The organism is Pseudomonas sp. W22_MBD1_FP4, assembly GCF_052113765.1.
Lineage (GTDB): Bacteria > Pseudomonadota > Gammaproteobacteria > Pseudomonadales > Pseudomonadaceae > Aquipseudomonas > Aquipseudomonas sivasensis.
The window spans coordinates 1-115343 of record NZ_JBGQOI010000003.1 but is presented as its reverse complement, the minus strand read 5'-3'; the positions used below and the strand labels follow the sequence as shown (position 1 = coordinate 115343).

Annotated in this window: 93 protein-coding genes and 4 pseudogenes (1 of these 97 running past the window's edge); 57 read left to right on the top strand and 40 right to left on the bottom strand. The window is 60.7% G+C overall.

Annotated elements, in window-relative coordinates; all coding sequences use genetic code 11:
* Positions 1-680, top strand: the 3' end of a protein-coding gene (locus tag ACEN2T_RS05690) for a GGDEF and EAL domain-containing protein (protein WP_122753847.1). It extends 2014 nt beyond the left edge of the window; 680 of the gene's 2694 nt are visible here — the last part of the coding sequence; the start codon falls outside the window, past its left edge; it ends in the stop codon at positions 678-680.
* A 72-nt stretch (positions 681-752) separates the two neighbouring features.
* Positions 753-1400, top strand: coding sequence for a peptide-methionine (S)-S-oxide reductase MsrA (msrA, locus tag ACEN2T_RS05685; protein WP_032890360.1), 648 nt, complete (start codon positions 753-755; stop codon positions 1398-1400).
* Between the two features lie 125 nt (positions 1401-1525).
* Here the strand turns inward: msrA and ACEN2T_RS05680 are convergent, their stop codons facing one another.
* Entirely contained in the window at positions 1526-2362 is an 837-nt protein-coding gene (locus ACEN2T_RS05680; RefSeq protein WP_016975658.1) for a 23S rRNA (adenine(2030)-N(6))-methyltransferase RlmJ, read from the bottom strand.
* A 174-nt stretch (positions 2363-2536) separates the two neighbouring features.
* On the opposite strand from ACEN2T_RS05680, the gene ACEN2T_RS05675 reads away from it, so the two are divergent.
* Complete coding sequence (locus ACEN2T_RS05675; RefSeq protein ID WP_032890357.1) at positions 2537-3814, top strand: O-acetylhomoserine aminocarboxypropyltransferase/cysteine synthase family protein; 1278 nt, start codon at positions 2537-2539, stop codon at positions 3812-3814.
* Here the strand turns inward: ACEN2T_RS05675 and ACEN2T_RS05670 are convergent.
* The 3 genes from ACEN2T_RS05670 to putP all read right to left on the bottom strand — a co-directional run bounded on the left by ACEN2T_RS05670 (position 3800) and on the right by putP (position 8210).
* Positions 3800-4525, bottom strand: coding sequence for a DUF4123 domain-containing protein (locus ACEN2T_RS05670; RefSeq protein ID WP_442116432.1), 726 nt, complete (start codon positions 4523-4525; stop codon positions 3800-3802). The two genes, ACEN2T_RS05675 and ACEN2T_RS05670, sit on opposite strands and share 15 nt — an antisense overlap.
* A gap of 15 nt (positions 4526-4540) precedes the next feature.
* The gene (locus ACEN2T_RS05665) at positions 4541-6556 is read right to left on the bottom strand and encodes a type VI secretion system Vgr family protein (protein WP_442116431.1); all 2016 of its coding nucleotides are present in this window, start codon (positions 6554-6556) and stop codon (positions 4541-4543) included.
* 169 nt (positions 6557-6725) lie between these two features.
* Complete coding sequence (gene putP, locus ACEN2T_RS05660; RefSeq protein WP_032890351.1) at positions 6726-8210, bottom strand: sodium/proline symporter PutP; 1485 nt, start codon at positions 8208-8210, stop codon at positions 6726-6728.
* Between the two features lie 461 nt (positions 8211-8671).
* On the opposite strand from putP, the gene putA reads away from it, so the two are divergent.
* Together putA and ACEN2T_RS05650 are read left to right on the top strand one after the other, a co-directional pair.
* Entirely contained in the window at positions 8672-12625 is a 3954-nt protein-coding gene (gene putA, locus ACEN2T_RS05655) for a trifunctional transcriptional regulator/proline dehydrogenase/L-glutamate gamma-semialdehyde dehydrogenase (protein ID WP_442116430.1), read from the top strand.
* Between the two features lie 228 nt (positions 12626-12853).
* Positions 12854-14656, top strand: coding sequence for an acyl-CoA dehydrogenase (locus tag ACEN2T_RS05650; RefSeq protein ID WP_099602030.1), 1803 nt, complete (start codon positions 12854-12856; stop codon positions 14654-14656).
* Here ACEN2T_RS05650 and ACEN2T_RS05645 read toward each other — a convergent pair.
* Both ACEN2T_RS05645 and ACEN2T_RS05640 read right to left on the bottom strand, forming a co-directional pair.
* The gene (locus ACEN2T_RS05645; RefSeq protein ID WP_032890345.1) at positions 14653-14943 is read right to left on the bottom strand and encodes a cell division protein ZapA; all 291 of its coding nucleotides are present in this window, start codon (positions 14941-14943) and stop codon (positions 14653-14655) included. The two genes, ACEN2T_RS05650 and ACEN2T_RS05645, sit on opposite strands and share 4 nt — an antisense overlap.
* Positions 14940-15170: a hypothetical protein gene (locus ACEN2T_RS05640; RefSeq protein WP_032890343.1), complete on the bottom strand. Its 231-nt coding sequence runs from the start codon at positions 15168-15170 to the stop codon at positions 14940-14942. Before ACEN2T_RS05640 ends, ACEN2T_RS05645 begins: the two co-directional genes overlap by 4 nt.
* 278 nt (positions 15171-15448) lie before the next feature.
* On the opposite strand from ACEN2T_RS05640, the pseudogene ACEN2T_RS05635 reads away from it, so the two are divergent.
* The 6 genes and pseudogenes from ACEN2T_RS05635 to trxC all read left to right on the top strand — a co-directional run.
* Positions 15449-16171: pseudogene (locus ACEN2T_RS05635) on the top strand (MCP four helix bundle domain-containing protein); the annotation flags it as partial.
* 30 nt (positions 16172-16201) lie between these two features.
* Positions 16202-17074, top strand: a complete 873-nt coding sequence (locus tag ACEN2T_RS05630) for a methyl-accepting chemotaxis protein (protein ID WP_371850830.1) — start codon at positions 16202-16204, stop codon at positions 17072-17074.
* Positions 17075-17307: 233 nt separating this feature from the next.
* Entirely contained in the window at positions 17308-19050 is a 1743-nt protein-coding gene (locus ACEN2T_RS05625; protein ID WP_032890339.1) for a potassium/proton antiporter, read from the top strand.
* A gap of 52 nt (positions 19051-19102) precedes the next feature.
* The gene (gene mscK / locus ACEN2T_RS05620; protein ID WP_122682109.1) at positions 19103-22486 is read left to right on the top strand and encodes a mechanosensitive channel MscK; all 3384 of its coding nucleotides are present in this window, start codon (positions 19103-19105) and stop codon (positions 22484-22486) included.
* 48 nt (positions 22487-22534) lie between these two features.
* Positions 22535-23998, top strand: coding sequence for a protein adenylyltransferase SelO (gene selO / locus ACEN2T_RS05615; protein ID WP_442116429.1), 1464 nt, complete (start codon positions 22535-22537; stop codon positions 23996-23998).
* A gap of 102 nt (positions 23999-24100) precedes the next feature.
* Positions 24101-24535, top strand: a complete 435-nt coding sequence (trxC, locus tag ACEN2T_RS05610) for a thioredoxin TrxC (RefSeq protein ID WP_442116428.1) — start codon at positions 24101-24103, stop codon at positions 24533-24535.
* A 117-nt stretch (positions 24536-24652) separates the two neighbouring features.
* On the opposite strand, the gene ACEN2T_RS05605 is transcribed toward trxC, so the two are convergent.
* Positions 24653-25423: a ParA family protein gene (locus ACEN2T_RS05605; RefSeq protein ID WP_032890333.1), complete on the bottom strand. Its 771-nt coding sequence runs from the start codon at positions 25421-25423 to the stop codon at positions 24653-24655.
* 337 nt (positions 25424-25760) lie between these two features.
* Here ACEN2T_RS05605 and ACEN2T_RS05600 point away from each other — a divergent pair, with 337 nt between their 5' ends.
* Genes ACEN2T_RS05600 through ACEN2T_RS05505 form a run of 20 tightly spaced genes read left to right on the top strand, consistent with a single transcriptional unit; the run spans position 25761 to position 43015 of the window.
* A complete protein-coding gene (locus tag ACEN2T_RS05600; RefSeq protein ID WP_032890331.1) occupies positions 25761-26480 on the top strand; it encodes a beta-ketoacyl synthase chain length factor in 720 nt (239 codons plus the stop codon).
* Positions 26456-27268 (top strand): lysophospholipid acyltransferase family protein, encoded by an 813-nt coding sequence (locus tag ACEN2T_RS05595; protein ID WP_032890329.1) that lies wholly within the window; start codon positions 26456-26458, stop codon positions 27266-27268. Before ACEN2T_RS05600 ends, ACEN2T_RS05595 begins: the two co-directional genes overlap by 25 nt.
* Entirely contained in the window at positions 27246-27515 is a 270-nt protein-coding gene (locus ACEN2T_RS05590) for a phosphopantetheine-binding protein (protein ID WP_010563239.1), read from the top strand. The genes ACEN2T_RS05595 and ACEN2T_RS05590 overlap by 23 nt, the downstream gene beginning before the upstream one ends.
* Positions 27516-27524: 9 nt before the next feature.
* Positions 27525-27779: an acyl carrier protein gene (locus ACEN2T_RS05585; RefSeq protein WP_003187949.1), complete on the top strand. Its 255-nt coding sequence runs from the start codon at positions 27525-27527 to the stop codon at positions 27777-27779.
* Complete coding sequence (locus ACEN2T_RS05580; protein WP_442116427.1) at positions 27776-28321, top strand: hypothetical protein; 546 nt, start codon at positions 27776-27778, stop codon at positions 28319-28321. The genes ACEN2T_RS05585 and ACEN2T_RS05580 overlap by 4 nt, the downstream gene beginning before the upstream one ends.
* Positions 28318-29988 carry an ApeI family dehydratase gene (locus tag ACEN2T_RS05575; RefSeq protein WP_442116426.1) on the top strand — a complete coding sequence of 557 codons (1671 nt, stop codon included), beginning with the start codon at positions 28318-28320 and terminating at the stop codon, positions 29986-29988. The genes ACEN2T_RS05580 and ACEN2T_RS05575 overlap by 4 nt, the downstream gene beginning before the upstream one ends.
* Positions 29981-30715: a glycosyltransferase family 2 protein gene (locus ACEN2T_RS05570; protein WP_095186112.1), complete on the top strand. Its 735-nt coding sequence runs from the start codon at positions 29981-29983 to the stop codon at positions 30713-30715. Before ACEN2T_RS05575 ends, ACEN2T_RS05570 begins: the two co-directional genes overlap by 8 nt.
* Positions 30712-31647 carry an LpxL/LpxP family acyltransferase gene (locus ACEN2T_RS05565; RefSeq protein ID WP_122756635.1) on the top strand — a complete coding sequence of 312 codons (936 nt, stop codon included), beginning with the start codon at positions 30712-30714 and terminating at the stop codon, positions 31645-31647. Before ACEN2T_RS05570 ends, ACEN2T_RS05565 begins: the two co-directional genes overlap by 4 nt.
* The gene (locus ACEN2T_RS05560; protein WP_032890318.1) at positions 31631-33172 is read left to right on the top strand and encodes an HAL/PAL/TAL family ammonia-lyase; all 1542 of its coding nucleotides are present in this window, start codon (positions 31631-31633) and stop codon (positions 33170-33172) included. The genes ACEN2T_RS05565 and ACEN2T_RS05560 overlap by 17 nt, the downstream gene beginning before the upstream one ends.
* The gene (locus tag ACEN2T_RS05555) at positions 33165-33590 is read left to right on the top strand and encodes an acyl-CoA thioesterase (RefSeq protein ID WP_032890316.1); all 426 of its coding nucleotides are present in this window, start codon (positions 33165-33167) and stop codon (positions 33588-33590) included. The genes ACEN2T_RS05560 and ACEN2T_RS05555 overlap by 8 nt, the downstream gene beginning before the upstream one ends.
* Positions 33587-34177 carry an outer membrane lipoprotein carrier protein LolA gene (locus ACEN2T_RS05550; protein WP_095186114.1) on the top strand — a complete coding sequence of 197 codons (591 nt, stop codon included), beginning with the start codon at positions 33587-33589 and terminating at the stop codon, positions 34175-34177. The genes ACEN2T_RS05555 and ACEN2T_RS05550 overlap by 4 nt, the downstream gene beginning before the upstream one ends.
* Complete coding sequence (locus ACEN2T_RS05545) at positions 34167-36479, top strand: MMPL family transporter (protein ID WP_032890312.1); 2313 nt, start codon at positions 34167-34169, stop codon at positions 36477-36479. The genes ACEN2T_RS05550 and ACEN2T_RS05545 overlap by 11 nt, the downstream gene beginning before the upstream one ends.
* Before the next feature lie 33 nt (positions 36480-36512).
* Positions 36513-37760, top strand: a complete 1248-nt coding sequence (locus ACEN2T_RS05540; RefSeq protein ID WP_081797837.1) for an NAD(P)/FAD-dependent oxidoreductase — start codon at positions 36513-36515, stop codon at positions 37758-37760.
* Complete coding sequence (locus ACEN2T_RS05535) at positions 37757-38491, top strand: class I SAM-dependent methyltransferase (RefSeq protein WP_032890309.1); 735 nt, start codon at positions 37757-37759, stop codon at positions 38489-38491. Before ACEN2T_RS05540 ends, ACEN2T_RS05535 begins: the two co-directional genes overlap by 4 nt.
* Positions 38488-38970: a hypothetical protein gene (locus ACEN2T_RS05530; RefSeq protein ID WP_032890308.1), complete on the top strand. Its 483-nt coding sequence runs from the start codon at positions 38488-38490 to the stop codon at positions 38968-38970. Before ACEN2T_RS05535 ends, ACEN2T_RS05530 begins: the two co-directional genes overlap by 4 nt.
* Positions 38967-40133 carry a beta-ketoacyl-[acyl-carrier-protein] synthase family protein gene (locus tag ACEN2T_RS05525; protein WP_122753836.1) on the top strand — a complete coding sequence of 389 codons (1167 nt, stop codon included), beginning with the start codon at positions 38967-38969 and terminating at the stop codon, positions 40131-40133. Before ACEN2T_RS05530 ends, ACEN2T_RS05525 begins: the two co-directional genes overlap by 4 nt.
* The gene (locus ACEN2T_RS05520) at positions 40130-40591 is read left to right on the top strand and encodes an ApeP family dehydratase (RefSeq protein ID WP_032890304.1); all 462 of its coding nucleotides are present in this window, start codon (positions 40130-40132) and stop codon (positions 40589-40591) included. Before ACEN2T_RS05525 ends, ACEN2T_RS05520 begins: the two co-directional genes overlap by 4 nt.
* Complete coding sequence (gene fabG, locus ACEN2T_RS05515) at positions 40588-41316, top strand: 3-oxoacyl-ACP reductase FabG (protein WP_032890302.1); 729 nt, start codon at positions 40588-40590, stop codon at positions 41314-41316. The genes ACEN2T_RS05520 and fabG overlap by 4 nt, the downstream gene beginning before the upstream one ends.
* Entirely contained in the window at positions 41316-42542 is a 1227-nt protein-coding gene (locus ACEN2T_RS05510; RefSeq protein WP_099583773.1) for a beta-ketoacyl-ACP synthase, read from the top strand. The genes fabG and ACEN2T_RS05510 overlap by 1 nt, the downstream gene beginning before the upstream one ends.
* A 26-nt stretch (positions 42543-42568) precedes the next feature.
* Entirely contained in the window at positions 42569-43015 is a 447-nt protein-coding gene (locus ACEN2T_RS05505; RefSeq protein WP_032890299.1) for a hypothetical protein, read from the top strand.
* 279 nt (positions 43016-43294) lie between these two features.
* Here ACEN2T_RS05505 and ACEN2T_RS05500 read toward each other — a convergent pair whose 3' ends face one another.
* Entirely contained in the window at positions 43295-44188 is an 894-nt protein-coding gene (locus tag ACEN2T_RS05500; RefSeq protein WP_099602019.1) for a LysR family transcriptional regulator, read from the bottom strand.
* A gap of 124 nt (positions 44189-44312) precedes the next feature.
* On the opposite strand from ACEN2T_RS05500, the gene ACEN2T_RS05495 reads away from it, so the two are divergent.
* Complete coding sequence (locus tag ACEN2T_RS05495) at positions 44313-45581, top strand: MFS transporter (protein WP_442116425.1); 1269 nt, start codon at positions 44313-44315, stop codon at positions 45579-45581.
* Positions 45582-45744: 163 nt separating this feature from the next.
* On the opposite strand, the gene hemE is transcribed toward ACEN2T_RS05495, so the two are convergent.
* From hemE to pilM, 10 genes and pseudogenes are all read right to left on the bottom strand, one after another.
* On the bottom strand, positions 45745-46812 hold the full coding sequence (gene hemE, locus ACEN2T_RS05490) for a uroporphyrinogen decarboxylase (RefSeq protein ID WP_032890274.1): 1068 nt from the start codon (positions 46810-46812) through the stop codon (positions 45745-45747).
* Positions 46813-47052: 240 nt separating this feature from the next.
* Complete coding sequence (locus ACEN2T_RS05485; protein WP_027605000.1) at positions 47053-48471, bottom strand: FAD-dependent oxidoreductase; 1419 nt, start codon at positions 48469-48471, stop codon at positions 47053-47055.
* A 32-nt stretch (positions 48472-48503) separates the two neighbouring features.
* A complete protein-coding gene (gene gltB / locus ACEN2T_RS05480) occupies positions 48504-52949 on the bottom strand; it encodes a glutamate synthase large subunit (protein ID WP_122753833.1) in 4446 nt (1481 codons plus the stop codon).
* Positions 52950-53302: 353 nt separating this feature from the next.
* Positions 53303-54865 carry an SPOR domain-containing protein gene (locus tag ACEN2T_RS05475; RefSeq protein WP_095186123.1) on the bottom strand — a complete coding sequence of 521 codons (1563 nt, stop codon included), beginning with the start codon at positions 54863-54865 and terminating at the stop codon, positions 53303-53305.
* A 10-nt stretch (positions 54866-54875) separates the two neighbouring features.
* Positions 54876-55976, bottom strand: coding sequence for a 3-dehydroquinate synthase (gene aroB, locus ACEN2T_RS05470; RefSeq protein WP_122682122.1), 1101 nt, complete (start codon positions 55974-55976; stop codon positions 54876-54878).
* Between the two features lie 125 nt (positions 55977-56101).
* Complete coding sequence (gene aroK, locus ACEN2T_RS05465) at positions 56102-56620, bottom strand: shikimate kinase AroK (RefSeq protein ID WP_010213757.1); 519 nt, start codon at positions 56618-56620, stop codon at positions 56102-56104.
* 4 nt (positions 56621-56624) lie between these two features.
* A pseudogene (locus ACEN2T_RS05460) lies at positions 56625-57881 on the bottom strand (type IV pilus secretin PilQ); the annotation flags it as partial.
* A 138-nt stretch (positions 57882-58019) separates the two neighbouring features.
* Complete coding sequence (locus ACEN2T_RS05455; protein ID WP_099602015.1) at positions 58020-58991, bottom strand: pilus assembly protein PilP; 972 nt, start codon at positions 58989-58991, stop codon at positions 58020-58022.
* Complete coding sequence (locus ACEN2T_RS05450; protein ID WP_095186126.1) at positions 58988-59539, bottom strand: PilN domain-containing protein; 552 nt, start codon at positions 59537-59539, stop codon at positions 58988-58990. The genes ACEN2T_RS05455 and ACEN2T_RS05450 overlap by 4 nt, the downstream gene beginning before the upstream one ends.
* Complete coding sequence (gene pilM, locus ACEN2T_RS05445; RefSeq protein ID WP_181643787.1) at positions 59536-60192, bottom strand: type IV pilus biogenesis protein PilM; 657 nt, start codon at positions 60190-60192, stop codon at positions 59536-59538. The genes ACEN2T_RS05450 and pilM overlap by 4 nt, the downstream gene beginning before the upstream one ends.
* A gap of 221 nt (positions 60193-60413) precedes the next feature.
* On the opposite strand from pilM, the gene ACEN2T_RS05440 reads away from it, so the two are divergent.
* The gene (locus tag ACEN2T_RS05440; RefSeq protein WP_371854028.1) at positions 60414-62873 is read left to right on the top strand and encodes a penicillin-binding protein 1A; all 2460 of its coding nucleotides are present in this window, start codon (positions 60414-60416) and stop codon (positions 62871-62873) included.
* A gap of 211 nt (positions 62874-63084) precedes the next feature.
* Here the strand turns inward: ACEN2T_RS05440 and ACEN2T_RS05435 are convergent, their stop codons facing one another.
* The 3 genes from ACEN2T_RS05435 to rpmE form a co-directional block, all read right to left on the bottom strand.
* The gene (locus ACEN2T_RS05435) at positions 63085-64353 is read right to left on the bottom strand and encodes a malic enzyme-like NAD(P)-binding protein (protein ID WP_032890259.1); all 1269 of its coding nucleotides are present in this window, start codon (positions 64351-64353) and stop codon (positions 63085-63087) included.
* A 181-nt stretch (positions 64354-64534) separates the two neighbouring features.
* Positions 64535-65341 (bottom strand): thermonuclease family protein, encoded by an 807-nt coding sequence (locus ACEN2T_RS05430; RefSeq protein WP_122764236.1) that lies wholly within the window; start codon positions 65339-65341, stop codon positions 64535-64537.
* Between the two features lie 14 nt (positions 65342-65355).
* The gene (rpmE, locus tag ACEN2T_RS05425; protein ID WP_049710411.1) at positions 65356-65586 is read right to left on the bottom strand and encodes a 50S ribosomal protein L31; all 231 of its coding nucleotides are present in this window, start codon (positions 65584-65586) and stop codon (positions 65356-65358) included.
* Between the two features lie 222 nt (positions 65587-65808).
* On the opposite strand from rpmE, the gene ACEN2T_RS05420 reads away from it, so the two are divergent.
* From ACEN2T_RS05420 to ACEN2T_RS05375, 10 genes are all read left to right on the top strand, one after another.
* Positions 65809-68028 (top strand): primosomal protein N', encoded by a 2220-nt coding sequence (locus tag ACEN2T_RS05420; RefSeq protein WP_032890254.1) that lies wholly within the window; start codon positions 65809-65811, stop codon positions 68026-68028.
* Between the two features lie 110 nt (positions 68029-68138).
* Positions 68139-69875: an arginine--tRNA ligase gene (gene argS / locus ACEN2T_RS05415; protein WP_032890252.1), complete on the top strand. Its 1737-nt coding sequence runs from the start codon at positions 68139-68141 to the stop codon at positions 69873-69875.
* Position 69876: 1 nt separating this feature from the next.
* A complete protein-coding gene (locus ACEN2T_RS05410) occupies positions 69877-70578 on the top strand; it encodes an SPOR domain-containing protein (RefSeq protein WP_027605014.1) in 702 nt (233 codons plus the stop codon).
* 258 nt (positions 70579-70836) lie between these two features.
* Positions 70837-71367 (top strand): ATP-dependent protease subunit HslV, encoded by a 531-nt coding sequence (hslV, locus tag ACEN2T_RS05405; RefSeq protein WP_010563201.1) that lies wholly within the window; start codon positions 70837-70839, stop codon positions 71365-71367.
* Positions 71368-71404: 37 nt separating this feature from the next.
* The gene (hslU, locus tag ACEN2T_RS05400; RefSeq protein WP_032890250.1) at positions 71405-72742 is read left to right on the top strand and encodes an ATP-dependent protease ATPase subunit HslU; all 1338 of its coding nucleotides are present in this window, start codon (positions 71405-71407) and stop codon (positions 72740-72742) included.
* Between the two features lie 149 nt (positions 72743-72891).
* On the top strand, positions 72892-73269 hold the full coding sequence (locus tag ACEN2T_RS05395) for a gamma-butyrobetaine hydroxylase-like domain-containing protein (protein WP_032890248.1): 378 nt from the start codon (positions 72892-72894) through the stop codon (positions 73267-73269).
* Between the two features lie 249 nt (positions 73270-73518).
* Positions 73519-75198 (top strand): class II poly(R)-hydroxyalkanoic acid synthase, encoded by a 1680-nt coding sequence (gene phaC, locus ACEN2T_RS05390; protein WP_442116424.1) that lies wholly within the window; start codon positions 73519-73521, stop codon positions 75196-75198.
* Between the two features lie 144 nt (positions 75199-75342).
* Complete coding sequence (gene phaZ / locus ACEN2T_RS05385; protein ID WP_032890243.1) at positions 75343-76188, top strand: poly(3-hydroxyalkanoate) depolymerase; 846 nt, start codon at positions 75343-75345, stop codon at positions 76186-76188.
* An 88-nt stretch (positions 76189-76276) separates the two neighbouring features.
* Positions 76277-77959, top strand: coding sequence for a class II poly(R)-hydroxyalkanoic acid synthase (gene phaC / locus ACEN2T_RS05380; RefSeq protein ID WP_442116423.1), 1683 nt, complete (start codon positions 76277-76279; stop codon positions 77957-77959).
* A gap of 27 nt (positions 77960-77986) precedes the next feature.
* Positions 77987-78607: a TetR/AcrR family transcriptional regulator gene (locus tag ACEN2T_RS05375; protein WP_032890239.1), complete on the top strand. Its 621-nt coding sequence runs from the start codon at positions 77987-77989 to the stop codon at positions 78605-78607.
* Between the two features lie 7 nt (positions 78608-78614).
* Here the strand turns inward: ACEN2T_RS05375 and ACEN2T_RS05370 are convergent.
* The 4 genes and pseudogenes from ACEN2T_RS05370 to ACEN2T_RS05355 all read right to left on the bottom strand — a co-directional run.
* A pseudogene (locus ACEN2T_RS05370) lies at positions 78615-78945 on the bottom strand (helix-turn-helix domain-containing protein); the annotation flags it as partial.
* 478 nt (positions 78946-79423) lie between these two features.
* Positions 79424-80374, bottom strand: coding sequence for a phasin family protein (locus ACEN2T_RS05365; RefSeq protein ID WP_442116422.1), 951 nt, complete (start codon positions 80372-80374; stop codon positions 79424-79426).
* 12 nt (positions 80375-80386) lie between these two features.
* Positions 80387-80809, bottom strand: coding sequence for a phasin family protein (locus tag ACEN2T_RS05360; protein WP_442116421.1), 423 nt, complete (start codon positions 80807-80809; stop codon positions 80387-80389).
* A 104-nt stretch (positions 80810-80913) separates the two neighbouring features.
* Entirely contained in the window at positions 80914-81189 is a 276-nt protein-coding gene (locus ACEN2T_RS05355; RefSeq protein ID WP_053140503.1) for a polyhydroxyalkanoic acid system family protein, read from the bottom strand.
* A gap of 144 nt (positions 81190-81333) precedes the next feature.
* Between ACEN2T_RS05355 and ubiE the strand changes: the two genes are divergently transcribed.
* The 12 genes and pseudogenes from ubiE to ACEN2T_RS05295 all read left to right on the top strand — a co-directional run bounded on the left by ubiE (position 81334) and on the right by ACEN2T_RS05295 (position 91470).
* On the top strand, positions 81334-82104 hold the full coding sequence (ubiE, locus tag ACEN2T_RS05350; protein ID WP_442116420.1) for a bifunctional demethylmenaquinone methyltransferase/2-methoxy-6-polyprenyl-1,4-benzoquinol methylase UbiE: 771 nt from the start codon (positions 81334-81336) through the stop codon (positions 82102-82104).
* On the top strand, positions 82104-82727 hold the full coding sequence (locus ACEN2T_RS05345; protein WP_442116419.1) for a ubiquinone biosynthesis accessory factor UbiJ: 624 nt from the start codon (positions 82104-82106) through the stop codon (positions 82725-82727). Before ubiE ends, ACEN2T_RS05345 begins: the two co-directional genes overlap by 1 nt.
* Positions 82724-84328 carry a ubiquinone biosynthesis regulatory protein kinase UbiB gene (gene ubiB / locus ACEN2T_RS05340; protein WP_442116418.1) on the top strand — a complete coding sequence of 535 codons (1605 nt, stop codon included), beginning with the start codon at positions 82724-82726 and terminating at the stop codon, positions 84326-84328. The genes ACEN2T_RS05345 and ubiB overlap by 4 nt, the downstream gene beginning before the upstream one ends.
* Positions 84329-84369: 41 nt before the next feature.
* Positions 84370-84762 carry a phosphoribosyl-AMP cyclohydrolase gene (gene hisI / locus ACEN2T_RS05335; RefSeq protein ID WP_032890216.1) on the top strand — a complete coding sequence of 131 codons (393 nt, stop codon included), beginning with the start codon at positions 84370-84372 and terminating at the stop codon, positions 84760-84762.
* Positions 84763-84764: 2 nt separating this feature from the next.
* Positions 84765-85097 carry a phosphoribosyl-ATP diphosphatase gene (locus tag ACEN2T_RS05330; RefSeq protein ID WP_003209299.1) on the top strand — a complete coding sequence of 111 codons (333 nt, stop codon included), beginning with the start codon at positions 84765-84767 and terminating at the stop codon, positions 85095-85097.
* A 26-nt stretch (positions 85098-85123) separates the two neighbouring features.
* Positions 85124-85402, top strand: coding sequence for a twin-arginine translocase TatA/TatE family subunit (locus ACEN2T_RS05325; protein ID WP_032890214.1), 279 nt, complete (start codon positions 85124-85126; stop codon positions 85400-85402).
* Between the two features lie 10 nt (positions 85403-85412).
* A complete protein-coding gene (tatB, locus tag ACEN2T_RS05320) occupies positions 85413-85823 on the top strand; it encodes a Sec-independent protein translocase protein TatB (protein ID WP_095186135.1) in 411 nt (136 codons plus the stop codon).
* On the top strand, positions 85820-86611 hold the full coding sequence (gene tatC / locus ACEN2T_RS05315; protein WP_032890209.1) for a twin-arginine translocase subunit TatC: 792 nt from the start codon (positions 85820-85822) through the stop codon (positions 86609-86611). The genes tatB and tatC overlap by 4 nt, the downstream gene beginning before the upstream one ends.
* Positions 86608-87315 carry a 16S rRNA (uracil(1498)-N(3))-methyltransferase gene (locus ACEN2T_RS05310; RefSeq protein WP_032890208.1) on the top strand — a complete coding sequence of 236 codons (708 nt, stop codon included), beginning with the start codon at positions 86608-86610 and terminating at the stop codon, positions 87313-87315. The genes tatC and ACEN2T_RS05310 overlap by 4 nt, the downstream gene beginning before the upstream one ends.
* Before the next feature lie 186 nt (positions 87316-87501).
* Positions 87502-88560: pseudogene (locus ACEN2T_RS05305) on the top strand (methyl-accepting chemotaxis protein); the annotation flags it as partial.
* On the top strand, positions 88546-89418 hold the full coding sequence (locus ACEN2T_RS05300) for a methyl-accepting chemotaxis protein (RefSeq protein WP_371260751.1): 873 nt from the start codon (positions 88546-88548) through the stop codon (positions 89416-89418). The pseudogene ACEN2T_RS05305 and the gene ACEN2T_RS05300, both read left to right, overlap by 15 nt.
* Positions 89419-89562: 144 nt before the next feature.
* A complete protein-coding gene (locus ACEN2T_RS05295) occupies positions 89563-91470 on the top strand; it encodes a methyl-accepting chemotaxis protein (protein WP_163034937.1) in 1908 nt (635 codons plus the stop codon).
* A 26-nt stretch (positions 91471-91496) separates the two neighbouring features.
* On the opposite strand, the gene ACEN2T_RS05290 is transcribed toward ACEN2T_RS05295, so the two are convergent.
* The 8 genes from ACEN2T_RS05290 to pip all read right to left on the bottom strand — a co-directional run bounded on the left by ACEN2T_RS05290 (position 91497) and on the right by pip (position 101341).
* Positions 91497-92231: an amino acid ABC transporter ATP-binding protein gene (locus tag ACEN2T_RS05290; RefSeq protein ID WP_032890203.1), complete on the bottom strand. Its 735-nt coding sequence runs from the start codon at positions 92229-92231 to the stop codon at positions 91497-91499.
* The gene (locus ACEN2T_RS05285) at positions 92224-93183 is read right to left on the bottom strand and encodes an amino acid ABC transporter permease (protein ID WP_032890201.1); all 960 of its coding nucleotides are present in this window, start codon (positions 93181-93183) and stop codon (positions 92224-92226) included. Before ACEN2T_RS05285 ends, ACEN2T_RS05290 begins: the two co-directional genes overlap by 8 nt.
* 182 nt (positions 93184-93365) lie before the next feature.
* Positions 93366-94163, bottom strand: coding sequence for a transporter substrate-binding domain-containing protein (locus tag ACEN2T_RS05280; protein WP_032890199.1), 798 nt, complete (start codon positions 94161-94163; stop codon positions 93366-93368).
* Between the two features lie 220 nt (positions 94164-94383).
* Positions 94384-95184 carry a transporter substrate-binding domain-containing protein gene (locus tag ACEN2T_RS05275; protein ID WP_032890197.1) on the bottom strand — a complete coding sequence of 267 codons (801 nt, stop codon included), beginning with the start codon at positions 95182-95184 and terminating at the stop codon, positions 94384-94386.
* Positions 95185-95368: 184 nt separating this feature from the next.
* Complete coding sequence (gene mdoH / locus ACEN2T_RS05270) at positions 95369-97939, bottom strand: glucans biosynthesis glucosyltransferase MdoH (RefSeq protein ID WP_032890196.1); 2571 nt, start codon at positions 97937-97939, stop codon at positions 95369-95371.
* Entirely contained in the window at positions 97932-99668 is a 1737-nt protein-coding gene (locus ACEN2T_RS05265; protein ID WP_032890634.1) for a glucan biosynthesis protein G, read from the bottom strand. The genes mdoH and ACEN2T_RS05265 overlap by 8 nt, the downstream gene beginning before the upstream one ends.
* Before the next feature lie 267 nt (positions 99669-99935).
* Positions 99936-100373: a D-aminoacyl-tRNA deacylase gene (dtd, locus tag ACEN2T_RS05260; protein ID WP_095186139.1), complete on the bottom strand. Its 438-nt coding sequence runs from the start codon at positions 100371-100373 to the stop codon at positions 99936-99938.
* Complete coding sequence (pip, locus tag ACEN2T_RS05255) at positions 100370-101341, bottom strand: prolyl aminopeptidase (protein ID WP_442116417.1); 972 nt, start codon at positions 101339-101341, stop codon at positions 100370-100372. The genes dtd and pip overlap by 4 nt, the downstream gene beginning before the upstream one ends.
* Before the next feature lie 273 nt (positions 101342-101614).
* On the opposite strand from pip, the gene ACEN2T_RS05250 reads away from it, so the two are divergent.
* Positions 101615-105805, top strand: a complete 4191-nt coding sequence (locus ACEN2T_RS05250; protein WP_442116416.1) for an RHS repeat-associated core domain-containing protein — start codon at positions 101615-101617, stop codon at positions 105803-105805.
* 527 nt (positions 105806-106332) lie between these two features.
* Positions 106333-106470 carry a hypothetical protein gene (locus ACEN2T_RS05245; protein WP_339483493.1) on the top strand — a complete coding sequence of 46 codons (138 nt, stop codon included), beginning with the start codon at positions 106333-106335 and terminating at the stop codon, positions 106468-106470.
* A gap of 163 nt (positions 106471-106633) precedes the next feature.
* Here the strand turns inward: ACEN2T_RS05245 and hutG are convergent, their stop codons facing one another.
* The 7 genes from hutG to ACEN2T_RS05210 all read right to left on the bottom strand — a co-directional run bounded on the left by hutG (position 106634) and on the right by ACEN2T_RS05210 (position 115194).
* Positions 106634-107431, bottom strand: coding sequence for an N-formylglutamate deformylase (gene hutG / locus ACEN2T_RS05240; RefSeq protein WP_181640254.1), 798 nt, complete (start codon positions 107429-107431; stop codon positions 106634-106636).
* Between the two features lie 11 nt (positions 107432-107442).
* Positions 107443-108648, bottom strand: a complete 1206-nt coding sequence (gene hutI / locus ACEN2T_RS05235) for an imidazolonepropionase (RefSeq protein WP_122682132.1) — start codon at positions 108646-108648, stop codon at positions 107443-107445.
* 15 nt (positions 108649-108663) lie between these two features.
* Complete coding sequence (locus tag ACEN2T_RS05230; protein WP_442116415.1) at positions 108664-110073, bottom strand: amino acid permease; 1410 nt, start codon at positions 110071-110073, stop codon at positions 108664-108666.
* Between the two features lie 215 nt (positions 110074-110288).
* Complete coding sequence (gene hutH, locus ACEN2T_RS05225; protein WP_095186143.1) at positions 110289-111827, bottom strand: histidine ammonia-lyase; 1539 nt, start codon at positions 111825-111827, stop codon at positions 110289-110291.
* A gap of 45 nt (positions 111828-111872) precedes the next feature.
* Positions 111873-113381, bottom strand: coding sequence for a histidine ammonia-lyase (hutH, locus tag ACEN2T_RS05220; RefSeq protein ID WP_442116414.1), 1509 nt, complete (start codon positions 113379-113381; stop codon positions 111873-111875).
* A 140-nt stretch (positions 113382-113521) separates the two neighbouring features.
* The gene (locus ACEN2T_RS05215; RefSeq protein ID WP_050442867.1) at positions 113522-114346 is read right to left on the bottom strand and encodes a quaternary amine ABC transporter ATP-binding protein; all 825 of its coding nucleotides are present in this window, start codon (positions 114344-114346) and stop codon (positions 113522-113524) included.
* Positions 114343-115194: an ABC transporter permease gene (locus tag ACEN2T_RS05210; RefSeq protein WP_032890174.1), complete on the bottom strand. Its 852-nt coding sequence runs from the start codon at positions 115192-115194 to the stop codon at positions 114343-114345. Before ACEN2T_RS05210 ends, ACEN2T_RS05215 begins: the two co-directional genes overlap by 4 nt.
* Positions 115195-115343: the final 149 nt, after the last annotated feature.

Genomic DNA, 115343 nt, shown 5'->3' with positions numbered 1-115343 from the left:
TGGAAGCGCTGCTGCGCTGGAATCACCCGGAAAAGGGCATGATCCGTCCCGATCAGTTCATCAGCGTGGCCGAAGAGACGGGGCTGATTATCCCCATCGGCAAATGGATCGCCCGCCAGGCCTGCCGCATGAGCAAGCAACTGAGCGCCGCCGGCATGGGCAACCTGCAGGTGGCGATCAACCTGTCACCCAAGCAGTTCTCCGACCCGGACCTGGTGGCCTCGATTGCCACAATCCTCAAGGAAGAAGAGCTGCCGGCCAACCTGCTGGAGCTGGAGCTGACCGAAGGCCTGCTGCTGGAAGCCACTGAAGACACGCGCCTGCAACTGGATCAGTTGAAGAGTTTTGGCCTGACCCTGGCCATGGACGACTTCGGTACCGGTTACTCGTCGCTGAGCTACCTGAAAAAATTCCCCATCGACATCATTAAGATCGATCGCAGCTTTATCCATGAAATTCCGGACAACCAGGACGACATGGAAATCACCTCGGCCGTGATCGCCATGGCTCACAACCTCAAGCTCAAGGTCGTGGCCGAAGGCATCGAGACCGCCGAGCAACTGGCGTTCCTGCGTCGGCATCGCTGCGACGTAGGCCAGGGCTACCTGTTCGACCGGCCAATCCCCGGCGCAGAGCTGCTTGAGAAGCTCAAACGCTACCCGCGCGGGCCAATCGCCTGACAGCGCGGTAACACTCGGGCACACTGGCTGTCTGAATTCTTACCTTACTCAATCTGACTGAGAGGACTGATCATGGTCTTGCGCTCGGAAATTCTGGTGAACAAAAACGTGTTGCCTACTCAAGAACAAGCGTTGCCTGGTCGTGAAACCCCGATGAATCTGCCGGAGACGCACTTCGTCAACGGCAACCCACTGCTCGGCCCGTTCGTCGATGACGTGGGTTTTGCCATCTTCGGCCTGGGCTGCTTTTGGGGTGCGGAGCGCAGGTTCTGGCAGCGCGAGGGCGTGGTCAGCACCGTGGTCGGCTACGCGGGCGGCTACACGCCGAACCCGACTTACGAAGAAGTCTGCTCCGGCCTGACCGGTCACAGTGAAGTGGTGCTGGTGGTTTATGACCAGGCCAAAGTGAAATACGAAGACCTGTTGAAGATGTTCTGGGAATTGCACAACCCAACTCAGGGCATGCGCCAGGGCAACGATATCGGCAGCCAGTACCGTTCGGTGGTCTATGCGACCACGCCTGAGCAATTGGCGGCGGCGAAGGCCAGTGCCGAGACTTATCAGCAAGAGCTGACCAAATCCGGCCTGGGTGCTATCACCACGGAAATCGAAGAAGCCCCAACGGTGTACTTCGCCGAGGCGTATCACCAGCAGTACTTGGCGAAGAACCCGCAGGGCTACTGTGGGATCGGCGGGACCGGCGTGACCTGCCCGATCTAAAGCCGACGTAGATCAAAATGTGGGAGGGGGCTTGCCCCCGATAGCTGAATGTCAGTCAGTACATCTGTAGCTGACCCACCGCTATCGGAGGCAAGCCCCCTCCCACACTTGATCAGCGCCGAGGATTATTCGGCGATAAGCCAATCCATCTGCCACCCACCCTGGGTCTGGCCAAGCTTCTTGGACAGCCACGGCAGCAGTTCACGCAATTCCTCTTCCAGACCCCAAGGCGGGTTGGCAATCGCCAGGCCCGAGCCCGTCAAGGTGTTGGGCGTGTCCAGCGGATGCACCAGCAATTCCACACGCAGCAACTTCGGCGCACCGGTGCCGGCCAGGTCCTGGTAGAAGCGACGCAGCATGCGTTGATCCTTCACCGGGTACCAGATCGCCGCGACGGTTTGGCGCATGCGGCTGACGGCTTCCTTGAGGGAGGCGGCGCAGCGTTGCATCTCGTCGAGCTTTTCAAACGGCGGGTCGATCAGCATCAGCGCGCGTTTTTCCGGCACAGGCAGCAAGGCACGCGGCACATGCCAGCCTTCGCCCAAGTGCACTTTGACGCGGCGATCACCCTTCATATTGTCTTTGAGCAGCACGCCGTCCTCCGGGTGCTTTTCATTGAGCAACACGCGGTCCTGTGGGCGCGTGAGGCGCCGCGCCAATTCCGGCGAGCCAGGGTAGTAGCGTAACTGACCGTCAGGATTCATCTCGTGCAGCACGCGCATGTAATCGGCAGTCAGCGGCGGCAGGTCGCTTTCGCCCCATAGGCGCGCGATGCCTTCCAGATATTCACCCGTGCGATTGGCCTGGTCGCCTTGCAGGTCGTACAGACCAATCCCTGCGTGGGTGTCGAGGTAGGCGAACGGCTGCTCCTTGCGCGACATCAGGGCGATGAGGCGGGTCAAGGTCAGGTGTTTGAAGACATCGGCGTGGTTGCCGGCGTGAAAGGCGTGACGATAATTCATGGTTGCTCCTGCGCAGGGGGCGAAGTTTACCTTCTACGGGCGCAAAGGTGCAGGGCTGCATGCCGGGCGGTGCTTATGTCGTAAAAGCAGGACGGGGACTGAAAAAAATCTAAATGCTGGCGCCAAGGCGGATTTATTGTGGCCATCCACCATCCAGGGAGGTCAATAACAATCATGAAAGACGCCACCATCGCACTGCACCACGCCTTCAAGTCGGACCCGACCACCAAGGCCGTGGCCGTGCCGATCTACCAGAACGTCGCTTTCGAATTCGATAACGCCCAGCACGGTGCCGACCTGTTCAACCTCGACGTGCCCGGCAATATCTACACGCGCATCATGAACCCCACCAATGATGTGTTGGAGCAACGCATCGCCGCCCTCGAAGGCGGTATTGCGGCACTGGCCGTGTCGGCCGGCAGCGCGGCCATTCACTATGCGATCCAGACCCTCACTCGCGCCGGCGACAATATCGTCACTACGCCACAGCTCTACGGCGGCACCTACACCCTGTTCGCCCACTTGCTGCCCAGCTTTGGCGTCGACGTACGCTTCGCCCGCGACGACAGTGCCGCGGCCATCGCCGAACTGATCGACGACAACACCAAGCTGGTGTATTGCGAAAGCATCGGCAACCCGGCGGGCAATATCATCGACATCGAAGCCCTGGCAGAGGTCGCCCATGCCCGCGGCGTGCCGCTGATGGTGGATAACACCGTGGCCACACCGATCCTGTGCAAGCCAATCCAGTTCGGCGCCGACATTGTGGTGCACTCGCTGACCAAATACATCGGCGGCCATGGCAACTCCCTGGGCGGTGCAATCGTCGACAGCGGCACCTTCCCCTGGACCCAATACCCGGAAAAATTCCCCGGCCTCAACCAGCCCGAGCCGGCTTACCACGGCGTGGTCTACACCGAAAAGTTCGGCCCCGCCGCCTTCATCGCCCGCGCGCGCACCGTACCGTTGCGTAACACCGGCGCAGCACTGGCGCCCATGAACGCCTTCCTGCTGCTCCAGGGCCTGGAAACCCTGGCCCTGCGCATGGAACGCCATACGGAAAATGCCCTCAAGGTCGCGCAATTCCTCCAAGGCCATGCCGATGTGGAATGGGTCAGCTATGCGGGGCTGCCGGATCACCCCCATCACGCATTGGCGCAGAAATACCTGCAAGGCAAACCCTCGGCGATCCTTTCATTCGGCCTGAAGGGCGGGTACGCGGCAGGTGTGCGCTTCTACGACGCCCTGCAAATCTTCAAACGCTTGGTGAATATCGGCGACGCCAAGTCCCTGGCCTGCCACCCCGCGTCCACTACCCATCGACAAATGAACGAACAGGAACAGGCCAAGGCCGGCGTGAAGCCGGAGATGATTCGCCTGTCAGTGGGCATCGAGGCGATTGAAGATTTGATCGAGGACCTGCAACAGGCGCTGGGCTCAACTCAACTCTAAGGCCAGATATTCGGCCAACGCCCCATGGGTGATATCCGGCCGACGAGCGAAATAGGCGACCTTGTGCTGCAAGGTCGCCAACGTGAAGGCGGTGTACAGGTCGGGCCGCTGCTCTTCGAGCCATTGCAGCAGGTTATCAATCAAGGTTTGCGGTGACTGCTCTGCCAGGTGTGCCAAGAGCGATGCGGGGACTCGCCACCAAGGGCTGGTGTTGGCCTCGGTCGCAGGCCCCGTCGCGACCGTCAGCGGCTGGCCGTTGATCAAGTAGCGCTGGAACACCGGCAATACTTTTGCCGCCTCCTCGCCTAGCCCCTGCAACATCGGCAGACACTGGGTGCCATCCCAGAATCGCAAAAACACTTCCTGGCCATCCGGCAGATAGACCTTGGTCAAACTTTGGAGGTGCGCGATGACGACGTCTAACGGACTGGAAGATACCGCCAGCCACCCCCAATCCATTGTTTCAGTGGTTGCAGCCCATTCAAGAAAGGCGCTGTCAGGTTCGACGATGCCCAAGTAAGGCATGACCTCCTCCCATTCGGCGTAAGCCGTGCCTGTCCAAATTGATTGGGGCAGCGATGCGGCTGAGGTGGCTCGCCAGGCAGCAAGCGGATTGGCGTCGCTGGCAGCGCCCAACACCACGAAGAGCTGCTCATTGGGAAGCAGAGGGAATTGTGTAAGCCAAGCGCTGGGGATCAACCGTTCAGGCATGGGGATAACTTCCTTTTAAGGCTGAGCTGAATGAGCGATATCGCACTGCCCTCTCTTGCAGCGCTCACACTCTTCGCAAAAGGGAGCGCTACGTTTGAGGCTAGCCACCTGCACCAGGCTCAGGGGCGCGGGGATAACCGCCAACAGCTTCTCCTTCACTCCAGGCATCAACGGCGCTGCCACAGGAGCAGGACCACTTCCCAACTGAATCGGCACGCTGCTGAAAATACCGCCCGCAGACAACGTGATCGACTGCCCTCCCGCCTGGATCGTCACGATGGCCCCCGCATCAATAACAACGCTTTGGCCTGCACCGATCTGAATGGTCAGCCCAGCCTTTACCTGCTGCGAGCCGCCGATCACCAGGTGATCATCCTGCTTGAGTTCGGTGAGCCGATTGCCGTGAGTGATGCGCAGCTCTTCGCCTTGAAGCTCATGGTGCGACTCGCCCGCCACCCTGATACGACGTTGATTGTCGACCTCCACCCGCTGGTCATGCAGCACATGCTGGGTCCAATCTCGCTGGGCGCGCAGGTAAATTTCCTCGGCGCCCTTGCGGTCTTCGATGCGCAGTTCGTTGTAGCCACCTCCACCGGGGCTGCTCCGACTGCGCAAGATGCTGCGGGTTTTGTCGGCCGGTAGGTCGAGGGGCAGCGATGTCGCAGCGTTGGGCAGGCAACCCACCACCAGCGGCATGTCCATATCACCATTGACGAACCCCACCAGCACTTCCATACCCACTCGCGGAATAAGCACCGCACCATAGCGGTCATGGGCCCAACCGCTGGCGACACGCAGCCAGCAGCTGGAATGATCGTTGTGCTCCCCGGCTCGATCCCAGGCCAGTTGCACCTTGACCCGCCCGTATTCATCGCAGTGGATTTCACTGTCGGCGGGGCCAGTCACCACTGCGTTTTGATAACCCGCCAATGTCGGCCGCGGTTGCTCGGGCAAAGGCGGTCGGAAAATCACGTCCCACGGCGCAGCAACAAACTCGTTGCGATAACCCTGACGAAAATCGCCACCGGCGACCTCGGTCACCGCCTCCTCCAACACCTGGGGTTGCTTGCCTTCATGAGTGACGTGAGTCACCAACCACAAGTCATTCCATGGATCGCGCGGGTGACCGGTCAACGTAAGGAAATGGCCGCTGACCAATGCCGGCTCATCACCGCTGCCGCGGGCAATTCGATAGTCGCTACGGTGCCGCTCCAACCCCCGTTGCGCGAGGTACTTACCATGGGACCGGTCGCAAAAGTGGCCGGGATAGCCCTGCGCCTCAAGACGTGGCAGCTGTTCGCTGGCCACGTCACTCTCCAGCACCAGGCTAGGTTTACGGAAATCGTAGTCACGCAGGTTGACCGCCGTGGTGCGGGTTTCCAGTTGCACGGCAAAGCGCTTGATCGCGGGTGTATCCGCCACCATCCCTGAGCCTGGCATGTAGGGCGTTGGCTGATTGGGTTGGGCGAATACTGTTTGATCATCGCCAAATACCAGCAAGTGCCGTTCAGGCGAATGCTGGAAGTGATAGTGAATCCCCTCCTCAGCACACAGCCGCTGAATGAACGATAAGTCGCTTTCAGCAAACTGCACGCAATACTCGCGCTCGGGGTAAACACCGCTCAGGTGAAATTCGAATTGATCGGCAGGGACCCCCTGCTCTACCAGCACCCGCGCAACAATCTGCGGCACCGTTTGATGCTGAAAAATGCGCTGGTGACTGCTGTGGGCCAGGTAGGCCAATTGCGGCACGAGCTTGATCTGATAACGCGTCAGGCGCCGCCCGGAGTCGCCCTGCGCCACCCGATAGACCAGGCCGTGGACGCCATGGCCGAGCTCATCGAAACGCAGATAAACCTGGCGATGCAGCAAACTTTCCAGGTCGAGGTCAGGCTGCTCACTGACCAGTTCAAGGTCAAAACAGTACGGCTGGCTGATGGCTTCCGCACCGTGAAACTCAAAGACGTTGAGTTCACTGGGCTCCCCGTCGAGGGTCAGGGTAAAAGCACTTTGATTGGCAGGAGCGAACATCCGGTGTTTCTCTGCGAGGAGTAGGCGGTGGATTCTGCACCACTGTTTTGCACGGCAGAGCGCACGCCCGATAAATCAGCAACTCCCTACACACACGCGCAAAAAAAGGCCCGCCATCCGTAGGACGAGGGCCTTTTTTCAATTCGTAGAGCGCTTAACGCCCGGCGAATTACTTGTTGAGGTTGTAGTCTTTTTCCGCCGCATCAAAGCGCTCGACCATACCGGCGGTCGGGGCGCCCATCTTGCTCACGAAGAAGATCGCGAGGCTGGCGAAGATGAAGCCTGGGATGATTTCGTACAGGCCCAGCAGTTCGAAGTGCTTCCACACGATCACGGTGATCGCGCCGACCAGGATGCCGGCCAGTGCGCCGTTGCGGGTCATGTTTTTCCAGATCACCGAGATCAGTACCACAGGACCAAACGCCGCGCCGAAACCGGCCCAGGCGTAGCTGACCAGGCCAAGGACGCGGTTGTTTGGATTGGCAGCCATGGCGATGGCGATCAGCGCCACCAGCAGCACCATCAGACGGCCGACCCAGACCAGTTCAACCTGGGAGGCGGTCTTGCGCAGGAAGGTTTTGTAGAAGTCTTCGGTCAGGGCGCTGGAGCACACCAGCAGTTGGCAGCTCAGGGTACTCATCACGGCCGCGAGGATGGCCGACAGCAGTACGCCCGCGATCCATGGGTTGAACAGCAGCTTGGCCAGTTCGATGAACACACGTTCGTGGTTCTCGTTGACCGGGCCAGCCACTTCCGGGTGCGCCGAGAAGTAAGCGATACCGAAGAAGCCCACGGCCACAGTGCCGCCCAGGCACAGGATCATCCAGGTCATGGAGATACGGCGTGCGTTGGCAATCGACTTCACCGAATCCGCCGCCATGAAACGCGCGAGGATGTGCGGCTGGCCGAAGTAGCCCAGGCCCCAGCCCATCAGCGAAATGATGCCGATGAAGGTGGTGTTTTTCAGCATGTTGAAGTTGTCAGGGTTCTTCGCTTCGATCGCCAGGAAGGTCGTATCGACACCACCGGTGGCCAGCAGCACGATGATCGGCGTGAGGATCAGCGCGAAGATCATCAGCGTGGCTTGTACGGTGTCAGTCCAGCTCACTGCCAGGAAACCACCGACGAAGGTGTAGGCAATTGTCGCCGCAGCGCCGGCCCACAGAGCAGTCTCGTAGGACATGCCGAAGGTGCTTTCGAACAGACGGGCACCGGCCACGATGCCGGAAGCGCAGTAGATGGTGAAGAACACCAGGATGACCACTGCGGAGATGATCCGCAGCAGGCCGCTTTTATCTTCGAAACGGCTGGAGAAGTAATCCGGCAGCGTCAGGGCGTCGCCGTTGTGTTCGGTCTGTACCCGCAGGCGACCGGCCACGAACAGCCAGTTGAGGTAGGCACCGACGATCAGGCCAATGGCGATCCAGCTTTCCGACAGACCGGACATGTAGATTGCGCCCGGCAGGCCCATCAACAACCAGCCGCTCATATCGGAAGCACCGGCGGACAACGCTGTCACCACGCTACCGAGGCTGCGACCGCCAAGGATGTAATCGGAAAGGTTGTTGGTGGAGCGATAGGCCATGAAGCCGATCAGCACCATTGCTGCGATGTAGATCACGAATGTGATCAGAGTTGGATTACTTACGCTCATTTGAGTGACGCCCTGGCTTTGTTTTTATGTAGCGGCGGTCTGTCAGACGGCCACCCACTGGTCAGTGGGTAAACGTAGCTGCATGCCGCGCATTTATGACTGACGTTTCCCCAGGAAAGCCGTCAGCCGATGAACCCCGGTTTACGGATGGTTGCACCTTGGCCGCGAATGCTATTCAACAAAGCAAATAAGGTGCAACCAGTTTCTGGGGAATAAGTTGCACCTGAGTACAAAATCCGCAAACCACCCTGTTTTTGCTCCCTTTCGGAGCAAGAACAGCCGATCTAAGAAGTAAAAGCACCAAGACAAAGCGCATTCTGCTGGCGTCAAAATTAATTCGGATGAAGCGTCGAAAATTTCATGGATAAAAAGGGTTGCACCCGGTTGCACCTCTGCATGCGCAAAGCTAATCTTGCCGCCAGCTAATGCCACTCGGTAGTGGCACCCATGAGGATAAGAAAATGGCGACGACCACCCTTGGGGTCAAACTTGACGACCCGACCCGCGAACGCCTGAAGGCAGCCGCGACCTCCATTGATCGCACGCCGCACTGGCTGATCAAGCAGGCGATTTTCAATTACCTGGAGAAACTGGAGGGTGGTGCAACCCTGACCGAACTCAACGGTTTGAGCAGCAAGGATGCCGATGACGCGGGTGAGGTCCAGGCCGACCATGCGCACCAGTGCTTCCTTGAATTCGCCGAGAGCATCCTGCCGCAGTCCGTACTGCGTGCGTCCATCACTGCCGCTTACCGTCGCCCAGAGCCGGAAGTGGTGCCGATGCTGATCGAGCAGGCGCGTCTGCCGGCTCCAATGGCTGAAGCCACCAACAAGCTCGCCGCCTCGATTGCCGAAAAACTGCGCAATCAGAAAAGTGCTGGCGGTCGTGCCGGCATTGTTCAGGGCCTGCTGCAGGAATTTTCCCTGTCATCCCAGGAAGGCGTGGCCCTGATGTGCCTGGCCGAGGCGCTGCTGCGCATCCCGGACAAGGGCACCCGTGACGCGCTGATCCGCGACAAGATCAGCACCGGCAACTGGCATCCGCACCTGGGCAACAGCCCGTCGCTGTTCGTCAACGCTGCCACCTGGGGTCTGCTGCTGACCGGTAAACTGGTCGCCACCCATAATGAGGCCGGCTTGACCTCGTCCCTGAGCCGCATCATCGGCAAAAGCGGCGAGCCGATGATCCGCAAGGGCGTCGACATGGCCATGCGCCTGATGGGCGAGCAGTTCGTCACCGGCGAAACCATCGCCGAAGCCTTGGCCAACGCCAGCAAGTTCGAAGCCAAAGGTTTCCGCTATTCCTACGATATGCTCGGTGAAGCCGCACTCACCGAACACGATGCCCAGAAATACCTGGCGTCGTACGAACAAGCGATTCATTCCATCGGCAAAGCGTCTCACGGCCGTGGGATTTATGAAGGCCCGGGCATTTCCATCAAGCTGTCGGCACTTCACCCGCGTTACAGCCGTGCGCAGTACGAGCGCGTGATGGACGAGCTGTACCCGCGCCTGCTGTCCCTGACCTTGCTGGCCAAGCAATACGACATCGGCCTGAACATCGACGCCGAAGAGGCCGACCGCCTTGAGCTGTCCCTCGATCTGCTGGAGCGCCTGTGCTTCGAGCCGCAACTGACCGGCTGGAACGGCATCGGTTTCGTGATCCAGGCCTATCAAAAGCGTTGCCCCTATGTAATCGACTACGTCATCGACCTGGCGCGCCGCAGCCGCCATCGCCTGATGATCCGCCTGGTAAAAGGCGCGTACTGGGACAGCGAGATCAAACGCGCCCAAGTCGAAGGCCTGGAAGGCTACCCTGTGTATACCCGCAAGGTGTACACCGACGTTTCCTACATTGCCTGTGCACGCAAGCTGCTGTCGGTGCCGGAAGTCATCTACCCGCAGTTCGCCACGCACAACGCCCACACCCTGTCCGCCATTTACCATATCGCCGGTCAGAACTATTACCCCGGCCAGTACGAGTTCCAATGCCTGCACGGCATGGGTGAGCCGCTGTACGAGCAGGTCGTAGGCAAGGTTTCCGACGGCAAACTGAACCGTCCGTGCCGCGTGTACGCACCGGTCGGCACCCACGAAACGTTACTGGCTTACCTGGTGCGTCGCCTGCTGGAAAACGGCGCCAACACCTCGTTCGTTAACCGCATCGCCGACCAGTCCATCTCCATTCAGGAGCTGGTGGCTGATCCAGTGGCCAGCATCGAGCAAATGGCCACGCAGGAAGGCGGCTTCGGCTTGCCGCACCCGCGTATTCCATTGCCGCGCGACCTGTACGGCAGCGACCGCGCCAACTCGGCCGGTATCGACTTGGCCAACGAACACCGCCTGGCGTCGCTGTCCTGCGCCTTGCTGGCAACCGCACACAACAACTGGAAAGCCGCGCCGATGCTGGGTTGCGCCACCAGTGATCAACCGGCTGCGCCAGTACTGAACCCGTCTGACCTGCGTGATGTGGTTGGTCAGGTTCAAGAAGCTACCGTCGAAGACGTCGACAACGCGATTCAATGCGCCATCAACGCTGGCCCGATCTGGCAGGCCACCCCGCCCGCCGAGCGTGCCGCGATTCTGGAACGTGCCGCCGACCTGATGGAAGGCGAGATCCAACCGCTGATGGGACTGCTGGCTCGCGAAGCCGGCAAAACCTTCGCCAACGCCATCGCCGAAGTGCGTGAAGCTGTGGACTTCCTGCGTTACTACGCCGTACAGGCCCGTAACGACTTCACCAATGATGCACACCGTCCGCTGGGCCCAGTGGTCTGCATCAGCCCTTGGAACTTCCCGCTGGCGATTTTCAGTGGTCAAGTCGCAGCCGCATTGGCCGCCGGCAACCCGGTATTGGCCAAACCTGCCGAGCAAACCCCGCTGGTGGCTGCACAAGCCGTGCGCATCCTGCTGGAAGCCGGTATTCCGGAAGGCGTGCTGCAACTGCTGCCGGGCCAGGGCGAAAGCGTGGGTGCCCGCCTGGTCGGTGATGATCGCGTCAAAGGCGTGATGTTCACCGGTTCCACCGAAGTCGCGCGCCTGCTGCAACGCAATGTCGCCGGCCGCCTGGATGCCCAGGGCCGTCCGATCCCGCTGATCGCCGAAACCGGTGGCCAGAACGCGATGATCGTGGATTCTTCGGCACTGACCGAACAAGTGGTCATCGACGTGGTGTCGTCGGCCTTCGACAGCGCCGGCCAGCGTTGCTCGGCCCTGCGGGTACTGTGCCTGCAGGAAGATTCGGCAGACCGCGTCATCGAAATGCTTAAGGGCGCCATGGCTGAATGCCGCCTTGGCAACCCGGAGCGCCTGTCGGTAGACATCGGCCCGGTGATCGACGCCGAAGCCAAGGCCGGCATCGAGAAACACATCCAGGCCATGCGCGACAAAGGCCGCAATGTGTACCAGGTGGCAATTGCCGACGGTGAAGAAATCAAGCGCGGCACCTTCGTGATGCCAACCCTGATCGAACTGGAAAGCTTTGACGAACTGCAACGCGAGATCTTCGGCCCGGTACTGCACGTGGTGCGCTACAAGCGCAAAGAGATCGACCAGCTCATCGGCCAGATCAACGCCTCCGGCTACGGCCTGACCCTGGGCGTGCACACCCGTATCGACGAGACCATCGCCAAGGTGATCGACAACGTCAATGCCGGTAACGTCTACGTGAACCGCAACATCGTGGGTGCCGTGGTCGGCGTGCAGCCGTTCGGCGGCGAAGGCCTGTCGGGCACTGGCCCGAAAGCCGGTGGTCCGCTGTACCTGTACCGCTTGCTGTCGACCCGTCCTACCGATGCGATTGAGCAATCCTTCGTACGTGGCGACACGTTGACTGCACCGGATGTGCGTCTGCGCGACGCGATGAGCCAACCGCTGACCGCCCTGAAAACCTGGGCCGACAGCAATTCGTTCAGCGAGCTGAGTGCTCTGTGCAGCCAGTTCGCCGCGCAATCCCAAAGCGGGATCACCCGTCAGTTGGCGGGTCCGACCGGCGAGCGCAACAGCTACGCCATCCTGCCCCGCGAGCACGTACTGTGCCTGGCGGAAGTGGAAGGCGATCTGTTGACTCAACTGGCGGCCGTATTGGCCGTCGGCGGTTCGGCGGTATGGCCGGAAACTGACCTGACCAAGGCCGTGCTCCTACGCTTGCCGAAGGAAATTCAAGCGAAGATCAAGCGCGTGGCGGATTGGACCAAGGACGAGGTGGTGTTTGACGCCGTCCTGCATCACGGTGATTCAGACCAACTGCGTGCGGTGTGCCAGCAAGTGGCACAGCGCGGTGGGGCGATTGTCGGGGTGCATGGCTTGTCTCAGGGCGAAACATCCATTGCCTTGGAGCGCCTGGTGATCGAACGGGCGTTGAGCGTTAACACCGCTGCAGCGGGCGGTAACGCCAGCCTGATGACCATCGGCTAACTGACGAAACGCGGTAAACATGTGGGAGGGGGCTTGCCCCCGATTGTGGTGGATCAGTCAACTTATCTCTGGCTGACCCATCGCTATCGGGGGCAAGCCCCCTCCCACATTTGATCGCACTTCAAATGATCATCTGTGTTTTGCCACTCCATCACTTAGATCAATCTTGCTGTTCACCCTTAATTCGCGCACTTAGACTCAGGCCAATTCCTCCAAAGGTAAGCCGCCATGTCCGAGATGCTGCTCAGTTCCCGCAATCTGGCTTTCGAGCTGTACGAAGTCCTCGATGCCGAGGGCCTGACCCAGCGCGAGCGGTTTGCCGAGCACAATCGCGAAACCTTCGATGCGGCCATCAGCACCGCGCGCTCCATCGCCGAAAAATATTTCGCGCCGCATAACCGCAAAAACGACGAGAACGAACCGCGCTACGAAGACGGCAAGGCGATCCTGATTCCGGAAGTCAAACCGGCCGTGGATGCGTTCCTGGAAGCCGGTTTCCTCAATGCCGCCCGCAGTTTCGAAGCCGGTGGCATGCAGTTGCCGACCTTGCTGTCCCAGGCCTGCTTTGCGCACTTCCAGTCCGCCAACGCGGCATCCACTTCCTACCCATTCCTGACCATGGGCGCGGCCAACCTGATCGAAAGCTTCGGCACCGAGGAGCAAAAACAGCGCTTCCTGCAACCGATGATCGACGGGCGTTTCTTCGGCACCATGGCCCTGACAGAACCCCACGCGGGCTCATCGCTGTCGGATATTCGTACCCGCGCCGAACCTGCGGCTGACGGCAGCTATCGACTCAAGGGCAACAAGATCTTTATCTCCGGAGGCGACCACCCGCTGTCGGAAAACATCGTGCATATGGTGCTGGCCAAGCTGCCGGATGCGCCGGCCGGGGTGAAGGGCATTTCGCTGTTCATCGTGCCCAAATTCCTGGTTAACGATGACGGCAGTCTCGGTGCACGCAACGACGTGCTGTTGGCCGGGCTGTTTCACAAGATGGGCTGGCGCGGCACCACGTCGACCGCGCTTAACTTCGGCGATAACGGCAACTGCGTCGGCTATCTGGTGGGTAAACCACACCAGGGCTTGAGCTGTATGTTTCAGATGATGAACGAGGCACGCATCGGCGTCGGCATGGGCGCGGTCATGCTCGGTTACGCCGGCTACCTGTATTCCCTGGAATACGCTCGCGAACGCCCGCAAGGTCGTCTGCCCGACAGCAAAGACCCAAGCACCGCGCCGGTCTCGATCATCCAGCACGCGGATATCAAGCGCATGCTGCTGACCCAAAAAGCTTACGTAGAAGGCGCGTTCGACCTGGGCCTGTACGCCGCGCGCCTGTTCGATGACACCACGACGCTGGAAACCGAGAGCGAACGCAAACAGGCCCACGAACTGCTGGACCTGCTCACGCCCATCGTAAAATCCTGGCCGTCGGAGTTTTGCCTCAAGGCCAACGAACTGGCGATCCAGATCCTCGGCGGCCACGGCTACACCCGTGAATACCCGGTGGAGCAGTACTACCGCGACAACCGCCTGAACCCGATCCATGAAGGCACCCATGGCATCCAGTCTCTGGATTTGCTAGGCCGCAAGCTGGCACAGAACGGCGGCGCGGGGCTCAAGCAACTGATCCGCCTGATCGCCGACACGGGCTCGCGGGCGCAGGAATATCCAGGCCTGACGGCATTAAGAGAGCCGCTGGAACACCTGGTCACCCGCCTGCAAAGCGTGACCATCGGCCTGCTGACGGATCTCGCCCACGGCAAGGTCAACAGCAGCCTGGCGAACTCGGCGCTGTACCTGAAGGTATTCGGGCATACGGTAATTGGCTGGCGCTGGCTGGAACAGGCGATTCGCGCCGAAGAAGGGCTGGCCAAGGGCAATGCGGCGGATGCTGCCTTCTATAAAGGCAAGCTCCAGGCCGCCCGTTACTTCCTGACCTGGGAAGTACCGGGCTGCCATCATGAACTGGCGATTCTGGAGGCGCGGGATGATACGTGCCTGGGGATGCAGGATGCGTGGTTCTAAGGCTGGATCGCCTTGGAAATCACCTCGACCGTGGCGCTGACTTGCTCTTGGTAACGGTCGAGTTCCTGCTGATGAGCCTGCTGCAGTTCAATCTGCTCGGCGCACAGGTTCAGCGCCGCCAGCACCAGTAATTTGTCACCGATCAGGGTCGGGTACTTTTTCTTGGTGGTGGCCAGGGAGGCCTTGAGCATGGTCACGGCGTGCATCAGGGTCTTGTCTTCCCCGGCTGGCGCCTTGATCGAGTAATCCTCTCCGAGAATCGAAACGACCTTTATCCCTTCATTCATGCGCCGACAGGCCCTGCGCTCACACGCTCAACCAACGCCTGGATGCGGGCAGCGGTGGCGCCGTGTTTTTCTTCCTGCTCCATCAAGCTCAGTTGCAGGCTGTCGTTCTCATCCTTGGCGTTAGCCAGTTCGGCCTTGAGGGATTCGTTGCTGCTCAGCAGGTCTTGATTCTGCTGTACGAGGTCGTTGACCAGTTGTTCCAATTGGCTGAGGGATGCTTCTAACATTTTGATTTCTCGGGCTTTTTCAAAGGGCGGTGACGATAAAGAAAATTCACCTCGGATGCCAGGGTTATCCCCGGCGCGCAGCCCGATTTTTAGGGGCCGGGCCGCACTTTCGAGCCTTAGTGACTGCATTTACCCGATCTGGTTCCTGAATCGGCCAAACCCCTCGTCAGATGCGACAAAAACGCACACGCCCCTTTAGACTTTAGTCGTACGACCGATAGAGATGCACACCCCGTCTCACCCCTCGCACGGATCGCGCTTCTCCCCAGGATTCCCGCATGTCGCTTCGTAATATGAATATCGCTCCGAGGGCCTTCCTCGGTTTTGCGTTGATTGGTGCACTCATGCTGTTTCTCGGTGTATTCGCCCTCAACCAGATGAGCAAAATCCGTGCTGCCACCGAAGACATCACCTTGTCCAGCGTGCCAAGCATTCGTGCCCTTGATGAATTCACCCAACTGACCTTGCGCCTGCGAGTGCTGTCGTACCGCTTGCTGACCAACCGCGAGCCGGACGTGCAGCAAAAGACCCTGGAAGCCTTCGAACTGCGTAACCAGCAGATCCGCACAGCCCAGGGCATTTACGAAAAACTGATTGAAGGCAGCGAAGAGCGCGCCACCTACAACGAGTACGTGCGCTTGCTTGGCCAGTACCATCAAATTGAAGAACGCATGAAGAGCCTGTCACGGGCCAACCAGGTGGACGAGCTGCGCAGCCTGCTCAACACCGAATTGCTGAGCAACTCCGAGCAGGTCAACGCCGTGCTGACGCGCCTGCTGGACCTCAATAACAAGATGGCCCTGGCCACAAATCAGGAGGCCGAAGACCAATACAACTTGGCGTTCAATCTGGTCGTGGGCCTGCTGGTGATCGCCACGGCGCTGACGATGTTGTTCGCCTGGCTGCTGACCCGCAGCATCACCCTGCCGATTTCCCAAGCGCTAGAAGCGGCGGAAGAAGTCGCCGAAGGCAACCTGACCCGGCCGATCAAGGTCGACGGCAACGACGAAGCCGGACGCTTGCTGGCCGCCATGGCCAAGATGCAGGACAAGCTGCGCGACACCCTGCAACGCATCGCCGGTTCTGCCACCCAGTTGGCTTCCGCCGCCGAAGAGCTGAATGCCGTCACCGACGAAAGCGCCCGTGGCCTGACCCAACAGAACAACGAGATCGAGCAAGCCGCCACCGCCGTCAATGAGATGACCAGCGCCGTCGAAGAAGTCGCGCGCAATGCGGTGAGCACCTCCGAGGCCTCGCGCAACGCCACCACCTCAGCCGGTGACGGCCGTGACTTGGTGCAGGAAACCGTCAGCGCCATCGAGCGCATGAGCGGCGATGTGCAAGCGACCGCCACGCTGATTGGCGAACTGGCCAATGAGTCGCGCGATATTGGCAAAGTACTGGACGTGATTCGAGGACTGGCTGACCAGACCAATCTGCTGGCCCTGAACGCGGCGATTGAAGCCGCGCGTGCCGGCGAAGCCGGGCGTGGTTTCGCGGTGGTTGCCGATGAAGTACGGGCGTTGGCCCATCGCACCCAGCAGTCCACCAGCGAGATCGAGCGGATGATCGGCAGTATCCAGGCCGGCACCGAGCACGCGGTGGATTCGATGCGCAACAGCACCGAGCGCGCTGAGTCGACGCTGAACATCGCCAAAGGTGCCGGGATGTCGCTGGACACCATCAACACGGCGATTGTCGAGATCAACGAGCGCAACCTGGTGATCGCCAGCGCGGCGGAAGAGCAGGCGCAGGTGGCGCGGGAAGTGGACCGCAACCTGGTGAACATTCGTGACCTGTCGGTGCAGTCGGCGACCGGCGCCAGCCAGACCAGTGCGGCCAGCAGTGAGCTGTCGCGCCTGGCGGTGGATTTGAATGGGATGGTCGGCCGCTTTCGCCTCTAACTGCCTGCACTGGCTTGAAATGTGGGAGGGGGCTTGCCCCCGATAGCGGTGGGTCAGTTACAGATAAGCTGACTGACATACCGCCATCGGGGGCAAGCCCCCTCCCACATTCAGATCTGCGCCCGGCGTTAAAAGCTTTTTGACAGCACAGCAATTCAACAGGTTAGAATCCCTGGCACGCAGACTGCATGGTCAGTTTGCGTCCCGTCTTATTTGCTCATGGAGTACTGCCTTTGAATGCGACGACCATCAACAGCCTGTTCTTGATCGGCGCGTTGCTGGTGAGTGCGAGCATTCTGGTGAGTTCTCTTTCGTCGCGCCTGGGCATCCCGATCCTGGTGATCATCCTGGCCGTGGGCATGGTCGCCGGCGTCGATGGCGGCGGCATCATTTTCGATAACTACCCAACCGCCTACCTGGTGGGCAACCTCGCACTGGCCGTAATCCTGCTTGACGGCGGGTTGCGCACGCGGGTGGCGAGTTTCCGAGTGGCGCTTTGGCCAGCACTGTCCCTGGCCACGGTGGGGGTGTTGATTACCACCGGCCTCACGGGCATGGCGGCGGCCTGGTTGTTTGACCTCAATATTATTCAAGGCTTGCTGATTGGCGCGATTGTCGGCTCCACAGACGCTGCGGCGGTGTTCTCGCTGCTCGGCGGCAAGGGCCTGAACGAACGGGTCACCGCCACTCTGGAAATCGAATCCGGCAGCAACGATCCAATGGCGGTGTTCCTCACCGTCACCCTGATTGACATGCTCGCCAGCGGTCAGACTGGCCTGCACTGGAGCCTGCTGACTCATCTGGTACGCGAATTCGGTATCGGCGGCATCGTCGGCCTGGGCGGCGGTTGGCTGATGCTGCAGATGGTCAACCGTATCAATCTGGCGACCGGCCTTTATCCGATCCTGGTGATCGCCGGCGGCCTGTTCGTCTTCGCCCTGACCAACGCCTTGCACGGCAGCGGCTTCCTTGCCGTGTACCTGTGCGGCCTGGTAATCGGCAACCGCCCGGTGCGCAGTCGGCATGGCATTTTGCACATGCTCGACGGCATGGCCTGGCTCGCACAAATCGGCATGTTCCTGGTGCTTGGCCTGCTGGTCACGCCCCATGATTTGCTGCCAATCGCTCTGCCGGCCCTGGGCCTGGCGCTGTGGATGATCCTGTTTGCGCGTCCCCTGTCGGTGATCGTCGGCCTGCTGCCGTTCAAAGCGTTCCACGGTCGCGAAAAAGGCTTTATCGCCTGGGTCGGTCTGCGCGGCGCAGTCCCGATCATTCTCGCGGTATTCCCGCTGATGGCCGGACTGCCCCACGCACAGCTGTACTTCAACCTGGCGTTCTTTATCGTGCTGGTCTCGCTGCTGGTGCAGGGCACGAGCCTGCCGTGGGTGGCCAAGTTGCTGAAAGTGACCGTACCGCCGGACCCCGCGCCGATCTCTCGCGCCGCCCTGGAAGTACACGTCACCAGCGAGTGGGAGCTTTTCGTCTACCGCCTGGGCGCCGAAAAATGGTGCATCGGGGCAGCGCTGCGCGAACTGAAAATGCCTGAAGGCACGCGGATTGCTGCGCTGTTCCGGGGCCAGCAACTGCTCCATCCGTCGGGTAGTACGGTGCTGGAAGTCGACGATCTGCTCTGTGTGATCGGCCATGAACACAACCTGCCAGCCCTCGGCAAACTGTTCAGCCAGGCACCACAACGCGGCCTCGATCTGCGCTTCTTCGGCGACTTCGTGCTGGAAGGCGACGCCCAACTGGGCGCGGTTTCGGCCCTTTACGGCCTGAAGCTGGAAGGTATCGACCCGGACATGCCACTGAGCAGCTTCATCAACCAGAAAGTCGGCGGCGCCCCTATCGTCGGCGACCAGGTGGAGTGGAACAACACCATCTGGACCGTCGCGGTCATGGACGGGAACAAGATCGGCAAAGTGGGCGTCAGATTCCCCGAAGGAAGTCGCCCGGGCCCCGGACTCTTCCTCTAAACTGCGGAGCGACAGCACGCTCCCGATTCTTCACCTTGCAAGACCGGTCTCTATGCCAACCCTGCGCACTTTTCTCGCCACTGCCCTGCTGGGCCTGACCCTTTGTGTCGGCAGCGTCTACGCCGCCGAGCCGCCCAGCGCCGACGCCATTCAGCAAACCCTGGACAAGCTGCCTGATCGCAAACTGCCCGACGCCGACATGAAGGCGCTGCAGTCGATCCTGCAACAGACCCTGACCTACCTGGGCAACCAGCAGGATTATGAGCAGCGCCTCACTGACCTCAAGCGCCAGCTGGAAGACGCGCCGCGCCAGACCAGCGAAAACCAGCGCGAGCTGACCCGGCTCAAGGCCACCAAAATCATCCCGGTGGCCCAACGCTATGCCACGCTGCCCGTGCCACAGCTTGAGCAATTGCTGGTGCAACGCACCACCCAGCAAGGCGACCTGCAAAAAGACCTGGCCGAAGCCAACAGCCTGACCATCGCTGCCCAAACACGCCCCGAACGCGCGCAGACCGAAATCAGCAGCAGCCAGACGCGCATCCAGCAGATCAACGCGACCCTCAAGGCCGGTAAAGACAATGGCAAAGCCCTCAGCGGCGACCAGCGCAACCAACTGAATGCCGAACTCGCTGCGCTCAATGCCCTGATCCCCCTGCGCCGCCAGGAACTGGCCGGCAACAGCCAACTGCAAGACCTGGGCAACAGCCAGCACGACCTCGTGGTGGAAAAGACCGCTCGCCTGGAACAAGAAATCCAGGACCTGCAAACCCTGATCAACCAGAAACGCCTGGCCCAGTCCCAACAGACCGTCACCCAGCAGTCCATCGAAGCGCAAAAGGCCGGTGGCAGCAGCCTGTTGGCCACCGAAAGCGCGGCCAACCTGAAGCTGTCCGACTACCTGCTCAAAAGCACCGACCGCCTCAATGACCTGACCCAGAAGAACCTGCAGACCAAGCAGCAACTGGACACCGTGACCCAGAGCGACTCGGCCCTGGACGAGCAGATCAACGTGCTCAAGGGCAGCCTGCTGCTGTCGAAGATTCTGTATAAGCAAAAACAAGCGCTGCCACGCCTGACGGTGGACCGCGACCTGGCGGACGACATCGCCAACATTCGCCTGTACCAGTTTGAGGTCAACCAACAGCGTGAGCTGATCAGTTCCCCCAGCACCTATGTGGACAATCTGCTGGCTAACCAGCCACCGGATGACATCACCCCGCAACTGCGCCGAACCCTGCTGGAACTGGCGATTACCCGCAGCGACCTGCTGGAGCGCCTGAGTCGTGAGTTGAGCGCGCTGCTCAATGAGTCCATCACCCTGCAACTGAACCAGAAACAACTGCTCAGCACCGCCACCACCCTGCGCGCGACGCTGGATGAACAGATGTTCTGGATCCCCAGTAACAAGCCGCTGGACACCGAGTGGCTGGAAACCGTACCGGCGCACTTGAGCAAGCAAGTCACCACCCTGCCCTGGGCCTCCAGCGTCAGTGAGTTGTACGACGGCCTGACCCAGCGCCCGCTGCTGTTCCTGCCATTGCTGCTATTGATTGGCGCACTGCTGTGGCGACGCAAGGCCCTGTACCAACGCCTGAACAAGGTCCATCTGGACATCGGGCACTTCAAGCGCGACAGCCAGTGGCACACGCCGCAAGCCATCTTGATCAATATCCTGCTGGCCATGCCCGTATCGCTGGGACTGGCGCTGTGCGGCTACGCGCTGCAGATCGACGCCCGTGGGCAAAACGCCAACCTGGGTTCAGCCCTGCTGCAACTGGCCCAGGCGTGGCTGGTGTTCTACACCGCCTACCGCATCCTGGCGCCGGGTGGCGTGGCGGAACTGCACTTCCGCTGGGAAAAACCCCAGGTCGAATTCCTCCAGGGTTGGGTGCGCAAACTCGGGCTGGTGGTATTGGCTCTGGTGGCCGTGGTGGCGATTGCCGAGCATCAACCGGCGGCACTGGCCGACGACGTGCTGGGCATCGCCGTGGTCCTGACCTGCTACGCCCTGATGGCCTGGCTGCTCGGGCGCCTGCTGCTGCACAGCCCGACCCACGAAAAAGCCTCGCTGTTCCGCAAGTCCGTGGGCCTGGTATTCACCGCGCTGCCGATCGCCCTGTTTATTGCCGTGTGCTTTGGCTACTACTACACCGCCCTCAAGCTCAGCGACCGACTGATCAACACCTTGTACCTGTTGATGTTTTGGCTGGTCATCGAAGCCACCTTCGTCCGCGGCCTAGGCGTTGCCGCCCGGCGCCTGGCTTATTCCCGCGCCTTGGCCAAACGCCAGGCCGCCAAGGAAGCAGGTGACGGCGAAGCGGTAATCGAAGAGCCGACCCTGGACATCGAGCAGGTCAACGAACAGTCCATGCGCCTGATTCGCCTGGCCCTGCTGGGCGGCTTTATCGCCGCGTTGTACTGGGTGTGGTCGGACCTGATCTCGGTGTTTTCGTACCTGGATAACGTCACGCTGTACGAATACACCAGCGGCACCGGTGCCAATATCAGCATGGTGCCCATCAGCATCGGCGACTTGCTCGGCGCGCTAATCATCATCGGTATCACCTTCGCCCTGGCGCGCAACCTGCCCGGTCTGCTGGAGGTGTTGGTGCTGTCCAAACTGGATCTGGCCCAGGGCAGCGCCTACGCCACCACCACGCTGCTGTCCTATGTGATTGCCGGCGTCGGCTTCGTGTCCACCCTGTCTACCCTCGGCGTGAGCTGGGACAAGCTGCAGTGGCTGGTCGCCGCGCTGTCGGTGGGCTTGGGCTTCGGCATGCAGGAGATCTTCGCCAACTTTATCTCCGGCATCATGATCCTGTTCGAACGCCCGGTGCGTATCGGCGACACCATCACCATCGGCAACCTGTCGGGCACAGTGAGCAAGATTCGCATCCGCGCCACCACCATCACCGACTTCGACCGCAAGGACATCATTGTCCCGAACAAGACGTTCATTACCGGGCAACTGATTAACTGGTCGCTGACCGACACCATCACCCGCGTCACTCTGAAACTGGGCGTGGACTACGGCTCCGATCTGGACCTGGTGAAGGAATTGCTGCTCAAGGCCGCGAGGGAAAATCCACGGGTGCTGAAGGAACCGGAACCTCACGTGTACTTCCTCAACTTCGGCGAAAGCACCCTCGACCACGAGCTGCGTATGCACGTGCGCGACCTGGGTGACCGCAACCCGGTACTCGACGAGGTCAACCGCTACATCAACCGTGAGTTCAAGAAGCAGCACATCAACATCTCGTTCCGGCAGATGGAGGTGTACCTCAAGAACATGCATGGCCAGGAGTACAAACTGGTGCCGGTCGAGGATGATCGCAAGACCATCGCCGGGCCCGCCAACGAACAGGACGCCCCCGAGCCGCCACCCGGCAAAGTCGACGATGCGCCGGAACCGCCGCCCAGCAAACTCGACTAAAGCGTCTATCCCCAGCAGAATGCTCGGACATTCTGCTGGAGATGGCCGGTGAAAGCCCTCGACGAACTGACCTTCGACAACCGCTTCGCACGCCTGGGCGACGCGTTCTCAACCCACGTTTTGCCCGAACCCCTCGACGAGCCTCGCCTTGTCGTGGCGAGCAACGCCGCCATGGCCCTGCTCGACCTCGACCCGGCGGTGGCCGAAACGCCGGTATTCGCCGAACTGTTCAGCGGCCACAAGCTGTGGGCCGAAGCAGAACCGCGCGCGATGATCTATTCCGGGCACCAGTTCGGCGGCTATACCCCTCAGCTGGGCGACGGCCGTGGGTTGTTGCTGGGCGAGGTGTACAACGAGGCCGGCGAACATTGGGACCTGCACCTCAAGGGTGCCGGGATGACGCCTTACTCGCGGATGGGCGATGGCCGCGCGGTCTTACGCTCCTCGATTCGTGAATTCCTCGCCAGCGAAGCCCTCCACGCGTTGGGCATTCCCAGCAGCCGCGCGCTGTGTGTAATCGGCTCCGGCACGCCGGTATGGCGGGAAAAACAGGAGCGGGGTGCCATGGTGTTGCGCCTCGCGCCCAGCCATATCCGCTTTGGGCATTTCGAATACTTCTACTACACCAAGAAGCCCGAGCAGCAAGCCGAACTGGCCGAGCATGTGCTGAACCTGCACTACCCCGAGTGCCGCGAACAGCCCGAACCGTACCTGGCGATGTTCCGTGAAATCGTCGAACGCAACGCCGAGATGATCGCCAAATGGCAGGCCTATGGCTTCTGCCATGGCGTGATGAACACCGACAACATGTCGATCCTGGGCATCACCTTCGACTTCGGGCCGTTCGCGTTTCTTGATGACTTTGACGCGCACTTCATCTGCAACCATTCGGACCATGAAGGGCGCTACTCCTTCAGCAATCAGGTGCCGATTGGACAGTGGAACCTCAGTGCGCTGGCCCAGGCGCTCACGCCGTTTATCAGCGTCGATGCCTTGAAGGAGGCCCTCGGCCTGTACCTGCCGCTGTACCAGGCGCACTACCTGGACCTGATGCGTCGCCGACTCGGGCTCACCACCGCCGAAGACGACGACCAGCAAATGGTGGAGCGCCTGCTGAAACTGATGCAGAACAGCGGTGTGGATTACACACTGTTCTTCCGTCGTCTCGGGGATGAGTCAGCGGCGCTGGCCGTAGCGCGGTTGCGCGATGATTTTGTCGACATGGCCGGGTTCGATGTCTGGGCCGAGCAGTACAAGGGACGTGTCGCACGGGACGCAGACTCCAGCGAGGAGCAGCGCCGCGAGCGGATGCACGCCGTGAATCCGCTGTACATCCTGCGCAACTACCTCGCCCAGAACGCCATCACCGCAGCCGAGTCGGGCGACTACAGCGAAGTTCGGCGATTGCATGAGGTGCTTTCCAGGCCGTTCGAGGAGCAAGCGGGGATGGAGCAGTACGCGCAGCGGCCGCCGGATTGGGGAAAGCATTTGGAGATCAGTTGTTCGTCGTAACCCCGAGAGCAATGAGCGCCCTTTCTACAATCATGTGTTTCGCTTGATAACTATCATTGCTGGCTCCAAATAGAGCCTATTGGCCATTTCCAGGAGCCCTCAATGTCCGAACCTCTCGTCATACCCTGCCCTCATTGCAACGGCCTCAACCGCATCCCCGGCGAACGCCTGGCAGATGCGCCCAAATGCGGGAGTTGCAAACAGCCCGTTTTGTTGAATAAGCCTTTTGAGCTGAAACAAGGCGACTACGCCAGCCAGATCAAAGGCGACCTGCCGCTTCTGGTGGACGTTTGGGCCGACTGGTGCGGACCGTGTAAGTCGTTCGCACCAGTGTTTGAACAGGCTGCCGGGCAGTTGGAGGGCAAGTGCCGGTTGGCCAAGCTGGACAGCGAGGCCAATCAACAGTTGTCGGCGCAGTTGGGGATTCGGTCGATTCCGAGCCTGATTCTGTTCAAGAATGGTCGCGAAGTGGCGCGTCAGAGTGGAGCGTTTCCGTTGCCGCAGTTGATGAGTTGGTTGCGTAGCCAGGGGGTGTAACCGAACCTCAAGGACAATGCTGGACAGTGTGGGAGGGGGCTTGCTCCCGATGCGGTGGGTCAGCTCCAGATGAGCTAGCTGGCATACCGCTATCGAGGGCAGGCCCCCTCCCACAGGTCAGGCGTTTTCCAGCAAGTTATGCAATTCCACGAACTGTTGGGTCAGCTTGTGCCGTGGATCGAGGTGGATCAGCGGCTTGTTCTCCTGATGGGACTCGCGCATGCGCACCGAACTGGCCAGGTACACCGGAAGCACTGGCAACCCTTCGTTGATCAACTCCTCCAGCATCTGCTGCGGCAGACTCGCTCGGGCTTGGAACTGGTTGACCACGATACCTTCGACTTCGAGGCCTTCGTTGTGGTCTTCCTTCAATTCTTCGATTTCGGCCAGCAGGCCATACAGGGCCTGACGCGAGAAGCTGTCGCAATCGAAGGGGATCAGCACACGATCAGCAGCAATCAGCGCCGAAACCGCATAAAAGTTCAGGGCTGGCGGTGTATCCAGGTAAATCCGGTCGTAATCTTCGCTCAGCTCATCCAGCAGCTTTCGCAGCTTGTTGATCTTGTGCTTGGCTTCAAGCTTGGGCTGCAAGTCCGCGAGTTCGGCCGTCGCGGTGATGACGTGCAGGTTATCGAAGGGCGTTTCGTAGATATCGACCTTGTTCTTCTTCGAAAACGGCCCGGAAGACAGGGTTTGCTTGAAAAAATCCGCGATCCCCATGGGAATGTCGTCGCCGGTCAGCCCGGTGAGGTACTGGGTTGAGTTGGCTTGTGCATCGAGGTCCACCAACAGGGTTCGATAGCCTTCGCTGGCACTGACCGCCGCCAGGTTGCAGGCGATGCTGGACTTGCCAACGCCGCCTTTCTGATTGAACACCACACGCCGCATGGAAAAACCTCCGTGTATCAATGAATGTCCGAGTGTAGAGGGCAAAAGCGCCTGTTAGCTACCTCGTTCATCCATCCATTGCCGCACTCTAGACAGGTCGTCGCACCTCACACACAAAAGAATAGGAACGGTCCGACAATCCAACTCAGCCATCGATAAAGGACAATCTGTAAATCCTTACCAACAAATTGTATTCAGCCGTGAACAAATCTTTACCAAAGTTTGCTAGAACCCCGCGGCACCGGGATAATGCGCGCCATTCGGCTATTGCTCCCTGTCCCGGTATTCGGGGCCAAAAGCCGCACATGGAAGCCCGCAGGGGCGGGATAACTTCTCAGTGATCAACTTCAACATTGCCCAATGGCGTGCCTGGGCCCCAGGGCTGGAAAGTGCGGACGAATGGCGCGCATGGTGCCAGGCGCCGGTGCTGCTGCCCGCCAGCGATGCCTCGCCCGACGTATCCTTCTTGCCCGCCATGCAGCGCCGCCGCCTGAGCCGGCTGGCGCGCATGGCCTTCAGCGTGGGCTGGCCCCTTGCAGAAGGCCTGCAAGACCTTCCGCTGGTGTTTATTTCCCGGCACGGCGAAACCCCACGCACTCTAGACATCCTCAGCGACCTGGCCAACGAGCAGCCGCTGTCCCCGACCCAGTTCAGCCTGTCTGTGCATAACGCAGTGATTGGCCTCTGGTCGATTCTGCGTAATGAAACCAGTGAAATGACCGCCCTCGCCGCCGCCGGCGATGGCCTGGAGCACGGCATGCTCGAAGCCGCCGCGCTGCTCAATGAAGGCGCCCCGGCGGTATTGCTGGTGATCACCGAAGAACAGCCGCCCGAGGCCTACGCCAGCTGGATCGTTGACGTGCCCTTCCCCTACGCCCTCGGCCTGTTGCTCACACCAGGCGACGAGTGGCAACTGGAACTCACACCCGGCACTGTCCAAGCCAATCAAACCCAGTGGCCCCACGCCCTGAACCTGCTGCGCACCCTGCTCACCGAACAGGGCGCCTGCCAACATGCCTGGAAGAACCGTGTATGGAACTGGCAACGCAAGCTCTGACTGACAAGCCACGGGACGCCTACTACTGGCGCCTGTTTGCCACCGCCGCCAGCTTCTTCCTGTTTGGTGTCGGCGGGCTGTGCCTGCGTTTGCTGGTGTTTCCGGTGCTCAGTTGCCTGCCGGGCAGTGCCGACAAGCACCAGCGCCGTGCCCGTCACACCATCAGCAAGCTGTTCTGGTTCTTTATCCGCATGATGCATCGCGCTGGCGTGCTGACCTACAGCGTCGAAGGCGCCGAGAAACTCGGCCGCCCCGGCCAGATGATCGTTGCCAACCACCCGTCGCTGATCGATGTGGTGTTTCTGATCGGCCTGATGCGCCAGACCAACTGCGTGGTCAAGCAAAGCCTGTGGCAGAACCCGTTCACCCGGGGGCCGATACGCGATGCGGGCTATATCAGCAATGACGGCAGCGCGGAGATGCTCGATGCCGCCGCCGACGCCCTGCGCGAAGGCCAGACGCTGATCATCTTTCCTGAAGGCACTCGTACCACACCCGGCGCGGCGCCCGCCTTTCATCGCGGCGCCGCCGCCATTGCGCTGCGGGGTGCGACAATCATCACCCCCGTGGTGATCAAGGTCAGCCCAACCACCTTGACCAAAGCCGAACCCTGGTATCGCATCCCGAAACGCCGCTTTCACTTCAGTTTGCGGGTGGGTGCCGATATAGAACCACAGGCGTTCGCAGCACTGGGGCCCGCGCCTCAGGCTTCACGCAAGCTCAACGATCACCTGCACCACTATTTCATTAAGGAGCTCGCCGAAGATGAGCGACCAACACCGCCTTGAGCACGACATAAAGACGCTGATCATCGAGGCCCTGGGTCTGGAAGACATCAGCGCCGACGACATCGGTAGCGACCAAACCCTGTTCGGCGAAGGCCTGGGCCTGGATTCGGTAGACGCCCTGGAATTGGGTCTGGCGATTCAAAAAAAATACGGCATCAAAATCGATGCCGACGCCAAGGACACCCGTAATCACTTCACCAACGTGGCGAGCCTTGCGGCGTTCGTTACGGCCAGACAGGCAGCTTGAGACCGGACCATGCAAACTCGTGACGATATTTTCAACACCCTGCGCGATGCCTTGGTGGAACTGTTTGAACTACCCCCAGAGCGCGTCACCCTTGACGCCAACCTGTATCAGGACCTGGAAATCGACAGCATCGATGCCGTAGACCTGATCGACCATATCAAGCGCCAGACCGGCAAGAAGATTGCCGCCGAAGAGTTCAAGGCCGTGCGCACAGTGAACGACGTGGTAGAGGCGGTGTACCGTCTGGTCCAACCCGCCGCATGAGCCGGCTGATCGGCCTTGGCCTGCTGTTGGCGGGGCTGCTGTACCCCTTTGCGGTGTATTACGGCACTGAGCATTTTGCGCCGTGGCAATTCGGGCTGCTGCTGGGCAGCCTCTGGCTGTTGCGCGCGTTCGTCGGCGCATCACGTCCCGGCAGTCGCTGGATGGCGTTGGCGATGATCGTGTTTTGCCTGTTACTGGCTTGGTTCGACAGCCCGCACTTGCTGCGCTGGTACCCGAGCCTGGTCAGTGCCTTCATGCTCGCGCTGTTTGGCCTGAGCCTGAAATACGGCCCGCCGATGGTGGAGCGCCTGGCACGCATGACCGACCCGGAGTTACCGCCCAACGCGATTGTGTATACCCGCCAGGTCACCGTGGTGTGGAGTGTGTTTTTTCTGTGTAATGGCCTGCTCGCTGCCGCCCTAACCTTGTGGGCGCCACTGAGCTGGTGGACGTTGTACAACGGCCTGATCGCCTACGGATTGATGGGGCTGTTGTTTGCCGTGGAATGGCTTGTACGACAAAGGGTTCGAGGCCGCATATGAATGGGTTGAAACTTGAGCACTTGCTGCTTGAGCCGCTGCAACAGCGTTTGGTGACCACCGAACCTGCAATGAATCACGCCCAGCTGTGGGAACAATCACTCGGCCTGGCCGCGGGACTGCAAGCGCGCGGTATTCGGCGTCTGGCGGTGCACCTGGAAGATGCCGGCGTGCTGGCGATCGCCCTGCTGGGCGCCTGGCGCGCAGGGGTCAGCGTACTGCTTCCCGCCGATCTGCAGCCCCAGACCCGCCAACGCTGGGCCGATGCCGTCGACGCCTGGCTGGTCGAACCCGCCGATCTCGACGCGCTGTACCAGGCGCCGTTGCCTGCTGCCGCGCTCGACCTGGACACGTGCCAACTGAGCCTGTGCACCTCCGGTTCCAGCGGCGAGCCCAAGCGTATCGACAAAACCCTGCGCCAATTAGCCAACGAGGTTCAAGCGCTGGAAGCCTTGTGGGGTGCGGACCTTAAAGACGCCTGCATCATCGGCAGCGTCGCCACCCAGCACATCTACGGGTTGCTGTTCCGGGTGCTGTGGCCGTTGTGCGCCGGTCGTACCTTTGTGCGCAAGCAACTGGCCTTTCCCGAAGACTTGCAACGCGCCAGCCGCGAACACCCTCAATTTTCCTGGGTGGCCAGCCCGGCACTGCTCAAACGCATGGGCGACAACCTCGACTGGCCCGCGCTGAGCCAGGTGTCGCGAGTGTTCTCTTCCGGTGGCGCCTTGCCCGTCGAAGCCGCCGCCAGTCTTTACGAGCGCTTGCACCAATGGCCGACGGAAATTCTCGGCAGCTCGGAAACCGGCGGCATCGCCTGGCGCCAGGGCGCGCAACCCTGGCAGCCGTTTGCCGATGTGCAACTGAGCCAGGACGCCGACGGCGCTCTGCGCATCGCCTCGCCTTACCTGCCAGCAGGGCATATCGAACAGACCGCTGACGCTGCACATATCCATGCCGATGGTCGCTTCGAGCTGCTGGGTCGCCTTGACCGCATCGTCAAGCTGGAAGAAAAACGCATCTCCCTGCCGATGCTGGAACAAGCGCTGATGGCCCACCCATGGGTCGCGGAAACGCGCCTGGGCGTGGTGCAAGAAAACCGCGCGTCACTCGGTGCCCTGGTGGTATTGAGCGCCGAAGGCCTACACGCCCTGCGCAACCAGGGCCGCCGCAGCCTCACTCAAACCCTGCGCCAGCATCTGAGCCAGCATTGCGAAGCCCTGGCCCTGCCCCGTCGCTGGCGCCTGCTGCGACAGTTGCCGTTGAACGCCCAGGGCAAACTGCCCCAGGCCGATGTGGCCGCGCTGCTGCTGGCGCCACGGCCAAAGGCGCCGGAGGTGTTGGGGCAGATCGAAGCCGATGGCGAATGGACCGTGCAACTGAGTGTGCCGCCGGACCTGGCCTACTTCAGCGGGCACTTCCCGGTCACCCCCGTGCTGCCGGGCGTGGTGCAAGTGGAATGGGCGTTCAACCTGGGCCAGCACCTGCTCGACCTGCCCGCGACCTTTGCCGGGATGGAAGTGCTCAAGTTCCAGCAACTGATACGCCCCGGCGATCGTATCGAATTGCACCTGCGCTTCGACCAAGAGCGCGGCAAGCTGTATTTCGCCTACCGCAACGGCGTCGCGGCCTGCTCCAGTGGGCGGATTCTGCTGGAGACTGTCGATGCATAACCCCTGCGCCCTGATCCCGGTCTACAACCACGAAGCCGCCGTGCCCGCCGTGGTCCAAAGCCTGTTGAACAGCGGCCTGCCCTGCCTGTTGGTCGACGACGGCAGCAGCCCGGCGTGCGCGGCGGTGTTGGCGCAATTGGCGACCCTCAATAACGTGACTCTGCTGACCCTGCCACACAACCAAGGCAAGGGCGGCGCGGTCATGGCGGGTTTCCGCGAAGCTGCACGCCTTGGCTATTCCCACGCCCTGCAAGTGGACGCCGACGGTCAGCATGATTTGCGCGAAGTCGAAACGTTTGTCGATACCTCGCGCAGGCACCCCGACGCTATTATCTGCGGCTACCCCGAATACGATGAAAGCGTGCCCAAAGGCCGCTTGTACGCGCGCTACCTGACCCACGTGTGGGTGTGGATCAACACGCTGTCGCTGCAGATCCGCGACTCGATGTGCGGCTTTCGCGTCTACCCGCTGACACCGGTGCTGGCGCTGATGGACTCGGCCTACATCGGCACGCGCATGGACTTCGACTCGGACATCCTGGTGCGCCTGGCATGGCGTAATCAGCCGATGCGCTGGCTGCCGACGAAAGTGCATTACCCCACCGACGGCCTGTCGCACTTTCGCCTGTTCCACGACAACGTGCGTATCAGCGCCATGCATACGCGGCTGTTTTTCGGCATGTTGGTGCGCGCGCCGATGATCCTGTGGCGACGGTGGAAGGCATGAGCGACAACACGCAACACTGGGCCGACCGCGAAGAACGCGGCAGCTACTGGCTGATGAAATTCACCGCCTTCGCGGCCAAAATCCTCGGCCGACGCCTGCTGAGCCCGGTGCTGTACGGCATCGTGCTGTACTTTTTCCTGTTCGGCCGAAGCGCGCGCCAGAGCGCCTGGCAATACCAGCAGCGCCTGGCCGAATGGAGCGGGCGCGATGAGTTACGCCCCAGCCACCGCAAAGTATTCGGCCAGTTCATGGCCTTTGCCGATTCCCTGCTCGACAAACTCGACGTGTGGAACGGCAAGCTGCGCCTGGAACAAATCGAAATCAACGACCCGGCGAAACTACGCGGGCAACTGCGCGGCGAGCGCGGCCAGATGCTGGTCGGCGCACATTTGGGCAACCTCGAAGTGTGCCGCGCGCTGGCGGAAATCGGCGAAAAGGTCACCATGAACGTGCTGGTGCACACCAAGCACGCCGAACAATTCAACCGCCTGTTGGGCGAAGCCGGGGCGAGTCATCTGCGCCTGATCCAGGTCAGCGAGCTGGACCCGGCGACGATGTTGCTGCTGAGCCAGCGCCTGGACGAGGGAGAGTGGCTGGCGATTGCGGGCGACCGCGTGCCGCTGCACGGCGGGCGCACGGTGCGCGTGGATTTCCTCGGCCATGACGCCGCATTCCCCCAAGGCCCGTGGCTGCTGGCCGGCCTGCTCAAATGCCCGGTCAACCTGCTGATGTGCCTCAAGCACACTGGGCGTTATCGCCTGACTATCGAACCGTTCACACCCTTGATCGAATGGAAGCGCAGCACCCGCGAGCAGGTCATCGCTCAGTGGACCTCACGCTACGCCGCACGCCTGGGCCAGTTCTGCCTGGAAGCGCCCCAACAATGGTTCAACTTTTACCCTTTCTGGAAGACCGATGACGACGCATCTTGAGCCGGTAACCTTTGGCGAACGCCCCCTGCGCATCGAAGACGTGCTGGCCCTGGCCAACCGCCAGGCGCCCACCCAGTTGCAGGGCGACGCCGCGTATCGCCAGCGCATCGCCAAAGGCGCGCAGTTCCTCGACTCGCTGCTAGACAAAGAAGGCGTGATCTACGGCGTGACCACCGGCTACGGCGACTCGTGCGTGGTCGCAGTGCCGTTGCAACACGTCGAGGCCCTGCCCCGTCACCTGTACACCTTCCACGGTTGCGGCCTGGGTAAATTGCTCGATGCACAAGCCACCCGTGCCGTGCTGGCCGCGCGGTTGCAGTCGTTGTGCCACGGCGTTTCAGGCGTGCGCGTGGAGTTGCTGGAGCGCCTGCACGCGTTCCTCGAACACGACGTGCTGCCGTTGATCCCGGAAGAAGGTTCGGTGGGTGCCAGCGGTGATCTGACGCCGCTGTCCTACGTGGCCGCGACCCTGTCCGGCGAGCGCGAGGTGATGTTCCGTGGCGAACGTCGCCAGGCCGCCGACGTGCACCGCGAGTTGGGTTGGGACCCGCTGGTTTTACGTCCGAAAGAAGCCCTGGCCCTGATGAACGGCACCGCCGTGATGACCGGCCTCGCCTGCCTCGCCTTCGCCCGCGCCGACTACCTGCTGCAACTCGCCACACGCATCACCGCGCTCAACGTGGTCGCGCTGCAAGGCAACCCGGAACACTTCGACGAGCGCCTGTTCGCCGCCAAGCCGCACCCTGGGCAGATGCAAGTCGCCGCCTGGCTGCGCAAAGACCTGGCGATTGACGCGCCGACCGCGCCGCTGCATCGCCTGCAGGATCGTTATTCGCTGCGCTGCGCGCCCCACGTGCTCGGCGTGCTGGCGGACAGCCTGAACTGGCTGCGTTCGTTTATCGAGATCGAGCTGAACAGCGCTAACGACAACCCGATCATCGACGCCGAAGAAGAACGCGTGCTGCACGGTGGGCACTTCTACGGCGGGCATATCGCCTTTGCCATGGACAGCCTCAAGACCCTGGTGGCCAACGTAGCTGACCTGCTCGATCGCCAACTCGCGTTGCTGGTTGACGTGCGTTACAACCACGGCCTGCCGAGCAACCTGTCTGGCGCGCCAGCCGACCGCGCGATGATCAACCATGGCTTCAAGGCCGTGCAGATCGGCACCAGCGCCTGGACCGCCGAAGCGCTGAAAAACACCATGCCGGCCAGCGTGTTCTCGCGCTCCACCGAGTGCCACAACCAGGACAAAGTCAGCATGGGCACCATCGCCGCCCGCGATGCAATTCGCGTGTTGGAGCTGACCGAACAGGTTGCCGCCGCCACCTTGCTCGCCGCCAACCAAGGTGTGTGGCTGCGCGCCCAGGCCGAGGATGCGCGGGCGCTGCCACCGGCGTTGGCCGCCATGCATGAGGAACTGGCCAAGGACTTCCCGCCGGTGATCGAAGACCGCGCCCTGGAAGGCGAACTGCGCCTGTGCCTGCAACGCATCGCCGAGCAACACTGGAGGCTGCATGCGTAGCCCCGGCGTACTGCACTGCGACACCGAAATCCTCGTGCCATTTTTCGACGTCGACACCATGAACGTGGTGTGGCACGGGCACTACGTGAAGTATCTGGAAGTGGCGCGCTGCGCGCTGCTGGACAAGATCGGCCACAACTACACAGCGATGCTCGAAGCCGGCTATGCCTGGCCGGTCATCGACATGCAACTGCGCTACGTGCGCGGCGCGGTGTTCGGCCAGACGATTAACGTGCGCGCCAGCCTGGTGGAATGGGAGAACCGCTTGAAGGTCAATTACCTGATTACGGACCTGGCCAGCGGCGAGCGTTTGACCCGCGCCACTACCGTGCAAGTGGCGGTGGAGATGGCCAGCCGCGAGATGCAGTTGGCCTCACCCAAAGTGTTCACAGATGCGGTCGAGAGGGCCTTGGCATGAGAGCGATCATCCTGTTTGTGGGCCTGCTGCTGAGCGTCAGCGCACACGCCTTCGACCTGCAACAACTCAGCGATCAGTTGGCAAAACCTTCCGTGATCCACGGCAGCTTCACCCAGGAAAAACACCTGCGCGCCCTGCCACAGCCCTTGGTCAGCAAGGGTACTTTCGTCCTCGCCAAAGACCACGGCCTGCTATGGCTGCTCAAAACCCCATTGCAACAGGACTACCGCATCAGCGCCCAAGGCATCGCCCGGCGTGAAGCCAATGGCTGGCAGACACTGCCAAACAAGAGCGCCGGTGCCGAGCAGAACCGGTTGTTCCTCGCCGTACTCCAGGGCGACAGCAGCGGCTTGCAGCGGGATTTCGAGCTGCAACTGCAAGGCGAGGCTACGCAATGGAAGCTGACGCTGATCCCTCGGTCGCTGCTGCTGAAACAAGTGTTCACCCAGATCAATATCGACGGCGGCGCGCTGGTGCAAAAAATCGAACTGCTGGAAACCCAAGGTGACAGCACCGTACTGCGCATGCAGGACAGCACCGCCGAACAACCGTTGAGCGACGCGGAGCAACACGACTTTGCCCAGTGAGCGCCTTTTACCGCGCCTGTTCCTTATCCTGCTGGTGGCGGTGCTGGCCCTGGCCGGCTGGCAGTGGCGCCACGGTGCGCCGCTGTCGGCCAACCTGATGGAACTGGTGCCGGGCAGCACGCCGAACGCCTTGGAACTGCAAGCCGAACAGCGCATGCAGGAACCGCTGAACCGCGAGATGCTGGTACTGGTGGGGCATGCCGACCGCCAGCAAGCGGTGGCTGTGGCGCAACAGTTGGGCGAGCGCTGGCAGGCCAGCGGTCTGTTTGAAAAGGTGCAGTGGAACCTGCAAGCCGACTTGCCGGCACTGCGCGAGCAATTGCTGCGCGGCCGTTTGGCGATGCTTTCAACCAAGGACCGCGAGCAACTGATTGAACACCCCGACGCCTTTATCCAGCAGCGCGTGCAGGCGCTGTTCGACCCGTTCACCGGCTTCAGCCTGGTGCCGAGCCAGGATGACTGGCTGGGCCTGACCGGACGCATCCAGAACAGCCAGCCGCAACGTGGCTCGGTGCAGTTGGATATCGGCAGCGGCGCGTTGATCGCCGATGCCGACGGCAAAAGTTGGGTGTTGCTGCGCGCGCGCACCACCGGCAATGCCTTTGATATGAAACTGCCGCTGCAAGTAGCGGATTTGCTCCAGGCCAGCCGTGAACAGGCCGGCCAGCAAGGCGCGCAACTGCTGGCGGCCAGTGGTTTGTTATACGCCGCCAATGGTCAGCAGCAGGCCACACGGGAAATCACCTGGGTCGGTGGCGGCGCGACCGTGGGCATCCTGCTGTTGCTGTTGCTGGCGTTCCGCCGATGGCGGGTATTGCTGGCTTTCGTGCCGGTACTGGTGGGCATGCTGTTTGGCGCCGTGGCGTGTGTGGCGCTGTTTGGCCATATGCATGTGATGACCTTGGTGCTTGGCTCCAGCTTGATTGGCGTCGCGGTGGATTACCCGCTGCACTACCTGTCAAAAAGCTGGAGCCTCAAGCCCTGGCGCAGTTGGCCGGCGTTGCGCCTGACCCTGCCAGGGTTGAGCCTGAGCCTGGCTACCAGTTGCATCGGTTACCTGGCGCTGGCCTGGACGCCGTTCCCGGCGCTGACCCAGATCGCGGTGTTCTCCGCGGCGGGCCTGGTCGGTGCGTATCTGTCGGCCGTGTGCCTGTTGCCGGCATTGCTCAAGGGCGTCGAACTGCGTCCGGCGCAATGGCCGTTGCGTATCGCCGAATGCCTGTGGCAGATTCGCGCCGCGTTGCTCACGCGCGTGCCGAGCCCGGTGCTACTGGCGCTGGTGTTGCTGTTTTGCGCCGGTGGCCTGTGGCAGCTCAATAGCAAAAACGATATCCGCCAGTGGATCGGCGCGCCGCCGCAGCTGCTGCAAGAAGCCCAGGCCGTGGCGCGCATCACAGGTTTCCAACCCACCAGCCAGTTTTTCCTGGTGCGCGCCGAGAATCAACAGCAATTGCTGGAGCGCCTAGCCGCGTTGGGCCAGCGCCTGGATCAATTGGTGAATATGGACAAGCTCCAGGGTTACCTGGCGCTCAATCAACTGGTCAACCTGCCCGCCGAGCAGCAACAACTGCGCGAAGCACTGAACACACTGCCACAGCATTGGCAGCCGCTGCTGGACCTCGGCGTGCCGGCCAGCGCCCTGCAAGCTGAAGTTGCGCAGTTGCAAGCGCTGCCCACCGAAGACATCGACGCGGCACTGGCAGGCCCGATGGCCGAACCCTGGCGCACACTGTGGCTCGGCCCGGTGGACGGCGGTGTTGCCGCGATGGTCAGCCTGCAAGGTCTGAACAACCCAGCGCTGTTGCGGGTACAGGCCGTGGACTTGCCGGGCGTGCAGTTGGTGGATCGCCTCGGTGATCTGAACCGCGTCTTCGCCGCCACCCAGATCAGCGCCGCGGAACTGAAATTGATGTCGTGCGTGCTGATCGTGTTGCTGCTGATCCTGCCGTTTGGTTTCGGCGGCGCCCTGCGCATCGTTGCACTGCCATTACTCGCCGCACTGTGCAGCCTGGCCAGCCTCGGTTGGCTGGGCCAGCCGCTGACGTTGTTCAGCCTGTTCGGCTTGCTGCTGGTGACGGCGATCAGCGTCGACTACGCGATCCTGATGCGCGAGCAGATCGGCGGTGCCGCCGTGAGCCTGCTGGGTACACTGCTTGCGGCGCTGACAACGTGGTTGTCGTTCGGCCTGCTGGCGGTGTCCAGCACGCCCGCCGTGAGTAATTTCGGCTTATCGGTCAGCCTGGGCCTGGCATTCAGCTTTATGCTGGCGCCCTGGGCTGGCCATCAGAAACACGCCTTATGAATCGGATTATCGCCATAGCGGCAAGGAGCCCTCGTGCCCACAGTTGAAATGGAACGTCGCCAGGTTGTCGTGATTGGTGCCGGCCCGTCCGGCGCCATCGCCGCCGCGCTGCTCAAGCGCAAAGGGCATGATGTATTGATCATCGAGCGCCAGCATTTTCCACGGTTCTCGATCGGCGAAAGCCTGCTGTCCCACTGCATCGACTTTATCGAAGAAGCTGGCATGCTCGACGCCGTGCAGGCCGCCGGCTTCCAGGTAAAAACCGGGGCAGCGTTCGCCTGGGGCGAGCGTTACAGCGCCTTTGACTTCAGCGACACCTTCAGCAACGGCAAGCCGACCACCTTCCAGGTGCAGCGAGGCGAGTTCGACAAGTTGCTGGCCGACCAGGCGGCATTGCAGGGCGTGGAGATCCGCTACGGTGAAACCATCGTCGGCGTGGATTTTGCGGGCGATAGCCGCTACCTGCATGTGCGCCGCGAAAACGGCAGCGAGTACCACATCAAAGCCAAGTTCGTGCTCGATGCCAGCGGCTATGGCCGCGTGCTGCCGCGCCTGCTGGATCTGGAAGCGCCGTCGAATTTCCCGGTACGCCAGGCGGTGTTCACTCATGTTGAAGACCGCATCGAACACCCAGGTTTCGACCGTACCAAGATCCTGGTAACCACTCACCCGACCAAACGCGACATCTGGTTCTGGACCATTCCGTTCAGCAATGGCCGGTGCTCGGTGGGCGTGGTCGCGGCCAAGGAGCACTTCGACGGCCGCGACGCTGACCTGGACGCCTGCCTGCGCGGCTTTATCGACGAAACTCCAAGCCTGTCCGGCGTGCTGAACAACGCGGTGTGGGACACGCCAGCGCGCACCATCGGCGGCTACTCGGCCAACGTCAAAACCCTGCACGGCCCGGGCTTTGCCCTGCTGGGCAATGCGGCGGAATTCCTCGACCCGGTGTTCTCCTCCGGTGTGACCATCGCCATGCGCTCAGCGAGCATGGCGGCAGCCCTGCTGGACCGTCAGCTCAAAGGCGAAACAGTGGACTGGCAAACCGAATTTGCCGCACCGTTGAAGCGCGGCGTCGACACCTTCCGCTGCTACGTCGAAGGCTGGTACGCGGGGACATTCCAGGATGTGATTTTCCACCCTGAAAGCTCGCCGGAGATTCGTCGCATGATCAGCGCGATCCTCGCAGGCTACGCGTGGGACGAGCGTAATCCTTTTGTCAGCGAGCCCAAGCGGCGGTTGCGGATGTTGTCGGAGATTTGCGCGAGTGAACCGACATGACATCTCAATACCTGAGTAAAAACTACGTCGAAGAAACCAAATTCGGTTTGTGGTTCCTGCGCAGCCACACCTGGCAGCACCATGTGCTGCGCGTGGCGATCAACGACCTGCGCAGCCTGTTCACCGACCCACTGCCCGAAGCGCCGGTATTGCTCGACGCCGGCTGCGGCCAGGGCAAGTCCTTCCAGTATTTGCAGCAGGTGTTCGCCCCCGAGCGCCTGATCGGGCTGGACGCAGACCCTCATAGCCTGGAATTGAGCAAGGCTGAAGCCACGCGCCAGGGCCTGGCCATCGAGCTGATCGGCAGCGACTGCGCCACCCTCGATGTGCCAGACGAGAGCGTCGATATCCTGTTCTGCCACCAGACCTTCCATCATCTGGTCGAACAGCATCGCGCACTCAAAGAGTTTTACCGAGTGCTCAAGCCGGGAGGCTATTTGCTGTTTGCCGAATCCACCGAAGCCTATATCGACACTTGGGTGATCCGCTGGCTGTTCCGCCACCCCATGCATGTGCAGAAAAGCGCCGAAGAATACCTGGAGATGCTCCGCGAGCAGGGCTTTGAATTCGGCCCACAGAACGTTTCCTACCCGTACCTGTGGTGGAGCCGTTCCAGCGACTTCGGCCTGCTGGAGCGCTGGGGCCTGCGCAACCCGCCGCCGGTGGGCCAGCGCGAAGAAACCCTGGTCAACTGTGTGGCGCGCAAGCCTCTGGCGAGTTGCGCACCATGATGCGCAGCCTGTTGATCGGTTGCCTGCTATTGCTGAGCGCCTGCGCCAGCCAGCCGCCGTTGCCGGAAAAAACGCCCGCGCTGGCGTTGCCAATGCAACTGCATGTGCAGCGCCATGCAGATGGACAGAGCCAGGATTGGTTCCTGGTGGTCCAGCGCGAAGGCAGCGCAATCCGCTGGTCGATGATGGACCCGCTGGGCATCCCGCTGGCCCGGCAAAAACTGATCGATGGCGCCTGGCAGGCCGACGGCTTGCTGCCGCCCAATCCCCAGGCGCGGGAGCTGTTCGCCGCCCTGCTGTTTGCCCTGGCCTCAGCCGATGACGTGCGCGCGCTTTACCCCAGCGCCCAGGCAAGGGGCCTCACACGTACCCTGCCGGGGCATTGGCAAATCGTCTACCAATCCTCAGAAGTCTTCAGTGTGACCATGACCGGCCAACCCTTGAGCTACCGCATTACACCGCTCGGTGCCGCCCAATGACCGCCTACCTCAACGCCCTCGGCGTGATTTGCGCCCTTGGTCGCGGTCAGGAGCACGTCAGCCGCAGCCTGTTTGCCGGTGACTGTTCAGGCATGCGCGCCGAAAGCGGTTGGGTGCCGGAGCGCGTGTTGCCGGTCGGCAGTGTGCACGGCGAGCTGGCAACCATCCCGGTAGAACTCGGCCAACAGAGCAGCCGCAATAACCAACTGTTGCTGGAAGCGGCTTTGCAGATCGAGAACGAGATTCGTCAGGCGATCCACACCTACGGCGCCTCGCGCGTTGGCGTCGTGCTGGGCACCAGCACCTCGGGCATCGACGAAGCCAGCCGCGGCATCGCCCTGTACCTGCGCGACAAGCACTTCCCCTGCGACTACGACTACCAGCAACAGGAACTCAGCGCCCCGGCGAACTTCCTCGCCGACTGGCTGCAACTGAGCGGCCCTGCCTACGTGATTTCTACCGCGTGCACCTCCAGCGCCCGCGCCCTGATGAGCGCCCAGCGCTTGCTTGATCTGGGGGTGTGCGATGCGGTGATCTGTGGCGGCGTGGACAGTTTGTGCAAGCTGACCCTCAATGGTTTCAGCGCGCTGGAAGCCGTCTCGAATGAGCGTTGCAACCCTTTTTCGGCGAACCGCAACGGCATCAATATCGGCGAAGCGGCGGTGCTGTTTGTGATGAGTAAAGCGCCGGCACCGATTGCCTTGCTGGGCAGCGGCGCCAGCTGCGACGCACACCATATCTCCGCGCCCGAACCTACCGGCAAAGGCGCGTTGCAGGCGATGCGCAAGGCCCTGGCCAGCGCAAAACTGGCACCGGAGCAGATCGGTTACCTGAACCTGCATGGCACCGCCACACAGCACAACGACGCCATGGAAAGCCTGGCCGTCGCCAGCCTGTTCCCCGAAGGCGTGGCCTGCTCATCCACCAAACCCATGAGCGGCCACACCCTCGGCGCCGCCGGTGCGCTGGAAGCGGCCTTCTGCTGGCTGAGCCTGACTCACGGCCGCGTCCCACCCCACATATGGGACGGCCAGGCCGACCCCGCGTTGCCCGCCTTGCAATGGGCACGCAGCGACGAAACCTTGGGAAAAACCTGCCTGATGAGCAACTCGTTTGCCTTCGGCGGTAATAACGTCAGCCTGATTATCGGAGAGGCCCCATGACCAACTGGCCACTCGCCGAGCTGCTGCCTCACGCGGGCGACATGATCCTGATCGAACACGTGCTGTCGTTCGACGAAGAGCAGATCCACACCCGTCTCACCGTCAAGCCTGGCGGCCTGTTCAACCGCCCTGACGGCAGCCTGCCGGCCTGGGTCGGCATCGAGTTGATGGCGCAGAGTGTCGCCGCCTACGCCGGTTGCCGCGCACGCCAAAGGGGCGAGGCGGTGGAACTGGGCTTCCTGCTCGGCACACGCAAGTTCGAATGCAACGTGGAACACTTCCCGGTGGGCGCCGAGCTGAACATCCACGGCCTGCGCTCCCTGGAAGACGACAACGGCATGGGTGTGTTCGAATGCCACCTGACCGGCGACGGTATCCAGGCTAGCGCCCGCTTGAACGTATTTCGACCGCCCCAGGCGGCCAATTATTTAGAAGAATCGAAGGACGAAACGCCATGACTGAATCCGTACTGGTCACCGGCTCCAGCCGTGGCATCGGCCGCGCCATTGCCCTGCGCCTGGCCCAGGCCGGCCATGACATCGTGCTGCATTGCCGCAGCGGCCGTGCCGAAGCCGATGCAGTGCAAGTCGAAATCGAAGCCCTTGGCCGCAAGGCACGGGTGCTGCAATTCGATGTGGCGGATCGTGCGACCTGCAAGGAAATCCTTGAGGCCGACGTCGAGCAACATGGCGCCTACTACGGCGTGGTGCTCAATGCCGGGCTGACCCGCGACGGAGCGTTCCCGGCCTTGTCGGAAGACGATTGGGACGTGGTGATGCGCACCAACCTGGATGGTTTCTACAACGTGCTGCACCCGGTGATGATGCCAATGATTCGCCGTCGCGCAGCCGGGCGTATCGTGTGCATTACCTCGGTGTCGGGGCTGATCGGCAATCGCGGCCAGGTCAATTACAGCGCCTCGAAAGCCGGCCTGATCGGCGCGGCAAAAGCCCTGGCCATCGAGCTGGGCAAGCGCAAGATCACTGTCAACTGCGTAGCCCCCGGCTTGATCGACACCGCGATGCTGGATGAAAACGTACCGGTGGAAGAGCTGATGAAAATGATCCCGGCACAGCGCATGGGCACTCCCGAAGAAGTCGCCGGCGCGGTGAATTTCCTGATGTCGGCCGAAGCCGCCTATATCACCCGCCAGGTGTTGGCCGTCAATGGAGGCTTGTGCTGATGAAACGTGTAGTCGTCACCGGCATGGCCGGCATGACCTCCCTGGGCGGAGATTGGGCGACCATCTCCGCCAACTTTCGCGCCAACCGCAGCGGCATTCGGCGCATGGACGAGTGGGACCGTTTTACCGAACTGAACACGCGCCTGGCCGGCCCTATCGACGATTTCGTCGTGCCGGCCCACTGGACCCGCAAGCAGCTGCGCAGCATGGGCCGTGTCTCGCGCCTGGCGGTATGGGCGGCGGAGCAGGCATTGCAGGACGCCGGGTTGCTCGGTGATGAGTCGATCAAGGATGGGCGCATGGGTGTGGCGTGTGGTTCGTCCACCGGCAGCACCGATGAGATCAAGGCGTTCGGCAATATGCTGCTCAATTCTGTGGCCGAGGGGCTGAACGCCAACTCCTATGTACGGATGATGCCGCACACCACGGCGGCGAATATCAGCATCTTTTTTGGCCTGACTGGGCGGTTGATCCCAACGTCCAGCGCCTGCACCAGCGGCAGCCAGGGCATCGGTTATGCCTATGAGGCGATCAAATTCGGCCGCCTGCCCTTGATGCTCGCCGGCGGCGCCGAGGAGCTGTGCCCCACCGAAGCCATGGTGTTCGACGCGCTCTACGCCACCAGCCTGAAAAACGACGCCCCGCAAACCAGCCCACGCCCCTACGACAGCGGCCGCGACGGCCTGGTGATCGGCGAAGGCGGCGGCATGCTGGTACTTGAGGAGCTGGAACACGCCCTGGCGCGGGGTGCACATATTCACGCGGAACTGGTCGGCTTCGGCAGCAACGCTGACGGCCAGCACACCACCCGCCCGGAACAGAAAACCATGCGCCGCGCCATGGAGCTGGCCCTGGAAGACGCCGGACTCACACCAGACGCGATTGGCTACGTGAACGGACACGGCACCGCCACCGATCAAGGCGACATCGCCGAGACCCTGGCCACCAGCAGCCTGTTCGGCAAGCGCATGCCCATCAGCTCGCAAAAAAGCTTCCTCGGCCACACCCTCGGGGCGTGCGGGGCGCTGGAGTCGTGGTTCAGCATCGAGATGATGAACCGCAACCAATACGTGCACACCTTCAATCTGGAGTCCGTCGACCCGCAGTGCGGGGAGCTGGACTACCTGCAAGGTGAATTCCGCGAGATGCACCACGACTACGTGATGAACAACAATTTTGCGTTTGGTGGCGTGAATACGTCGCTGATCTTCCGCCGCTGGTCCTGACTTTTTAAACGATTGGAGAATACGGAATGTCTTCCTTGCTACGCGTCACCCTGATCACCCTGGCGCTGTTGACCACTGCCGGCTGCACCAGCAAACCGGTCCTCAACACCCAGCACGACCTGCCGGCGAACGCCCAGGTCAGCGAAGAAAAAATGAAGACGGTTATCGTCAACGCCCTGCAAAAACGCGAGTGGAACGTGCAACGCCTGAGCCCGCAACTGGTGCAGGCCGAGATCACCGTGCGTAACCAGTACTACGCCGCCATCGACATCCGTTACACCCGCAACAGTTACGCCATCACCTACCGCGACAGCCGCGAGCTGGGCTACAAGGACGGCAAGATTCATCGCAACTACAACCGCTGGGTGAACAACTTGGACAGCGACATCATGGCGGGCTTGCGCAGCAATGGTGTGAGTAGTGAGGCAGGGTCGGCGGCGCAGTTGTTTGAGCAAACCGGGACCACCAAGTAAAACCGAGACTCCGTGGGGAGCGGGCAGTGCGAGGCCGCCCAATAAAGACGCGGGTATTTTTCTGTTAGAACTCAACGTCTGGTTTTGGGGCTGCTGCGCGGCCCAGCGCGGGACAAGCCCGCTCACCACAAGCGTCTCGTTTTCTCAGGTTATGTTTTAGATACCTATCGGGAGCGAGCCTCCTCCCGCACTTGAACCGAGCACGCCCGGCAACGCTTGGCCGTCAAGGGAACAAGCTCCCTCACCACATTTTCGATGAAGCATTGCAACCTATGCACATCAGTGGGTGGCCTTAAGCGTCAACAACTCCACAAACGCCTTCGCCATCGGCGTCTGCGCGCCCTTGCGCTGTACCAGCCATACCGAGGTCACCGCCTCCGGGTCCAGTAAGGTGCGATACACCACTCCATCAATGCGGATGCGCTGGTAAGACGCCGGCAGCACCGACACGCCCAACCCCGCCGCCACCAGGCCGATGATGGTCATCGCCTCGCCCGCTTCCTGGGCGAAGTGCGGGCTGAAGCCAGCGTCGCGGCACAGGCTGAGCAGTTGGGCATACAGGCCGCTCCCATAGCTGCGTGGGAAAAACACAAACGGCTCGTCAGCCAACTGCGCCAGGTGCAAGCCACGCTCGCTGCCATCCACCAATGGGTGACCGGCACTCAAGACAGCAACCAGGGGTTCGCGCATCAGCTCGATCACACTCAACGAATCCGGCAATGGCAAGGGACGCATCAACCCCACCTGAATCGACTCATCCACCAGCGACTCGGCCACTTCGGTGCTGCTCATTTCCTGCAGGTTCAAGTGCACCGCCGGGAAGGCCTGGCGAAACGCGAAGATCGCCTGGGGAATGCTCGCGTTGAAGGGCGCTGACGAGGTGAAGCCTATCTTCAACTCCCCCAGCTCACCCAACTGCGCCCGCCGCGCGACGTCCGCCGCCTTGTCCACCTGGGCCAGCACCAACCGCGCTTCGTGCAGGAACAGGCGCCCCGCCTCGCTCAGCTCAACCCGACGATTGGTACGCTCAAATAACCGCGCGCCAACCTCCTGCTCCAGCGCCTGGATCTGCTGGCTTAGGGGCGGTTGCGAAATGCCCAGCACCTGCGCGGCCCGGCCAAAGTGCAGCTCTTCGGCAACAGCGATGAAGTACCGCAGATGACGCAATTCCATACAAACCCCATTAGGTCGTTAAAGCTATCAAACAGGTCGAACAATATATTGGAAAGAATCATTAGCCAGCTATATTCTTTTTTGCATTGCCAGCCCTGACAGGCTTTTGCTCCCCGAGGTCCCCGTGAAATCTGCTGTCGCTCCACTCGCTCAAGACGTCCCGCCCACTGCCCTCGATGAGGTAGTGGCTCAGCTCAATGACGCGTTCATCGAGAAAGGCACGCCGATGTTCATGCGCACGGTGCTGGCGCTGTTCTCCGGCGGTTTTGCCACGTTTGCCCTGCTGTATTGCGTGCAACCGATGATGCCGGCACTGTCCCACGAGTTTTCCATCAATGCCGCGCAAAGCAGCCTGATTCTCTCGGTGTCCACGGCGATGCTTGCGCTGGGTTTGCTGATCACCGGACCGATTTCCGACACCCTGGGGCGTAAGCCGGTGATGGTCGCCGCGCTGTTCTGCGCGGCGCTGGCCACGATTGCCAGCGGCCTGATGCCGTCCTGGGAAGGGATCCTGCTGATGCGTGCGCTGGTGGGCCTGTCACTCAGCGGCGTGGCCGCCGTCGCAATGACCTACCTGAGCGAAGAGATCCACCCCCAGCACATCGGCCTGGCCATGGGCCTGTACATCGGTGGCAATGCCATTGGCGGCATGAGCGGACGCCTGATCATCGGCGTGTTGATCGACTTCGTCAGCTGGCACACCGCAATGCTGATCATCGGCGCCCTGGCGCTGATCGCGGCCACGGTGTTCTGGAAAATCCTCCCGGAATCGCGCAACTTCCGCGCCAGCAGCCTCAAGCCACGCAGCCTGATGGACGGCTTTGTCATGCACTTCAAGGACACGGGCCTGCCGTGGCTGTTTCTTGAAGCCTTCCTGCTGATGGGCGCGTTCGTGACGATGTTCAACTACATCGGCTATCGCCTGCTGGCCGCCCCGTACGACCTGAGCCAGGCCGTGGTCGGCCTGCTGTCGTTGGTCTACCTCTCGGGCATCTACAGCTCGGCGAAAATCGGCTCCCTCGCCGACCGCCTCGGCCGCCGCCGTGTGCTGTGGGCCACCATCGTGCTGATGCTCGCCGGCATGCTGCTGACCCTGTTCTCCCCGTTGTGGCTGGTGGTGCCGGGCATGCTGATCTTCACCTTCGGCTTCTTCGGCGCCCACTCGGTGGCCAGCAGCTGGATCGGTCGCCGAGCAGTCAAGGCCAAGGGGCAGGCGTCGTCGTTGTACCTGTTCTGCTACTACGCTGGCTCAAGCGTCGCCGGCACCACGGGTGGATTCTTCTGGCACCTCGCCGGATGGAACGGCATTGGTGCATTCATCGTGGCGCTGTTGATCGGCGCGTTGCTGGTCGCGTTGAAGTTGGCGAAGTTGCCGCCGCTGGCCTCGGCCTGAAAAGCACCACACTTAAGAAGCAACACTCCCACATAACAAAAAGATTTAAACGCACTATGGCCAAGCGATAAAAAAATCCGCCTAGCCATGCACAGTTCATTCAGGTTGTTAGCGACAACATCACCCTCTTATTGAAAGAAGGTGATGAAGTAAAGCAGGGGAACTACACGTGATATTGCGCGGACAACTCATGCACCGCTTGCAGGAAAGCGCCAGCGTGTTCCGGGTTCACTTCCGGCGTAATGCCATGACCCAGGTTAAACACGTGCCCGGTACCCTTGCCATAGCTGGCCAGGATGCGACCGACTTCGGCGCGGATCGCTTCCGGCTTGGCGTACAGCACGGTCGGGTCCATGTTGCCTTGCAGCGCGACGCGGTTGCCCACGCGCTGGCGGGCTTCACCGAGGTCGCACGTCCAGTCCAGGCCTAATGCATCAGCGCCGGCGTCGGCGATGCTTTCCAGCCACAGGCCACCGCCCTTGGTGAACATGATGACCGGCACTTTGCGGCCCTCGTGCTCACGGATCAGGCCGCTGACGATCTTGCGCATGTAGGCCAGGGAGAATTCCTGGTACGCCGCCGCCGACAGGTTGCCGCCCCAGGTATCGAAAATCTGTACCGCTTGCGCACCGGCCATGATCTGGCCGTTGAGGTAGGACGTGACCGACTGGGCCAGCTTGTCCAGCAGCAGGTGCATGGCTTGAGGGTTGTCGTAGAGCATCGCCTTGGTCTTGCGGAAGTCTTTCGACGAGCCGCCTTCGACCATGTAGGTGGCCAGGGTCCAAGGGCTGCCCGAGAAGCCGATCAGCGGCACACGGCCGTTCAGCTCGCGGCGGATGGTGCTGACGGCGTCCATCACGTAGCCGAGGTCTTTGTGCGGATCAGGGATCGGCAAGGCTTCGATATCGGCCAGGGTGCTGACGACTTTCTTGAAGCGCGGGCCTTCGCCGGTCTCGAAGTACAGGCCTTGGCCCATTGCATCAGGGATGGTGAGGATGTCGGAAAAGAGGATGGCCGCGTCCAGTTGAGGGTAGCGGTCCAGCGGCTGCAGGGTGACTTCGCAGGCGAACTCCGGGTTCATGCACAGGCTCATGAAATCGCCGGCGTGGGCGCGACTGGCGCGGTATTCCGGCAGGTAGCGACCGGCTTGACGCATCATCCACACAGGGGTGACGTCCACGGGTTGCTTGAGCAGGGCACGAAGGAAACGGTCGTTCTTGAGGGCAGTCATGTCGGCATCCGCAAAAAAAGTGCGGGCATTTTCTCAGAGCGCGACGTAAAAGGCACGGCAAGAGCGGTGCCTTTTGTCTATCGGGTCAATTTGTCGCGGACATGGAAGCGCTGCAAAACCAATGTGGGAGGGGGCTTGCCCCCGATGCAGTGTGTCAGTCTCAGTGTCTGTCACTGAACCACCGCTATCGGGGGCAAGCCCCCTCCCACATTTTGATCCCATTTCAACCTGGGATCAGGGTCAGACTTGCAGGTAGTCCAAGATGCCTTCGGCGGCATTGCGGCCTTCGAAGATCGCGGTCACCACCAGGTCAGACCCGCGCACCATGTCGCCACCGGCAAAGATTTTCGGGTTGCTGGTCTGGTGCTTGTACTGGCCTTGTTCCGGGGCTACCACACGGCCCTGGCTGTCGGTTTGGATCTCGAACTGCTCGAACCACGGCGCAGGGCTTGGACGGAAACCGAAGGCGATGACCACGGCGTCAGCCGGGATGATTTCTTCGGAACCCGGGATCGGCTCGGGGCTGCGACGGCCACGGGCGTCCGGTTCGCCGAGACGGGTCTCGACCACCTTCACGCCTTCGACGCGGTCTTCGCCCACAATGGCGATCGGCTGGCGGTTGTAGAGGAATTTCACGCCTTCTTCCTTGGCGTTCTTCACCTCTTTGCGCGAGCCGGGCATGTTGGCTTCGTCACGGCGATACGCACAGGTCACCGACTTGGCGCCCTGGCGGATCGAGGTACGGTTGCAGTCCATGGCGGTGTCGCCACCGCCGAGCACCACGACCTTCTTGCCTTTCATGTCGACGAAATCTTCCGGCGACTTTTCAAAGCCCAGGTTGCGATTGACGTTGGCGATCAGGAAATCCAGCGCGTCATACACGCCCGGCAGGTCCTCACCGGCAAAACCGCCCTTCATGTAGGTGTAGGTGCCCATGCCCATGAACACGGCATCGTATTCGGCGAGCAGTTGCTCCATGGTCACGTCTTTGCCGATCTCGGTGTTCAGGCGGAACTCGATGCCCATGCCGGTGAACACTTCGCGACGGTTGCTCAGTACGGTTTTTTCCAGCTTGAACTCGGGGATACCGAAGGTCAGCAGGCCGCCGATTTCCGGGTTCTTGTCGAACACCACCGGGGTCACGCCGCCACGCACCAGCACGTCGGCGCAGCCCAGGCCCGCCGGACCCGCACCGATGATCGCCACACGCTTGCCGGTCGGCTTGACCTTGGACATGTCCGGACGCCAGCCCATGGCGAACGCGGTGTCGGTGATGTACTTCTCCACCGAACCGATGGTCACCGCGCCGAAACCGTCGTTCAGGGTGCAGGCACCCTCGCACAGACGGTCCTGGGGGCACACCCGGCCGCAGACTTCCGGCAGGGTGTTGGTCTGGTGCGACAGCTCGGCGGCGGCGAGGATATTGCCCTCGGCCACCAGCTTGAGCCAGTTGGGAATGAAGTTGTGCACCGGGCACTTCCATTCGCAATACGGGTTACCGCACCCCAGGCAGCGATGGGCCTGGTCGGCCGAGTGCTGGGGTTTGAAGGGTTCGTAGATTTCCACGAACTCTTTCTTGCGTTGACGCAACAGTTTCTTCTTCGGATCTTTGCGCCCGACATCGATGAACTGGAAGTCGTTATTCAGACGTTCAGCCATGTTAAAACCTCATCAAACTCTTCAGGCGCATATCACTGCGGGTTGGCACGGATGCTGGAAAGCAACGATTTCAGGTTGGCAGCCTTGGGCTTGACCAGCCAGAAACGACGCAGGTAATCATCGAGGTTCTCGGCGAGGTTACGACCCCATTCGCTGCCGGTCTCCTCGACGTACTCGTCCAGCACGTGCTGCAAGTGGTTCCGGTAGGATTCCATGGCTTCGCCGCTGATCCGCTGGATCTCGACCAACTCGTGGTTGACCTTGTCGACGAAGGTGTTGTCCTGGTCGAGCACGTAGGCGAAACCGCCGGTCATGCCCGAACCGAAGTTGTAACCGGTCTTGCCCAATACCGCGACAAAGCCCCCGGTCATGTACTCGCAGCAGTGATCGCCAGTGCCTTCCACCACGGTGTGGGCACCGGAGTTACGCACGGCGAAACGCTCACCGGCGGTACCCGCGGCGAACAGCTTGCCACCGGTAGCGCCGTACAGGCAGGTGTTACCGATGATGGCACTCTCCTGGCTCTTGTAGACGCTGCCTTTAGGCGGAACGATCACCAGCTTGCCGCCGGTCATGCCCTTGCCCACGTAGTCGTTGGCGTCGCCTTCCAGGTACATGTGCAGGCCGCCGGCGTTCCACACGCCAAAGCTCTGGCCAGCGGTACCCTTGAAGCGGAAGGTGATTGGCGCTTTCGCCATCCCTTGGTTGCCATGCTTGCGCGCGATTTCACCGGAGATGCGTGCGCCGATGGAACGGTCGCAGTTGCAGATATCCAGGGCGAATTCGCCACCGCTGGCGTCATTGATCGAGGAACCGGCCATTTCGACCATCTTCTCGGCCAACAGGCCTTTGTCGAACGGCGGGTTGCGATCCACCTGGCAGAATTGTGGCTTGTCTGCCGGGATGTGATCGCTCCCCAACAACGGCGTCAGGTCCAGGTGCTGTTGCTTGGCGGTCTGGCCTTCGAGGATGTCCAGCAGATCGGTGCGACCGATCAGCTCTTCCAGCGAACGCACGCCCAGCTTGGCCAGCCACTCACGGGTTTCTTCGGCGACGTAGGTGAAGAAGTTCACCACCATGTCGACGGTGCCGATGTAGTGATCCTTGCGCAGCTTCTCGTTCTGAGTGGCGACGCCGGTGGCGCAGTTGTTCAGGTGGCAGATGCGCAGGTATTTGCAGCCCAGGGCGATCATCGGCGCGGTGCCGAAACCGAAACTCTCGGCGCCGAGGATCGCGGCCTTGATCACGTCGAGGCCGGTTTTCAGGCCGCCGTCAGTCTGCACACGGACCTTGCCGCGCAGGTCGTTGCCGCGCAGGGTCTGGTGAGTTTCGGCCAGGCCGAGTTCCCAAGGTGCGCCGGCGTACTTGATGGAGGTCAGCGGGGATGCACCGGTACCGCCGTCGTAGCCGGAGATGGTGATCAGGTCGGCATAGGCCTTGGCCACACCGGCGGCAATGGTGCCCACGCCCGCTTCCGCTACCAGTTTCACCGAGACCAGCGCCTGCGGATTGACTTGTTTCAGGTCGAAAATCAGCTGCGACAAGTCTTCAATCGAGTAGATGTCGTGGTGCGGCGGTGGCGAAATCAGGGTCACGCCAGGCACTGCATAACGCAGCTTGGCGATCAGACCGTTGACCTTGCCGCCTGGCAGCTGGCCGCCTTCACCGGGCTTGGCGCCCTGGGCAACCTTGATCTGCAGCACTTCGGCATTGACCAGGTATTCCGGGGTCACGCCGAAACGGCCAGTGGCAACCTGCTTGATTTTCGAGCTCTTGATGGTGCCGTAGCGCGCCGGGTCTTCACCGCCTTCACCGGAGTTGGAACGCGCGCCCAGGCGGTTCATGGCTTCGGCCAGTGCTTCGTGAGCCTCAGGCGACAGAGCGCCGAGGGAAATACCGGCGGAGTCGAAGCGCTTGAGGATCGATTCCAGCGGCTCAACTTCGCTGATGTTCATCGGCGTGTCCAAGGTCTTCACCTTGAACAGGTCGCGGATCATGGACACCGGGCGGTTATCCACCAGCGAGGTGTATTCCTTGAACTTGGCGTAGTCGCCCTGCTGCACGGCCGCTTGCAGAGTGCTCACCACGTCCGGGTTGTACGCGTGGTATTCGCCACCGTGCACGAACTTGAGCAGGCCGCCTTGCTGGATCGGCTTGCGCGCGCTCCAGGCTTCGGCGGCCAGGGCTTTCTGTTCGGCTTCGATGTCGACGAAACGCGCGCCTTTGATACGGCTCGGCACACCACGGAAGCTCAGGTCGCAGACTTCTTCGGACAGGCCGATGGCTTCGAACAATTGAGCACCGCGATAAGACGTGACGGTGGAGATGCCCATCTTGGACAGGATCTTCAACAGGCCTTTGGTGATGCCTTTACGGTAGTTCTTGAACACCTCATAGAGGTCGCCCAGCACTTCACCGGTACGGATCAGGTCGCCCAGCACTTCGTACGCGAGGAACGGGTACACCGCCGAGGCGCCGAAACCGATCAACACCGCGAAATGATGCGGGTCGCGGGCGGTGGCAGTTTCGACAAGGATGTTGGAGTCGCAGCGCAGGCCTTTTTCGGTCAGGCGGTGGTGCACCGCGCCGGTGGCGAGCGAAGCGTGGATCGGCAGCTTGCCTGGGGCAATATGGCGGTCGGTCAGCACGATCTGGGTACGACCGGCGCGCACAGCTTCTTCGGCCTGGTCGGCGACGTTGCGCACAGCGGCTTCAAGGCCGAGGCTCTCGTCGTAGTTCAGGTCAATGATCTGGCGGTCGAAACCTGGACGCTCCAGGGTCATCAACGAACGCCACTTGGCCGGGGAAATAACCGGCGAGCTGAGGATCACGCGGGAAGCGTGCTCAGGCGATTCCTGGAAGATGTTGCGCTCGGCACCGAGGCACACTTCCAGGGACATCACGATGGCTTCGCGCAGCGGGTCGATCGGTGGGTTGGTCACCTGGGCGAACTGCTGACGGAAATAGTCGTACGGCGTGCGCACGCGCTGGGACAGCACAGCCATCGGCGTGTCGTCGCCCATGGAGCCGACAGCCTCGTAACCTTGCTCGCCGAGCGGACGCAGCACTTGGTCGCGCTCCTCGAACGTGACCTGGTACATCTTCATGTACTGCTTGAGCTGGTCAACGTCATAGAAAGCCGAACCGTGGTCGTTGTCTTCCATGGTCGCCTGGATGCGCAGGGCGTTCTTGCGCAGCCATTGCTTGTACGGGTGACGGGACTTCAAGCGGTTGTCGATGGCGTCGGTGTCGAGGATCTGCCCGGTTTCGGTGTCCACGGCCAGGATCTGGCCAGGGCCTACGCGACCTTTGGCGATGACGTCTTCGGGCTTGTAGTTCCACACGCCGATTTCCGACGCGAGGGTGATGAAACCGTTGGTGGTGGTGACCCAGCGCGCCGGGCGCAGACCGTTACGGTCGAGCAGGCACACCGCATAGCGGCCGTCGGTCATAACCACGCCAGCCGGGCCGTCCCACGGTTCCATGTGCATCGAGTTGTACTCGTAGAATGCACGCAGGTCCGGGTCCATGGTCTCGACGTTCTGCCACGCAGGCGGAATGATCATGCGCACGCCGCGGAACAGGTCGATGCCACCGGTGACCATCAGTTCGAGCATGTTGTCCATGCTGGAGGAGTCGGAACCGACGCGGTTAACCAGCGGGCCGAGCTCTTCCAGGTCCATCAGATCGTTGGCGAACTTGGTGCGACGGGCCACGGCCCAGTTGCGGTTGCCGGTGATGGTGTTGATCTCGCCGTTATGGGCGAGGAAGCGGAATGGCTGGGCCAGCGGCCATTTCGGCAGGGTATTGGTGGAGAAGCGCTGGTGGAACACGCAGATCGCGGTTTGCAGGCGCTCATCGCTCAGGTCTGGATAGAAGGCGGTCAAGTCCGCCGGCATCATCAGGCCTTTATAAATGATGGTTTTGTGGGAAAAGCTGCAGATGTAGTGGTCGGCATCGGCGGCGTTGGCCACGGACGAGCGACGACGGGACGTGAACAGCTTGATCGCCATGTCCTGGTCGCTCAGGCCGTCACCGGCGATGAACACTTGTTCGATCTGCGGCAGGCGCTCCAGGGCCAGGCGGCCGAGCACGCTGGTGTCGATTGGCACTTTGCGCCAGCCGACCAGTTGCAGGCCGGCAGCGACGATCTCGCGGTTCATGTTCTCGCGAGCGGCTTCGGCTTTGACCGGGTCCTGGTTGAAAAACACCATGCCCACGGCGTACTGCTTGGGCAGGTCGACAGCGAAATGCTCTTTGGCGACCGCGCGCAGGAATTGGTCGGGCTTTTGAATCAGCAAGCCACAACCGTCACCGGTCTTGCCGTCGGCGTTGATCCCACCGCGGTGGGTCATGCAGGTCAGGGCCTCGATGGCCGTTTGCAAAAGGGTATGACTGGGCTCGCCCTGCATATGGGCTATCAGGCCGAAACCGCAGTTATCCTTGAATTCATCGGGTTGGTACAGACCTGCTTTCATAGACACTTTCTCACCAGGCTGCCTCTTATACCGAGGCAAATTTCTTTTCAATTCAACCGGTTACCTTCCACGCCGAACGTACGCCGGCTTAGCGGGGGCAAAAGGGAGGTCATTGTACACACCGACACAGACGCTCACAAATTTAGCGACGAAATGTCGCAAATCTATGTCGCATTTATGAAAGGTTTAAAGCGATATGCTGTGCTAGTCAAAACTTTTTTAATTCTGACCGCTACGACTCAAAAGCTACTGTGACGCAGACACCACAAAGCGCGCGGCTTCTGGGAAGCTGCACGCACTTGAGGATTTTTTTGAGGTGCCGGGAGGGCGGCTTGGGTAAAGCCGCCGGATCTTCAGCGAGTTGCTGCCAGTTCTTGTTGAACGCTGGCAACAGTGCGAGGCCAAGGTTTACCAGCCTGAACCTTCGCTGGCAAGGATTTGATCGCAGAATCAGCTGCTGCACGGCTGGAGAAGTTGCCGTAGGTGATCACGTAAAGAGGCTTGCCGTTGAGCACTTTCTTGAAATAACGGTACTCGCCGCCCTGCTCTTTCACGAAGGCCTGAGCGTTGGCTTCGGAGCTGGTGCCGAGGATCTGCACCACGAAGTTACCGGTCGGCTGGCTGGCGTACCAGCTGCTGCCGGCGGCGCCTGCTTTGGCGACAGTGGCAGGTTTTTCCGCAGGCTTGGTCACCGGCGCGGGTTTGGCTGCTGGAGCAGGCGCTACGGGCTTGGTGACAGGTGCAGGCTTGGCAGTCGCGATAGTTGGCGCTGGCGTCGGCACTGCGGCTGGCTTGGCGGCCGGCTGACCCGCTGGCACGCCCGCAGGTGGCGCGGTAGTGGTCACGGTCGGCGGCGTAGCGCTGGAGCCCTCTACGGGCACGCCGTCGTCGCCTTCGGAGATGCCACCGGCTTCTTCGGCGAGTGGGCCGCGCATCACAGGCTGACCAACCATTGGCAGGTTGGTCGGTTGGCCGGAATTGGCGAACTCGACATTCGGCGTGGGTTTACCCAGTGGCAACTGCGCCTGTTCGGTTGGCGCGCTGGCGGTGGTCGGCGCCTTGTTGCGACCCGGGATCAACCAGGCGGCGGCAACAGCGACCACGACAACGGCAGAAATCGCCAGTACGTGCTTCTTAGGCATAGTGAACCCCATCTTTGGACGCTTGACCGCAGAGCGGCTGGCAATCATGGCTTCGATCATTGCATCGCGGGCAACCTGGTTGATGGTGCCAGGCCAGCCGTCGGAGCTTTCGTGAATATCAGAGATCTGATTTGCCGTGAAAAGTTCGATACCGGCCCCGGCGCCTTCGAGGCGTTGAGCCAGGTATTCACGGGTTTCTTCCTCTTCGTACGGCTGCAGTTCGATGACGTGGAACAGCTCCTGATCACCGCTGATCTGCTCCAGATCGGCGATCAGCGACGACTCACCGAACAGGAACACATGGGGACGACCTTCCGGCGTACCCGCCGCCAGCGCCAACAGCGCTTCCAGCGCGGATTCGTCAAGCTGCTCGGCGTCATCCACCAGCAGGTAGACTTCCTGGCCGGTCAGGCCAAGTTGCACGATTTGTTTGAGAATCGCGCTAGGCTCAGCAGTGGATACGTCCAGGGCCTGGGCAACCTGGCGCAGCACGCCGGCCGCATCACCGGCACCACGGGCAGACACCACCACGCTCTGTACCGATTGTTTGTTGGTGCTGGCAACCAGGGCCTGGCGCAGCAAAGTCTTGCCGCTGCCCAACGGACCGGTCACGACCAGCAGTAGCTGGCTGTAGCGCGCCAAGTGGTGCAACTGCCCGAGCACCGGCTTGCGCTGGGCCGGGAAAAATTTGAAACCAGGCACCCGTGGAGCAAAAGGGTCGTGGCTTAACTGGTAATGGCCGAGGAACGCCTCGTCGGCATGCAAACTAGTCATCGGGATCTTATTAACCTTTAAGCTGGGCCAGGGCGCGGTAATCCGCTCCCAGCGTGGCCTGTAAAATCTCTTTCGGATAATCGTCGGTCACTAATGCTTCGCCCATGCGGCGCAGCAGCACCAGTCGTAGTCGACCGTCGATCACTTTCTTATCTATCGCCATGTGTTCGAGAAAGTCGGCCTCGGTCATCTCCTCAGGCGGAATGACCGGCAAACCGGCGCGCTGGAACAGGCGGATACCGCGATCACGCTCCTGGGCGCTGATCCAACCCAGGCGTTGCGACATCTCAAGTGCCATCACCGTGCCAGCCGCTACAGCCTCCCCGTGCAACCACACACCATAGCCCATGTGCGTTTCGATCGCATGGCCGAAGGTGTGGCCGAGGTTCAAAGTGGCCCGTACGCCGGATTCCCGTTCGTCGGCATTCACCACCAGCGCCTTCGCGGCACAGGAACGGGAAATCGCTTCGGTGAGCGCCACCTGGTCGAGGCCGCGCAAGGCGTCCACGTGTTCTTCCAGCCAGGTCAGGAACGGCTCGTCGCAAATCAGCCCGTACTTGATGACTTCCGCCAGGCCCGCCGACAGCTCGCGTGGTGGCAGGGTGTTGAGGGTCGCGGTATCGATCAGCACGGCTTGGGGCTGATAAAACGCGCCGACCATGTTCTTGCCAAGCGGATGGTTGATACCTGTCTTGCCGCCCACCGACGAATCGACCTGGGACAGCAGAGTGGTCGGCACCTGAATAAAGTCCACGCCACGCTGGTAGCAGGCCGCTGCAAAGCCAGCCATGTCGCCGATCACACCGCCGCCCAGGGCAATCACGGTGGTGCGACGGTCATGGCGCGCGGTAAGCAGGCCATCAAAGATCAGTTGCAGGGTTTCCCAGTTCTTGTGGGCTTCGCCGTCGGGCAAAATCACGGAAATCACTGAGTACGCCGCCAGGCTGCGGCTCAGACGCTCAAGATACAGCGGCGCGACCGTTTCGTTGGAGATGATCGCCACTTGCCGCCCGGCAATATGCGGTGCGAGCAACTCGGGCTGGTCCAACAGACCTTCGCCAATATGGATCGGGTAGCTGCGCTCGCCTAGATCGACCTTAAGTGTCTGCATGTGTCCCCGCGTTGAAGATGTGTTGACGACCGGCAACGTCGAGACCCGACGTCGCCTGATGGCTCTACGCCACACCCTGCAGGGTGATAGCGCGCCGCCGAGAATAGCGCATTTCGGGCCTGGCTTTAACGGGGTGGCAGCCGTTGCAGGCGCTCAAGAATGTCGAGGACCACCATGCGAGGCGGCCGCTCATCGGTTTCCACCACCAGATCGGCGATTTCCCGATACAGCGGATCGCGCAGCGTGAGTAGGTCCCGCAAGGTTTTTTCCGGGTTGGCTGTGCGCAGCAACGGGCGATTACGATCACGGGCGGTGCGGCCCACCTGCTGCTCGACCGACGCATGCAAATAGACCACCCGACCACCGGCATGCAGCGCCCGACGATTTTCATCGCGCATCACCGCGCCACCGCCGGTGGCCAATACCACGCCGTCGCAGCCGCACAGCTCAGCGATCATCGCCTGCTCGCGGTCACGAAAGCCCAGCTCGCCTTCTTTATCGAAGATCCATGGGATATTGGCACCCGTGCGCAATTCAATTTCCTTGTCGGAATCTTTGAATGGCAGGCGCAGCTCTTTGGCCAGCAAACGGCCGATGGTGCTTTTTCCAGCCCCCATCGGTCCTACAAGAATCAAATTTCGCACAGAATCAACGACTCACAGCAATCGCCTGGTTATTCATAATACGCGGAGTCAGGAATACCAGCAGCTCGGATTTTTTATCCGCCACCACATCGCGCCGGAAAAGGCGGCCAAGATACGGCACATCGCCCAAAAATGGCACTTTATCTACCACTTTGCTTTGGGTATTGGAGAAAACACCGCCAATGACGATCGTCTCTCCATCCTTGACCAACACCTTGGCGTTGACCTCGTTTTTCTTGATCGGCGGTACGTCGTTGAGTTTATTGAGGTAGTCGGGCTCATCCTTGGTGACTTTGACCACCATGATCACATGGTCATCGGGGGTGATTTGCGGGGTAACCTCCAATGAAAGGGAGGCCTCCTTGAACGACACCGACGTCGCACCTTGGGAGGTGGATTCCTGGTAGGGAATTTCCGTGCCCTTCAGAATGCGCGCGGTTTCCTTGTCGGAGGTGACCACCTTGGGCTGTGAGACGATTTCTCCATTGCCGGTTTTCTCCATGGCGGTCAGTTCCAGGTCGAGCAGCAGGTTGTCGGTGATATACGCAATGCCCAGGCCGGAGGTACCAGTAAGCGAACCCAGATCTACGAACGGCGAGCTGGGTGCATTTTCAGGAGTTTGGGCACCGTCCGACTGAGGCTTCTGAATACCTCCGGCGGCCCAATTCCCTCGATTGAGGCCACCTCCCCAGCGCGCGCCCAGGCTTTTGTCGTAGTCGACGTTGGCCTCGACAATCCGCGCCTCGATCATCACCTGGCGCACCGGGATATCCAACTGCGCCACGATCCGGCGCAGCTCTTCCAAACGCTCGCCGGTCTGGTAGGCAATGATGTTGTTGGTACGGTCATCTACGGCCACCGAACCGCGCTCATCCGTCGTTCCTTCAAAGCCGTTCACCGACTGGAACAGCTTGGCCAGGTCCGCCGCCTTAGCGTAGTTGACCTGCAATAGTTCACGCCGCAGGGGCGCCAGGTCGGCCATCTGCTTGCGCGATTCCAGCGTGAGCAATTCGCGAGCGGCCAACTCCTCGGCGGGCGCCACCAGTAGCACTCTGGCCTTTATCCGTTTATCCAAACCTTTAGTTTGCAGCACAAGATCCAGCGCTTGATCCCAGGGCACATGCTTGAGGCGTAGGGTGATGGAGCCCTGCACATCGTCGCTGACCACCAAGTTGAGGCCGGCCACATCGGCGATTTGCTGCAATACGGCGCGCAGACCAATGTCCTGGAAGTTGAGGCTCAGCTTTTCACCTGTATAGGCGCCCGACACCGCATTCCCGGGAGGCGGTAGCTGGATAAGATCCACACGATTGGGCACAGCAACAGCCATCGGTGCCGTGAACGCTATCCATAGCGCCACACCGAAGGACGAGAAAGTCCTTTTCATTGTTTGATTCCGTTATGAGTGGAGGTTTAATACGAGGGTTCGCGGGCGCTCCAGCCATGCGCCCTGTTCATCGGGAAACAACTCGACCAGTTCGATATGGCCGTCATGAATCGCTGTGATTCGACCATGATCCGGCCCGAGGTAATCGCCGACCGCCAGGCGATGCACCGTAGAGGCCTGGCGCAGCAGGACGAAAGTCTGCGCCCCGCGGGACAACGTGCCGACCATGTCGAACTGATCCACAGAGAGACCTTCCAAGGCTCCACGCGAACGAGCCAGGTCAGGGGCAACAGCCGCCCGTCCACGCGAGTGATCGACGTGCAAGGCAAGGAGCTGGAACGGATCACGTAGACCGGAGGCGTCGTAGACAAAGGGTTGTTCTTGCAGGGCTGGCGCGCCCCGTTTAACGCCTTTCTGGCTACGCCAATAGCTCTTGGCCAGCAGATCAAGCCGCAGTAGCTTGCCATCACTTCGGAGAGCAACGTCATGCACCGTAGCGATGCGCGAGAGGCCACCCAGGGCACTCACAAACGTCGCCAGGTCGTGATAGGCGCCGGTGACGCCGACCTGGACAGGCTGTTCGTTATAGAGTGGCCGAGACAGCTCATCCAACGGCGTGACGCTCTCTATCACCAACCTATTAGCCAGTGCTAACCGAGCGATGTCCTCCAGCAAGCCGGGCATCTCGGACTCACCAGGCAATTGCTGAAGAAGGCCGCTGACCTTTTCCTGCATCAGTTGGAACTGGCGAGCCTGGTCTTCAAGATCCGCGGCCACGTCAGTTCTTTCCGCGCGTTGCTGCTGCAGGGCAACACCTTGAACCTCGACCTGTCGCAATCGCTCCCGTGATGAGCTCAGGTATAGAAGGTCACCCACCACCAGCACTATGCCGGCCAGCGCACAGCCCAGCAGGACTTTGCCAGGTAAGGGCCATTTTGCAGCGTTGTGAGTCAGCGCGGAAAATTCGAGCCTGGGCAGGCTCATGGCTGGGCCTCGGAGGATTCTCCCTGGCGTACCATCAACTGGAATTCGTTGGTGCCGCGAGCGCCGTCGGCTCGCACATGTTGCAGGCGCGTAGAGTGTGCACCTTCGGAGGCTTCCAGGCGGCGCATCAACTGGGCAATGTCCTGGCTGGATTCAGCGCTGCCACTAATACTCACCGTATCGCCTTTGGCGACGACCTCATGCAAATGCACGCCATCAGGGACCGCACGGGCCAACTGATCGAGCAGTTGTGCGCCGGCGGAGCGATTATCGTGCAAGTCTTGTACGACCTTCATGCGTTCCGCCAGTTGCTGGCTTTGCACCTGAAGGTCATCAATGGTCTTGATACGCGAGTCCAGCACGGCGACGTCCTTGCTCGCATGATTATTGCGCGTCACCTGCCGGTCGATCGCCTGGTCGATCACCTGATCCGCCAGCCACACCGCCGCAAGCGCCACGCAGGCAAACGCCGCCAGCAGCATCAGGAAATATTTACGCCGCCGTTCCGCCAGCGCCTGGCGCCAAGGCAAAAAATTGATTCGTGTCATCCAGCGAAACTCCTCAGGGCCAACCCGCAAGCGACTCCCATCCCAGGGGCATCGACGACCCACTGTGTACCATCAACTCGATGGCCAAGTGTGAAGCTGGCGAAATCCTGACTGCAAGCGTGCGCCAATGCAAACTCTTCGATGTCCACGACACTGGTCGCCAACCCAGCCAGCGCCAAAACGGCTTCACGGGCCTCGACGTGCTCCTTGAGACAGGCTGCCAGCAATACCTCGACCCGCGCTGCCCCCTGCGCCGAAATGCCCTGAACCTGAAAATCCAGTGCCACTTCATCCAGCGGATAAGGAATGTATTGATCTGCTTCCATCTGAATCCTCCAGGCCATTTCGTCATCACTCAGCCCTGCAGGCATTTCAATTACCCGAGTAATCACCGAAGGCCCCGCAACGGCAACAGCCGCCCGCTTGGCCGACGTGCCAAGCCGAGACAGTGCGATGTAAAGCGCCTGCCCAATACCTTCCAGGTCCAGCAGGGTGCCATCGACTACCGAATGGGCAGACAGCGCCTGTGTGGCGTAGCTTTGCACGGTGTAACCGCTGGCTGAACGACTGATTTCAACCAGTTTGATCCCCGCTTCATTGATGTCGACGCCCAGGACGGTGTCGTCTTTTCGCCTGAAAAATCCCTTCTCCATAAAACTCCCCAAAACTTTCCCTGTCATAACGCCTGATTGCGGCTGGGCGCCACGCATTCGGTCGGTATGTTGAAGTGGCGCGAATGACGCCCCAACCCGAAAAATGCTTTAATGCCCAGCGTTTTTTCCCGCTTTTTCTCTGCTGCCCGGGTCGATCCATCGTTTGCCATGCATGCCCCGACGCCTAACTCATTCTTTTCTCTGGAAATCCAAAAGCCTTGATTCGTCTGCTGAAGTTTTTCGGGTACTCCATTGTCGCGATCGTCTGCGGGCTACTGCTCGTACTCAGCGGGGCCTACCTCTACCTTAGTCCGGGTTTACCCTCCGTAGAGGCACTCAGAAGTATCCAGTTGCAGATTCCTTTGCGGGTCTACAGCAGCGATGAAAAACTGATCGCGGAGTTCGGCGAAATGCGCCGCACACCGATCCGTTTTGCCGACATTCCACCCAATTTCATCAGCGCCCTGCTGTCAGCCGAAGATGATAATTTTGCCAACCACTATGGCGTCGACCCCAGCAGCCTGGTTCGCGCCGCCACACAATTGGTAAAAAGCGGACACATTCAATCCGGCGGCAGCACCATCACCATGCAGGTGGCGAAGAACTTCTTCCTCACAAGCGAACGCAGCTTTTCGCGTAAAGCCACCGAGATCCTGCTGGCATTGCAGATCGAGCGTCAGCTGACCAAGGACGAGATCCTTGAGCTTTACGTTAACAAGATCTACTTGGGCAACCGCGCCTACGGCATCGAAGCCGCGTCCCAGGTGTACTACGGCAAGTCCATTCGCGACGCCAGCCTGGCGCAGATGGCGATGATTGCCGGCCTTCCAAAGGCGCCTTCGCGCTTCAACCCACTGGCCAACCCGGCGCGCAGTAAAGAGCGCCGCGACTGGATCCTTGGGCGCATGTACAAACTGGGCAAGATCGACCAAGCCGCTTATGAAAGCGCGATAGCCGAACCACTGAACGCCAGCTATCACGTACCGACACCGGAAGTGAACGCACCCTATATCGCTGAAATGGCACGTGCGGAGATGGTCGGCCGTTATGGCAGCGAGGCCTACACTGAAGGCTTCCGCGTGACGACGACGGTTCCGAGCAACTTGCAGGACATCGCCAATGATGCAGTGCATTCCGGCCTGATCACTTACGACCAGCGCCACGGCTACCGAGGCCCTGAATCGCGCTTGCCGGGCAAAACCCTGAGCGCCTGGACGACCGAGCTGGGTAAACAGCGCGCGATCAGCGGGCTGGAGCCGGCCATCGTCACCCAGGTGAAGAAAGATGGCCTGCAGGTACTGACGCGCACCGGCGAAGCCCACGTAGCCTGGGACAGCATGAAGTGGGCACGCCCGTTCCTGAACACCAACAGCATGGGCCCGATGCCCAAGCAGCCGTCAGACGTCGCGCAAGTGGGCGACCTGATCCGCGTGCTACGCCAGAAAGACGACAGTCTTAAATTCAGCCAAGTACCGCTGGCCCAAGGTGCGCTGGTCTCGTTGGACCCGCAGAACGGTGCAATCCGCGCCCTGGTGGGTGGCTTCGCCTTTGAGCAGAGTAACTACAACCGTGCCACCCAGGCCAAGCGCCAGCCGGGCTCAAGCTTCAAGCCGTTTATCTATAGTGCCGCACTGGATAACGGCTACACCGCCGCCAGTCTGGTCAACGATGCACCGATCGTGTTTGTCGACGAGTACCTGGACAAGGTCTGGCGCCCGAAAAACGACACCAACACGTTCCTTGGCCCTATCCGTATCCGCGAGGCGTTGTACAAGTCGCGCAACCTGGTGTCGATCCGCTTGCTGCAGGCGATGGGCGTCGGCAAGACCATCGATTACATGACGCGTTTTGGCTTCAGCAAGTCAGACCTGCCTCCTAACCTGTCCCTGGCGCTCGGCACGGCAACCCTCACGCCGATGGAAATTGCCACCGGCTGGAGCACGTTTGCCAACGGCGGCTACAAAATCGCGCCGTACCTGATCGACAAGATCGAAAGCCGCAATGGCGACACCCTGTTCACCGCCAACCCACCGCGCGTGCCGGGTGATGTGGTCAACGGCGTGGCGGCCACTGACGGGTTGGCAGCGCCGAGCAACGGCGGTATTACCATCGAGCCGACACCAGGCGCCTCGCCAGCCGTAAACACCGCTGCAACCGAACCACAGGCACCTGCCGTGGCCGAGCGCATCGTGGATGGCCGCACGACGTATATCCTCAACAGCATCCTCGAAGACGTGATCAAGAAAGGCACCGGACGCCGCGCACTGGCCTTGGGCCGTGCGGACATCGCGGGCAAGACCGGTACCACCAACGAATCCAAGGACGCCTGGTTCTCCGGCTATAACGCCGACTACGTGACTACCGTGTGGACCGGCTATGACCAGCCCGAAAGCCTCGGTCGTCGAGAGTTCGGTGGCACCGTCGCACTGCCGATCTGGATGAGCTACATGGGCGCAGCCTTGAAAGACAAGCCGCTGCATACCCAGCCGGAGCCGGAAGGCATCCTTAGCCTGCGAATCGACCCGGTGAGTGGCCGTGCGGCATCGCCAAGCACGCCGAATGCGTACTTCGAACTGTTCAAGAGCGAAGACACGCCGCCGTCGGTCAATGAATTGGGTAACGGCGTTGCACCGGGCAGCCCGCTGCCGGCAGATGAGGCGGCACCGATCGATCTGTTCTAACGGAGTCTGTGTTTGAACACAGATCCAATGTGGGAGGGGACTTGCCCCCGATACCAGTGGAGCAGCCAACTCATCAAGTGACTGACACACCGCCATTGGGAGCAAGCCCCCTCCCACCTTTGGTTCTGCGCAGGCCGTGGTTTTTATAGCCACACAGCAAAAAGCCCCGACTCGCGAGAGCCGGGGCTTTTTGTTGGTGCGCTACAACGGCTTAGCCGTTGAACACATCATCCACGCTTTGCAGCGGGTAGTTTTTCGGATACGGCAGGGTGGCCACACCGGTCTCGATGGCGGCTTTGGCCACAGCATCGGAGATCAGAGTGATCAGGCGCTTATCCATTGGTTTCGGAATGATGTACTCACGACCGAATTCCAGCTTGGCACCACCGTAGGCATCGCACACGTCCTGAGGCACCGGCAGCTTGGCCAGTTCACGCAGGGCATTGGCGGCAGCTACTTTCATCTCTTCGTTAATGCGCTTGGCGCGAACGTCCAGGGCACCACGGAAGATGAACGGGAAACCCAGAACGTTGTTGACCTGGTTCGGGTAGTCCGAACGACCGGTGGCCATGATCACGTCGTTACGAGTGGCGTGAGCCAGTTCCGGCGAGATCTCTGGGTCCGGGTTGGAGCAGGCGAATACGATCGGGTTGGCCGCCATGGACTTCAGACCTTCGGCGCTCAGCAGGTTCGGGCCGGACAGGCCGACGAACACGTCTGCACCGTCAAGGGCGTCAGCCAGGGTGCGCTTGGAGGACGGGTGGGCAAACATCGCCTTGTACTGGTTCAGATCGGTACGCTCGGACTGGATCACGCCCTTGCTGTCGACCATGTAGATGTTTTCGAGCTTGGCGCCCATGCTCACGATCAGCTTCATGCAGGAAATAGCCGCAGCACCGGCGCCCAGGCAGACGATTTTGGCGTCAGACAGGGTTTTACCAGCGATTTCCAGGGCGTTGATCATGCCGGCCGCGGTAACGATCGCGGTGCCGTGCTGGTCATCGTGGAATACCGGAATGTCGCACTGTTCGATCAGGGCCTTTTCGATCTCGAAGCACTCAGGTGCCTTGATGTCTTCCAGGTTGATGCCACCGAAGGTGATGGAGATACGCTTGACGGTGTCGATGAAGGCCTGCGGGCTCTCGGAATCGACTTCGATGTCGAAAACGTCGATGCCGGCGAAGCGCTTGAACAGCACGCCTTTACCTTCCATGACTGGCTTGGAAGCCAATGGGCCGAGGTTGCCCAGGCCAAGAATCGCGGTGCCATCGGAAATCACTGCAACCAGGTTGCCCTTGCCTGTGTACTTGTACGCCAGCTCGGGATCACGAGCGATTTCACGTACGGGCTCAGCCACGCCGGGGCTGTAGGCCAACGACAGATCGCGGGCAGTGGCAGTGGCTTTGGTGAGCTCTACACTCAGCTTTCCTGGACGAGGATGGGCATGATATTCGAGAGCGGCAGTTTTCAAATCAGACATATCGGCATTCCGCTTTTACTGTTGGTCGACGGACCGCCGAGGATACTCGTGTCGTAAAGCCCCTACAAGACTGGGCAGTCACAGGTGTCAAGGCCCCGAAACGACGTACTTTAGTCTAAAGCCACGGTATACAAGGGCTAGACTGTTCACAATCGACATAAAAAATGTCTACAATTTTTTATTAAAACGTCAATTTGATCATGCTTGAGTCGGTCAGCGGCAACAGCCAACGCGCATGATCGTGTTTCAGGCCGCCGCGCTTGGAGCGATCCTGCACCCAACCCCGAGCCTCGACTACCTTGCCTTGCAGACCATTAAGCAGACCGACATCGAATGTGTGGGCCAGATCGGGTGCAATGCGTAATACCAGTGAACGCTCCAATTCTATCCAGATGCCACCTCGATTGCGTTCGACTTTGCTTACGCGGCCGCTGACCAAGGCAAAGCCGGATTGCTTGAGCTGCGCCACGGGCTGTATTGGCGATTGCCGCCAGAGGCCCAGACTTGCCTGACGGGCGCGGTTTTCAGCAGCTTGCTGGCAGGCGACGAGATCCACATTGGGCGCGACGCCCACCTGGAATCCAAGGCCCTCAGCCAGCAATTGCGCCTCCAGGTTCTCGCCATTGCCACCGTAAAGGTGGGCCAGGGTACGACCGTAATGATCTTTAGGCTCGCGCCCCGGCACCAGGCCGACGCGACCGCCGCTGGCCGCCACCAACGCCTGCAAACGCTGGCGAGCGGCGACAGAATAGGGCTCATCGGTTCGGCCCTTTTTGCCGGTCTCCGGCGCATTAAGGCCGATCATCCGCACGCTGCGGCCATCCTTGAGACGTACGGTATCGCCATCAACCACACGCTGCACCTCGACCTGGGACACGGACGTCGGTGCAGGGCAAAACACCTCGGCCTGAACAGCCGACAGCCAAATCCCAGGCACAAAAAAGGCGCCCGCAAGGGACGCCTTTTTCAACAGCTGGCAAAAGCCCATAAGGCCTTTGAGCCTTACTCTGCTGGAGTAGCAGGCTTCTTGCCGAAAGCACCAAAGCGATCTGCGAAGCGCTGTACGCGGCCGCCGGTGTCCAGAGTCTTCTGCTTACCGGTGTAGAACGGGTGGCACTCGTTGCATACGTCAGTACCCAGTGGCTTGCACAGGTTCGAGCGAGTTTCGAACTTGTTGCCGCAGCTGCAGGTTACTTCGATGGTTTCGTACGCTGGATGGATATCGGCTTTCATGGCACTTCCTCGGGCTAGCGTGCCGCCACTCGACACTATTGTCGAATACCGCACGTAATTAGGCAGCGGATTCTACCAGACCTTTTTAAACGCGCAAGCGGCCCTTGCGGCCGATTCCCAACATAAAAGCTCCTTTCATCAGAAAACCATGGCATACCCAAGCCTTGCCCTGTCTGCTAGGCTCCCGCCCTTCCTCATCACCCTCCTTATATGGAACCCCGCGTGCCCGACGCCATTTTGCGCCTAGCCCTGCCCTCGCCCCTGCGCCGCCTGTTCGACTACCGGGCCCCGGCCGGCGTGCTGCGAGCGCAATTGCAGCCAGGCATGCGCGTGCGCGTACCCTTTGGCCGACGGGAAATGATCGGCGTTCTGATAGAAGTCGCCGATCACAGCGAAGTCCCGGCCGAAAAGCTCAAACCGGCCCTGGCCATCCTGGACGCCACCGCACCATTGCCGCCAGCACTGTTCAAGCTGTGCCTATGGACCGCCCAGTATTACCAGCACAGCCTGGGCGACACCTTGAGCTGGGCACTGCCGGTGCTGTTGCGTCAGGGCGAGTTGGCCGAAGCACGCCAGGAACGTTTCTGGTCGACGGTGCCCGGTGCCCGTCTCGATGACCCGCGCATCGCCCGTGCCCCGCGCCAGCGTGAAGCCCTGGCAACCCTGGCCCAGCATCCACACGGCGTAGCGCATCAGCTATTGAGCAAGCTGATGCTGAGCAAGGACAGCCTCGACCTGCTGCTAGCCAAAGGCCTGGTGCAGGTGGAAATCCGCAAGCACGCCCCCGACCCGCGCCACGAACATTGGCTGGCCCAGCCGGAATTACCGCTGAACCCCGAGCAACGCGCGGCGTATGAAGCGATTCGCGCAGGTTTCGACAGTTTCCATGCGTTCCTGCTGGCCGGCGTCACCGGCAGCGGCAAGACCGAAGTCTATTTGCAGTTGATCCGTGAAACCCTGCAGGCCGGCAAGCAGGCACTGGTGTTGATCCCTGAGATCAACCTCGGCCCGCAAACCCTGGCGCGTTTCGAACAGCGCTTCAACGCTCGCATCGCACTGGTGCACTCGGCGGTCAACGACCGTGAACGTCTCGAGTCGTGGCTGGCCGCGCGAGATGGCGAGGCTGACATTATTATCGGCACCCGTTCGGCGCTGTTTACGCCGATGAAAAACCCCGGCCTGATCATCATCGACGAGGAGCACGACGGCTCCTATAAACAGCAGGAAGGCCTGCGTTACCACGCCCGCGACCTCGCGCTGGTGCGCGCGCGCCAGGAAGACATTCCGATTGTGCTCGGTTCGGCTACCCCATCCCTGGAAAGCCTGCACAACGCCTACACCGGCCGTTATGGGCTCCTACGCTTGAATGAGCGCGCCGGCGGCGCCAAGCAGCCTCGCTTCATGCGCCTGGACGTCAAAAGCCGTCCGCTGGACAGCGGCATTTCCGGGCCGATGCAGCAAGCCATCGGCCAGACCCTTGCCGCTGGTCAGCAAGTATTGGTGTTTCTCAACCGCCGCGGCTTTGCGCCGACACTGCTGTGCCACGACTGCGGCTGGATGTCTGAGTGCGAGCGCTGCGATGCGCGCATGACCGTGCACCAACGCCACGGTGAGCTGCGCTGCCACCACTGCGGCCATGTGGAACGTGTGCCTCGGCATTGCCCACAGTGCGGCAAGGTGGACCTGCGTCCGGTGGGCGCGGGCACCGAACGTGCCGAAGAGCGCTTGGGCATTCTGTTTCCGGATTACCCGGTACTGCGAGTCGACCGCGATAGCACGTCGCGCAAAGACGCGATGAATCAGCTGTTCGCCACTATTCAGAAAGGCCAGCCGTGCATCCTGGTGGGCACGCAGATGCTCGCCAAAGGGCACCACTTTCCACGGGTGACACTGGTGTCGATCCTGGATGCCGACGGTGGTTTGTTCTCCGGGGACTTCCGCGCCAGCGAGCGCATGGCGCAGTTGATCGTGCAGGTCGCGGGTCGTGCCGGGCGCGCGGAGGAGCCGGGCAAGGTGATTATTCAGACCCACCTCGCTGACCATCCTTTGCTGATCCAACTGACCGAACAAGGCTATTTTGCCTTCGCCGAACAAGCACTGAGCGAACGCCGTTCCGCCGGCCTGCCGCCGTTTGCGCACCTGGCATTGCTGCGAGCAGAAGCGCACAAGCCCGGCCAGGCCGAAGGTTTTCTTGATGAAGCATGCAGCGTCGCCGAAGGTTTACTGAGCGAACTGAGCCTGACCGGCATCGAACTGCTCGGCCCGGTGCCCGCGCCCATGGAGCGCCGCGCCGGACGCTATCGCGCTCAGCTACTCTTGCAGGCAACCTCACGCGCACCGCTGCATCGACTATTAAGTAGCTGGCTGCTTGCCCTGGAGCAAATGCCCAGCGGCCGACAAGTGCGATGGTCGTTGGATGTAGACCCGGTAGATTTGTATTAACCCAGGCCACAGGTCCCACGAAGGTTGGCAAGCCCGCCCTCGCCACGGATAATGCCCAGTTTTTCCACCTGCGCATCGCGCGCCGCCGCTTGCGGTCGAAAGAGAACACCATGAAAGACACCATTCGCCAGCTGATCCAACAAGCCCTCACCCAACTCGTCAACGAAGGTGTGTTGCCTGAAGGCCTGACGCCGGCGATCCAGGTGGAAAACACCCGAGACAAGACCCACGGCGACTTCGCCAGCAACATCGCGATGATGCTGTCCAAGCCGGCTGGCATGAAGCCGCGCGACCTGGCGGAAAAAATCATCGCCGCGCTGCCGGCTGATGAGAGTGTGACCAAGGCCGAAATCGCCGGCCCTGGCTTTATCAACTTCTTCCAAAACACCCAGGCCCTGGCTTCGCGCCTGGATGCAGCCCTCGCCGATGCCAAGATCGGCGTACGTAAGGCCGGCCCGGCTCAGCGCGTGGCCATTGACCTGTCGGCACCTAACCTCGCCAAAGAGATGCACGTCGGCCACCTGCGCTCGACCATCATTGGCGATGGCGTGGCGCGGGTGCTGGAGTTCCTGGGCGACACCGTGATCCGCCAGAACCACGTGGGCGACTGGGGCACCCAGTTCGGCATGCTGATGGCTTATCTGCAGGAAAACCCGATCACCAGCAACGAGCTGTCGGACCTGGAGAACTTCTACCGCGCCGCCAAAAAGCGTTTCGATGAATCCGAAGAGTTCGCCGACCGGGCCCGTGGCCTGGTGGTGAAACTGCAGGCCGGCGACAAGGAATGCCTGGATCTGTGGGGCCGCTTCCGTGATATCTCGCTGTCCCACTGCCAGGAAATCTACGAGCTGCTCAACGTCAAGTTGACCATGGCCGACGTGATGGGTGAAAGCGCCTACAACGACGACCTGATCAATGTGGTCAACGACCTCAAGGCCAAGGGCCTGCTGGTCGAGAGCAACGGCGCGCAGTGCGTGTTCCTCGAAGAATTCAAGACCGCCGACGGCGAGCCGCTGCCGGTGATCATCGTCAAGGCCGATGGTGGCTACCTCTACGCCACCACCGACTTGGCCGCCGTGCGTTACCGCAGCGGCGTGCTCAAGGCGGATCGCGCGCTGTATTTCGTCGACCAGCGCCAAGCCCTGCACTTCCAGCAGGTGTTCGAAGTGGCGCGCCGTGCGGGCTTCATCACCCACCCGATGCACATGGAACACATGGGCTTCGGCACCATGAACGGCGCCGATGGCCGTCCGTTCAAGACCCGCGACGGCGGCACCGTGAAGCTGATCGACCTGCTGAACGAAGCCCAGGAGCGTGCCTACAACCTGGTGAAGGAAAAGAACCCGGAGCTGGCCGAAGCCGACCTGCGCAACATCGCCCGCGTAGTGGGGATTGGCGCGGTGAAATACGCCGACCTGTCCAAGCACCGCACCAGCGACTACAGCTTCAACTTCGAACTGATGCTCAACTTCGAAGGCAACACCGCGCCGTACCTGCTGTACGCCTACACCCGCGTGGCCGGTGTGTTCCGCAAGCTGGGCAAGGACTTCAGCGAAGTCGAAGGCCAGATCGTGCTGGACGCGCCTCATGAACAGGAACTGGCCGCCAAACTGGCGCAATTCGGCGAAGTGCTGAACAGCGTCGGCGAGAAAGGCACGCCGCATATCCTCTGCACCTACCTGTATGAAGTCGCCGGATTGTTCTCCAGCTTCTACGAGAACTGCCCGATCCTCACCGCCGACGACGAAGCCCAGAAGCAAAGCCGCCTGCGCCTCGCCGCACTGGCTGGACGGACCCTCAAGCAAGGCCTGGAACTGTTGGGCCTGGAAACTCTGGAGCGTATGTAAGTTGGCTGCCAAGAAAAAACCTGCACCCAAGCGCGGCGCCAGCCGCTACCAGGCCCCGGCGAAGAAGCCGATTCCGGGCTGGTTGTGGATGGCCATCGGCCTCACGGTTGGCGCGTTTATCGTGTTCCTGATGAAGCTGGACCCAGGCCAGGGCGATGACGTCAAACGCGTCAAGCAGGAACAGCAAAAGGCCACGAAAATGGCTGAAGCTAACAAGACTGCACCGAGCCCAACGGCACCGGTAAAGCCGAAGTACGACTTCTATACGCTGCTGCCGGAATCGGAAGTGATCGTGCCGCCTGACGCCGTGCCGGAGAAAACCCTGCCGACGCCGCAAGTGCCGACCACCCCGGTGACCCCAGCGGAAGCCGCGAAAATCGACACTGCGCGGGCCCAGGCAGCGCTGGCCGGGATTACTCCGCCGCCCGCACCACCGGTTGCGGAGACCAAAGCGGCGCCGGTGACCAAGTTCTTCCTGCAAGCGGGCTCCTTCCCGAAACAGGCGGATGCGGATCGTGTGCGTGCGCAGATTATTCTGCTGGGCCAGACGGTGACGGTGGAGTCCGGCACTGTAAAGGACGCGACCTGGTATCGCGTCCTGGTGGGGCCGTTCAGCAATCGCGAACAGCTGACCGTGGCACAGAAACAATTGGCCGGCGCAGGGTTTAGCAACCTGTTGTTACAACAACGCCAGAGCCGCTGATTTCGAAGACACAACAGCATTAATGTGTGAGGGGGCTTGCCCCCGATGGCGGTGTATCAGTCACCAGATTCATTGACTGACACTCCGCCATCGGGGGCAAGCCTCCTCCCACATTTGGTTTTGCAGCGCTCTGAAATGTGTGTCAGACCGATAAACGCCACTCGTCCGCCATAACCCCCTACGGTTGAAATCCCCCCCGCCACCCCCATATGAGTTTCCATCAGGGCATTTTCGCCCCGCTGCGTGGAGACTCTCCCCTTGACCACCATCGTTTCAGTACGTCGCCACGGCAAAGTCGTCATGGGCGGCGACGGCCAGGTTTCCCTGGGTAATACCGTGATGAAAGGCAACGCGAAGAAAGTCCGTCGCCTGTACCACGGCCAGGTGCTCGCCGGCTTTGCTGGCGCTACCGCCGACGCTTTTACCCTCTTCGAGCGTTTCGAAGGCCAGCTTGAGAAACATCAGGGCCACCTTGTGCGCGCCGCTGTGGAGCTCGCTAAAGAATGGCGCACCGACCGCTCCCTCAGCCGCCTGGAAGCCATGCTGGCTGTAGCAAACAAAGACGCTTCGCTGATCATCACCGGCAACGGCGATGTGGTTGAACCCGAGCACGGCTTGATCGCCATGGGCTCCGGTGGCGGTTACGCCCAGGCCGCGGCGAGCGCACTGTTGAAGAAAACCGACCTGTCGGCCCGCGAAATCGTCGAAACCGCCCTGGGCATCGCCGGCGACATTTGCGTGTTCACCAACCACAACTTCACCATTGAGGAGCAGGACCTCGCCGAGTAAGCCGTAGGCTTATTCCCGCTTGAGGCCGCCAAAAACTATGTCCATGACTCCCCGCGAAATCGTCCATGAACTCAACCGCCATATCATCGGCCAGGACGATGCCAAGCGCGCCGTTGCCATCGCGCTGCGTAACCGCTGGCGCCGGATGCAACTGCCCGAAGAATTACGCGTTGAAGTAACACCGAAGAACATCCTGATGATCGGCCCGACCGGTGTCGGTAAAACCGAAATCGCCCGGCGCCTGGCCAAGTTGGCCAATGCCCCGTTCATCAAGGTCGAAGCAACCAAGTTCACCGAAGTCGGCTATGTGGGCCGTGACGTCGAGTCGATCATCCGTGATCTGGCCGACGCCGCCCTGAAGATGCTGCGCGAACAGGAAGTGACCAAGGTCAGCCACCGCGCCGAAGACGCCGCCGAAGAACGCATCCTCGATGCCCTGTTGCCACCGGCACGCATGGGTTTCAACGAAGACGCAGCGCCGTCGTCCGATTCCAACACCCGCCAACTGTTCCGCAAACGCCTGCGTGAAGGCCAGTTGGATGACAAGGAAATCGAGATTGAAGTCGCCGAGGTCTCCGGCGTCGATATTTCCGCACCGCCTGGCATGGAAGAAATGACCAGCCAGTTGCAGAACCTGTTCGCCAACATGGGCAAGGGCAAGAAGAAAAGCCGCAAGCTCAAGGTGAAAGAGGCGCTCAAGCTGGTACGCGACGAAGAAGCCGGGCGCCTGGTGAATGAGGAAGAGCTCAAGGCCAAAGCCCTGGAAGCTGTCGAGCAGCATGGCATCGTGTTTATCGACGAGATCGACAAGGTGGCCAAGCGCGGCAATTCCGGCGGCGTCGATGTGTCCCGCGAAGGCGTACAGCGCGACCTGCTGCCGCTGATCGAAGGCTGCACCGTGAACACCAAGCTGGGCATGGTCAAGACCGACCACATCCTTTTTATCGCTTCCGGTGCGTTCCACCTGAGCAAGCCAAGCGACCTGGTGCCGGAGTTGCAAGGTCGTCTGCCGATTCGCGTAGAGCTGAAGGCACTGACCCCTGGCGACTTCGAACGCATCCTCAGCGAACCGCATGCGTCGCTCACTGAGCAGTATCGCGAGCTGTTGAAAACCGAAGGCCTGGGCATTGAGTTCCTGCCGGACGGTATCAAGCGCTTGGCTGAGATCGCGTGGCAGGTCAACGAGAAGACCGAAAACATCGGCGCGCGTCGCCTGCACACGTTGCTTGAGCGCTTGCTTGAGGAAGTGTCTTTCAGCGCCGGCGACATGGCCGGTGCGCAGAATGGCGAGGCGATCAAGATCGACGCCGAATACGTCAACAGCCACTTGGGCGAATTGGCACAGAACGAGGACTTGTCGCGGTATATTCTGTAAGCCTCACACAGAACTGCTTTGCTTCAAATGTGGGAGGGGGCTTGCCCCCGATAGCGGTGGATCAGTCAGCTTATCTATAGCTGACCCACTGCAATCGGGGGCAAGCCCCCTCCCACATTTTTAAGCCGGTTTATTCAAGAGCACCTCATATGGCCAAGTTTCCTACTGCTGTAAACCTGCACAAAACCTCGAACACCCTCGGCCTCACCTACGGGCCCGACGAGGTATACCAACTTCCCGCCGAACTGCTGCGCACCCACTCGCCTTCCGCCGAGGTCCAGGGCCACGGCAAACCCATCCTGCAATTCGGCAAGCTCAACGTTAAGTTGATCAAAGTAGAACCGGCCGGTCAGTACGCACTGAAATTGACCTTCGACGATGGGCATGACAGCGGACTGTTCACTTGGGACTACCTCTATCAATTGGCCGTGCGTCAGGACGCGTTGTGGACCGATTATCTCGCCGAGCTCAAAGCCGCCGGCAAAACCCGCGACCCGAGTCAGTCGGTCGTGCGGCTGATGCTCTAGTCCAGGCTTCTCGCTCATTAGAGGGCATTTTCTAATTTCATCTGTTTGAATGCCCTGTCGCGTGGTCAACGATTGGCCCGCTTGCGAAAAAAATTAAACTCGGGTAACCAATGGAACTGGCAAGTTCCCTGCATTTGACGATGCGGTATCAACGGTCACCCGAGTCGCAGTACCAGGCTTGTGTTGTGTATCGAAACTTGGTGCACGGCGGTACCCGGTACTCGTCTTTCGGACAATGGAGCGTCGTAGATGAGTAACAAGAACAACGATGACTTGAAACGCCAGGCCTCGGAAAACACCCTGGGGCTCAACCCGATCATCGCGTTACGCAAAAAGGATTTACTGGCCTCGGCCAAGATGGTGCTGACCCAAGCCATCAAGCAACCGTTGCACAGCGTCAAGCACGTCGCCCACTTTGGCGTTGAATTGAAGAATGTGATGTTCGGCAAATCGGAGCTGGTGCCTGAGAGCGACGACCGTCGCTTCCACGACCCGGCCTGGAGCCAGAACCCGCTCTACAAGCGCTACCTGCAAACCTACCTGGCGTGGCGCAAGGAACTGCATGACTGGATTGGCGACAGCAACCTGTCGGACCAGGACATCAGCCGCGGCCACTTCGTAATCAACCTGATGACCGAAGCCATGGCCCCCACCAACAGCGCAGCCAACCCGGCGGCAGTCAAACGCTTCTTTGAAACCGGCGGTAAAAGCCTGCTCGACGGCCTGTCACATTTGGCCAAGGACATGGTGCACAACGGCGGCATGCCGAGCCAGGTCAACATGGGCGCCTTTGAAGTGGGCAAGTCCCTTGGCACCACTGAAGGCGCGGTGGTGTTTCGCAACGACGTGCTGGAGCTGATCCAGTACAAGCCAATCACCGAGCAGGTGCATGAGCGCCCGCTGCTGGTCGTACCGCCGCAGATCAACAAATTCTACGTATTCGACCTGAGCCCGGAAAAGAGCCTGGCGCGCTTCTGCCTGCGCAACGGCCAGCAAACCTTTATCGTCAGTTGGCGAAACCCGACCAAAGCCCAGCGTGAATGGGGCCTGTCGACCTATATTGAGGCGCTCAAGGAAGCGGTCGATGTGGTCACGGCGATCACCGCCAGCAAAGACATCAACATGCTCGGCGCCTGCTCCGGAGGCATTACCTGCACCGCTCTGCTCGGCCACTACGCGGCGCTGGGTGAGAAGAAGGTCAACGCCCTGACCTTGCTGGTGAGTGTGCTGGACACCACCCTGGACACCCAGGTGGCGCTGTTTGTGGATGAGCAGACCCTGGAAGCGGCCAAGCGCCATTCCTACCAGGCCGGCGTGCTGGAAGGCCGCGACATGGCCAAGGTATTCGCCTGGATGCGCCCCAACGACCTGATCTGGAACTACTGGGTCAATAACTACCTGCTGGGCAACGAGCCGCCGGTGTTCGACATCCTGTTCTGGAACAACGACACCACACGTTTGCCGGCCGCCTTCCATGGCGACCTGATCGAACTGTTCAAAAACAACCCGCTGGTACGCGCCAACGCACTGGAAGTGTGCGGCACGCCCATCGACCTCAAGCAGGTCACGGCGGATATTTATTCACTGGCCGGCACCAACGATCACATCACACCCTGGCAGTCTTGCTACAAGTCGGCGCAGTTGTTTGGCGGCAAGGTGGAATTTGTGTTGTCCAGCAGCGGGCATATCCAGAGCATTCTCAACCCACCGGGCAACCCCAAGGCGCGCTACCAGACCAGCGACAGCCTCGCGGGCAAGCCTCTGGAATGGCAGGAGAACGCAACCAAGCACACCGATTCCTGGTGGCTGCACTGGCAGGTATGGCAGGCAGAGCGCGCCGGGAAGCTGAAGAAGGCGCCGACGACATTAGGCAACAAAACCTACGCCGCAGCCGAAGCGGCACCTGGAACCTACGTACACGAGCGTTAGATTGAAATGGGATCAAATGTGGGAGGGGGCTTGCTCCCGATGCAGGCGACACGGAGCGCCTGCTACACCGCGTTGATGCTATCGGGAGCAAGCCCCCTCCCACGTTGACCCAATACCTACCGGACTACCTCACAGGGCTTGAGCATGCCGCAACCGTTCATCTTCCGCACCATCGACCTGGATGGCCAGACCATCCGCACGGCGGTGCGCCCGGGCAAGCCTCACTTGACGCCGCTGCTGATCTTCAACGGCATCGGCGCCAACCTTGAGTTGGTGTTTCCGTTCGTCCAGGCCCTGGACCCGGACCTGGAGGTGATTGCATTCGATGTGCCAGGCGTCGGCGGCTCATCTACCCCCAAGCGGCCCTATCGTTTTCCCGGCCTGGCCAAGCTCACCGCGCGCATGCTCGACTATCTCGACTACGGCCAGGTCAACGCCGTAGGCGTGTCCTGGGGTGGTGCACTGGCGCAACAGTTTGCCTACGACTACCCGGAGCGCTGCAAGAAACTGATCCTGGCAGCTACGGCGGCTGGCGCAGTGATGGTGCCGGGTAAGCCCAAGGTTTTGTGGCTGATGGCAAGCCCACGCCGCTACATCCAACCGTCCCATGTGGTGCGTATCGCGCCGATGATTTATGGCGGTTCTTTCCGCCGCGACTCGAACCTCGCCGCCGAACATGCGAGCAAGGTGCGATCTGCCGGCAAACTCGGTTACTACTGGCAGCTGTTCGCCGGGCTGGGCTGGACCAGCATCCATTGGCTGCACAAGATCCGCCAGCCCACCCTGGTGCTGGCGGGGGACGACGACCCGCTGATCCCCTTGATCAATATGCGCATGCTGGCTTGGCGCATCCCCAATGCGCAATTGCACATCATCGATGACGGCCACCTGTTCTTGATCACCCGGGCCGAAGCCGTGGCGCCGATCATCATGAAGTTCTTGGAAGAGGAGCGAATGCGTGCAGTGATTCATCCACGCCCGGCGGTGTAAGGACGCAACGCCGCGCAACTTGCCAGGAACCGACTATGGTTCTGAATTGGCGTGCCTGTTTGATGGCTAGACGAAGGAGTGTTGGCTCATGCGAGAAAGACCCGTGACGAACCCGGCGCCTACCCCTGCTGCGTTCATCAATGCGCAAAATGCGATCACCGGCCTCAGGGGCAGGGACTTGCTCTCGACCTTGCGCAGCGTCGCCGCCCACAGCTTGCGCAACCCGGTGCACACCGCCCGGCATGCCTGGGCCTTGAGCGGCCAGTTGGGTCGGGTGCTGTTGGGCGAGACCGTTCACGAGCCCAACCCCCATGACAGCCGCTTCAGCGATCCCACCTGGAAGCTCAACCCGCTCTACCGCCGAAGTCTGCAAGCCTATTTGAGCTGGCAGAAGCAGACACGTCACTGGATCGACGACAGCGCCCTGAGCGCCGATGACCGGGCCCGCGCACACTTCGCCTTCTCCCTGCTCAACGATGCCGTCTCCCCCTCCAACACCCTGCTCAACCCGCTGGCCGTCAAAGAGTTGCTCAACTCCGGCGGCAACAGCGTGGTGCGCGGTGTGGCCAATTTGTTCGAAGACCTGCTGCACAACAACGGTTTGCCACGCCAAGTGAGCAAGCACGCGTTCGAAGTTGGCAAGACGGTTGCCACCACCCCTGGCTCGGTGGTGTTTCGCAATGAGCTGCTGGAGCTGATCCAGTACAAGCCCATGAGCGAAAAACAGTACGCCAAGCCACTGCTGATCGTGCCGCCGCAGATCAACAAGTACTACATTTTCGACTTGAGCCCGGCCAACAGCTTTGTGCAGTACGCGCTCAAAAACGGACTGCAGACCTTTATGGTCAGCTGGCGCAACCCGGATTTGCGCCACCGCGAGTGGGGCCTGTCCACCTACGTTGCGGCACTGGAGGAAGCGCTTAACGTATGCCGGGCAATCACCGGCGCCCGAGAAGTCAACCTGATGGGTGCCTGCGCCGGCGGCCTGACCATCGCCGCCTTGCAAGGCCACTTGCAGGCCAAGCGTCAGCTACGCCGCATCTCCAGCGCCAGCTACCTGGTGAGCCTGCTGGACAGCCAGATCGACAGCCCTGCCACCCTGTTCGCCGACGAGCAAACCTTGGAAGCCGCCAAACGTCGCTCCTATCAAGAGGGAGTGCTGGATGGGCGCGACATGGCCAAGGTCTTCGCCTGGATGCGCCCCAATGACCTGATCTGGAATTACTGGATCAACAACTACCTGTTGGGCAAGGAACCGCCGGCCTTCGACATCCTGTACTGGAACAACGACAACACGCGCCTGCCCGCCGCGCTGCATGGCGACCTGCTGGACTTCTTCAAGCACAACCCGCTGAGCCATCCCGGCGGCCTGGAGGTGTGCGGCACGCCCATTGACTTGCAAAAGGTCACCGTGGACAGCTTCAGCGTGGCCGGCATCAACGACCACATTACGCCGTGGGACGCGGTGTATCGCTCCACACAATTGCTGGGCGGCGAGCGGCGCTTCGTGCTGTCCAACAGCGGGCATATCCAGAGCATCCTCAACCCTCCGGGCAACCCCAAGGCCAACTACGTCGAGAACCAGAAACTGAGCAGCGACCCACGCGCCTGGTACTACGACGCCAACCATGTCGAAGGCAGTTGGTGGCCGCAATGGCTGGAGTGGATCCAGCAGCGCTCGGGCGTGCAACGCGAAACCCTCACGGCTCTGGGCAACCAGAATTACCCACCGATGGAAGCGGCGCCGGGCACCTATGTGCGAGTGCGCTGAGCTCAACGATCACATTAAGAAGACTGGATGAAGACCCGCGACCGTATCCTTGAATGCGCCCTGCAGTTGTTCAACCAAAAGGGCGAGCCGAATGTATCAACCATGGAGGTGGCCAATGAAATGGGGATCAGTCCCGGCAACCTCTACTACCACTTCCATGGCAAGGAGCCGCTGATCATTGGGCTTTTTGAGCGTTTTCAAGGTGAGCTGGCGCCGTTGCTCGATCCGCCCGCAGACGCACAATTGAAGGCTGAGGATTACTGGCTGTTCCTGCACCTGATTGTCGAGCGAATGGCCCACTACCGGTTTCTGTTCCAGGACTTGTCCAACTTGGCCGGACGCCTACCGAAGCTTGCCAAAGGCATTCGCAACCTGCTTACAGCGCTCAAACGTACCCTGGCATCATTGCTGGCGCGATTGAAGGCAGCTGGGCAAGTGGTCAGTGACACGCAGGCACTGGGGCAATTGGTGGAACAGATCACCATGACCTTGCTGTTTTCCCTGGATTACCAGCGGATACTTGATCGCGAAGGCGAGATACGGGTCGTGGTGTACCAGATCATGATGCTGGTAGCGCCGCACCTGCTATTGCCGACACGGCTGACGACGGAGCGGTTGGCGCTGCGTTATTTGGATGAGCCCGTTTGACGGGCCGTCATCCCGGCTCGCCGAACTGGTAACTGAACTTGAAGAGTTCGCTGTCACTGCTAATGCCCAACTTGCGATACGCCGATTGCTTTTGCGTGCTGATGGTACTTGCACTACGCGAAAACTTCGCAGCAATTGAATTTACCGTCATACCATCGAGAAAACACCGCAACACTTCCTGCTCCTTGGGTGTTGGACAAGCGTTCATTTGCAACAGAGTTGAAAGCTCCACTCTCGATTTCATATTTAGGACACCTACAGGGTTTCAAGTAAATCCGGCCTTGAGCGACCGTTCGAATGGCCGTCACCAGCTCGGTCAGGTTTTGGGTTTTGCCCAGCTCAATTGCCTGCCGAACCTTTTCATGGTCATCTAAAAGCCTGACGGTGTAAGTAGTGAGCATAGAAGCAGGCCTAGCAAAACCCGCGTAGGCTTCCTAGTCGTATACGTCGACTAAAGTCACCTGCACCAACGCATCCAATGTGACCTTTCGGTTTCCGGCACGCCAGCGCCCGGCAACGACTGCCTGCTCGCCAATACAGGCACTGCGCGCGGTGTGACGCTGTCCAGAACATCATCCCCATTGTGGCCGATGATGCCCGCACAGTGACGGTTTACGGCAACCGAGCAGTCCTGCCGCTCGGCGCTGCGGACCACAAAAACGGCGCAGCCATTACCCAAAGCACTCTGGCCTCAGCCATTACCGCTTCGATCACTTACAACTGATCGGCGCAGGCCTAGCGTTGGTGTCGTAACGCCAAACACGCAAAAAAAACCCGACCTTCTCAGGCCGGGCATTTTTATGAGTCCCGGAAAAATCAGGACTGACTGGATGGCGTCGGGGTAACCGGCGTTGCAGTCGGGCTCACGGCAGCGGGCGTCGGTGCTGCAACCGAGTTGGCTGATGAAGCGGTTGGCGTCGTCGCGGTAGCAGGTTTGGCCGCAACGGCTGGCTTGGTCGCTGCTGGTTTTTTGGCAGCGGCGGGCTTCTTCGCCGCAGCAGGTTTGGCCGCTGGTTTTGCCGCAACAGGCTTGGCTGCGGGTTTGGCCGCAGCGGGTTTGGCCGCAGCGGTTTTAGCCGCTGGCTTGGTCGCAGGTTTGGCAGCGGCCTTGGCGTTCGGTTTGGCGGCTGCTTTCGCTGCTGGCTTGGCAGCGGCTTTGGCGGCCACTGGTTTAGCGGCTGGTTTGGCGGCGGCTGGTTTGGCAGCCGTTTTTGCGGTAGCTTTTGCCGGCGCCTTGGCAGCAGGTTTGGCGGCGGCTTTCACCAGCGGCTTGGCAGCGCTTTTCGCGGCCGGTTTGGCCGCAGCGGTTTTAGCCGCTGGCTTGGCAGCCGGTTTCGCGGCGGCGGTTTTCACCGGAGTTACTTTGGCGCCGGTGAGTTTCTCGATCTGCCGGGTCAGGGTATCGACCTTGGTGTGCAGTGCCTTGACTTCAGTACGGCTCGGCACGCCCAGTCGCGAAATCGCCTTGTTAAGACGTGTATCCAGCGCCCCTTCAAGTTCACTCCAGGTGCCCAGCACCTGCTTCTTCGCATCACTGATGCGCGAACCGGCAGTCGCCTTAGCGGCATTAACTTGTTTGCCAACGGTGCTCTTGGTCAACTTCTCGGCCTTCTCGCCGTCTTTAACCAGGGTCTCGAAGAGTTTGCTGCCGTCACTGTCGATCTTCGAGTACACACCTAAACCAGCGAGCCAGATTTTGCGGGAATATTCTTCAACTTTCCCGACCCACGAGCTGCCTTCTTTCTGAGTAGTCTTTTTAACAGCCATCCCGATGTCTCCTTAGTGTTTACGCGCGACACGTTCGAGCAATGCCGTCAGCTCTTCGAGCTTAGCAGAGAGTGTCTCCACGTCATGTTTAGACGCAATGCCGATTCGATTCAAGGCACTTGCAACACGAGTGTCAAAAGCTTTTTCAACTTTATCCAGCTGAACTTCTACCAGACCTTTGACAGCGGAGACATTGCTCTTTACTTGGTCAATCTGACTGTTGGCGGCATCAAGTTGTTCAACTGCAACTTTTTTACCTTTACTTTCAACATGTTGACCGCTCTTTACGAGCTCTTTGAAGTACTCGCTGCCCTCGCTGCCGACCTTGGCATAAGCACCGAGTCCTGCAAGCCAGATCTTGCGGGCGTAGGCTTTAACGTCAGTCAGGGCGCCGGTCTGTACGTCGATTTTTTTCTTCAAGATAACTTTGGGCATGGTGCACCTCACGCAGAATAGGGTGGAGGAACGGCCCGCAGGAGTTGAGGGCTTGGGCACAAAGTAGGAGGAAAAATTAGAATCGGCACCCTAAGAACAATCGATCAGGCCAATGCCTTATCCAAGGCTTTCTCGATTTCAGACTTGATCGTGCCACTCATGGCCGACATCAACAGCCCCAACTCCACATCAATACGCAGCGAATCATCCGCCACTAATACTGTGCCTTTAACCCCGGAGCGCTTGAGGTTCAAGGTATCGCCGGACCACGACGGCTCAAGCCCATATTGCTCCTTGAGTTTGTGCGCCAACTTCTCGGCCTTTGCCCGTGCGCCTTCTTTACCCAGGGAATGTGCACGCTCAACGGTTATACGGGCCATTGCAATGACTCCTCTTTATAGGGATTTGAATACCTTCGCTGCGGCAAAAGGCCTCGGTGACCACCTATCTTACCTGCAGCCTTGCCAAGACAAAGCAAGCCTTGGGGATTATCATGTCCCGCATTCTCTTTTGGTGACAGCGATATGACTGATCAGCGCAAAGGCAACGATGCCGAACCCACCACTCACTTCGGCTTCAAGAACGTTCCGGAAAGCCAAAAAGCGGAAAAAGTCGCTGAGGTGTTCCACTCCGTCGCCGCCAAGTACGACCTGATGAATGACGTGCTCTCCGGCGGTATGCACCGCCTGTGGAAGCGCTTCACTATCGAGTTGTCGGGTGTGCGCACCGGCAACCGTGTGCTGGACATCGCCGGTGGCACCGGCGACCTGGCCGCCAAGTTCTCCAAGCTCGTCGGGCCGACCGGTCAGGTCGTGCTGGCAGACATCAACGGTTCGATGCTCAAGGTTGGCCGTGACCGCCTGCTCGACAAGGGTGTGGCCGGCAATATCGAATTCGTCCAGGCCGACGCTGAAAAGCTGCCGTTCCCCGACAACCATTTCGACTGCGTGACCATCGCCTTCGGCCTGCGCAACGTGACCCACAAGGAAGACGCGATCCGCTCGATGCTGCGCGTCCTCAAACCGGGCGGCCGCCTGTTGGTGCTGGAGTTCTCCAAGCCGACCAATGCGCTGATGTCCAAGGTCTACGACACCTACTCCTTCGCCTTCATGCCATTGATGGGCAAGCTGATCACCAATGACGCCGAAAGCTACCGCTACCTGGCCGAATCGATCCGCATGCACCCTGACCAGGAAACCCTGAAATCGATGATGGTAGAAGCCGGTTTCGACCGTGTGACCTACCACAACATGACCTCGGGTATCGTCGCCCTGCACCGCGGCATCAAGCCCTGATGCTGTTCGCAGGCCTGCTCGCCAGCGTCGAACACGGCCTCAACCGTGTGCTGCGCCTGGACAGTACCGCCTTGGCGCGGCTCGCGCATTTAGACGGCAAGGTCATTGCCGTCGACTGCACCAGCCCCGCCTTGCAGCTTTTTATCCTGCCCAGCGACGAAGGTCTGCTGCTGGCCAGCCAATGGGCCGCCGAAGCCGACTGCACCCTGCGCGCGCCGGCGTCGAGCCTGTTGCACCTGGCCCTGAGCCGCAACAAGACCGCCATCCTGCACAGCCCTGAAGTGGCGCTGGAAGGCGACAGCGCGGTGCTGATAGACTTGGCCGCCGTGCTGCAAGACCTGGAGCTGGACTGGGAATACGAGCTGTCCCGCTGGATCGGCCCCGTGGCCACCCAGTTGATAAGCGGGCACCTGCGCAGCCGCACGCGCTGGTACCAGCAAGGGTTTGCCAGCCTCAACCAGAACCTCGCCGAATACCTGAGCGAAGAATCGCGCACCCTGGTCGGGCAGCAGGAAGCGCAAGCGCGCTTTCGCGAACTCGACAAGGCCAAAATCGACCTGGAACGCCTTGAGGCGCGCTTCGAGCGCCTGAGCCGTTCCCTTGATCCAAGCGATAACGCATGAAGCTGCTCGCCGTCCGCCGTTTGTTTCGTATCCAGCGCGTCGTAATCCGCTACCGCCTCGATGACTTGCTGTTCGCCCTACCCTTGCCGTGGTTTCTGCTGGCGGTGCGCTATGTGCTGCCGTGGCGATGGTTTCCGCGCAAGCAACTGGAGCTGAACCGCGGTGCGCGTCTGCGTCTGGCGCTTCAGGATTTGGGGCCGATCTTCATCAAGTTCGGGCAGATCCTCTCGACGCGCCGCGATCTGCTGCCCGAAGACATCGCCGACGAATTGATGCTGTTGCAGGACCGCGTACCGCCGTTCGATTCACAGCAGTCGATGAAACTGATCGAAGAACAGTTGGGCAAGAAGATCAGCGAGGTCTTCACACGCTTCGACGTCGAGCCGCTGGCCTCGGCCTCCGTGGCACAAGTCCACGCGGCGCAGCTCAAGACTGGCGAAGAAGTGGTCGTGAAGGTCATTCGCCCAGGCCTGAAGCCGATCATCGGTCAGGACCTCGCGTGGTTGTTCATCCTCGCCCGCGCTGCCGAACGTTTCTCTGCCGATGCGCGCCTGCTGCACCCGGTGGACGTGGTCGCCGACTACGAAAAAACCATCTACGACGAACTCGACCTGCTGCGCGAAGCCGCCAACGCCAGCCAACTCAAGCGCAACTTCGAGGGCTCGCAGCTGCTGTACGTGCCGCAAGTGTATTGGGACTGGTGCCGCCCGAAAGTGCTGGTGATGGAGCGCATCTACGGCGTGCAGGTCACCGACCTCGCCACCCTGGCCGACCAGCGCACCGATATGAAGATGCTCGCCGAACGCGGTGTGGAGATCTTCTTCACCCAAGTGTTCCGCGATAGCTTCTTCCACGCCGACATGCACCCGGGCAACATCTTCGTCAGCACCGTCAACCCGTGGAGCCCGCAGTACATCGCGATCGACTGCGGCATCGTCGGCAGCCTTACCCCGGAAGACCAGGACTACCTGGCGCGCAACCTGTTCGCCTTCTTCAAGCGTGACTACCGCCGCGTGGCGCAGTTGCACATCGACTCAGGCTGGGTGCCGGCGGAAACCAAACTCAACGAATTCGAAGCAGCGATCCGCACCGTGTGCGAACCGATCTTTGAGAAACCGTTAAAAGACATCTCCTTTGGTCAGGTGTTGATGCGCCTGTTCCAGACCGCGCGGCGCTTCAATATGGAAGTGCAGCCGCAGTTGGTACTGCTGCAAAAAACCTTGCTCAACATCGAAGGCCTGGGCCGTCAGTTGTACCCGGACCTCGACCTGTGGAACACCGCCCAGCCGTTCCTCGAACGCTGGATGCGCGAGCGCATGAGCCCGAAAACCGTGTTGGGTAACCTGCACAGCCAAATGGAACAACTGCCGCACCTGGCCAACATGACTCGCGACTTGCTTGAGCGCATGTCCCAGCCCCACGCCAGGGACCCGGAACCGCCGTGGCGCAAGCGCAAGGATGACTGGTTCCTGCGCCTGCTCGGCGCCGCGCACCTGGTGGGCGGTGTGATGCTGGCCATTGGTGGGCCGTTGAATCAACTGGGCCACTGGCCTGCGGGGATCATGGTCGCCGTGGGTGTTTATCTGATCGTGCGTCGATAGCCAATCCGGTTATACACTGTCGCAAATTGCCGGAGCCGAACATGAAAGACTGGCTGGACGAGATCAAGTGGGACAGTGACGGCCTGGTGCCGGCCATTGCCCAGGACTACAAGACCGGGCGCGTGCTGATGATGGCCTGGATGAACCGCGAGGCCCTAAGCCTCACCGCCACTGAGCAGCGTGCCATTTACTGGTCACGTTCCCGTGGCAAACTGTGGCGCAAGGGCGAAGAGTCCGGGCACGTGCAGACCCTGCACGAGATGCGCATCGACTGCGACGCCGACGTTGTGATCCTCAAGGTCGAGCAGATCGGCGATATCGCCTGCCACACCGGCCGTCACAGTTGCTTCTATCGCGTGTTCGAGAACGGCGAGTGGAAAACCGTCGAACCGGTGCTCAAAGACCCGCACGCCATTTATTCCGCAGGACACTGACCATGAGCGATACCCTGAACCGCGTGGCCCAGGTGCTGGAAGACCGCAAAGGTGCGGACGCCGACAGCTCCTACGTCGCCAGCCTGTACCACAAGGGGCTGAACAAAATTCTGGAAAAGCTCGGCGAAGAATCCGTCGAGACCATCATCGCCGCCAAGGATGCGCAAATCAGCGGCGACTGCAGCGATGTCATCTATGAGACCGCCGACTTGTGGTTCCATAGCCTGGTCATGCTCGCCCAACTGGGGCAGCATCCACAGGCAGTGCTGGACGAACTGGACCGTCGCTTCGGCTTGTCCGGGCATGCCGAAAAGGCCTCGCGCCCGTCCGCTTGAATAACTAAGACTAGAGGATTTGCAGCATGGGCATTTTTGACTGGAAACACTGGATCGTCATTCTGGTGGTCGTGGTACTGGTGTTCGGCACCAAGAAACTCAAGAACCTGGGCACCGACGTGGGCGAGTCGATCAAGGGCTTTCGTAAAGCCATGAACGACGACGAAAAGCCTGCCGACCCCGCCGCCAATCCCGTACCGCCGGTCCAGCCTGTGCACCCGCAGGCCGCCCAGCCGATCACCGAGCGTCGCACCTTCGACGTGCAGGCTGAGAAAGTCGAAGAGCCGACCCGCAAAGACTCGTGAGCACTGAATAATGTTTGGTATCAGCTTCTCTGAACTGCTGCTCGTCGGCCTCGTGGCCCTGTTGGTACTGGGGCCGGAACGCCTGCCCGGTGCCGCGCGCACGGCCGGCCTGTGGATCGGGCGCCTGAAACGCAGTTTCAACGCGATCAAACAGGAAGTTGAACGGGAAATCGGCGCCGACGAGATCCGCCGCCAACTGCACAACGAGCACATTCTGTCGTTGGAGCAGGAAGCACGGAAGATTTTGTCCCCTGTCCAGGAGCCCGCCAAGCCGGTGGAGCCTGTGGCCGAGCACAGCATTGCGCCAGCGGTTGAGCCTACGCCCGCCGCCCCGACGCCTACCGCGCCAACCGAGCCTGCGCCGACGCCCGTTGCGTCGCCCGCGCCCCATGACCCTACATTGCCGCCGCGAGCCCCATGAGCGCTGATAAACCGGAAAACGACCAGCACATGCCGCTGGTCTCGCACCTCACCGAGCTGCGTACGCGCCTGCTGCGTTGCGTAGCGGCCATCTTCATCATCTTTGCTGGGCTGTTCGCCTTTACCCAGCAGATCTATACCTTCGTCTCCACGCCGCTGCGCCAGTACCTGCCGGCCGGCGCGACGATGATCGCCACTGACGTTTCATCGCCGTTCCTCACGCCGTTGAAACTGACGATGATGGTTTCGCTGTTCCTGGCGATCCCGGTGATCCTGCATCAGATCTGGGGCTTTATCGCGCCGGGCCTGTACAAGCACGAGAAGCGCATCGCGGTGCCGTTGCTGGTATCGAGCATCCTGCTGTTCTACACCGGCATGGCGTTCGCGTACTTCCTGGTATTCCCGTTGATCTTCAAGTTCTTCGCCGCTGCTACTCCGGCCGGCGTGGAGATGATGACCGACATCACCAGCTACCTCGACTTCGTGATGACGCTGTTCTTCGCCTTTGGCGTGGCCTTCGAAATCCCGGTGGCCGTGGTGCTGCTGGTGTGGATCGGCGTGGTCAACGTGGCCTACCTGAAGAAGATCCGCCCGTACGTGATCATCGGTTGCTTCGTGGTCGGCATGATCCTGACGCCGCCGGACATCTTCTCCCAGACCCTGCTGGCCGTGCCGATGTGGATGCTGTTCGAGATCGGCATCCTGTTCAGCGGTTTGATCAGCAAGCGTGGCGATCACCCGGATGACCAACCCGTCGACGACGAACAGCCGCCAGCGACCCAGCCGTGAACCTGCTGCTGCTTGAAGAGGCCGACTTTATTGCGGCCGACCGGGTGATCCTGCGCGATCGACGCCTGGTGCATATGCAGGAGGTCCACCGCGCCGCCGTAGGCGACAGCCTGCGCGTGGGGCGCATCGGCGGGTTGATGGGCGCAGCGCAATTGTTGCGCCTGGAAGCCAGCGAAGCCGAGCTGCAAGTGAGCTTCGACCAACCGCCTCCAGCCAAGCTGCCCTTGACCCTGCTACTGGCCCTTCCCCGCCCGAAAATGCTGCGCCGTGTGCTGCAAACCGTTGCTGCCATGGGCGTGCCGAAGGTGGTGCTGGTCAATAGTTACCGAGTGGAAAAGAGCTTCTGGCAGACCCCGTTCCTGGAGCCCGAGGCGATACGCGAGCAACTGATCCTTGGCCTGGAACAGGCGCGGGACACGGTGCTGCCCGAGATCATCATCGAAAAGCGCTTCAAGCCATTCGTCGAAGACCGCCTGCCGGCCATGACCGAAGGCACCCTTGGCCTCATCGGCCATCCAGGCGATTACCCAGCTTGCCCCCGTGGGCTGGATGAGCCGGTTACCCTGGCCATCGGCCCGGAAGGCGGCTGGATCCCCTACGAAGTGGACCTATTGGCCAAGGCTGGCTTGCAGCCGGTACAACTCGGCGCACGGATCCTACGGGTTGAAACCGCCGTCACCGCCCTGCTCGCCCGCCTCTTCTAACAACAGCGCTGTCCCCCTGTGAGAGGGGCTCGCCCCCGATGACGGTTTGTCAGCTGATAAATATATCGACCGATCCCCCCTATCGGGCGCAAGCCCCCGCCATTAGAGCTGCGTCGCTACAGAATCCCGGGCGCAGGCCGATAACTCCTGAATAAGTCCAAGCCTTGTTCCAGGGGAGTTCGCAGCATGTATCGTTGGTTAGCCGAAAAGCTGGGGAATGTCAGCGTCAAAACCAAGTTGGGCGTAGGTTTCGGCCTGGTGTTACTACTCACACTGATGATCACCTTCACCGGCTGGACCGGCCTGGGCGATGTGATCAGTCGCGGTGACAAGCTGGGCTTTATCTCCAGCCTCAATGGATTGACCAAGGACCTGCGCCTGGCTCGCCGGGACTATGAATTGCGCCATGGCGAACAAGGCCCAGGCGCGGTCAGCGAATTGCTGGACAAGCTCAATAGCGGCCTGAATAAAGCCCGCAACCTAATTGAACAACCCGCCGACGCGGCCCTGGTCGATGAACAGTTGGCCGCCGTGGACCAGTACAAGCGCGCATTCGGCGACATGGTGCAAGCCAGCGCCAACCGTGAAAACGCCCGCAGCAAGCTGGGAGATACCGCTGACAACGCGGTGCTCAAGATCAATGAGATCGAGAAGGCCCTGCTGCAAGGCGACAGCGTCACCCAGTTCAACACTGTGGTGGAAGCGAGCAAACTGATACAGCAGGCGCGCTTCCAAGTGCGCGGCTATACCTACAGCGGCAAGGTCGAAGCCGAGCAACCCGCACTGGATGCCATCGACAATGCCCTGAAGAAAATCACCAGCCTCAACGGCCAACTGCCTGAGCAATATTCGACCAACCTGCAACAGGCCAGCGTCTCGCTGCAAGCCTACCGCGCCGCTGTCAGCCAGTACCGCGACTCGCAGGTGGCCAGCGCTGCAGCCCTTAAAACCATGAGCGATCAAGGCGATCTGTTGCTCGGCCACAGCGACAAACTGACCCTCTCCCAAACCGTGGTGCGCGACACCGATGCCGCGCAAGCCAAGTCCCTGTTGCTGCTGGCAACTGTGCTGGCGTTGATCTTTGGCCTGGTGGCTGCCTGGGCGATCACCCGCCAAATCATTATCCCGCTGGACCAAACACTCAAGGTCGCCGAGCGCGTCGCCTCGGGTGACCTGAGCCACAACCTGACGTCTTTGCGCCAGGACGAGCTGGGGCAGTTGCAGAGGGCTATGCAGAGCATGACCGTGGGCCTGCGCGAGTTGATCGGCGGCATCAGCGAGGGCGTGACCCAGATCGCCAGCGCTGCCGAGCAACTGTCGGCTGTCACCGAACAGACCAGCGCCGGGGTCAACAGCCAGAAGGTCGAGACCGACCAAGTAGCCACCGCCATGAACGAGATGGCCGCGACCGTGCAGGAAGTCGCGCGCAACGCCGAAGAAGCCTCTGAGGCCGCCGCAGCGGCTGACCAGCAGGCCCGCGAAGGCGACAAGGTGGTCGGTGAAGCCATCGCCCAGATCGAGCGCCTGGCCACTGAGGTCGGCAATTCCACAGTCGCCATGGGCGACCTTAAACGGGAAAGCGACAAGATCGGCAGCGTGCTCGACGTGATCAAATCCGTGGCCCAGCAAACCAACCTGCTGGCCCTCAACGCCGCAATCGAAGCCGCCCGCGCCGGTGAAGCCGGACGTGGCTTCGCGGTGGTGGCCGATGAAGTGCGTAGCCTGGCCCAGCGCACGCAGAAGTCCACCGAAGAGATCGAAGAGCTGATTGCCGGCCTGCAGAGCGGCACCCAACAGGTGGCGACCATCATGGACAACAGTCGCAGCCTCACCGACAGCAGCGTCGAGCTGACCCGCCGTGCCGGCAGCGCATTGGAGAACATCACCCGCACGGTCTCGACTATCCAGACGATGAACTCCCAGATCGCCACCGCCGCCGAACAGCAAAGCGCTGTGGCGGAAGAGATCAACCGCAGCGTGCTGAACGTGCGCGATGTCTCGGAGCAGACGGCTGCGGCCAGTGAAGAAACCGCCGCGTCGAGCACCGAACTGGCGCGCCTGGGCACGCATCTGCAAGCACTGGTGGGTCGCTTCCGAGTCTGACCTCCCTCCCCGCGCGGCGACCTGTCCTGGGTCGCCGCCTGCAATCTATGAAACTTCCTACACGTTTATCAGCCCCTCCCGATCTTCAAAGACACTAGCGTTCAGGTCAGTTCAGTGTGCTCACGCACTTGTCGGAGGTTAATCATGCTTCGTCGAATGACTCACCTGCTGGGTAACGCCAGTGTCACCCTCAAATTGGCCCTGGGCTTTGCCCTGGTACTGGCCCTGAGCCTTGTCATTGCCGTGACCGGCTGGCAAGCATTAGCGGCGTCCCTTTACCGATCACAAACGCTGAGCGTGCTGGCACAACTGGCGGTGGCTGGCGAAGAACTGCGCACCGACAGAATCCTCTATCGCACCCTGGACGACGCCGAAAGCCTCAGTCGATTGAGCGCGAGTATGGAGAAAGTCGACAAGGCCCTGGCGGAGCTGTCCAACCGACTTAAGGTGCCGAAAGCCATTCAATATCTGCAGGAGATGACGCGGATGTCTGCCACGTTCAAATCCACACTCAAGGGCGTGCCCGCGCTGGTGGAAAAACGCGAAAGTGCCCGGGAACAGCTGACACAAAGCACCACGCGGGCCGGCGATGTTCTGGCACAACTGGCTAGCGACTTGCCTGATCAGGAAGATGAAAAAGCCCTGGATGCCGTCGAAAACCTGCGCCAGGCCATGGAACAGGCCGAGGACCGTGCCAAGAGCCCGGCTTGGGCTTCAAGTTCGCTGGATGCGTATGGACAAGCCGTGGTTGACGCAGAACGCAGCCTCGAACTCGCCCAGGCTGAAGTGGCCAAACTGGCGGTCGACAGTGACGCGATGAAAAACGCCGTGCTCAGTATCCGCACCCAGCTGACCCGCCTTAAAGACACCCAACTCACGACCGAAAGTAGCCAGAACCAGTTGGAGCAGCAGTTGGATCAGTTGCTCGCGCAGAGTGACCTCTTGAGCCAGGATCAGACCCAACGACGCGACAGAGAAGCCGACCAAGCCCGCACCCAGACCTTGGGTATTGCGGCTGCCGCGGTGCTCTTCGGCGCCTTGGCCGCCTGGGTGATTGCCGGACAAATCGTGCACCCGCTGCGCAAGGCGCTCATGGTGGCCAACCGCATTGCCGAGGGTGATCTGAGCAACGAAGTGCAGTCACAGCGCCGCGATGAGCTGGGCCAGTTGCAACGCAGCATGAGCCAAATGACGCTGAACCTGCGGGGGTTGGTTGGCAACATCAGCGACAACGCACGGCAAATCGCCAGCGCCGCCGAAGAGCTCTCTGCCGTCACTGAGCAAACCCGCGCCGGGGTGAATAATCAGCGCGATGAAACCGAGCAGGTGGCGACGGCCATGAACCAGATGCTGGCCACCGCCCAGGAAGTGGCGCGCCACGCCGAGCAAGCATCGATTGCAGCCGGCCAGGCCAATCAGCAGGCTGAACTGGGCGATCAGGTGGTCACGGATGCCGTGGCACAAATTGAACACCTGGCCCATGAGATGGCTCGCTCAAGCGAAGCCATGTTGGGGCTGCAACGGGAAAGCCAGAAAATCGGCAGCGTGCTGGACGTAATCAAGTCCGTGTCGCAGCAGACCAACCTGCTGGCGCTCAATGCCGCGATTGAAGCCGCACGGGCCGGTGAGGCAGGCCAAGGCTTCGCCGTGGTCGCCGATGAAGTGCGCAGCCTCGCCCGGCGGACCCAGCAGTCCGCCGAAGAAATCGAAGAATTGATTGGTGGCCTGCACAGGGGCACCCAACAGGCGGCCGATATCATGGACTACAGCCGCACCCTGACCGACAACAGTGTCGGCCTGACTCGCAACGCCGGGGACGCCCTGACGGAGATCGCCCGCACCGTGGCCATCATCCAGGAAATGAACCCGCAGATTGCCGCAGCGGCCGAGGAGCAAAGCGCGGTGGCCGAAGAGATCAATCGCAGCGTCTTGAAGGTCCGCGATGCCTCGGAGCAAACCGCTGCCGCCAGCGAACAGACGGCGGCGGCGAGTATCGAGTTGGCGCGACTGGGAACGGATCTGCAGCAATGCGTAGGGAGGTTCAAGATATGAACCTCCCGGTTTCAGTGACCTTGGGCTTACAGAACCTGACGCAGGAACGCTTGGGCACGCGGGTCTTTTGGCGAATCAAAAAACTCGGCCGGTGCCGCATCTTCCAACAACTTGCCGTGATCGAAGAACAACACACGGTCCGCCACTTCGCGGGCGAAGCCCATTTCGTGGGTAACGCAGACCATCGTCATGCCTTCCAGAGCCAAGGTCTTCATCACGTCCAGCACTTCGCCGACCATTTCCGGGTCGAGGGCCGAGGTGGGCTCGTCGAACAGCATCACCTTGGGCTCCATCGCCAGCGCCCGGGCGATCGCCACCCGTTGTTGCTGGCCGCCGGACAGGCGTGATGGGAACTCGTTGGCCTTCTGTGCAATGCCGACCTTTTCCAGCAGGGCCAAGGCTTTGGCTTCGCGCTCTTGCTTGCCGCGCTTGCGCACGACTTTTTGCGCCAGGCACAGGTTCTCCAACACGGTCATGTGGGGGAACAGGTTGAAGTGCTGGAACACCATGCCGACTTCACGACGATAGGCGTTCACGTCGGTTTTCGGGTCGGCCAGTTGCAGGCCGTCGATGCTCACCGAGCCCGAGTCGAACTCTTCCAGGCCATTGAGGCAACGCAGGAAAGTCGACTTGCCGGAGCCGGACGGGCCGATCACCACCAGCACTTCGCCCTTGGCCACCTGGGTGGTCACATGGTCTACCGCACGCACTACATGACCACGGGTGTCGAAGACTTTTACCAGATCGCGGACTTCAATCACTTTGGGCGAGCCTCCGCTCAAGCCGGCTGGCCATTTTCGACAGCGGCAGGTTGATCAGCAGGTACAGGCCTGCGACGCAGAACAGGATTTCAAACGGCGAGAACGAGGTCGTGATCACTTCGCGACCGCTCTTGAGCAGTTCGGTAATGGCGATCACCGAGACCAGGGACGTGTCTTTCACCAAGCTGATGAATTGCCCTGCCAAGGGCGGCAGTACGCGCTTGAAGGCTTGCGGCAGCACCACATGGCGCATCGACTGGCTGGCACTCAGGCCCAAGGAGCGCGCGGCTTCGTTCTGCCCGCGGGTGATGGACTGCACGCCGGCGCGAACGATTTCGGCCACATAGGCGCCGGTGAACAGCGACAGCGCGGCGATACCGGCAAACTCCCGTGACAGGTTGAGCACCGTGCCAATGAAGAAATAGAAAATGAAGATTTGCACCAGCAGCGGGGTGCCACGTACCAGTTCGACGTAGATCGTCGACAGATCACGCAAGGTCGGGTTATTGGAAAGTCGGCACAAACCGGTGGCAAGGCCAATCGCCAGGCCCAAAATCCCGGAAACCACCGACAGCCACAGCGTGGTCCACAACCCCCACATCAGCGGGCCCAACGCCCAATGACGATTCACACCAATGACATCGCCTTCGGCCACGTCATCACCGCGCGCCACTTGCAGACTGTTGTCGGCAACCGTCACCTTTTGCTCGTTGCCAGCGTCGTTGCGCAGGGTCACTTCGGCGACGTCGCCGTTACGAACCAGCTCAATGACGGTGGAGATGTCCGCTGCACGCTGTGCTTCTTCGGCCTGGTAGGCGAAGTATTGCGGCACGCGGTTCCAGCGCCATTCGTAGGACATCAGCGAGGTAGCGTAGTACAAGGCGCCGGCCAGGCCGACCAGCACGACCACGGTTAGCAGGTGCCAGGGCCATTGGGCTTTTTTCTGTTTCATTACTCGACATCCAAAAAATTCGAAGGCATGCGCCTTTGTGTAGTGAGCGGATTTGACCCGCGCTGGGGGGGCAAGCCGCCCCAAAATAATGCGCCTCGGTCTTTCTGAAACACCGCTGCGTCTGGATTTAGAGCGGCTTCGCCCCCCAACGCGGGGCAAGCCCGCTCACTACAGGACAGCCTTTATTCCATGTCCTTGAGCCACTCTGAGCTCTTGAACCACTTGTCATGAATGCGATCGTAGGTGCCGTCGTTCTTGATCTGGTGCAGGAAGTTGTTGATGAAGTTGATGCTGTCGTAATCACCTTTCTTCAGGCCAAACGCCAATGGCTCGAAGGTGAAGGGTTCGTCCAGGAACACCAGCTTGCCGTTGCCGACTTTCTTCTCGGCAACCACGTTGTACGGTGCGTCATACACAAAGGCATCGGCCTTGCCGTTGACTACGTCCAGCACGCCTTCCTGCTCGTTGTCATAGCCGTGGTACTTGGCTTTGGAGATCAGCTTCTTGGCGACCATTTCACCGGTGGTGCCAAGCTTGGAGGTCAGGCGGTATTTCTCGTCGTTCAGGTCTTTGTAGGACTTGATGGTGCCTTCCAGGTCCTTGCGAATCAGCAGAGTCTGGCCGACCACGATGAAGGGTTCGCTGAAGTTCAGGCGCAGGTTGCGTTCCTGGGTCAGGGTCATGCCGCTGCCGATCATGTCGAATTTGCCGGTCAGGAACGCTGGGATGATGCCGTCATAACCCGTGGAAACCAGCTCCAGCTTGACGCCCATGGACTTGGCCATGGCCTTGAGGATGTCAACTTCGAAGCCGATGATCTCACCGCGCTTGTCTGTCATCTCGAACGGCATGTAGGTCGGATCCATGCCGACTTTCAGCGTGCCGCGCTTGACCGCATCGTCGATGGCGCCAGCCTGGGCCGCATTGGCCGCGACCAGCGCGGTGACGCCAAGCAGCAGCATCGAAAGATACTTTTTCATCATCAAGTCCCCTGAACGATTCTTATAAGGTCGGCGCGCAAAAAGGGCTGCACCATTTCGGGGTGCGATCCTAACCCACTCGTTGCCCGTCACAAAGGTTTCACGGGCAATTGTTATCAGGGTATGTAGGAAAAGACCCACGACGCTGCGGTCAACCGCAGGGGTAGACACTTGCGCAACCTGACACGGCAATGAGTTGATATGTAAGCAGTTATGACTTTCAGTCGAGTTCTGCCAGCCAGGTGGTGTCCTTGAACCACTTGTCATGCAGCCGATCATAGGTCCCATCCTGGGCCACCTGGTTCAAGAAATGGTTGATCCAGTTAATGCTGTCGAAATCGCCCTTTTTTACGCCAAACGCCAAGGGTTCGAATGTAAACGGTTGCTCCAGCGCCAGCAGCGTGCCGTTCTCCGCCCGGTTCACCGCGATCAGGTTGTAGGGTGCGTCATGGATAAAGGCATCGGCCTCCCCCGCTACGACCTGGCGAACCCCTTCCTCCGGCGTGGCAAAACTACTCAGTCGGGCCGCCCCCAAAAACCGTTGAGCCGCTGCTTTGCCGGTGGTGCCCTCAGTGACAGCGATTCTGTAGCCGGCATCGTCCAGGTCTTCAATACTGCTGACCTTGCCCGCCAGACGAGGGTGCAGCAGTACGCTCTGGCCAACCACGATGAAAGCGTCACTGAAGTTCAGCCTTAAGTTGCGCTCCTGAGTGACAGTCATACCACTGCCGATCAAGTCGAATTTTTTCGCCAGCAAGCCCGGCAACAGTTCGGTGTAGGGCATCACGACCAGTTCAAGTTCCACCCCCAGGGCCTGGCTCATCACGTTGAGCAGGTCAATTTCAAAGCCGACAATGCGCCCCTGTTTATCGGTCATTTCGAAAGGGATATAGGTGGGGGTGGTGCCAACCTTGAGCACACCACGCCGGACGGCGTCGTCAATCGCACCCGCGTGCACCTGGCTGATTTGAATCAATGCAGCAGCGCTGATAAGCAATGCCGAACAATACCTTTTGAGCATGAATCCCTCGCAGCCAAGAAAATTGGGGGGCGATCCTAACCTAGTCGCGGGCACGCAAATACGCCTCGGACGAGGGTCTTTTGTTTCGAAATAACAGGGCGTCAGGAAGACAAAGAAGAGGCGGGAAACGCTGTAGGACCAGCGCTTCGAACACCCCCGAGGTGAGCCCTCGGGGGTGTCTGAATCAGGCCGGTTGGGCCTGGGAGGACAGCGGTTGCAGCGGTAGCAACGGCGCGTGCGGGTCGGCCTTGATCGAATCACGCCAAGCGGCGAGCCACTCGGCATGTCCTTCGCTCCAGACCTGCTCGTGCAGGCGGGCAAGGGCCACCGGATCACTGAGCAAAGCCAGACGCTCACCGTTGTTGAGGCCGGCCGGGCCGACTTTCAACGCGTGACGAACACGTTCGATACGCAGGTACTCGATAGGCTCAGCCTCACGGTGACGCGAGGTCGCCAGGGCGCAGGCCAGGGCGTTCTGCTGAGGATCAACCACCGAACGCACGAACCCGTCATTGAGGGCGTGCCAACGGTTTTCATGGGTGTACTTCTCCGTCGACAGCAGGGCTTGCGGCGGGTTGTACTCCTCAGGGATCAGGAACAGGCTCTCGTCACGGGACTTGAGGCCCAGCTTGACCCGGCTGGAGATCACCGACACCGGGATCGACAGCATCAGCGAACCCACGATCGGCACCAGCCACCACAGGAAGCTTGGGTTCAGCCACACCACCAGCAGCGCCCACAGGAAGCCCAGCACGGTTTGCGGACCGTGCCGCTTGACCGCTTCACTCCACGGCGTGGAGTCGTCGTCACGCTGTGGCGAGTTCCAAGTCGCGGCCCAGCCGAGGAACGCGGCAAGGACGAAACGGGTGTGGAAGATCATGCGCACAGGCGCCAGCAGCATGGAAAACAGCATCTCCAGCAGCATCGACAAGGTCACCTTGAACTTGCCACCGAACTCTTTCGCGCCCTTGGCCCAGATCAGGATGATGCTCAGCAACTTAGGCAGGAACAGCAATACGATGGTGGTGGAGAACAGCGCCACCGCCTTGTCCGGATGCCATTGCGGCCACAGTGGGTACAGCTGGCGGGGAGCCATGAAGTACTGCGGCTCCATCAGCGTGTTCACCGCCAGCAAGGCTGTGGACAACACCAGGAACAGAAACCACAACGGTGCCGACAGGTAGGACATCACGCCGGTCAGGAACACCGCGCGGTGCACCGGGTGCATGCCTTTAACCAGGAACAGGCGGAAGTTCATCAGGTTACCGTGGCACCAGCGACGGTCACGCTTGAGTTCGTCCAGCAGGTTCGGCGGCAGTTCTTCGTAGCTGCCAGGCAGGTCGTAGGCAATCCACACGCCCCAGCCGGCACGGCGCATCAGCGCAGCTTCAACGAAGTCGTGGGACAGGATGGAGCCGGCGAACGCGCCTTTACCCGGCAACGGCGCCAGGGCGCAGTGCTCGATGAACGGCTTCATGCGGATGATCGCGTTGTGACCCCAGTAGTGGGATTCGCCCAACTGCCAGAAGTGCAGGCCGGCGGTAAACAGCGGGCCGTACACACGAGTGGCGAATTGCTGCATGCGCGCATACAGGGTGTCCATGCCCGACGCACGGGGCGCGGTCTGGATAATCCCGGCATCCGGCGTGGCTTCCATCAAGCGCACCAGGCTGGTCAGGCATTCGCCGCTCATCACGGAGTCGGCGTCGAGCACGACCATGTACTTATAGTCACCGCCCCAGCGACGGCAGAAGTCGTCGAGGTTGCCGCTCTTGCGCTTTACGCGACGGCGACGGCGGCGATAGAAGATCTTGCCGAAACCACCGGCCTCGCGGCACACGTCGAGCCAGGCTTGCTGTTCGGCGATGCAGATGTCGGCGTCATTACTGTCGCTGAGCACGAAAAAGTCGAAGCGGTCCAGGTCACCGGTAGCGGCCACTGACTCAAACGTCGCACGCAATCCGGCGAATACACGCGGCACGTCTTCGTTGCAAATCGGCATCACCAGCGCGGTACGGGCGTCTTTCGGAATCGGCTCGTCGCCGGCACTTTTACCGGAGATACGGTATTTATCGTGTCCGGTAAGCAGTTCCAGAAAGCCCATCAAGGCGGTCCAGAAACCGGCCGACACCCAGCAGAACAAGATCCCGAACATGATCAGGATGCTGGTTTGCAGCGCGTAAGGCAGCACCTGAGTAGCGGTTTGCAGCAGGGTCTGGTTGCGGATCTCGTCGAAGTCAACCAGCGACCAGCCCTGGTACGGCATGATGCCTTTCATGTACCAGCCGGCAACGATGGTCTGACCAAGCATCAGCACCAGCAGGATGTAGCGACGGATCGAACCCACGGTACGCCAGCGCGCGGCCGGCAATACGCGCTCATCTTTCGGCGGTGCCGGCGGATTGCTGCGGCCGGTGAGGCGGCGCCAGCCGCGCACCAGGATATTGGTACGCCAAGGCTCCGGCACCACACGGGTGCGCCGAATCGGTGGCGTGGCCTTGAGGCACACGCGACCGCTGGCGTCGAGCGCCAGCATTTCGGCGTCTTGCAGCTCCTCGGCGGTGCTAAGGGTCAAGCGGCGGCCAACCGACGCCTGGGCGGCGTCGACGGGCGCGTCAAAGGTTGCGGACGACAAACGCTCGTGCAACTCGGTGAAGGATGTGCAGCCCGCCAGTTCGGCGCGCTGCTCAGCGGTCATCGGGAGATGCGCCAGATACTCGGACAGAGTTTCTGGCTGGACTTGAGAATTACTCATCGGCAGGCAACTGATAGCTCCAGGTTTCGGTCAGGACTTGCTCGGTCTTGATCGGCTCCGGTGTGGCTGGGGCAGCTTCTGGCTGCTTGGCTTCCTTGTCTTTCGCGTCTTTCTTGGCCTGTTTCTCGTGTTGCTTGGCCAGGACCTTGTCAGCCTTGAGCACCTGGGTCGAAACCTTCTCCGGCTCTGGCTGCGGGATATCCTGAACCAGGGCAGCACGCATTTCGGTCGGTTTGCCTGCGTCTTTGATCTTCATGCGCAGGGTCAAACGCCAGCCTTTGGTGTGTTCGTTGTAACGCACGCTGTTTTCTACCACTTCAGCGTTGTCACCCACGCTCACCTGGCTGCGCACCGGGGCGTCCGGCAGGAGTTTCTTCAGGGACGGGCCTTCAAAGTCCACCAGGTAGGCGACGCTGCCATCAGGCTGACGGATCAGGTTGGACTGTTTCACGTCACCCGTGGAACGCAGGGTCTGCTTGACCCAAGCGCTGTCCGGCGAGTGGAACGCGGCGTCGTCCAGAGTCCAGTGCAGGCGGTAGGCGACTTCCAGCGGCTCGCCGACTTTCGGCAGTACAGCCGGGCTCCAGAAGGCAACGATGTTGTCGTTGGTTTCGTCGGCGGTCGGGATCTCGACCAGATCGACGGAACCCTTGCCCCAATCACCTTCAGGCTCGATCCAGGCGCTTGGGCGCTTGTCGTAGTTGTCGTCCAGGTCTTCGTAGTGGCTGAAGTTGCGGCCGCGTTGCAGCAGGCCGAAACCACGCGGGTTCTCTACGGTGAAGTTGCTGACCGACAGGTGTTTAGGATTGTTCAGTGGGCGCCAGATCCACTCACCGTTACCGGCATGGATCGACAGACCGCTGGAGTCGTGCAGTTCGCGACGGTAGTTGAGCACCTTGGACGGCTGGTTTGCGCCGAACAGGAACATGCTCGTCAGCGGGGCAACGCCCAACTTGCTGACGTTGTCGCGCAGGAACATCTGGGATTTCACATCGACAACGGTGTCGGTGCCCGGACGCAGGATCAGGCGATAGGCGCCGGTCGCACGAGGGGAATCGAGCAGGGCAAAGATCACCAGGTGCTTGTCACCCGGTTTTGGACGTTCGATCCAAAACTCGGTAAAACGCGGGAACTCTTCACCAGACGGCAACGCAGTATCGATCGCCATGCCACGGGCGGACAGGCCATACACCTGGTCCTTGCCGACGACACGGAAATAGCTCGCGCCGAGCATGGTCATGATTTCGTCTTGCTTGTCGCTCTTGTTGATCGGGAACAAGACACGGAAACCGGCATAACCCAGTTGCTCGGTTGCTTTCGGATCAAACTTCACATCGCCGAAATCGAAACGCGACGGGTCGTATTTGATTTCCTGGACGCTGTCAGCGGTGACTTCGTTGATTTTCACCGGTGTATCGAAATGCATACCCTGGTGATAGAAGGACAGCTTGAACGGGGTGTTCTGATCGGCCCATTCGGCTTTTTCGTTGCGGAAACGAATCTTCTGGTAGTCCGCGAACTTCATTTCGCGAAATTCGTTCGGCAGATTGCTGCGCGGAGCTTCGTATTTCTGCCCAGCCAGCTCTTTTGCCTTGGCCGACACATCATCCAGACTGAATGCCCACAGCTGACCCGCGCCGAACAGGCAAAACAGGGCTGAGCCCGTTACCAGTGCGTTTCGTAACCGTTTGGCAGACAATTTTGGTGCATTACAGGGACTAACAATCACGAGCAACCCTCGCCGAAAACAGATCAAAAAACCAACGGCCAGCTATCTATATGCCAGGTTGGCGAGCATTGTTCCGACTCCCCTGGGTCAAAATGATTCCCCAATGGATGTCGGACAAGTCTCTACCTAAATCAAAAATGGACCAAACAACGCTGATCCCCGTAGCGCGCGATTATCTAGTAGCCCGCGAGACAACGCATCAGGGGCAGCGAAGTATTTGTAGCGAAATCCTGCGTTTTTAGGCATTAAAAGTCGTTTTTAATACATTCAGGTCTGTAACAGAAAGGTCACAGGGCCATCATTGACCAAATGCACCTGCATATCGGCACCAAAACGCCCCGACGCCACCTTGCCATGCAATTGTTGCGCTTGTACCAGCAGGTGATCAAAAAGCGCCGCTCCCAGGGCCGGCGGGGCCGCTGTGGAGAAGCTTGGCCGCAGCCCGCTCTTGGTATCCGCCGCCAACGTAAACTGCGACACCAGCAGCAAACCACCGCCGATGTCCTTGAGCGACAGGTTCATCTTGCCCTCGTCGTCGCTGAACACACGGTAGTTGAGCAATTTGTGCAGCAACTTATCGGCGCTCTCCGGCGTATCTGAAGGCTCAACGGCCACCAGTACCAGCAATCCCTGGTCGATGGCACCGACGACTTCACCCTCGACCTCGACACGGGCGCCACGCACCCGTTGCAACAGGCCCTTCATGCTTCTTCTGGCGGTAGATCAAGCAGGCGCCGTGCCATCTCACCGGTCGCGCGCACCAATGCATCGGTAATGCCGGGCTCGGACGCCGCATGGCCCGCCTCGCGGATCACCTGCAGTTCGCTGTTCGGCCAAGCCTGATGCAGCTCCCACGCGTTATCCAGCGGACAGATCATATCGTAGCGGCCGTGGATGATTACGCCAGGCAGATGGGCGATCTTGTGCATATCGCGAATCAGCTGGTTGGGTTCCAGAAAGGAATTATTGGTGAAGTAGTGGCATTCAATCCGCGCGATGGACAGGGCGCGCTGCGGCTCGGAAAAACGCTCCACATGCTGTGGGCTTGGGCACAGGCCCAGCATGCGACCTTCCCAGCCGGACCAGGCTTTGGCCGCGTGCATCTGGGCGATCTGGTCGTTACCGGTCAGGCGCTTGTGGTAGGCGGCAATCATATCGTGACGCTCGTCCGTAGGAATCGGCGCGAGGTAGTCCTGCCAGTAATCCGGGAACAAGCGGCTGGCGCCGGTTTGGTAAAACCATTCGATGTCCTGCGGGCGGGCCAGGAAAATGCCGCGCACGATCAGGCCATGCACACGCTCAGGGTGGGTTTGCGCGTAGGCCAGAGCCAGGGTCGAGCCCCAAGAGCCGCCGAACAACACCCATTTGTCGATGCCCAAGTGCTCGCGGATACGCTCAAGGTCGGCGACCAAGTCCCAGGTGGTGTTGTTTTCCAGACTGGCGCGGGGCGTGGAGCGCCCGCAACCACGCTGGTCGAAGGTGACAATGCGGTACAGATTAGGATCGAAATAGCAGCGACTCTGGGCGTCGCAACCGGAACCAGGGCCCCCGTGGATAAAGACGACAGGCAAGCCTTCGGGGGAGCCACTTTCATCGACATACAGGGTGTGGGTGTCATCGACTGCCAGATCGTGCCGGGCGTAGGGTTTGATCTGCGGGTACCAAGTCTGCATTGCGCGCTCCGTAGGGGGTCGGGTTCATCCCTGAGGGGACGTCTTTTATTTTGCCGTCTGGCACTATAAACCCGAATTGTGCAATGAGCATGTCCTTGAGCGCTTAGACCTGTGTCAGCCCTTCGCTCCTGAGATCATTCCTGCAGATAGGCCGCCACCTACTGATGCACGTAAACCTTGGGAGCCGTCCTACGAACGTCCCGGAAGGCATCACCTGAGCAAGGACGCAACCGCGTGATTTGATCCGGTCTTTTCAGACACGGATCGGTACGCATGACCGACACGCTGTGGGCCGCCCGCGAGGGCGACGCGCTTTTGCACAGTTCAATACTCGCCGACGTGCTAGGCGGCGTCCTGGAGATTGCCGCCAGTGTGGCCGTGACGGCCCTGGCGACAGCGGCTGTCGTTGCCGCAGCGGGCGTAACCGTGGCAACTGGCGGCCTCGGCTGCGTTGTACTGGGCGCTGTCGTGGGTGTGATGGTCGGCGTCGGCATGAGCCAAACCGGCGCGGATAAAGGCCTCTCACGATTATGTGAGTACTTTGCCAATGCGCTGTTCCCTCCGGTCATCAACGCCTTCATCAACAGCGGTTCGCCCAACGTCCTCATCAACGGGAAACCCGCGGCGCGGGCGGCCGGCAAACGCTCGGATGTCATCGCGGCGCCAGAGGGTGAGCCGTCTTATCTGGATATCGCTGAAAGCTTTTTCTCTCAACTATGGCGCCCTACGGTGGCCGACCCGGTGGCAGGTGTCGTGCCTTGTCCTGCCGATAAAGTCGACTGCAATAAACACCCGCCGATGCCGGAGCAATACCTGGCGGAAGGCTCCAGCAGGGTCTTCATCAATGGTCAGCCAGCGGTGCGCAGTGGAGATCGAAGCACCTGCGAAGCCAAGGTCGGAAACGTACAGATTTCGCCGAATGTGATCATCGGCGGAGCGCCCGTGGTGGTGCGTGAGATTCGCAGCGGCAAGACGCCGGGCGTGGGGTTGGCGGTGACGGCGTTGCTGACGTTGCGCGGCGGCGGCACGAAGTTCTTCAGCAAGTTGCCGTGCATGGCGGTGGGCGGGCTGGTGTCTTGGGGCAGCAGCCAGGTGAGTAATGCGGTGACAGCTGCGGTCGCAGGTTCGCCCAACCCGGTGCACAGCGCCACGGGCGCGAAGATCCTCGACGGTGAAGACGACCTGGACTTCGCTCTGCCAGGACTGCTGCCGATCGAGTGGCAGCGCTATTACTGCAGTCGAGATGAACGTCGTGACGGTCTGTTCGGCGCCAGTTGGAGCGTGGCTTATGAAGCCCGCGTCGACATTGGTGTGCATTCCGAAGGGGGTGATCGACTGATCTACACCGATGAGCAAGCCCGCCAGATCGACATCGGCATGATCCCACCGGGCGGCGCGGTGTTCAGCGCGGGCGAAGGCTTGAGCGTAAGGCGCCATACCGACGGGCACCTGCTGATTGAAAGCGTCGATGGGCGCTATCGGCTGTTTGAACCCGCACCGGGTAACCCCTCGCACCTGCGTCTGAACCAGTTGGGGGATCGCAATGACAACCGCCTCTTGCTTGACTACGACACCCAGGGCCGCCTGAGCCGGTTGAGCGATACCTTCGATAATGTGCAGATCGAACTGTGCTACAGCCAGCAATGGCCCGGTCGGGTCGCTCAGATTGAACGCCAGTTCCCTGATCACGGCCGGGAAACCCTCGTCAGCTATAGCTATGACAGTCAAGGCAACCTGACCGACGTTCGCAATGCTGCCGGGCACATTCAACGTCGTTTCGCCTACGACAGCGGCCAGCGCATGATCGAGCACCAACGGCCCACCGGATTGCGTTGCTTCTACCAATGGGCCTGTGTGGACGACCGCGAATGGCGCGTGATCCGACATTGGACCGACGAGGGCGCCGACTACCAATTCGACTATGACCTGCAAGTCGGGATCACGCGGATTACCGATGGCTTGCAACGGGTCAGCACCCGCCAATGGAACCCGCAATACCAGATCACCGCGTATACCGACAGCCTCGGCCAAACCTGGCAATTTGAATGGAATGACGAGCGCCAGTTGCTCGGTGCCACCGATCCCCAGGGCGGTCAATGGAAGTTTGGTTACGACGCCTCCGGCAACCTGTGCGAGACGCAGGATCCGTTGGGGCGCGCCGAATCCACGGTGTGGCTGGGGCATTGGTCGCTGCCTTTGGTAGAGATCGATGCCGCCGGCCAAGCCTGGCAGTATCAATACGACCCGCGTGGCAACTGCGTCAGTCAAACCGACCCGCTGGGGCATGTCACGCGCTACCGCCATGATGCGTTTGGCCAGGTCGTCGAAATCACCGACGCCACCGGAAAAAACTACCGCCTGCGTTGGGATGAAGTCGGGCAACTGACCGAGCATGTGGATTGTTCGGGGTATCCCACACGCTTCGAGTACGACCGTCGGGGCCACTTGCACGTCGTGATCGATGCATTGGGTGAGCGGCAGCGCTATCAACACGACAGCCAGGGCCGCCTGCTTCAAACCGAAAGGCCGTATGGGCTTATCGAGCATTATCTGCGCGACATCAGCGGCCAGTTGATCGCCTACACCGATGCAGCCGGACAGATCACCCGTTACCAATACGACCGCCGCGGGCAGGTTCGCCAGCGCGTCGATGCCCAAGGCCGCCAGATCGAGTTCCGTCACGACGCATACGGCCGCCTGCAAACCCTGACCAATGAAAACGGCGAGTGCTACCGCTTCGCCTGGGATCAGAGTGACCGCCTTGCGCAGCAACAAGACCTTGATGGAAGTGGCCGACGTTATACCTACGATGCACTGGCTAACCTGGCTGCCGTCGAATATGTGCCGTCGAATGATGTGCCCTCTATCGTCCATCGCATGGAGCGCGATGCGGCCGGGCGCTTGCGGGCGAAAGTGACCGATGATGGTCGTACCGACTACACCTACGACCCGTTGGACCAACTCACCACCGCCACCTTCACCGGCAACGACCAGATCACCCAGACCTTGGCCTTCGCTTACGGTCCACTTGGCCGACTGCTCAACGAACACAGCGCTGCCGGCAGCCTGAACCACCACTACGACGAACTCGGCAACCTGATCCAGACGCAACTACCCGACGGCCGCTGGCTCAATCGCCTGTACTACGGCAGCGGCCACCTGCATCAGCTAAGCCTCGACGGCCACGTCATCAGCGACTTCGAACGCGACCGCCTGCACCGCGAATTGCTGCGCACCCAAGGGCAGATCACCACCCGCAACGAATACGACCGCTCCGGCCGATTGCGCTCACGTAAACGCAGCCCTACAGGCCAACCCCGGCAACTGCCGCCCACCCAACAAAAAACCTTCGAGTACGACCCCGTCGACAACCTGATCGGCCGCCTGGAAGCGGGCCAACGCCAACTGCTGCACTACGACGCGACCGGTCGGATTATCGCTACCCAGGACAACACGCAAGGTCAGCAGGAAACCTTCGCCTACGATGCTGCCGCGAACTTGCTGGATGGTCCGCAACGACAGGACGGTCTGGTAAGGCACAACAAACTGCTGACTTATCAAGACAAGCGCTACCGCTACGACGGCTTTGGTCGGCTGATCGAAAAACGTAGCACCGTCTGGGGCTTGCAACGCTTCGTGTACGACGCCGAACACCGCCTGATCGAGGTGTTCAGCCAGAAAAACGGGCGAGAAACACGGGTAAAAATGACCTATGACCCACTCGGTCGACGCATCAGTAAAACCGAATACGACAGCCACGGTTATCCGCTGAGCGAAACCCGCTTCGACTGGGAAGGCCTGCGCTTGTTGCAGGAGCACCGACATAGTCAGACGAGTCTCTACCTCTATGAAGACGACGGCTACGCGCCGCTTGCCCGAGTCGATGGAAAGGGCGAATTCCAGCGCGTGCGCTATTACCACAACGACCTGAACGGGTTGCCGGAACAGCTGACGGAAGCCAACGGGCACAACGTCTGGCACGCAACTTATCGGGTGTGGGGCAACACGCTGGAGGAGGTGCGCGAGCCTTATTACATTGAAGAACAGAACCTGCGGTTTCAGGGGCAGTATCTGGATCGGGAAACGGGGCTGCACTTCAACACATTCAGGTTTTATGATCCGGATGTGGGGCGGTTTACGACGCCGGATCCGGTTGGGTTGGAGGGCGGAAGCAATCTCTATCAATATGCCCCTAACCCGATAGGGTGGGTGGACCCGAAGGGCTTGAGTTGCATACACAGCGAGAAGGCAAGGCGGCTTAGATATATAAAAACCAATGAGCGGTCGCACGGCCAGCCGGTATATTTGAACAGCAAGGCCCCGATCAAGCTTAAGTACATTACCCCAGACGTAGATAAACATAACGGCGGCTTTTGGAAAGCAGCCGACAGTGTCAAAAACTTAGGTTCTAAGAGGACCCGGTCAGGTACCTTTGACGAAAATCTCAATCGGGTAGGCGATTAAAGCGATGAAATATTCTTACCGGATAACGAAGTACGACCCCTTGGGTAACGAGTGCTCAAATAGCGAATGGACTAGCTTCTTTGACATCGGAAAAAGCGTGTCGAAAGAAGAGTACTTACTCACTGAGACTGACTATGTAGAAACGGTCATTGCAATTTGCCAATGCTTGGGTGTTTCTACGTTGATAATTAGCGGTCTTGAAATGAATCAAGAGGGTGAGCCTTATACGGAGGGACAGAGCATTGAGGTCGATCGACTAGCCCCAGTCCTCCAGGCTATTTTGAGAGAACAAATCTGGTGCAAGCTGAAATCTGCAAGCTGTGAATTTCACTTTGGCTATGACTATTACATGTACCTAATCTCGGAAACCGACGCAGATCTATGCTTTCCAAAGGAAAAAAGCCAACTGTTCTTTGAGGCGTTTCTATCACCTTATCTTAATAGTTAGCCCTAACGTGAACCGGTTGGGACTTGGTGATAGTGGTGAACCACAGAGCAATGATAAGGCTCGCTTTGAAGGAGGGGACATGAGTGAGCTGACTAATTTTCACGTTTTCTGGGGCGCGGCTATCGCTATTGCTGAAAAGAAATCCGCTTCGATGGAGGCTGATGGGGCCGAGGATTTCGCCCGGCGGCTTTACGATGAATACGTTGAGCACGGGTGAGCCAAAAAATAAAAAGAAATGATCAAATACGAATGGTGAGAACAAAGCCCCCATTAATATCAATGGCCACTTTTACCTTTCAAACAGCGGACAACACTCCATCTGATAGCTGAAAAATACAGGTGCGCGTTCTGAGCAGGAAATCGCATCTGTATTTTTTCATTTAATAGTGCCCACGTCCCCAGACCAAAAAACCTTCCAGCAACTGCTTCAACACTACCCGCGTCGGCTCAGCCAAATCCGCGCGATAACGGAACGGCTCGAACTCCTCCATATAAGTGCTCTGGCACAACTCCAACTGCACCGCATGAATATCCTGCGCCGGGTCGCCGTAATGCCGGGTGATATGGCCGCCCTTGAAGCGCCCGTTCAGCACATGGGTGTACTGCGGATGGGCGGCGCAGATGGCTTCCAGCTGGCTGGCCAGTTCGGGATCGCAGGCGGCCCCGTTAAAGGTGCCGAGGTTGAAGTCCGGCAGTTTGCCGTCGAACAGGTGCGGGATCACCGAGCGGATCGAGTGGGCGTCGAACAGCAGCGCGTAGCCGAACTCGGCCTTGAGCCGCGCCAGTTCCTCTTGCAGCGCGCGGTGATACGGGCCCCAGATCTTTTGCAGGTAAGTGGCGCGTTCTGCCTCGCTGGGCTCCAGGCCTTCACGAAACAACGGCACACCCTCAAATAGCGTGGCCGGGTACAAGCCGGTGGTGGCGCCGGCGTACAGCGGCTTGTCGTCGGACGGCCGGTTGAGGTCGATGACAAAGCGCGAGTACTCCGCCGAGAGAGTGCTGGCGCCGAGTTCTTCGGCAAAGTCATACAGCGTGGGGATATGCCAATCGGTGTCCGGCAGGCTTTGCGCCTCGGGGATCAACCCGGCCTCGACCGCAGGTGTCAAACGCACGCCGGCGTGGGGCATGCTGATCAGCAGCGGGGTGCGGCCTTGTTTGAAATTCAGAACCTTATCCACAACAGCACTCCTTAAACAGTGACATCGACGCCATGGCGCACGACGCGTTTATCCAGCTCGCCGCCCAGCCAGTAGGCGAGGTCGGCGGGACGATCAATCTGCCACGCTACAAAATCCGCCACTTTGCCCACTTCCAGTGAGCCATGGGTATCGCCCATGCCCAATGCGGTGGCCGCATGTTGCGTGACGCCGGCCAGGGCCTCTTCCGGGGTCATGCGGAACAGGGTGCAGGCCATGTTGAGCATCAGGCGCACCGACAGTGCCGGCGAGGTGCCGGGGTTGAGGTCACTGGCGATGGCGATTTTCACGCCGTGTTTGCGCAGCGCCTCCATCGGTGGCAACTGGGTTTCGCGCAGGAAGTAGAACGCCCCTGGCAGCAGCACGGCGACGGTGCCGGATGCAGCCATGGCAATGGCGTCTTCTTCGGTCATGAATTCCAGGTGGTCCGCCGACAACGCGCGATAACGCGCCGCCAGGCTGGAGCCGTGCAACGACGAGAGTTGCTCGGCGTGCAGTTTTACCGGCAGGCCCAACTGCTGGGCGACCTTGAACACGCGCTCCACTTGCTCAGTGGAAAACGCCAGGTATTCGCAGAAGGCATCCACGGCGTCCACCAGCCCTTCCGCCGCCAGGGCCGGTAGCATCTCGCTGCAGATATGCTCGATGTAGTCGTCGGCGCGGTCCTTGTACTCCGGCGGTAACGCATGGGCCGCCAGGCAGGTGGCGCGCACGCTGACCGGCAGCTCATCGCCGAGACGCCGGGCTACGCGCAACATCTTGCGTTCGTTGGCCAGGTCCAGGCCGTAGCCGGATTTGATCTCCACTGTGGTCACGCCGTCGCGCAGCAGACTGCGCAGGCGCTTGCGGGCGCTGTCGAACAGTTCATCCTCGCTGGCGGCGCGGGTGGCGCGCACGGTGCTGGCGATACCGCCGCCCTTGGCCGCGATCTCGGCATAGCTAACGCCCTCAAGGCGCTGCTCGAATTCGCCACTGCGATTGCCACCAAACACCGTGTGGGTGTGGCAGTCGATCAGCCCGGGAGTGACCCACGCGCCTTGCAGGTCATGCACCTGGGCGTAGTCCGCCGTCGGCACTTGGCTGCGCGGGCCGATCCACTCGATGAGTGAGCCGGCAGTGACCATGGCAGCATCCTCGATGATCGAGTAGTTACCTTGAGCCATGGTTGCAACGTGGCAGTGTTGCCAAAGGGTTTTCATCAACGCCTCCCTAAGTTATCGATGAGACACAGCCGGGTCGTATTGGACGTTGGCCGTTTGCCCGACGGCGGGTTTGACCCACAGCAGGTAGGCAACGACCAGCAGCACGATCCACACGGCGCCGACCAGCAAGGCCGCCTGGGTGTCCGGGAAGTAACCCAGCACACCAAACACAAACAGCATGAATACGATGGCCGCCGCCGGCGCATAGGGCCAGAACGGCACCGGGAATTTCAGCTCAGCGACCTGTTCTTTAGTCATCGAGCGACGCATGGCGACCTGGGTGAACAGAATCATCAGCCATACCCACACGGTGGCGAAGGTGGCAATCGAGGCAATCACCAGGAACACGTTTTCCGGGATCAGGTAGTTGAGCAGCACGCCGCCGAGCAGCGCTGCGCCCATCACCACCACGGTCATCCATGGCACGCCCTGTTTGGACAACTGGGCAAAACCCTTGGGCGCCTGCCCTTGCGGGGCGAGGCCGTACATCATGCGCCCGGCACCGAAGATGTCGCTGTTGATCGCCGAGACTGCCGCCGAGATCACCACAATATTGAGAATGGTCGCCGCCGAGCCTATGCCGAGGTTACTGAATATCTGCACGAACGGGCTGCCCTGGCTGCCGATCTGGGGCCATGGGTAGATAGCCATCAGCACAAACAGGGTCAGCACGTAGAACAATAGGATGCGCAGCGGCACGGCGTTGATCGCCTTGGGAATTACGCGCTGCGGGTCTTTGGCTTCGCCAGCGGTGATGCCGATGATTTCGATACCGCCGAAGGCGAACATCACCACCGCGAACGAGGCGATCAGGCCGCCAACACCGTTAGGCATAAAGCCGCCGTGGGCCCACAGGTTGCTCAGGCCGCTGGCCTGGGTCTCGCCCGCCGAATGGATACCGAACAGCATGATGCCGAAGCCGCCGAGGATCATCGCGACAATCGCGCCGACCTTGAGCAGCGACAGCCAGAACTCCATCTCGCCAAACACTTTGACGTTGCACAGGTTCAGGCCGCCGATCAGAAACACAATGCCGAGCACCCAGACCCAGCGCGCGACGTCGGGAAACCAGAAGCCCATATAGATGCCGAACGCGGTGACGTCGGCGAGGCAGACGATGATCATTTCAAACGCGTAGGTCCAGCCGAGAATAAACCCGGCCATGGGGCCCAGATAGGTGCTGGCGTACTGGCCGAAGGAACCGGACACCGGGTTGTGCACGGCCATTTCACCGAGGGCGCGCATCACCATGAAAACCGCGGCGCCGCCGATCAGGTAGGCCAGCAGCACGGCAGGGCCGGCCATCTGGATAGCCGAGGCGGAGCCGTAGAACAGCCCGGTGCCGATGGCCGACCCCAGTGCCATGAAGCGAATATGTCGGGCACTGAGGCCACGTTTCAAACCCTTTTCCTGCTGGTGCATTTCTCGTCCTTAATTATTTTTATCCTGAGAAAATTAAAAGCCGCGCTCATGACAACTGCTTTTTTTGTGGTGAGCGGGCTTGCCCCGCGCTGGGGTGCGAAGCAACCCCAAATCCGGCTACCGCATTTCACTTGGAGAAATGCGGTGACTGTAGGAGGGGCTGCTACGCAGCCCAGCGCGGGGCAAGCTCGCTCACTACAGAGAGCGAGTGTCGCTTACAGGCTCGGCAGCAACTTCGCCGGCACCAGGTCATTCAGGCAGCGGCTGGCGAGCAGTTCGCTGGCGGCGATGATGTCCGGGGCGAAGAAGCGATCCTTGTCGTAGAACCCCACTTTGGCGCGCAGGACGCCACGGGCTTTTTCCAGTTTCGGCGAGGTTTTCAGGCCTTCGCGCAAGTCCAGGCCCTGGCACGCGGCCAGCCATTCCACGGCGAGGATGCCACGGGTGTTCTCGGCCATTTCCCACAGGCGCTTGCCGGCAGCAGGTGCCATCGACACATGGTCTTCCTGGTTGGCTGAAGTCGGAATGCTGTCGACACTGTGGGGATGGGCCAGCGCCTTGTTCTCGCTGGCGAGCGCGGCGGCGGTCACCTGAGCGATCATGAAACCTGAGTTCACCCCGCCATTGCCCACCAGGAACGGCGGCAATTGCGACATGTGTTTGTCCATCATCAACGAGATACGACGCTCACTGAGGGAACCGATTTCGGCGATGGCCAGCGCCATGTTGTCAGCAGCCATGGCCACTGGTTCGGCGTGGAAGTTACCGCCGGAAATCACATCGCCTTCGGCGGCGAACACCAGCGGGTTATCCGATACGGCGTTGGCTTCGACCACCAGCACTTCAGCGGCCTGGCGGAACTGGGTCAGGCACGCGCCCATGACCTGAGGCTGGCAGCGCAGGGAGTACGGGTCTTGCACTTTGTCGCAGTTCTGGTGCGACTGGGAGACCTCACTGCTTTCGCCGAGCAGGTCGCGGTAAGCGGCAGCCGAATCGATTTGCCCACGCTGGCCACGCGCGGCATGAATACGCGCGTCGAACGGCGAGCGCGAGCCCAGCACTGCTTCGACGGTAAGGCCACCACAGGCCAGGGCGCCTGCGAACAGGTCTTCGCCTTCGAACAGGCCGCGCAGGGCATAAGCAGTGGACACCTGGGTACCGTTGAGCAACGCCAGGCCTTCTTTAGCCGCGAGGGTCAGCGGCGTGAGGCCGGCGACTTTCAGCGCGTCAGTCGCTTCCAGCCATTCACCTTTATAGCGCGCCTTGCCTTCGCCCAGCAGCACCAGGGACATATGGGCCAGCGGCGCCAAGTCACCGGACGCACCGACCGAGCCTTTCAACGGAATATGCGGGTAAACCTCGGCGTTGATCAGCGCGATCAGCGCGTCGATTACCTGCCGACGAATCCCGGAGAACCCACGGCTCAGGCTATTGACCTTGAGCACCATGACCAGCCGCACCAGCGCATCGCTGATCGGCTCACCGACGCCGGCGGCATGGGACAGCACCAGGGAACGCTGGAGGTTTTCCAGGTCTTCGCTGGCGATACGGGTCGAGGCCAGCAGGCCGAAACCGGTGTTGATGCCGTAGGCAGTGCGGTTCTCAGCGAGAATCTGCTCCACGCAGGCAACGCTGGCTTCGATCTGGGCTGAAGCGCTGTCATCCAGACTGAGGGTCACCGGCTGCTGGTAGATGGCCCGCAGTTGGGCAAGGCTCAGTTGGCCTGGAATCAGATTTAACGCAGTCACATTCATACTCCTTGTGAATTGTTCTTTCGAATATTTCTGTTGAATAAGGGTTCAGTGCACATCGGGTAATGCGGTGTCTTTGAGCAGCTTGGCGGCAGCTGCAATGTCCGGCGCCAGCCAGCGGTCCTGCTCGTATGCGGGGACCACTTCACGTAACAATCGCCAAGCGCGGTCGGTACCCGCGCCGAAACGCTGGGCCTTCAAAAATTCAAAGGCCTGGGCCGCCAGCAAGTACTCGATGGCAAGAATCTGGGTGACGTTGGCCAGCAGTTGATGCAGCTTCAGCGCGGCATTGGTGCCCATGCTCAAGTGGTCTTCCTGCAGCCCAGAGGTGACGAAATTATCGAGCACCGCTGGTTGCGCGAGCTGGCGGTTTTGCCCGCACAGTGATGCAGCGACGTATTGCACGATCATCATTCCGGAGTTAACCCCTGGGTTGCTCACCAGGAATGCCGGCAAGCCACTGACGTGCGGGTTGATCAAACGGTCCAGGCGGCGTTCGGCAACCGAGCCGATTTCGGCCATGGCGATGGCGAGCATATCGGCGGCCAGGGCGACGGACTGGCCGTGCGGATTGGCCTCGGACACTACGCGGTACTCGTCCGGCGTGCCAAGCACCAACGGGTTGTCAGTGGCGCTGTTGAGTTCAGTCTCGATCTGGCGGGTGGCGTGCTCCACCTGGTCGCGCGCCGCGCCGTGGATCTGCGGGATCGAGCGGATGCTCAGGGCGTCCTGGGTGCGGAGGCCTTTGCTGCTGGCGACCACTTCACTGCCATCGAGCAAGGCACGCAGGTTGACGCCAACGTGCTGCATGCCGGGGTGCGGCTTGAGGGCGATGATTTCTTCATCAAAGGCGTCGATCTGGCCACGCTGGGCTTCGAAACTCATGGCGCCGATCACGTCGGCCCACTGCAGCAAGTGATGGGCGTCGGCCAGGGCCAGGCAGCTCAAACCGGTCATGCACGGCGTGCCGTTGACCAGGCACAGGCCGTCTTTGGCGCCGAGTACCACGGGCTGCAAACCTTCTGCCTGCAAGGCTTCCTGCGCCGTCACGATCTGGCCGCGATAACTCACCGTGCCGACACCCATCAAAGCGACACCGACGTGGGCCATGTGAGTCAGGTAACCCACCGAACCTTGGGACGGCACCTGTGGCGTGATGCCGTGGTTAAGCAGCGCCAGCAACGAACGTACGACCTGCGGATGCAGGCCGGATTTTCCGTGACTGTAGTTGATGACTGCGGCGCAGATGATCGCCCGGGTCTGCTCATCGCTCAGTACCGGGCCGACGCCACAGGCGTGGCTCAGCAGAGTATTGCGCGACAGCTGGCTGAGTTGCTCGCCCGCAAGCGACACGTTGCACAGCGCGCCCAGGCCGGTGTTCACGCCATACGCGCGTTCGCCGCTGGTGACGATGCGCTGCACGATGGCTTGGGCATTGTCGATGCGGGCCCAGGCTTGGCCCGAGAGTTCGAGCACCGCGCCGTGGCGGGCCACGGCGACCACGTCCCGCCAGCGCAGGGGGGTGTCGGCGATGATGACTTTTGCTGCCTGGGACATTGTTGACCTCTTCATATTCTCTACCGCTTTGCCGGCCTCATCGGGGGCAAGCCCCTCCCACATGTTGAACGGTGAACATCTTCAAAGGTGGGAGGGGGCTTGCTCCCGATAGGGCCAGCAGCCTCACCACAGAATCTGGATCAGACCACCGCCGCCCGCCGCTGAACAAACCGGTCCACGTACTCATCCGCCGGTGAATGGAGGATCTCCCGAGGCGTGCCGACCTGGATCAACTTGCCGTCCTTGAGGATCGCAATGCGGTTACCAATGCGCACGGCCTCGTCGAGGTCGTGGGTGATGAAGACGATGGTCTTGTGCAGGGTCTTTTGCAGCTCCAGCAATTGGTCCTGCATCTCGGCGCGAATCAGTGGGTCGAGGGCGCTGAAGGCTTCGTCCATCAGGATGATGTCCGTGTCGGCAGCCAACGCACGGGCCAGGCCGACGCGCTGGCGCATGCCGCCGGAGAGCTGGTGCGGGTATTTGTTTTCGTAGCCTTTGAGGCCCACGGTTTCGATCCAGTGCAGCGCGCGTTCGGCGCACACCTGCTTAGTTTCGCCACGCACCTTGAGGCCGTAAGCGACGTTATCGAGCACGCTCTTGTGGGGCAACAGACCGAAGCTCTGGAACACCATGCTGATCTTGTGCCGACGGAATTGGCGCAGGGCGTCCATGTCCAGTTGCAGGATGTCTTCGCCGTCCACAAGGATCGCGCCGCTGGTGGGATCGATCAGGCGATTGAAGTGACGCACCAATGTGGATTTACCGGAACCCGACAGGCCCATGATCACGAAGATCTCACCAGTACCGATGCTCAGGGACAGGTCGTTGACGCCGACCACGCAACCGGTCTCGGCCAACACTTGGTCCTTGGTCTTGCCCTGCCCGATCATCGCCAGCGCTTCCTTGGAACGCGCGCCAAAGATCTTGAAGACGTTTCTGACTTCGATTTTGCTCACAGTCGTCATTTGCTCGCCTCATGCCGTGGGCGGCCATAGGCCTGGGTAATGCGGTCGATGACCACTGCAAGAATCACGATCGCCAGCCCGGCTTCAAGGCCACGGCCAACGTTGAGGGTCTGGATGCCGACGAGCACGTCTTCACCCAAGCCACGGGCGCCGATCATCGAGGCGATCACCACCATCGACAACGCCATCATGGTGGTCTGGTTGATGCCGGCCATGATGCTCGGCAGCGCCAACGGCAGTTGCACGCCAAACAGTTGCTGCCAGCGGTTGGCACCGAAGGCGTTGATGGCCTCCATAACTTCGCCATCCACTTGGCGGATGCCCAAATCGGTGAGGCGAATCAACGGCGGCGCGGCGTAGATCACCGTGGCAAAAATCGCCGGCACCTTGCCCAGGCCGAACAGCATCAGCACCGGGATCAGGTACACGAAGCTGGGCATGGTTTGCATGATGTCGAGCAGCGGCATCAACACCGAACGCAGGCGATTACTGCGCGCCGAGAGGATGCCCAACGGAATGCCGATCAACACCGAAATCACCGTGGCAACCATCATCAAGGCCAGGGTCTGCATCAGCTTGTCCCACAGGCCAACCGCGCCTACCAGGAACAGCAAACCGACAATCACCGCCGTAGTGACTACTTTGCGGGTAGCGTGCCAGGCCACGCCGCCGACGATGGCCAGCATCAGCCACCAAGGGGCGGCGCGCAGCAGGCCTTCCAGGTTGACGATGGCCCACAGCAGCGTGTCGGAGATCTGCCGGAACACATCGCCGTAGTTGGTAACCAGTGAATCCACCCAACCGTTAACCCAGTCGGCAATGGAAAACGTAAAACTCTCAGGAAACATAGCGTGCTCTCGATCCAATGGGTTGTGGGGGGGGGGCCAGACCATCTCCTCTCCCCCCCCCCCCCCCCCCCCAAACCGTCGTCCGTGTTGATCTCCGTTTTCTCCCTATCCCTCCCAAAAGGGGGGGGGGGGGGGGGGGGGGGGGGGGG

Coding starts and splice junctions, on each gene's coding strand:
- msrA (WP_032890360.1), top strand. CDS start 753: ATGGTCTTGCGCTCGGAAATTCTGGTGAACAAAAACGTGTTGCCTACT.
- ACEN2T_RS05680 (WP_016975658.1), bottom strand. CDS start 2,362: ATGAATTATCGTCACGCCTTTCACGCCGGCAACCACGCCGATGTCTTC.
- ACEN2T_RS05675 (WP_032890357.1), top strand. CDS start 2,537: ATGAAAGACGCCACCATCGCACTGCACCACGCCTTCAAGTCGGACCCG.
- ACEN2T_RS05670 (WP_442116432.1), bottom strand. CDS start 4,525: ATGCCTGAACGGTTGATCCCCAGCGCTTGGCTTACACAATTCCCTCTG.
- ACEN2T_RS05665 (WP_442116431.1), bottom strand. CDS start 6,556: ATGTTCGCTCCTGCCAATCAAAGTGCTTTTACCCTGACCCTCGACGGG.
- putP (WP_032890351.1), bottom strand. CDS start 8,210: ATGAGCGTAAGTAATCCAACTCTGATCACATTCGTGATCTACATCGCA.
- putA (WP_442116430.1), top strand. CDS start 8,672: ATGGCGACGACCACCCTTGGGGTCAAACTTGACGACCCGACCCGCGAA.
- ACEN2T_RS05650 (WP_099602030.1), top strand. CDS start 12,854: ATGTCCGAGATGCTGCTCAGTTCCCGCAATCTGGCTTTCGAGCTGTAC.
- ACEN2T_RS05645 (WP_032890345.1), bottom strand. CDS start 14,943: ATGAATGAAGGGATAAAGGTCGTTTCGATTCTCGGAGAGGATTACTCG.
- ACEN2T_RS05640 (WP_032890343.1), bottom strand. CDS start 15,170: ATGTTAGAAGCATCCCTCAGCCAATTGGAACAACTGGTCAACGACCTC.
- ACEN2T_RS05630 (WP_371850830.1), top strand. CDS start 16,202: ATGGCCAAGATGCAGGACAAGCTGCGCGACACCCTGCAACGCATCGCC.
- mscK (WP_122682109.1), top strand. CDS start 19,103: ATGCCAACCCTGCGCACTTTTCTCGCCACTGCCCTGCTGGGCCTGACC.
- trxC (WP_442116428.1), top strand. CDS start 24,101: ATGTCCGAACCTCTCGTCATACCCTGCCCTCATTGCAACGGCCTCAAC.
- ACEN2T_RS05605 (WP_032890333.1), bottom strand. CDS start 25,423: ATGCGGCGTGTGGTGTTCAATCAGAAAGGCGGCGTTGGCAAGTCCAGC.
- ACEN2T_RS05595 (WP_032890329.1), top strand. CDS start 26,456: ATGGAACTGGCAACGCAAGCTCTGACTGACAAGCCACGGGACGCCTAC.
- ACEN2T_RS05590 (WP_010563239.1), top strand. CDS start 27,246: ATGAGCGACCAACACCGCCTTGAGCACGACATAAAGACGCTGATCATC.
- ACEN2T_RS05585 (WP_003187949.1), top strand. CDS start 27,525: ATGCAAACTCGTGACGATATTTTCAACACCCTGCGCGATGCCTTGGTG.
- ACEN2T_RS05580 (WP_442116427.1), top strand. CDS start 27,776: ATGAGCCGGCTGATCGGCCTTGGCCTGCTGTTGGCGGGGCTGCTGTAC.
- ACEN2T_RS05575 (WP_442116426.1), top strand. CDS start 28,318: ATGAATGGGTTGAAACTTGAGCACTTGCTGCTTGAGCCGCTGCAACAG.
- ACEN2T_RS05570 (WP_095186112.1), top strand. CDS start 29,981: ATGCATAACCCCTGCGCCCTGATCCCGGTCTACAACCACGAAGCCGCC.
- ACEN2T_RS05565 (WP_122756635.1), top strand. CDS start 30,712: ATGAGCGACAACACGCAACACTGGGCCGACCGCGAAGAACGCGGCAGC.
- ACEN2T_RS05560 (WP_032890318.1), top strand. CDS start 31,631: ATGACGACGCATCTTGAGCCGGTAACCTTTGGCGAACGCCCCCTGCGC.
- ACEN2T_RS05555 (WP_032890316.1), top strand. CDS start 33,165: ATGCGTAGCCCCGGCGTACTGCACTGCGACACCGAAATCCTCGTGCCA.
- ACEN2T_RS05550 (WP_095186114.1), top strand. CDS start 33,587: ATGAGAGCGATCATCCTGTTTGTGGGCCTGCTGCTGAGCGTCAGCGCA.
- ACEN2T_RS05535 (WP_032890309.1), top strand. CDS start 37,757: ATGACATCTCAATACCTGAGTAAAAACTACGTCGAAGAAACCAAATTC.
- ACEN2T_RS05530 (WP_032890308.1), top strand. CDS start 38,488: ATGATGCGCAGCCTGTTGATCGGTTGCCTGCTATTGCTGAGCGCCTGC.
- ACEN2T_RS05525 (WP_122753836.1), top strand. CDS start 38,967: ATGACCGCCTACCTCAACGCCCTCGGCGTGATTTGCGCCCTTGGTCGC.
- ACEN2T_RS05520 (WP_032890304.1), top strand. CDS start 40,130: ATGACCAACTGGCCACTCGCCGAGCTGCTGCCTCACGCGGGCGACATG.
- fabG (WP_032890302.1), top strand. CDS start 40,588: ATGACTGAATCCGTACTGGTCACCGGCTCCAGCCGTGGCATCGGCCGC.
- ACEN2T_RS05510 (WP_099583773.1), top strand. CDS start 41,316: ATGAAACGTGTAGTCGTCACCGGCATGGCCGGCATGACCTCCCTGGGC.
- ACEN2T_RS05505 (WP_032890299.1), top strand. CDS start 42,569: ATGTCTTCCTTGCTACGCGTCACCCTGATCACCCTGGCGCTGTTGACC.
- ACEN2T_RS05500 (WP_099602019.1), bottom strand. CDS start 44,188: ATGGAATTGCGTCATCTGCGGTACTTCATCGCTGTTGCCGAAGAGCTG.
- hemE (WP_032890274.1), bottom strand. CDS start 46,812: ATGACTGCCCTCAAGAACGACCGTTTCCTTCGTGCCCTGCTCAAGCAA.
- ACEN2T_RS05485 (WP_027605000.1), bottom strand. CDS start 48,471: ATGGCTGAACGTCTGAATAACGACTTCCAGTTCATCGATGTCGGGCGC.
- gltB (WP_122753833.1), bottom strand. CDS start 52,949: ATGAAAGCAGGTCTGTACCAACCCGATGAATTCAAGGATAACTGCGGT.
- ACEN2T_RS05475 (WP_095186123.1), bottom strand. CDS start 54,865: ATGACTAGTTTGCATGCCGACGAGGCGTTCCTCGGCCATTACCAGTTA.
- aroB (WP_122682122.1), bottom strand. CDS start 55,976: ATGCAGACACTTAAGGTCGATCTAGGCGAGCGCAGCTACCCGATCCAT.
- ACEN2T_RS05455 (WP_099602015.1), bottom strand. CDS start 58,991: ATGAGCCTGCCCAGGCTCGAATTTTCCGCGCTGACTCACAACGCTGCA.
- ACEN2T_RS05450 (WP_095186126.1), bottom strand. CDS start 59,539: ATGACACGAATCAATTTTTTGCCTTGGCGCCAGGCGCTGGCGGAACGG.
- pilM (WP_181643787.1), bottom strand. CDS start 60,192: ATGGAGAAGGGATTTTTCAGGCGAAAAGACGACACCGTCCTGGGCGTC.
- ACEN2T_RS05435 (WP_032890259.1), bottom strand. CDS start 64,353: ATGTCTGATTTGAAAACTGCCGCTCTCGAATATCATGCCCATCCTCGT.
- ACEN2T_RS05430 (WP_122764236.1), bottom strand. CDS start 65,341: ATGGGCTTTTGCCAGCTGTTGAAAAAGGCGTCCCTTGCGGGCGCCTTT.
- rpmE (WP_049710411.1), bottom strand. CDS start 65,586: ATGAAAGCCGATATCCATCCAGCGTACGAAACCATCGAAGTAACCTGC.
- argS (WP_032890252.1), top strand. CDS start 68,139: ATGAAAGACACCATTCGCCAGCTGATCCAACAAGCCCTCACCCAACTC.
- hslU (WP_032890250.1), top strand. CDS start 71,405: ATGTCCATGACTCCCCGCGAAATCGTCCATGAACTCAACCGCCATATC.
- ACEN2T_RS05395 (WP_032890248.1), top strand. CDS start 72,892: ATGGCCAAGTTTCCTACTGCTGTAAACCTGCACAAAACCTCGAACACC.
- phaC (WP_442116424.1), top strand. CDS start 73,519: ATGAGTAACAAGAACAACGATGACTTGAAACGCCAGGCCTCGGAAAAC.
- phaZ (WP_032890243.1), top strand. CDS start 75,343: ATGCCGCAACCGTTCATCTTCCGCACCATCGACCTGGATGGCCAGACC.
- phaC (WP_442116423.1), top strand. CDS start 76,277: ATGCGAGAAAGACCCGTGACGAACCCGGCGCCTACCCCTGCTGCGTTC.
- ACEN2T_RS05375 (WP_032890239.1), top strand. CDS start 77,987: ATGAAGACCCGCGACCGTATCCTTGAATGCGCCCTGCAGTTGTTCAAC.
- ACEN2T_RS05365 (WP_442116422.1), bottom strand. CDS start 80,374: ATGGCTGTTAAAAAGACTACTCAGAAAGAAGGCAGCTCGTGGGTCGGG.
- ACEN2T_RS05360 (WP_442116421.1), bottom strand. CDS start 80,809: ATGCCCAAAGTTATCTTGAAGAAAAAAATCGACGTACAGACCGGCGCC.
- ACEN2T_RS05355 (WP_053140503.1), bottom strand. CDS start 81,189: ATGGCCCGTATAACCGTTGAGCGTGCACATTCCCTGGGTAAAGAAGGC.
- ubiE (WP_442116420.1), top strand. CDS start 81,334: ATGACTGATCAGCGCAAAGGCAACGATGCCGAACCCACCACTCACTTC.
- ACEN2T_RS05345 (WP_442116419.1), top strand. CDS start 82,104: ATGCTGTTCGCAGGCCTGCTCGCCAGCGTCGAACACGGCCTCAACCGT.
- ubiB (WP_442116418.1), top strand. CDS start 82,724: ATGAAGCTGCTCGCCGTCCGCCGTTTGTTTCGTATCCAGCGCGTCGTA.
- hisI (WP_032890216.1), top strand. CDS start 84,370: ATGAAAGACTGGCTGGACGAGATCAAGTGGGACAGTGACGGCCTGGTG.
- ACEN2T_RS05330 (WP_003209299.1), top strand. CDS start 84,765: ATGAGCGATACCCTGAACCGCGTGGCCCAGGTGCTGGAAGACCGCAAA.
- ACEN2T_RS05325 (WP_032890214.1), top strand. CDS start 85,124: ATGGGCATTTTTGACTGGAAACACTGGATCGTCATTCTGGTGGTCGTG.
- tatB (WP_095186135.1), top strand. CDS start 85,413: ATGTTTGGTATCAGCTTCTCTGAACTGCTGCTCGTCGGCCTCGTGGCC.
- tatC (WP_032890209.1), top strand. CDS start 85,820: ATGAGCGCTGATAAACCGGAAAACGACCAGCACATGCCGCTGGTCTCG.
- ACEN2T_RS05300 (WP_371260751.1), top strand. CDS start 88,546: ATGCAGAGCATGACCGTGGGCCTGCGCGAGTTGATCGGCGGCATCAGC.
- ACEN2T_RS05295 (WP_163034937.1), top strand. CDS start 89,563: ATGCTTCGTCGAATGACTCACCTGCTGGGTAACGCCAGTGTCACCCTC.
- ACEN2T_RS05285 (WP_032890201.1), bottom strand. CDS start 93,183: ATGAAACAGAAAAAAGCCCAATGGCCCTGGCACCTGCTAACCGTGGTC.
- ACEN2T_RS05280 (WP_032890199.1), bottom strand. CDS start 94,163: ATGAAAAAGTATCTTTCGATGCTGCTGCTTGGCGTCACCGCGCTGGTC.
- ACEN2T_RS05275 (WP_032890197.1), bottom strand. CDS start 95,184: ATGCTCAAAAGGTATTGTTCGGCATTGCTTATCAGCGCTGCTGCATTG.
- mdoH (WP_032890196.1), bottom strand. CDS start 97,939: ATGAGTAATTCTCAAGTCCAGCCAGAAACTCTGTCCGAGTATCTGGCG.
- dtd (WP_095186139.1), bottom strand. CDS start 100,373: ATGAAGGGCCTGTTGCAACGGGTGCGTGGCGCCCGTGTCGAGGTCGAG.
- pip (WP_442116417.1), bottom strand. CDS start 101,341: ATGCAGACTTGGTACCCGCAGATCAAACCCTACGCCCGGCACGATCTG.
- ACEN2T_RS05250 (WP_442116416.1), top strand. CDS start 101,615: ATGACCGACACGCTGTGGGCCGCCCGCGAGGGCGACGCGCTTTTGCAC.
- ACEN2T_RS05245 (WP_339483493.1), top strand. CDS start 106,333: ATGAGTGAGCTGACTAATTTTCACGTTTTCTGGGGCGCGGCTATCGCT.
- hutI (WP_122682132.1), bottom strand. CDS start 108,648: ATGAAAACCCTTTGGCAACACTGCCACGTTGCAACCATGGCTCAAGGT.
- ACEN2T_RS05230 (WP_442116415.1), bottom strand. CDS start 110,073: ATGCACCAGCAGGAAAAGGGTTTGAAACGTGGCCTCAGTGCCCGACAT.
- hutH (WP_095186143.1), bottom strand. CDS start 111,827: ATGAATGTGACTGCGTTAAATCTGATTCCAGGCCAACTGAGCCTTGCC.
- hutH (WP_442116414.1), bottom strand. CDS start 113,381: ATGTCCCAGGCAGCAAAAGTCATCATCGCCGACACCCCCCTGCGCTGG.
- ACEN2T_RS05215 (WP_050442867.1), bottom strand. CDS start 114,346: ATGACGACTGTGAGCAAAATCGAAGTCAGAAACGTCTTCAAGATCTTT.
- ACEN2T_RS05210 (WP_032890174.1), bottom strand. CDS start 115,194: ATGTTTCCTGAGAGTTTTACGTTTTCCATTGCCGACTGGGTTAACGGT.